Origin of the sequence: Chitinophaga horti, from assembly GCF_022867795.2 — a bacterium.
GTDB classification, from domain to species: Bacteria; Bacteroidota; Bacteroidia; order Chitinophagales; family Chitinophagaceae; genus Chitinophaga; species Chitinophaga horti.
On the sequence record NZ_CP107006.1, the window covers coordinates 2825105 to 2940447 of the forward strand.

The following is a 115343-nucleotide window of genomic DNA, read 5'->3' on the forward strand; positions in this document are numbered from 1 at the left end:
ACCTGTGCATCATTACAGGTTATGCGTATAACGACCACCGGTTGCTGTCGGACAATACGATTGGTAAAAAAGGCTTCCGTTATGCGAATGCGCCTAAACATATTGCCAACGCGTGGGTGAAATACAACTTCTCCACCACCCGTCTGAAAGGCCTGGGCATTGGCGTTGGCGGACGTTACGTGAGCGACCAGGTGGGCAACCTGGCTACGCAAAATTTCGTCATTCCCGAATCGTTTGTATTGGATGCTGCAGCGAACTATCGCATCGGGCGTTTTAATATTCAATGTAACGTGAACAACCTCACGAACGCGCGTTATTTCAACGGCGGCGTATCACGCGTAACCATTGCATCACTGGGTAACCCGATCAATTTCAGGGCGGGTATTAACTATACAATTAACTAAACGTATATGATAAAGAAACTATTCCTGCTCACTGCGGTGATCTGTGTGAGCCTGGCGGCGCTGGCCCACGAGTTCTGGCTACAGCCTTTAAAATTCTGGCTGAAGAAAAACGAGGCTACGAACATCAGCATCCTGGTAGGAGAAGATTATAAAGGAGAGAAATCGGACTGGTCCAAATACAAGATCCAGCAACTGAAACATTACTCCGCGGAGGGTGCCGAAGATTATACGGCGCATCTGTCAGCCGCCGATAAATCCATTATCGAAGCGAAATTTGCCAAAGCAGGCAACCACCTTATCGCCTTCAACAACTCCAACAAGTTTATCGAGCTGGAAGCGGAGAAGTTTAACGAATACCTGGAAACAGAAGGTTTGGGCTACATTGCCGAACTGCGTAAATCGCAGCAGAACGCTGACAAGCCGGGCCGCGAGTTTTACCAGCGTTGCGTAAAAACCTTGTTTAAAGTAGGTGGCAAAAACGATAGCACCTTTGCTGTCAACACCGGCATGCGACTGGAACTGATTCCGCGTCAGAACCCTTACACCATGAAGAACGGCGACCAGATGACCATGCAGGTACTGTTCGACAATCAGCCAGTGAAAGGCGCACTGGTGTTAGCATGGAACGTGGTAGATGAAAAAACGTCGGTGACCAGGCATACGACCAACGAAGCCGGCGAGGTTATGTTCCCGGTTACACTAAAAGGTCGCTGGATGATCAGCAGTGTGCACATGACGCCTTACACAGCGAGCACCGAAGCTGACTGGCAAAGCTACTGGGGCAGTTATACGTTTGGATATTATTAGGAGAGAAGCCGGTGGTCTTAAGCTGCCGGCTTCTCTCTTTCAGTTGGCAAGTAACCTATTACATTTCACAGCTCCCCGACGCGATCATGCGCGCCAGTTGCCTCACATCATTCCTGATTTCCCTGGGCGTACCACCTTTTTTAAGAACGGGCACCATGGCGCTGGATAACAACTGTGGTTCTGCAGTGGTATAAATCACAACAGGCGTTTTACCGAAGCTTTCAATATTCCGGATCAGTCGCGTGGCCTCCATCCCGTTCATAGTGGGAAGGTTGAAGTCCATCAGGATGAGGCAGGGCGACAATCCTGACATGGCAGAACTCACCAGCCAGGCCATGGCGATTTCGCTGTTCCTGGCATGTACTACTTCGTAAGGTAATTCCAATTGTCCGACCGCCTGCCGCAGCAGGTATAAATCATCTTCATCGTCCTCGACGTACAGGACTACAGGATTGTGCTTAGTTAACTTAGTTTTCATATGACGGGGGTTTTAACGGTGATCGAATATAGAAAGGGATTTGCGTTCTACGTAGCATACTCTGGCATTAGAAAAGAACATATTTACGTAACACCCCCGACTATGGCTGTTTTACGACAGCCTTTCTTTTGTTAAGCGGCCGTTAATGAAGTATATTGAGTAAGATGAGCCTACATTATCTACAGCAATTTTGCCATACCATCGACCGATGGACCGGTTTTTTGCCGGGTTATAGCCTGGAGCAGCTTTGCCAGCGGCCACACCCGGGTAGCTGGTCGTCAGGACAAGTGTACCTTCATCTGATACAGGACACCCGGTTTTTTGTGGAGCAAATGGAAGCAGCGCTCGCGGCCTCCCCGATGAAACATTAGCCATGCGACAAGAAGCGGCTCCGATGTTTGCGGCCAACGCCGCGCAAATCAAATTCTTCTCCGATTCCTGACGGTGTGTATGACCTGTTCCGCCCGGTGCTGTACTGGGCGCGCCGCCCATCAACCCGATACCATTAACCATAATTTGATGCAAGCTATTTTAATTGAATATTACCTATCTTCGCCCACGTGAAAAAGTGGCTGTCACTGATATTACTTCTGGTGTACACGATCTCCGGTACAGGTTTGCGGGAGCTCGTGAAAGTGCCTGTGCTGGTGCAACACTATAACGAACACCTGCAGCTCAACCAGCAGCTTACCTTTTCGCAATTCATCGTAGATCACTATAATTGCATCCCACACACCGACAACGACGAGGATCGTGACAACCAGCTGCCTTTTAAGCGGGTTAACACAAACGTAATGTTTAGCCCGGTACTGCCCGCCTCCGGTATGCAGGCACTGAAGAAACCGGTAGCCCCCCTCGCTGTTGACGAACAGTTTCCGCACAATGACCACCTGCTACCGAATGATAATGTCAGCAAGATCTGGCAGCCTCCGAAATCCGGCGTTATCCTTATTGCTTAGGGCATAGCCAAACATTTGGTGTGTCCTTACACCATTTCCGGATTGATTTTAAATCAAGTTTCATGTTGAATCGAATTATCGGGTTTTCCGTAAGGAATAAACTCGTCGTGGCGTTATTTACTATCGCCTTAATCATCTATGGCGTTTTCGAATTATTTAAGCTACCGGTCGATGCCGTACCGGATATTACCAACAACCAGGTGCAGATCATTACTGTTGCTTCCTCCTACGGCGCTACGGATATTGAGCGACTAGTGACCTTTCCGATAGAACAGGCCAGCAGCAACATTTCCGGCATTACGGAAATACGCAGTTACAGCAGGTTTGGTTTATCGCTCGTGACCCTCGTATTCGACGATGCGGTGGACATTTACTGGGCACGGCAACAAGTTTCCGAACGCCTCGCCGTCATACAGGAGTCGATCCCCAACGGCATCGGCAAACCTGAAATGGGACCTATTTCCACCGGGCTCGGCGAAATTTATCAGTATGTCGTAAAGGCCAAACCAGGCTACGAAAGCAATTACGATATTACGGAGCTGCGTACTATCCAGGACTGGATCGTGCGCAGGCAATTACTGGGCGTACGGGGCGTGGCGGAAGTGAGCAGTTTTGGCGGCAAGCTGAAACAGTACCATGTGGCCATTCATCCTGGTAAACTACAATCACAGGGCGTTACCATCACCGATGTGTTTCATGCATTGGAGGCGAACAATGAGAATACCGGCGGTTCTTATATAGAGAAGCAGGCCACCGTACTATATATCCGCAGTGAAGGATTGATCGGTAACAAGGAAGATATTGAGAACATCGTGCTGAAAAACAGCAGTAACGGCGCTCCCCTGCTCATCCGCGATGTGGCCGATGTAACCATCGGAGCCGCTACACGCTACGGGGCACTTACTTACAACAGCCAGGGCGAAGTGTCGGGCGCGATCGTAATGATGCTGAAAGGCGCAAATAGTAACGTGGTGATCGAAAACATCAAACAAAAGATTGCCGACATACAGCGAACATTACCGGAAGGTGTTGTCATAGAGCCCTTCCTCGACCGAACGAACATGGTAACCAACGCCATTCATACCGTGGAAACAAACCTGATGGAAGGTGCGCTCATCGTGGTATTTGTGCTGGTGATATTCCTCGGCAACCTGCGCGCGGGCTTGCTCGTGGCCTCCGTTATTCCGCTGTCGATGCTGTTTGCGGTAATCATGATGAACCTGTTTGGCGTGAGTGGCAACCTGATGAGCCTTGGCGCGCTGGACTTCGGGCTGATCGTGGATGGAGCGGTGATTATTGTTGAGGCGGTAATGCATCAGCTAAGCCACCATAAGCAACTCGCACTCAGCCGGCCCGACATGGACCGCGAAGTGAAAGCCGCTTCCACTAAAATGATGAACAGCGCGGTATTCGGGCAAATCATCATCCTGATGGTTTACCTGCCCATTTTCAGCCTCCAGGGTATTGAGGGCAGGATGTTCCGCCCGATGGCGCAGACCGTCGCATTCGCGCTGCTGGGGGCGTTTATATTGTCGTTGACGTACATCCCGATGATGAGTGCTGTGGTATTGAGCCGCAAGGTTAAAACCACGGCCAACCTGTCTGACCGCATCATGTCGCGGATAGAGGTACGATACCAGTGGTTGCTGGCGCATGTGCTGCGTATCCCTAAAACAATCATCGCATCTGTTATACTGCTATTTGCCGTTTCGGTATTTATATTGACCCGTATGGGCGGCGAGTTTATTCCTTCCATTGAAGAAGGCGACTTTGCCGTAGAAACGCGGGTGTTATCCGGCAGCAACCTGAATACCACGATCGAACACGTGCAGAAAGTAGCCGGCATCCTGAAGCAACGCTTCCCGGAGGTGATCAATATCGTCACCAAGATCGGTAGCAGTGAAGTGCCGACAGAGCCGCTGCCAATGGACATGGGCGATATGATCATCAACCTGAAACCGAAATCGGAGTGGGTATCTGCAACATCGTTCGACGAGCTGGCGGACAAGATGAGCGAAGCGGCGTCGGAAGTACCGGGCGTTACGACCAGCTTCCAGTTCCCGGTGCAGATGCGTTTCAATGAGTTGATGACCGGTGCGCGGCAGGATGTGGTGTGTAAGATATTCGGGGAAGACTTCGATACACTGGGCGTTTACGCCAAACAACTCGGCAACATCGTGAAGGCCGTTCCGGGTGCTACGGAGCTGTACGTGGAACAGATCACCGGTACCCAACAGATCGTCATCAAATACGATCGTGCGGCCCTCGCGCAATATGGCCTCAATATATCCGATATCAACCGTAATGTGAACGCCGCTTTTGCCGGACAAAGCACCGGGTTGGTGTTTGAGGGCGAGAAACGTTTCGACCTGGTGGTGCGCTTGCAGAACGAGCAGCGTACCGACATACGCGACGTACAAAACCTGCTGATCCCCACACCGGCAGGCACACAGATACCACTGCAGCAGGTGGCTGCAGTAGAACTGGTGGACAGTCCCAGCCAGATACAACGTGAAGACACCCGCAGGCGCATATTGGTGGGCTTTAACGTAAGCGGCCGCGATGTGGAGAGCATCGTAAAAGAGTTACAGCAAAAAGTAGCGGCCTCCATCAAATTGCCGGCGGGTTACGCCATCAGCTACGGCGGTTCCTTCGAGAACCTGAATGAAGCGAAAGCAAGACTATCCGTCGCCGTACCAGTATCGCTTGTCATGATCTTCCTGCTGCTGTATTTCGCATTTAATTCGGTGAAATACGGCCTGCTCATTTATACCGCCATTCCCCTTTCCGCCATTGGCGGGATATTTTTGCTCGCCCTTCGCGGCATGCCTTTCAGCATCAGCGCTGGCGTGGGTTTCATCGCCCTCTTCGGAATTGCTGTATTGAACGGCATTGTGCTCGTGGCAGAATTTAACAGTATTAAAAAATCAGGAGAAACAGATATGAAGAAAATTGTGACACAAGGTACCATTACGCGGCTCCGTCCCGTATTGATGACCGCATTTGTGGCTTCACTTGGCTTTTTACCGATGGCCCTCAGTAATGGTGCGGGAGCCGCTGTGCAACGACCGCTGGCGACCGTGGTAATAGGCGGATTGATGATCGCTACATTACTTACATTATTCGTGTTGCCTGTACTTTATATGACCTTCGAAAAACGGGGCATTAAAGCGCCGAAGCAGGTGATCCTTGGCTGCCTGCTCCTCCTCACCTGCCTGCCATCCATGGCGCAGGAACGCATCAGTATGCACGATGCGTTGGACAGCGCAGTGGCAAACAACCTGCTGGTACAAAACCGCAGACTGCGCGCCCAGCAAGCGCGGGAGCTGATCAAGTCAGGTACTGATCTGCCCAAAACAACCGTAGGCGCAGAATACGGGATGTTCAACAGTCCGTTTACAGACGATCGGCTTACCGTGACGCAAAGCTTTAGCATGCCCGGCGTATACATGCGACAAAGCAGGCAATTAAGCGAGATATGGAAGTCGGCGTTGCTGGAAATTGACATCAAAGAAGCGGAAGTACGCAAGTTAACAACGGGTGTTTTTTATGAATTGATCCTGGTGCGGGAAAAGGAAAACCTCTTGTCCCGCATGGATTCGAGCTACAGCGCTTTTCTGCGGACAGCTGCGCTGCGATTAAAAGCCGGAGAAAGTAACATGCTCGAAAAAGCAAGTGCGCAAAATCAACTCATCCAGCTGAGGGTACTGCTGAAAAGTCTGCAACAGGAGAAGAGCCTGCTGCGCCAGCAATTTATGCTGCTGCTGAACACAAAACAGCTGCGGGAACCCGAGGCAGCTTCAATTAAACTGGAAGCGCCCCTGCCGGATAGCACGCAGCTCGCAGCACATCCATCCGTCAAGTGGCAGCAACAATTAGAAAAAGCGGCTGATGCAGCGGTTCGCGTTGAGCGTTCACGCCTTTTGCCGGAGTTCAGTGCAGGTTATAATAACCTGAGCATTCGCGATGGCGTTAATTACGGGCGGGGCGACCGGTTTCAGTCCTTTCAATTGGGTGTTGACATCCCGATATTCACCGGCTGGCAGAAGGCGAAGATACGATCTGCCGAAGCGGCGCTGAGCGTAGCCCGTAATGAAACCGAATACCGCACAAAGGCCCTGGAAGCTGAGTACATCGCCGCCAGGAGCCAGGTAACGCAGTACAACAGCATCGTGAACGACTTCGAACGCGAGGCCTTACGCAACGCACAGGATATCACCGCCACGTTAAACAAACAACTGGAAGGCGGCGAAATCAACTACCTGGAGTGGACGATACTCAACCAGCAATCCCTCAGCACACAGCTCGACTATCTCGAAGCCGTGCGCAACCTGAATAACAGCATCAATCATCTGAATTACCTATTAGCGAAATAATATGAACAGCAGGAATCTATTCTACATAGCAAGCATTTTCCTCTTTGGCTGCGGCAACCCGGTGCAGGAGCCGGTGGCAGAAACGCCCGTAGCGGCCAGTGCGGACGTGGTGACTTTGAGCGCCGGGCAGTTGAAGAACATCCATCTAAAAACCGACACTTTACGCCGGCAGAATATAAGCGGCATATTGCGGCTGAGCGGACAGGTAGACGTGCCCCCGCAAAACCTCGTATCCGTCAGCATACCGTTGGGCGGTTACCTGAAAAGCACCGACATGTTACCCGGAACCCATGTGCGCAAAGGCCAGCTGCTGGCCGTCATGGAAGACCCGCAATACATCCAGCTGCAGCAAGACTACCTCACCACCCGCAACAAACTAAATTACGCAGGCAGGGAATACGAACGCCAGAAAGAATTGAACAGCAGCAAAGCCGCCAGCGACAAGGTGATGCAACAAGCAGAAAGCGAATATCGCAACCTCAGCATCGAAAGCAAAGCACTCGCCGCTAAACTCAGCCTGCTCGGCATCAACGCCGACCGCCTGACCGAAAACAACATTTCCCGCACCATCAACATTCACTCTCCCATCACAGGGTACATCAACAAAGTGAATGTGAACATCGGCAAATACGTAACACCATCCGACGTGATCTTCGAGCTCGTGAACCCGGTGGATATTCACCTAAACCTGACCGTGTACGAGAAAGACCTTGACAAACTGTCGATCGGCCAGCAGGTAAGCGTTTACACCAATGCTAAGCCCGATCAGCGTTACGACACGAAGATCATCCTCATCAGCCACTCTTTAAACGAGAACCGTAGCGCAGAAGTACACTGCCATTTCGAGCAGTATGATAAAAGCCTTGTACCCGGCATGTATATGAATGCTGAAGTACGGTTACAGGACAATCAGGAAACCGTGCTACCGGAGGTGGCCATCGTGAATTTTGAAAGTAAAGATTACGTGTTTGTGGAAGAAGCGGAACGTACCTACCGGATGGTGGCCGTGCAGAAAGGGCAGACGGATAATGGGGTTACTGTCGTTCCCGCAGCGGGGTTGACCGGACGGAGGATTGTGACGGAAGGGGCGTATTCGTTGTTGATGCAGTTGAAGAATACGGGGGAGTGATAATTTAATACATCGTCCTGCAATGAGTGAGTTATTGCAGGACGGTGTTGTCTAATAGGAAGGGGTAATACAAGCGGGAACTAGCTTTTCCCCTTAAACCACCCCTTAAAGAAACTACTCGGCTGCTTCCCCTCATCCCCAATGACCTCCCCAAACGGCTGTAAGCCATCCACCTTCAGCAACACAATCCGCGCAATACCTAACATCGGGATAAACAATACCATGCCCGCTACGCCCCATACCAGGCCGCCGGCCAGTATTGCGAGGATGGTACTAAGCGCCGTAAGTTTTACCTCCCCACCTATCACGTAAGGCTCTACAAAGTAGTTGTCCACCGCCTGTATCACGACAATTGCCGCCAGCGCCCAGAGCGCGGGACTCATGCTATCGCTGGTAACGGCGGCCATGGCTACAGGGAATAGCCCTCCCAGGATGGAGCCAACGTAAGGCACGATCGTAAGTATGGATGCAATAGCAGCTAGCAATAACCCGTTCCGTACGCCAATGATCAAGAGGGCTGGTGCATATAACACAAAAAGGAAAACAATTGACATCAGCCTGCCGACGAGGTACTGTTGCGAAACATGGGTAATATCCTGTAGCACCTTCGCTACACCGGGACGCTTTTCGCGGGTAAACAATTTCAAGAAAAACTGTTCGTATTTTTCTTTATGAAACAATAACAGGAACGTAACAACTAATACGATCACCAACTGTCCGAACAGGCCCGTAATGCCACCCACGGCTTTCATGATCATGCCCATCACAGGCGTGCCGCCTTTGTCCATCTGCTTATCGATGATCTGCTTTTGCTCCTCAGAGCTGATGCCCCATCGCTCTTCCACCTGCGCCTGCAGGCCGCTGTAAAACTCGGTCCACTTTTCTTTCAGCGCTTCGGTATCTTCTGCCAGACCCGCTGCCTGGGCGAATATGATAGCTGCCAAAACACCTACTGCCAGGGCGATAAGGAATACACAGGCGAGGCAGGATAACCAGCGCGGACTACGATGCCCGTCCAGCCAGCGACACATTGGTGCTGTAAGCATAGCCAGCATGATGGCGAAAGCAAGCGGCGCCAGGAAGGGTTTGCCGAAGTAGAGCAACACAGTTGCCAATATGGGGAATAGCAGCGCCTGGTTGACGGTAAAGGACAATGGTTTCATAACGAGGTGTTTGGTACCTCTGTAGAAATATTGTGCCGGATTCCCCAGTGATAAAAAGAAGTAATACAACAACCCGTTTGCCGAATTTCCAGGTAGAGCGACGCAACTGGATAATAACAGTACAAGAAAATAAATGCCGACGCGGGCGGCTACAGGAATTGATTTCATCTGTTTGATTTGATACGAAACTAGCCACACCGAAACCGCCGCACGAATCAATCCGACCAGCATAGGCCGATTTTCTACGAAGATGCGTTGCCGGGAGACGAAGCCCGACGTCAAATAATCGAGTACCGCATTTTACTTGCCTGAACCGCGCTTTTTTGTAGATTTACGCCTTAGGAAATCATGCTGGAGTAATAACCCACACTAAATCAACGAAATAGTTATGAAAAGAACACGGTTGGCCCATTCCCGTACCAGGAAACTTATGCAGTTGCCAATGCTCCTCTTATTAGCCATCAGTCTGGCTACCGGCTGCGATAAAGAGGACAAGGACCCTTGCAGGGACTTATTAAATGAAGGGATGCCTACACAGGTAGCTTTCAAATTCCTGGACAAACAAACGGGCGAAAACCTGTTGCTGACGCGTAACATCGATACAGCCGGCGTTACCATTTCACCGCTGCCGATTGACGCAGGAGCTAAAAGAGGAGTAATCGTAAAGCAGGCTAATCACCCGATGGAAGGTTGCCTGGTGTTCACGGTTTCCGAAGCTGTGGAAGGCCCGGTGAACTACAAAATCGATATCGAGGGCATCGGCGCCACCAATGTATCCTACAACAACAAACGCGAAGCGGGCGACAGTCCGTGCAGACCATTTGTAATCCGGATCAAAGACATGCAGGTAACCGATCACGAGTTTACGTTGGACAGGACTACCTTCCGCTACGTGTTTACCATCCGCCTGTAGGCACTCACCGGCCCGCAATACCAGTAATTTTTGCCGGATTAAAATATCCCGTTTAGGTGTTCGTCTACCTATATAAAGAGATATTTTAAGAAATGGCAAGAAGGCTTTTCCTGGCGTTGGTGCTCTTCCTGGTGGGCGATTTTTATTTTTACCAGGCTTTCGCTACCCTTTTCCACCATCCCCTGGCACACCTGGGTTACTGGCTGGTCGACATACTGCTCATCATCGGTCTTATCAGTATGATCAGGCTGCTTAGGGTGGGCAAACATGTACAACGCTTTGCGACCGTACTTATGGCGGCCATGATATTAAGTTTCGTACCCAAACTGTTTTCGTCTTCGATACTGCTCGCCGAAGACATCGTACGTCTCTTCCGTGGCTTTCCTGCACGCAATATATATGTAAGCGAAGCCGCCATGGCGCTCGCGGCCGTCTTCTTCCTGGTGATCCTTTTTGGATTGACGCGCGGCCGGCACTTTTACCAGGTTAAACGGGAAACATTACATTTCCCGGACCTGCCCGAGGCTTTTGACGGTTTCACCATCACACAAATTTCGGACGTACACTCCGGCAGCTTCAGCGATGCTGCAGGTGTGCAAAAAGGTCTCGACCTGGCCAATGCACAAAACAGTGACCTGCTGCTCTTCACCGGTGACCTTGTCAACAACATGGCCTCCGAAATGGATCCGTGGATACCGGCATTTTCGAAGCTAAAGGCGCCCTATGGCAAGTATTCTGTGCTGGGTAACCACGACTATGGCGACTACATCCGATGGGAAAAAAAGTCCGACAAGGCAGCTAATCTCGAACGCCTGAAAGAAGTGCATGCGGAAACAGGCTTCAGACTATTACTTAACGAAGCCGTTACGATCTCCAAACAGGGCCAGAGCCTGGCGCTCATTGGCGTGGAGAACTGGGGCAAAGGCGGCTTCCAGAAGTATGGCGACCTGCAACAAGCCACGGCGCAAGTACCCGATAAAGCATTTAAAATACTCATGTCGCACGACCCTTCACATTGGGATGAAGTGACCCTGGACCATCATCAGCACATCCACCTCACGCTGGCCGGCCACACCCATGGCATGCAGTTCGGCATCGAGTTGTTCGGCTTTAAATGGAGCCCGGTTAAATATATGTACAAACAATGGGCAGGACTGTACGACCGCGACGGCAAATACCTTTACGTCAACCGCGGCTTCGGATTTCATGGATTGAAAGGCAGGATCGGCATATGGCCGGAGATTACGGTGCTGACGTTGAAGCGGGGATAAACGCGATTCGCTAAATTTGCCCGAAAAGGCCTTTCATGATACTCGATGCGATCCTCAACAACGTTTACCGGTTGCCAGCGCCCGCCCTGCAGGCGCTCAAAGGCATCATCCGCGAAACGGAATATCCTAAATGCACCCTGCTGATAAGGGCCAACAAGGTGGAAGATCGCATCTATTTCATCAAGAAAGGTATTGCCAGGGCCTTTGCCACCCGGCAGGAGCGCGATGTTACCTTCTGGTTTGGTAAGGAAGGAGATGTGTTGCTGAGCATGCGTAGTTATGTGGACCAGCAACCGGGCTATGAAAATATCACCCTGATAGAAGACTGTTTTCTCTTCGAGTTGCATACGCCCGACCTGATGCAGTTGTACAAGACGGACATCGACATTGCCAACTGGGGGCGTAAATTCGCCGAGCGGGAACTCATAAAAACCGAGCGACGGCTGATCAACTTACAGATCGGAACGGCCAAACAACGTTACGAGGAGCTGCTCGCAGAAAATCCGACACTGGTGCAGCGTGTACCCGTTGGGTATATCGCCTCTTACCTGGGCATTTCGGCGGTTAGTCTCAGCCGTATCCGCGCGGAACTGCGGTAATCCATTATTTAACATTTGTAAAATCCACCTGCTGTCTTTCAGCCTAACTTTGCGCCAGTAAAATATAGGACATATGAACTGGATCATTCTTATCCTGGGGGGATTATTTGAGGTAGGCTTTACCTTTTGTTTAGGCAAAGGTCGGGATACCGTTGGGCCGCAAAGCTACGGCTGGTACGCCGGTTTCGTATTTTGCCTGGTCGCCAGCATGTACCTGCTGATGAAGGCCACGCAAACATTGCCTTTGGGTACGGCGTATGCGGTGTGGACAGGCATCGGTGCCGCTGGCACAGCGCTGCTCGGCATCCTGGTGTTTAAAGAACCAGCGACCGTACTGAGACTGGTATTTATCGCCACGCTCATCGGCTCTATTATAGGACTTAAAGCGGTTTCGCCGCATTGATCATAAAGCCGGAGATTCTTCCGGCTTTAGTTTTCTTTATTATCGAACACATCGCAACGGCGGAACGCCATGAACTGTTTCTGCCCCAGGAATGTGCCCTGTTGCGGAAAGTTAGCCGCATATTTCCGCACTGCGACCGTTCCTTCCTCCCACACCTTGTTGTTTAACAGGCATTCCGCAATCACCTCATCATCCTGGTACCGCGCCACGTAAACCTTTAACCAGTTGATCTTCCGGTTAGGGATCGTTTCCGCCAGTTTATTTTTCAGCAGGTCGAAGATAGGTTCTCCCTCTGGTTCTGCGGCCCATTGGCCTTGTAACGATAAGGCACCTAGCCTCGGGTGCCAGAGTATACCGCGACCGTCGTTGAAGTCGATCTCGGGGTCATGACCATCCAGGAAGCTATCGGCAATAGCCGGGAAGGTGGTGGCCAGGTAATTGTCCAGCACCGTTTCCACCTTCGCTTCGATGGTCGTACCCACACCTACGATGTTCTCCGTGATACCTTCCGGAAAATAATCCTTGTTTTTGGTGATAATCAGCAAATGGATCAGGTTGGGATGATAGTCCGCCGATTCTATAATGGACGTGGCAATCGTAAGCGCACCGGATACGGTCAGCTCATTCGCCGTCTCTGAAATATCGATCATGTATCCCTGCGCCATCAGGCGTTTAGCGAGGCTTTGCAGGAGGTATTTATCTGGCAGCATGCATGGTGTTTATCAGGCAAAGATAAGTGTATCGGCTCTTATGTTACAAATACCCGGTTTTACCATTGATAAAATAAACTGTAATAATGACACTTAACGTATTATATTTAAACGTGCAGATGGTCATTACACTCCAATAAATTAGATCCACTTTATGAATCAGATGAACACCTTAAGACTGGGCGCGCTGCTGTTACTGGGTGCAACCACGCAGAGCAACAACGCCCTCGCCCAGCAGGACACTGTCGCCATACAGGTAGACCTATCCACCACCAAAGGCCCTATGCGTCCTATATGGGCGATGTTCGGGTACGATGAGCCGAATTATACGTACATGAAAGACGGTAAAAAACTGCTCACCGAAATTTCGAAACTGAGCAAGGTGCCGGTATACGTACGCGCCCACAGTTTACTGGTGACCGGCGACGGCAAAGCGGCCCTAAAATGGGGTTCCACCAACGCCTATACGGAAGATGCAAAGGGCAACCCGGTATACGACTGGACGATCATCGACAAGATATTCGATACTTACATAGAACGGGGTATGAAACCCATCGCGCAGATCGGGTTTATGCCAAAGGCATTGTCTACCAAACCGGAGCCTTACCAACATAACTGGAAGCCCGGCGATAAATATTTTTCCATTGAAGGTGGATGGGCTTATCCGCCGAATGATTACAAAAAATTCGCCGCGCTTGTATACGAATGGGTAAAACATTCCGTGGCGCGTTACGGCAAAAAGGAAGTGGAAAGCTGGTATTGGGAACTGTGGAACGAGCCGGATATCGATTACTGGAAAGGTACGGTGGAAGAGTATATCAAGATGTATGACTATGCGGCCGATGCGGTTAAACGGGCATTACCCACCGCAAAGATCGGCGGACCGGAAGTAACCGGACCACAATCGCCCCGGGCGGCCAAATTCCTGCGGAAATTCCTGGACCATATCGTGAACGGCACCAACGCCGTTACCGGCAAGAAGGGCGCACCGCTCGACCTGATCACGTTTCATGCGAAAGGTTACCCCAGGTTAGTTGATAGTGTGATCCGTATGAACATGGGCACACAGCTGCGCGACATCGACAGTGGATTTGCCATCGTAGCCTCCTATCCCACCCTGAAACACCTGCCTATTATCATTGGCGAATCAGATCCGGAGGGATGCGCCGCCTGTTCCGAAGATGTTTACCCGAGCAATGCATACCGCAATGGCACCATGTACTCCAGCTACACGGCGGCCTCTTTCGCCCGCAAGTACGACCTGGTGGCGGCGCATGGCGTAAACCTGGCCGGCGCGGTTACCTGGGCGTTTGAGTTCGAAGATCAACCCTGGTTCCGCGGCTTCCGCGACCTGGCCAGCAATGGGGTGGATAAACCCGTGCTGAATGTATTCCGCATGTTCGGGCTAATGGAGGGCGACCTGGCCAAAGTAAGCGGTCAACTGGAATATGATTATCGCCGCGTACGCGACAGCAGCGTGCGGCGCAAGGCGGACATCAACGCCCTGGCAGCCATCGCGAAGAACAGCGCTACGGTAATGGTATGGAACTACCACGATGATAATAAAATGGTGCCTGCATCACCGGTAAACGTGGCTATCAGAGGCCTGCCTGCAGGCGCAGTGCTGTTGCACCACTATCGGGTGGATGCAGATCACAGTAACGCCTATGAAGCCTGGAAGAAAATAGGATCACCACAACAACCAACGCCAGAACAGGTAACGATGCTGGAAAGAGCCGGTCAGCTGCAAATGCTGGGCTCACCGGAATGGGTACACGTGGCGAAGGGAACCACCACCGTGCGGATGATGTTACCGCGACAGGGGGTATCGCTTTTACAATTCACCTGGTAAAATAGAAAGAGGGGCGGGCGGCGTAACGGCTATTTCCCAGGCAGTACAATAATCGATTGGTGCGTCCCGGCGAAAAGACCGAGCAACAGTAGTATCTTTTTCTTTATTTCGTTACGAGGATGTTACTGACGTAATACACATTCTTTTCATTCACCACGAAACGAATGGCTTTAAGGCCCAATCCTGCCGGCATTCCTTTCGGGCACTCAAATACTTTCTGATCGTTACACAACACCGTGATAGTTTCCCCTTTCTTGCGGATGGCCATATTCACCTGGTTCACCAGCTTACTGCCTGTGAACGATGGCAGCGAGTAATAGCTTTCGATCGGACAAGTCTCGTAGCCATCCGGCATATTCCGCGATACCATGACCCAGCCGGCCGCGTCTTTTCTATTCATATCGCCAGGCGACACGTCGATATTAAAGAAGTTTTTATTCCCGGTGTCGGGTGCATCGCTGAACTCGAACCGCATGCCCGGGGTGCCCCAGGCTACGTCGCCTTTTTGCACCAGTACATCAAAACTAATGGTAAAATCGCCACCAGCCGGGCCTGTGAAGGTGGTTGGATAGGCAGTCTTCTTCAGCTTCAGCCATTTTCCGCTGGCACCGTTTACCTCAGTCACCACTACTTTATCGCCTGTAGTGCTGCTCCGTTCTGTGTACCATTTCGCCGGAGAGGCGCCGGTAGCAACGGTCGAGAAGTCTTCGTAGAACAAAACAGACTTATCCGCCGCCATCTTTTTTGCCGTTTCTGAAGCCGCAGAAGGGGCTGCGGCGCTTTTACTTTCGTCGGCGCTTGCAAAGTTCAGCGGTTTGTAAGGCGTGACCATTTTATCTTTTCCAAAGTAATAATCGTACACATAATCGTAATTGAACCGGTTCACGAATGTCTCCATCATATGTACTTCACCCGCATCATCAGGGTTTATTCCCCTTGCCAGCCTGAAAACGATCCATTGCGGACCGGCGGCAGTCAGCGCTTCTTTTACGCCCTTTTTCAAACGAAGTAGCGGGAAGTGAGTAGCCGTAGCACCTTGTTTACTGGTCACCGTGGCCTGGGTATATATCCAGTTTACTTCCTTGCCGCGCTCAATATTGGCAAGATCCACGATATCGATTTGCGGGGAGGGATCGTGGAAGTAAACGTATTCATTCTTCCGGTTGCTAAACTGTTCTTTGATGACACGTAATCCCTGTTCTGCCCTGCCCATCAGGTTATCCAGGCGTGTACCGTTGTTGATGGCGATCTTATGCATCATTGGCAGCTGCTTCTCGAGCCGGACGATCATTTCCCCGACGGTTACCTGCTCAAAGGGAAGCGGTTTGCCATCTTTCGTCATCACGATCGCGTAATACGTTTGCTTTGTGTAATCTACCGCGTTGGAAGGGATCAGGTAATGCTCGTACTTTTTCAGGTTAGGACTGTTGGTAAAGTTGCGGTAGTTGGCGTAAGCGGTAAGCCACTCCTTATCCCATTCGCCTTTCATGCCAATCTCATACTTTGGCTGGGTAAACCAAAATTCATCCGGTGACGAAAGGGCCACCACCTGGTAAGTAATATGTTCGATGCTGTTTGCCATGATGTTCCAGCCGTATGTATCTGCCATACCATCGATGGGCCAGAACTTTTTGGTAGCAGTCTTTTGCAGATGCATATACATTTTGGCGTAGCAACCGTAGGTATTAGGCAGCGCATTCCGGTTATTCTTTTCGGCCTCGTTGTAATTATACGAACTGCTGTTTATCGGGGCCGAGGCGTCCTGGGCATAAACGGATAACTTCATTTCCCCGAGCATACCTTTCGGGACGTACGTTTGCTGGGTCCATTGCACCATATTCCGCCCAAATTCCAGCTGTTTGGCCGTGTAATTCCAACCGTCCTTTGAAAAAGGTTTGGCCGGTTCTTTAAATTGCACGACGTTGATCCAGCCAATGTCGACGTTCCCAATATCTTTGCTTTGATACCATCCTCGTTCGTTGGTAGGCTGCGCCCATGCAGGCAGCAAAAACAGGCTAAGAGACATTGCGCTGATGATTCGTTTCATATTGGTAGGTTGAAAAGTTGATTATATTACCATTCCAGTAACAGGGTGGATTACATGCTATTCATGTTGTAACGGGACTTTCCGATCGTAAAGATGCAATGCAACAGCCCTGCCTATACTCCCCTGAAAACAGGATTTTTACAAGTTGAGACGGCTTTATTGCTATATTTATGCATACGATTGTAAAATCCTGTTAACAGGGGAGATTGGCCTCAAATAAAAAAACACTTCTTTGTAAAATGAATCCTATACGTTATTCTTTCTTCGGCACGGCCCTTACTTGCCTGTTGCTGCTGCTTTGCATTCACACGTCCATGGGGCAAACGAAATTGCTGGATAGTTTGCAGGCGGCCATCGATCGCTATCCGCAAAAGGATACGGTGAAAGTAGGACTCATCCTCAAATATGTAAAAGCAGCTGTAAACGAGAACACAACACGCCTGGAACCCTATCTGCTCGAAATGATCGCCATCAGCAAAGCTAAAAACTATCGGAAAGGCGTGCGGGCTGGTTACGGCACCGCACATCTTTTTTATACGGATCGCGGCGACCTGGCGAAGGGAATGGCTTATGCCGATTCCTCTTTCCTGTTGATGGAAGGCGATACGAGCAAGGAAAACATGATACAAAAGGCCTACCTGCACCACAATGTAGCCAGCGATTATAACAAGATGCGCGATTACGAAATGGCGCTTTACCACTACAGCGAGGCTGCGGAGCTGCTCGGCAAATACCAGCCCCAGTATATATACCGGCCCTACTCCGGGATAACAGAAGTGTACGACCATATGAATATGCGTGAAAAGGTGCAGGAATACGAACAAAAAACGATCGAGGCAGCAGAACGGACCGGTGACTCGTCGGCCATTGCGCAACGTTACCTGAATCGTATTTCCAGGCTGATCAACGCGAAAAAACTTGACAAAGCGGAACAATACCTGAAAGAAGTGGAACCCACGGTGTTGAAGCTGGACGAGAGCCTGTTGCTGTACCAGTACTACCAGAACATGGGATCTGTTTTATACGAGCGAAAAAACTTCAGCAAAGCATACCAATATTTTCAGGCGGCGTATGAAAAAGCCCTGGCCAATGACGATATGTATTTACAGGTGATGGTACTATACCAATTGGCAGAAAGTGCTATCGCCGGCGGCAAAATGCCCGAAGCGAAACAATACCTGGACACCCTGCTGAAAAAGTCAGTAGCATCCGACATGAAGTTTGGGGAACAGAGCGCCTATAAAGGACTGGCAGCCTGGCACGAAAAAAATGGCGATCACCAAACGGCGAATGAATGGCTGCATAAACAACTCGTACTCAACGACAGCATTGCCTCGCAGGATGTACGCGACAAACTGGCGATGACGGAAGTACGGTTTAAAGTGCGCGGTAAAGACAATGAGATCAAAATGCTGCAGGACGAGCGTGAGATACAACGCCTTTCGATCCGCCAGAAAAACACGTTAAATTATATCCTGATCGGCGGCGCAGCGGCTTTGCTCATCATTCTCCTGCTCGGCTACCGGGTATACAGGAACCGCCAGAAGTTGCAGCAGCAACGCATTTCAGAGCTGGAAACCGAGAAACAACTCACCGCCACGGAAGCCGTATTAAAAGGCGAGGAACAGGAACGTACGCGCCTGGCCAAAGACCTGCACGACGGCCTGGGCGGCATGCTTAGTGGTATCAAATACTCGTTTCAACATATGAAAGGTAACCTTGTGATGACGCCTGAAAATTTACAGGCCTTCGAGCGCAGTATGGATATGCTGGACAGCTCCATTAAAGAGATGCGCCGCGTGGCCCATAACATGATGCCGGAAGCACTCGTCAACTATGGTTTGGGAGCGGCATTGAATGACTTCTGCAACGATATCAGCCAGTCCGGCGCCATTCAGGTGAGCCACCAGTTTATTGGCCTGGATAAAGAAAAGATCAGCGACACTACCGCCATTACGGTCTTCCGCATCGTACAGGAACTGCTGAACAACGTCTTAAAACATGCTTCCGCCAAAACCGTAATGCTGCAGGTCGCCAAAAACGACAATACCTTATCCGTTACCGTAGAAGATGATGGGAAAGGCTTTGATACCGCTACCCTCGATCGCAGCGGCGGCATCGGGTGGAGCAACATCCGCAACCGCGTGGAGTTCCTGCGAGGCACGGTGGATATACAGTCTGTCCCCAACTCCGGTACATCCGTCTTAATTGAAATACCATTATGAGCATCAGCGTTTTTATCGTAGACGATCATTATATGATCATAGAAGGCATTCGTTCGCTGCTGCAGGACGAACAGGAAATCGAATGGGCGGGGCATGCGACGAACGCCGCTTCCTGCCTGGCGTTTCTGAAAAACAGGCAGCCGGATGTGTTGCTGATGGACATTAACCTGCCCGATAAAAGCGGCATCGATCTGTGTAAAGAAGTGAAAACGCTGTACCCTTCCGTATTTGTGATCGGGCTGAGCACCTTTAGTCAACAGACTTATATCGAAAAAATGATCGATAACGGCGCTTCGGGATATGTGCTGAAAAACGCCACCCAGCCCGAATTAATGGAGGCCATTAAGACTGTCGTAAGCGGCAAAGACTATCTGAGTATGGAAGCCGCGCAAGCGCTTCGTAAAAATGATACGAATACTGTGATGCTCACCCGCCGCGAGAAGGAAGTACTGGAACTGATCGCGGACGGGCTTACCAATCCTGAAATATCTCAAAAACTGTTTGTTAGCCTCAGCACCATTGAAACCCATCGCAAAAACCTGCTGGCCAAGTTTGGCGTCAGCAACACCGCGAGCCTTATTAAACTGGCCGTTAAAAACGGGTTGATATAACCACTTTGTCGGTTTCGTTCTATTCTCCCGCTGCGGGGCGCTGTTACTTTGTATAAAATTGAAGTAATGACAAAGTACCTGTTCCTCATCGCCTTTCTCCTCTCGGCCAAAGCGCAAGCCTACGAAGGCCCGGCGAAAGTCCTCTATAGCAAACATTGCGCAACCTGCCATGGCGATGCCGGCGATCGTGGCCGCTTCGGCGCACGCAACCTGAAAGCCAGTTCGCTGAGCGATTCCTCCATCATCCGGCAAATAAGTAAAGGGAAAGGTATTATGCCCGCTTTCGCACGCCGGTTAAAACCCGAAGAAATGACGCAATTGGCTGACTATATCAAAACATTACGCACCCGCTAATCCGCTACCGTATGACTAACTTCTCTCAACTTGTACTGGTGGTTGCCACCGTTTTATGCGGCCTTGTCGCCGGACTTTTCTATGCCTGGTCCGTTTCCGTTATGCCAGGCATTGGCCGGCTCAGCGATCGTGGTTTTATGGAAGCCATGCAGGCCATGAACCGGGCCATCTTAAACCCGTTATTCTTTATTTCGTTTATGGGATGTGTGTTAGTGTTACCGGCATCGGCGTTCCTGGTATACGAGCGGCCCCTGCCCCTTCGTTTCTGGCTGATTGCAGGTGCCGCGCTGCTGTATATCTTCGGCGTTTTTGGAATTACCGCCGGCGGCAACGTTCCGCTGAACGAAGCGCTGGACAGGTTTACGATCAATGGCGCCAGCGAGGAAGCGATCAGCAACGCCCGCCGGCAATTTGAAGCGCGCTGGCTGATGCTGCACCAAATCAGAACGGTGCTATCGGTGGTGTGTTTTGTGTTGATGGTGTTGGCATGTGTGGTGCGTTCGAAGTAATGCCTATTCCCGCACAAACCTCAAATCACTCACGCGCGCGTGCACCAGTGTAAAGCCCGTCGCTTTGCCGGCCTCATCGACATGAAATTCCAGCACCAGACCGTTATCCAGACCGAACACACCTTGTTGCAGTCCTACGCGCGTCATATTGTACGATGCCTGGCCGATGTGTACGACCAACTGCCCGTTACTAAAAATCACCCGGTAACGGGCATCTATTTCGGAGTTGTAGTAATCGCCAGCATATTGTATCGCCGCTTGAGCATCCAGCCCTGCTACCCTATCGGTACGTTTGAAAGCAATGCGCTGCCCGTCCTGCAAAATGTACATTTCCTTTGCTTTACCTTCCGCTAAATGGGCGAACACGAGCTTCACGGCTGGTGCGCCCTCCACGGCCAATGTCGAATCATTCTCCGGCACCAACGCATACGACTCATCATTCCAATGCTGCCGTGCCATGATTTTATCTTCCGTGATGTTCACGCTTATATTCAACGCACTATCTTCTGCAGCTACGTAAATGCCGGTCAAACTTGCCGTATCGATCGCGATCGACGCCTGGTTTACAGTTGCCGCCGCCTTGGGTTCCGGGTAAAGCAAACTATAAATCGCCCGGAATTCGGGCGATCCCGTAATACGATCGTTATTACTGAACATCAGGATATCAAGCCCAGATGCGGGAAAATGATACATCCTGCTGTGATAACCGGAAATATCGCCGCCATGGCTCACCAGCAATTGCCCTTTGTATTGTTGAATATGTAATCCGCCCCCATATTTCGTATCCTCGCCACTGTCCGTCACGGAGGGCGTCAGCATCTTCTTCCAGGCAGCGTCGCCTAACAGGCGGTGTTCCTTCATCTCTTTAAACCAGGGCCCAAAGTCGGTCACCACGCTATAGCCGTTACCCTGACCAATGACGCCGGTCGTTGGATTATTCTCTTTAAACCCTTTATCTGTTTGGATATACCCATTCGCTTTACCGGGCACCTTGTGCGTGCGCGACAATTGCGTATGTTTCATTCTTAATGGCTTGAAGATGTTGGCCGCTACGAATGCATCCAGATCCTGACCACTCACCTGTTGCACAATCCGCCCCAGCAGGAAATAGCCGGAATTGGAATAACTCCAGCGGCTACCCGGCGTAAAGTTCAGCGACCGTTGCCGGGAAAGTATATTGTAAACGACACTGTCATTGTAATTGCCATTCTCATTCATATCCCGCAGCCATATCAGCGCGGAGTGATCACGCAGGCCGCTTTGGTGATGAATAAGATGCGCCAGTGTAATGCTGTCTGCATAAGCCGGGAAATCCGGGAAGAACTTCGACAACTTATCGCTGCTACTCAGTTTACCCCGGCTTTCGAGCAAATAAATGCTCGCAGCCGTAAACTGCTTGCTCATTGAGGCGATATTAAACGGCGTAGCGGGAGTTATTTTTCTTCTGGCGGATAAGTCTGCCAGCCCATAACCGCGCGCGTACACCAGCTTATTCTTTTGCCAGATGGCCAGCGAAACACCGGGTTCGTTCGGTTGAACGATCGTATGTAACAAACTATCGATCTGTTGCGGGCGGATGGTTTGCGCTTTCGTGTATAGGCTTGCAGTGAGTAACAAGAACGGGAGACCAAATCTCAGCTGTCGATTCATCGGTTGGCATACTTTAGAATGCCTAAAATACAAATTCCTCTTGATGATCGGGTTATAAATGCTCGCCGACCGGCAGCGTATCACTGGGCGCTACCCCATATTTCTTCTTGTATGCATGCGAGAAGTGGCTCAGACTCTCGAATCCAAGGTCCAGGTAAATGGCCGAAGGTTTCCTGTTTTTGTTGGTGATGAGATGGCGTGCCTCCTCCAGCCGCCTGTCCAGCAACCACTGCCGGGGCGCCATGTCGAAGATCTTCTGAAAATCACGCTTAAAGCCAGCCAGGCTTCTACCCGTTAGTTGTGCAAACTTTTCCACCGGGATGTTGTAGTGAAAGTTGGCACGCATAAACTTCTCAAGGTCTATTTTATGCGGTTCTGAAAAGTCGAACAGGAACTCGCGCAGTTCAGGTTTGGTGTTCATCAGCAGGTAAACGGCCTCCTTTACCTTGAGCATGCCCACTGCATGCGTGATCTGCTCGTCCGGATGCTTCACATACGGCAACAAAGACTGAAAGAAGGCCTGCAGGAAGTCGTTACCGGGAATGAGTACGTTTGTTGGCCCGTTATACTTGCGGGTAACGTCAATATGCTCATCCAGCGCAATCTGCCTTAACAAGTCTTCTTTCAGAATGATCACGATCGTTTGATAATCCCCATCGTCCGCCGGTGTTTTCGTGATTTCGGCCAGTTGATTTTTGTGTACGAGCATCATCTGTCCACCGCTCATAGACCACTCCTGCCCTGCAGTTACCAGCGAAAATTTGCCGGAAACCTGCAACACCAGTGTATTATGCTCCATGAACGCCACTTTTTCTTTCCTCGAGGAGGAATAGTACGAGTAAAAAAGTACGCCGGGAATAATTTCAGTGGGATTCGTCATAACCTAAAGATATTCAATAAACGCCTATCGGTGAAGATAAGTACCGCCAAGGATAGCGCCCGGTGCAAAATTCGTATTCAGCGTATCCAGTTCCGCCTGAGAAAAAGTAAGCTCCATCGCCTTCATGTTTTCCGGCAGGCGCGACCGGCTGCTCATACTTACCAGCGGCATCATGTGTTCGTCCTGTGTATTTACCCAGGCGATGGCCAGTTGTGTCGGCGTACATCCCTTATCGGCCGCTATTTTTTTCAACACTTCTACTTTCTCCAGGTTCTTTACCAGGTTATCGCCCTGGAAACGGGAGAAATGTAACTGGTAAGCATTCGCAGGTAATGGCGCTTTCAGATCGCCGGTTAACAGTCCTTCCGCCGTGTTGGCAAAAGCCACAACGCCAATACCCAGCTCCCTGGCCGTCGGCAACAGATCGCTTTCTATCTGGCGATCGGCCAGGGAATACCCGATTTCGAGCGCTGTTACGGGGTGAATGCTGTGGGCTTTGCGCAACTGGTTGGCCGTTACTTCGGAAACGCCCAGGTGGCGCACTTTTCCCTCTTTAATCAGATCTGCTACTGTACCGATTACATCTTCCATCGGCACGCTGTTATCCAGCCGGCAAGGCTGGTACAAATCGATCGTATCGATGCCGAGACGCACCAGGGAATAATTAACGAAGTTTTTGATCGCGATCGGCCGCAGGTCGAGTCCGAGCATCTGGCTGCCATAAAAAATGGCACCGAATTTTACACTGATGAAAGCGTCGTCTCTCCTGCCCTTGACGGCTTTGCCTACGAGCAACTCGTTATGACCAGCGCCATAAAAATCACCGGTGTTCAGGAAATTGATCCCATTATCTAAGGCCTGCTGAATCGTGGCGATACTTTCGGCTTCGTCGCGGGAGGGACCGCCCCAAACGGGCGACATACGCATACAACCTAATCCGAGTTTCGATACCAGTGGTCCTTTTTTGCCAAGGCTTATCTTTTTTACTGTTGTCATCTTCTTTGTTTTTGGAATTGATAACACAAAGGTCAGCCGAAAAAAGAGAAGCCTACTTTCCCCCACGGCTCAATTTACTTGTCTGCATAGCTCACTATGAGAACCATCGCTTTTATCCTGACCGGCACAGCGCTGGCAGGCGGCATATTCCGCGAGCAGGGCTTGGCCTTTTCTGTAAAGGGCCTGATACTGGTGCTTTGTTCAGCGCTGACCTACGCCACTTACATAGTGGCCAACAGCAGGATAAGTTCCGGGGTAGACTGGCTGCCAAAAAGCACGATGATTATGACCGGATCAGCGATCACCATTTTTATGGTCAATGCAAACACCGTTGTATCTACCATTCACCCGGACCAGCAGTTTATGCTCGCCGTGTTATTTATGGCAGTAGTCGGCACTACGATTCCCACGGCGTTGTTTGCCGCGGGTATTCCGAAAGTGGGTGCGGGCGTAAGCGCCATCCTGATGACGATTGAACTACCGGTGGCCATTGTATGCGCGGGCCTCGTACTCGGGGAAAGTATCGACTATTTACAGCTGATAGGGATTGTGATAATGCTGGCTGCGATCGTAGCCATGAACTACTACAAAATAAAAGCCCGCAACCACTAAATCTAAGCGCCCATTTGCTGCACCGGCGGATGGGCGCTACTAACGGTCCGGGTGAACATCTTATAGAAGTATACATTTAACAGGAACTGCGTGTAACCATACACGGCGTCTTCAACAGGAATAGTACCCATGCGGATGCCCAGGAAACCAGCCGGGTTATAGTTCACCACCGCCCCCTCAAGACCGGTGCCGGTCAGCACACCATTTACGGCGAAGAAACCGGGCATCAGTAAGAGATAAACCAGCGAGGCCTGGCCCACCCAGGCTACACGTGCAACGAAGTGCAGGTATAATACTGCAACCACGGTGGCCACTGCAGTTACCAGCGTGTACATCCTGTCCCGGTACAATAGCGCGGCTACGATGCATATGATGCAAGTGGCAAATACGATGATGTTATTAAAAGCGTTGGCCCAGGTCAAATCGAAGAATTTGTTCAGGCAGTGGTAGGTAAACAAACAGGCAAAGGGAATACAGACGAAAAACAGCCACTCTTCCACCGGTAGACCCGCTATTCGAAAGCCGGTGAGGTAAGTATCATTGAACCACCATATACCGTGATGCGTGAACCAAACGTCCCAGGCGATGAACGGGATACCCACGATGATCGCCGCTTTCAGGAAAGCCCCGAAGTGATGATGAAACTGTATCCGCTTATCAAAAGAAAAAATAAAACAGATAACGACGGCGAAGAAGTTAACGAGCAGGTATGTATACGAGGTGAGCATCTATCGTTTTGAGAAATACATTTTGAAATATTTGACAGGCACCCAAAGAAAACCGAAACACTCCCCTTCTTCCCGCCCCGTATGTTTATGGTGCTGCTTATGCGCCCGGCGGATCGCCAGCAGGTACGGATTTTTTGTATCGCGCAACAAACTTATCCGCTGGTGAATGAAGATGTCATGCACGAAGAAGTACGCCATCCCATACAGGAAAATGCCCAGGCCGATGAAGAAAAGATAGCTCATAGACTGCTGCACGCCCAGGTACAGCAATACAATGGTTGGCGTGGCGAAGATGACGAAGAACAGGTCGTTCCGTTCGAAATCGCCGCTATGGCTGTGGTCGTGATGATCTTTATGCAACACCCACAGGAAGCCATGCATCACATATTTGTGAATGATCCAGGTAAGCCCTTCCATAATAAAGAAGGTGAGGACCACTATAAGAATATTCATTTGCTAAAGATTATATATACGCCATTTTATACTGGATGTAACTGCTCATCATCAGCGATATTTTTTGCCGGTTAGGAATGCGTATCCGCTCCTGCAATATGCGCTGCGCTGGCGTTTGTTTGATCTTGTTAAATAAAGATAGGTAATATTTGTAGGCCAGGTACACGCCAAACCGCGAAGAGGCCGGCAACTTGCGGATGCCCGCCAGCGCCGCCTGAAACTCTGCCGCAATATCTTCCTCTATACAGGTCTTTGTAGCATTGTTGAATCCCTTCATATCGATGTTCGGGAAGTACGTGCGGCCGAGCACCTGGTAATCGTCCTTCAGGTCACGCAAAAAGTTTACCTTCTGAAAGGCCGATCCCAGCTTCATAGCAAAAGGCTTCAACCTTTCGTAAGCTTCCGCATCACCGTTTACGAATACCTGCAGGCACATCAATCCCACTACTTCCGCCGACCCCAGAATATACGCGTTATAACGTTCCTGGTCATACGTTACCGGCGCCAGGTCCATCTCCATACTTTGCAGGAACTGCACGATCAGTATCCGGTCGATGCCGTATTTGTTCACCGTTTCCTGGAACGATTGTAATACCGGGTTGAGTGAAATGCCATCTTCCAGGGCCTGCCAGGTTTGCTCACGAAAGCGCTCCAGCAGCTGTTGTTTGTTGTAACCATGAAAACTGTCCACGATCTCGTCTGCCAGTCTCACATATCCATAAATGGCGTGAATAGCAGGACGTATAGACGGGTAAAGCGCCAGTACTGCCCATGAAAAACTGGTGCTGTATTTTTTGGTAACCGCCTTACTTACCTGGCGGGAAAATTCATCATAAAGCGTTTTCATAACGGATGATTTTGAGCTTATTAACTTCGGCAGCCGCGATTTTACCCGAGATAATAGAAGGCGGCACACCCGGACCGGGCACGGTCAGTTGTCCTGTATAGAATAAATTGGAGAGTCGTTTGTTTCGCATAGCCGGCTTGCCTACCGCTGTTTGCGACAAGGTATTGGCCAGTCCGTAGGCATTGCCCGCATAAGCATTATAATCCTGTATAAAATCCTGCACACAATAGGCCTGCTTGTAATCGATCAGGTTTGCCAGGTGGCTAACACCGGTATATCTTTCGAGGGATGCGATCATATGCTGAAAGTATTGCTCGCGGGTAGCTTCATCATCCTTCAGACCTGTAGCCAGCGGCATTAGCAGGAATAAGTTCTCATGACCTTCCGGCGCCACCGATGGATCGGTTTTAGAAGGGCAACAGGCATAGAAAAGCGGCTTACGAGGCCAGGTTTTATGCTCATAAATATCATCGATGTGCGCATCCAGCTCCTCCTCAAAAAACAAGGTATGATGTTTTAAGCGCGGAAGCCGCTGCCGGAAACCGAGATAGTAAATGAGGCAGGATGGCGCAAACGTACGACCAGCCCAATATTTCTCGTCATAATTACGCAGTTCGGGCTTCAGCATCGTTTCCGTATGATGATAGTCGGAAGAGGCAATCACCGCATCGAAGTGATGCATCTCTCCATTGATCACCAATCCTTTTACCATTCCGTCTGCCGTGCTGATGTTGGTGACCGGTTGATTGTAGTGATACTTTACGCCCTGGCGTTCGCCCACTTCCTGCATAGCGCGTACCAGTTCGAACATGCCGCCCATCGGGTACCAGGTACCCAGCACATACCCGCCATAATTCATCAGGCTGTACATTGCCGGAATTTTTTGGGGCGACGCACCCAGGAATATCACCGGGAACTCCATCAACGACACCAGCCAGGGATGCGAAAAGTAGCGCTTCACATACCTGCGGAAGTTGGACAACAGATCAAGTTTCAGTGCGCTGGCCGCAATAGAAGGTGAAACAAATTCCCACCAGGAATGACAAGGCTTTTGTACGAATTGCAGCATGCCCGTCTGGTATTTGTATTTCGCCGCTACCATAAACGCATCCAGCTTTTTCCCCGCACCCGGCTCCAGCTGTTCGCAGACCGCTTTGAGTGCCTGGTAATCGGATGGCACTTCGAGACTGCCATCCGCAAAAATGATATCGAATTGAGGATTGAGCGACACCAGTTCATAGAAGTTACTCGCACTGTAGCCGAAGTCCTGGAAAAACTGTTCAATAATATCCGGCATCCAATACCAGCTAGGCCCCATATCGAAGGTATAGCCATTGTCCGTCTTCAACTGCCTGGCACGGCCGCCCGGACCATCATGCTTCTCGAACACATGCACTTCATGGCCCGCCTGCGCCGAATAAGCGGCAGCCGACAGTCCCGAAAAGCCCGCTCCGATAATGGCGATCTTCTTTTGCATCATTTTGGGGTATTAGGCGATAAATAAGACTGCAATGCGGCATCCAGTAGGTTCGCCGGATCGTGATTGCTATGGAATATAGGATAATGGAAATCGTTCAGTCTCGTTAATAGCCGGATCAGTTCCATCTTTTCGGGATGCGATAGATCGCCGGTGACGATCCGTGTGGCCTGACGGATTTTCTCCATCTGGTTGCCGAGCACCTGAAGCCCCAGGTCCGTTACGCGGATCAGTTTACTGCGCCGGTCCGTTTCCGAACCTGCCTGCGACACCCACCCCTGCTCGATAAGCCGGTTGATGATCTGCATGCCTGTCGGCTTTTCGTGCAGGTTGCGCTTCACCAACTCCATCTTCGTCATCTCCCCGAAAGCCTTCAGGTTAATGAGATAGATAAATTCCTCCTGCGTGGAAAAAGGAGAATCGTAAATAGCTGATTTTGAGTACGTTTTCGCATACCGATTCATGTGAAGGATGAGCGTATTGATCACACTCTCAGCACTACGTCCCTGCTCCTTGCCTTCCCATCCCGGTTCAGGAGCCGCATGCCCCGGCTGCCCGGCCTCTGCCGCTATCCATCGTTTAAAACCTTCCACATCGTGCGCATACCCACCGTTTTCAAGGTTGGATTCGAAGTTTTGGATAAGGGAAAGCACTTCCCGGACTAGTTGGTAACTCATCCTAATAGTATATTATAATACTAAGTTAGTTTATTTTTAGTATTAAATAATACTTAATTCAGTAAAATTTCGTAGAAATAAAACCCGCCACAGTAGCGTATCCCGGAGAACCCTTCGAGCATCCTTACAGTTTGCTGCTTTAAACCCGCTGTCACAGGCACTCTACAGCAATGTGACGATAAGGATGCAGGGACATTTGCCTTAAAAAAGAAGTCGTATCTATCAATAGATACGACTTCCGCTATAAAATATATTTTAAACGTTACCCTCCCGCCAAAATCTTCGCTTTTTGCGCCGCAAATTCTTCGGCGGTGAGTACACCAGCGTCCAGCAGTTCTTTAAGGTCCAATAGCTGCTTTTTGAGATCATTTGCCGGTGCCTGGGCTGGCTGACCACCAGAGGCCATCAAAAGCGCTGTAATCTCATTAAAGCCTTTAATAATCGAATAGTCGACCGCCCTTTGCTCCCGCGCATTAACGACCGTAACGTCTGCACCAGCTTCGAGCAGGTATTTTACCACATCCTTTTTACCGGCAGATGCGGCATAATGGAGGGCCGTGTTACCAGATTCGTCCTGGATGTTGATTTCGGCCCCACGCCCGAGCAGCAGCTTGACCATGCTGAGGTGCCCGTTTTTAGCCGCCACGTGCAACAGGCTTTCGCCACCATAGCTATAGCTGTGGCTGAAACTGAAACTGGCCTCCATAGACAAGTTGTTGGATTGCTCTACCCAGGAAAGATAGCTGTTCATACTTTCGGTACTGCCGCTTACCGGCTGGCTGAAATTCGCGTTTACGCCATTATCGAGGAACAGGGCGACGATCTCTTTTTGGTTTTTGGCGCAGGCATACCAGATGGGCGACAAACCTTCTTTGGAAGTGACCATCACATCTGCCCCCTGCTGCACTAAAAGGGTCGTCAAGGCACGGTTTGTATCGTAACAGGCAATCAGCAATGCCGTTTCGCCTGCGTGATTCGCGTGGTTAATATCGGCACCGTTCTCCAGCAGGAAGCTGACCATCGGCTGGTTCTTCGTGCGTATCGCCATCAGCAGCGGCGAATCACCCAGTTTATTGGTAGCGTTTACATTTGCCCCTTGCCGAAGAAGAAGGTCGGCCACATCTTTAAAACGCGACGCCACGGCAATCATCAAAGGTGTTTCTGCATTATTGTTTTCCAGGTTTACATCCATGCCCTGCTCAAGCAACTTCTCTACCAGCTCCTTTTGACCCGTACGGGCCGTGAGATGCAGCAGACTGTTGCCCTGGTAGTCGTTAATGTTGGTACGCGCACCCTTTTCCAGGAGATAGAGGGCCGTTTGTTTCTGCTTTTGCAGGCAGGCAAAATAGAAGGGTGTTTCACCGTTATGATCTTCATAATCGATGTCCGATCCCGCTTCCTGTAAAAGCTTGACCAGGTCGAGGTAACCCTGGTGAGCCGCGTAGTGGATGGCCGTGCGGCCCTTTTCATCGGTATAAGTCACATCCACTTCGTTATTAGCCAGCAATATTTCGGCGATCTTACGTTTGCCACTTTCGCAGGCAATGATAAAAGACATGGACATGTGCTATACTTTTTGCTTTAATAAAAGTTCTACTGTTTTTGATTTCAGGTTGTCCGTTGCCGCCAGCATCATCGGCGTTTCATCCTTATCGTTCGTCGCATTCGGATCAGCCCCGTGTGCCAGCAGCAGTTTCACCTTCTGGTATAACTGACGCGCCACTTCCTGGTCATAGTTCACGTTATAAGCGCAAACCTTGTGCAGCAGCGTATTGCCAGCATCGTCCCGCCTGTCCACATCTACCACACCTGCTTCCAGGGCCGTCTCCAGCATCAGCGACGGTTGTTCACACATCCAGTCCAGTGCCGATTTAGGTACATGGTAGTATGGAGACGTCTGGTAAACATCCGCGCCATCGTCTATCAACGCCTTTAACAGCTCAGCGTCCCGCAACGAGCCGCCACGACGCATCCGCATCGCGCCCAGCAATGCCGTTTCGCCGTCCTTATTCGTCTGTTCGAAGTCCAGCGGTGTATGTGCTGCCAGTAATTTATAAGTGTCCGCATCGCACACCTGGTGTACCAGCGCGCAATAAAAAGGCGATTCCCCTTTTTTATCCTGCTGGTTGAGGTCCGCACCGTTTTCGAGCAGGAAGGTGATATATTGTTTCTTATTTTTACTGATCGCGAGGTGCAATGGTGTTTCGCCGACCACATTACCGTCATTCGCGTCCAGTCCCTGTTCCAGCAGGTAGGCCAGGTATTCCAGGCCACGCTCTTCCTTGATGCCGTACTCCTGCACCACCTTATATAGGTAGTTCGCATCTGCATTGTTGCGGCGGCGCACATTACAACCTGCATCTGCCAGTATTCGCACCGCACCCAGCGGCACCTGCAACGACAGGGCGATATCGAGCAACGTTTTATCCTGCACGGCGTCGCCTACATTATCGAGTTTGGACACAAAGTCGCGCAGGAATTGCAAACTATCCTCTTCGTTGGTAACGTTCCGGAACAGCGTTTCGAATACACTGTTATCGAGCCGGTCGTACTCATAAATGTCAGTTTCGATAAGGCCGGCACCCAGCAGGTCGATGATCAGGCGGTAAGCCTTTGCCGGCAGCAGGCTTCTGAATATCTGATCCGTTTCGTGGCGTTGCAGGCCGCGGGGCATTTTCTCACCCTGAGCGACAAGAGTGGCGGCTTCTTCGAGGTTCCTGGTCTTTAAAGCGTTCAATAGTGCATCCATTTCCGTTATATGGTTTACCGGGTTATCCAATCTGGCTAAGATAGGGAAAAAATTCTGGCAAGTATGCCGCCAGTGTGAAGGCTATTTTACATTTTGTTAAATCTGACCAACATCAGGCCGCCGAGGTGTAATAATTAATACCTTCGACGCACAAAACCCAATACATTGCAACCGTTAAAAGTTTACACCTACTCTCATAAGCAGGAATCAGTGAATGGACTTATCCATGGGCTGGGTATCCTGTTCGGCCTTAGCGGCCTGCCTGTACTTACCGGCATCGCGACGGCGCATCATAATACGCCGGGCATTATCGGGGCGGGCATTTATGGCTTCTGTTTCCTTTTCCTGTTCACCTGTTCTACGGTTTTTCACTTGCTGCGCGATCCGGTGGTAAAACGAACTTTTGAGATCCTCGACCACATCAGTATCTATTTCCTGATTGCGGGCACCTATACGCCGTTCCTGCTGGTGTATTTTAATAATGCTTTCGGCATTACGCTGCTGTCGGTCTTGTGGGGACTTGCGCTCCTGGGTACGATTGTGAAGTCGTGGTTCACGGGGAGGTTTAACGTGTTGTCGACGATCGTTTACCTGGTCATGGGTTGGATCATGGTAGTGGGCGGACGGCGGTTTATTGACCATGTTCCTTTATCTGTCATGATCATGATTGCGATTGGCGGCTTACTGTATTCTATGGGTGTGTATTTTTACCTGCGCGATAAACGGACGTATTCGCACGCGGTATGGCATGCGTTTGTGCTGGCTGGGGCGATGTGCCATTATGTGGCGGTGTTGCTGGCGATGTAGGAGGATCGATTATGGCAGGCAAAAGGCCTCCTGTTCTGTCATCATCTCATTAATTCGTTCTAACCTCATCTTTGTGTGCTGAAACATCGAGAACACGAGGTTTTTATTCTGATTATGCGATGAGGTGACATCAGAGTAACCAAAATTCTTTTGGGTAGATATTGCAGGATATACGATCATTTTATTCGCAAACATGTGGGACAGTTGCAAGTCGGCCACGACGCTATCATCGAACGGAGCATCCAGTATTTTCTGAAATGCGGGCCGGTATAAGACAATAAACTGGGTTGCCTGGAAAAATGACACCCAGTACAATCCGGAAGTAACTGGTACAGCATGCTCAAAATGACTGCAGCCACCCGACAGATACTCGATTCCGAGTTGCGCTGTCTCTATGATATTTCTCATAAACGTATAGCGGGAGTAGGCGGGCGTAAATTCGTGATCATCTTCCGCAATGATGATTACATCATCATCGTTCGCAAGGGCGGTTTCGACAATCTTACGGATACTTAGCCAAAGCCCGAGTGCTCCTACCTCATGTTTAATCGCGTCTATGATCGTCACGTCAAATTCGGGGCGACCAGCGAATTGTTCGATGATATGTGCCCTTCGCTCCTCCCGTTCGGGAAGATTGATAACGAAAGTTGACACCGTTGCGGTAGCCAGTTCATACGGTGCTATCGGCAATGCCACCTGGCTTCTCAGTCCTGAAAAGTATCTGGCCACGTCATTAAGCGTATAGAAATTTTGCGAAGTAGACTCAAAAAGCTCATCTACTCTGCCAATCTGTATATTTTGGGGCGTGGCGTCGGAATAACCAAATTCCTTTTGAATAGACATAAAAGGATAAACTACAAACTTCCTGTTAGTCATACTCGATATCTTATAGTCTGCCGAGTCCATAACGGTAAATATTACCGAAAGCATACTGTGGTAAAACTGCTTGAAGACAAACATGAATTGTGTTCCAGTAAATTTCTCCACCCAAAACAGTTCCTCCGTAACGGCTACGCCTGTTTGCATCCAGCTAATACCCCCGCACAATACGTCGGCCTTCATTGCCCTCGCCTGTTCAATAGCCACCGACAGCCCTTCATAAGAATAAGCCTCGGTAAACTGGTGATCGTCTTCGCAGATCAAGACATATTCAAGGTCATTGTCCACTGCATGCCGAACTATTTTCAGCATGGTTTCCCATAAACCGATGGAGCCATGCTCATGTATACAAGCTTCGACGATAGACATATCATACTCATCTCTGCCTGCAAATTCAGTAATAATATGAGCTTTACGGTCAGTTCTTGACAGAAGATTGATAACAAACGTTGGGATAGGCATAAAAAAATTTTACTTCAATAAATTTGTGACAACTATTTAGCACCAACAGGCGGAGGTGGGGCTACCGGCGGCACTCCTTGTGCAGGGGCGGTATCGGCCAAACGATTTTCCTGGTATACTGCCAGGTTCACAGCCCGTTTATCTACGATCCTGCCATCTGAAGAAAACACGAAGTGGTGGGGAAACTCGCCTTCCCAGTCGAACAACGTTTCAAACTCTTTTGTCAGCGTTGCGCCGGACTCACGAAGGATTACGAAACAGTTCTCTCTTTTGAGCCCATATTTTTCGACAGCACTAAGCCATTTACTTTTATCATTTTCGAAGAATAGCCAGATCGGCCTGATCTTCTTAGAATTATCAAGTGGCTTGACCTTCGAGTAGACGGCAATCGCCTCCATACAGGGCGCACACCAGGTGCCGCAAAAATCGAAGATCAGGTAGGGCTGCGTGGAAGTCTTAAACAAGTCGCTTAACACCATCTTCTTATCGTTCGCATCAAAAATCTCAACATTCCGGATGACATTATTTATATACCCTGACTTTTCAATACCGCGGTTTGACGTAGCAAGAACGGTCTTTGCTACCTGCCTGAAAGGAGGATAGGTAAGTCGACTTACTACTGCCTCTTCGTCAGCAGGCTCCTTTAAAAGTCCGTCTTTAAGTAAATTGAGCGCGATGTATTGCTTTACGGTATCACCAAACTTATCAAATTTAGATTCGATATATGTAGCGTCTGGCTTCGCACCCTTATAAAACCTGAAAAGTGCCAGGTATTTTCCCCACGTGGTCGGGTCAAAAAATGGATCGACATTCTTTAATGCAAGTATCATCATGCTATCAGCTACTGCTTCCATGGCAACCTTTAACGCAGTGTCGTTTATATCGTGGTAGTAGTACTCCATTACACCAAGCATATGGATGTAAAATCGATTCCCGCTACTGACCCGTACTCTTTCCCTTGTAGCTTCGTCGCTCTTAAGATTCGGGAAATCTTTATACACCAGACGGTAGCAGCTGTCCAGCATCACTAAAAGCTTTTCACCGGTAAAGTAATTACTTAAGCTTTTTGCATCCTTTAGTACCCTTATCATACCGAAACAGCTTCTCACATAGCCGTCAAACAACTTGCTTCGTTGCGGCATAGAGAGAAAGAACACATTTCCGTGAAGAATCGCCATTGTGTCCATATACTGTGTTTTGTTGGCAACGATGGTTTTGAAGTCTATATTCACACTATCTCCCGGCTCAACGTAACATACGTTCAAGCCGATAGCCATGTACGCCGGCTCTGAAATAGCCAGTTTTACAGCAACCTTTAAAGGATTGGATGTGTCCACGTGATTTGGTGGTGGCGCAACAAATACCGGCTCAAAGTATAATGGATTTAACTGCGTTAGCGGAAGCGTGTACTGTCTATCTTCCGCTTTTTTTAGATTGATGATGATCGTTGTGCTATCGCTATCTTTCACATCTGCCTGCTGGGCCTTACCGTCTCCGGTATGACAGGAGAATATGCCGGAAGATAGCAATGCGATGACAATCATTTTAATTCCTTTCAAATTCATAAGGTTTCTTGCAGCCAGTGAAGGAAAACTGTATTACCTTCCGGCCCCAGGCCCAGGAATATGTAATACAGTTTTCCGATAGAATTAGATTAGCACCAGTAGTAATTACCCTGATTGCTACCTTCACAGCAATAGTTATGACAGCTGGTACCACCTACACTTGGAGGGCAGGTACCATAAGCGGGCATGTAACCAGATTCTACGTGGCAGTACCTGGTACAGTTCTGTGGGCAGGGATTACCATTGCTTCCACCTGGTGTGCCGGGACCACTTCCACCCGTTACGTTTTTCAGCTGGATTCTTGTCAGCACTTCCGCGCCTTCCAGTTGCTGGAGATTCAATTTTAACTTTTTCATTTCTGGGTTTCTTAATAAGTTAACAATGACTTCAAACGCGTTATTACTGCAGGCTAACAGGTTATGAAGTACTTTCAAAACCAAAATTACCTGTCGTCGTTCGGCTATATCCGGAACGAAAATAATTACGTGCTATTGCTAGCACCAGTAAACGTGATCTGTCTCACAACAATAATTATGACAACCCGGAGGAGCGCTCGGCGGACAAACGCCCCAGGCAGGGAAGTAACCATCCATCACGTGGCAATACCGTGTGCAGTGAGAGGGACAAGGATTCCCATTACTCCCCCCGGCGTACCAGGACCTATAGGCCCGCTCCCCCGGTTACATTCTTTAGCTGCGCCCGGGTCAGCACTTCCGCGCCTCCCATTTGCTGAAGATTCAACTTTAATCTTTTCATTTCCCAAAACTTTAAATTGTGTATAATATGCTCCGGTTGAGGACTCAACAGGGTTCATCCAACACAGGAGCGTTTCAGGAACGAAACTAACTATGCTCATTCGGTTATATCCGGTATTAACATGCCCGGTCAATCCTTCACACAAGGTACAAACACGGCCTGCGGTGAAAAACACATATTCTTCATCTCCTCCCCTGCCATAGACGCTTCCCGCGTGAGCGGCTCTCCGTACCGGAAAAACATGCCGGACACCATCTGCCCTTCTTCTGTATAGTAATAAGTGCGCCGCAACCGGTCGTACTTAATCGGAAAACCCATCTCTTTCATTTCGGTGAGAATTTCGCAAAGCGTCGTTTTACTCAGCCGGTTCTTACAGGCAAATGCGGCAAGATCGCCGGTAGCCTTGTTTTTTATCATCTGATTGATATACTGTAACCGTTTGAAATGCTTCGATATCGCCATGTCTTCAAAATTTACGGAAGTGAATTAATCGATCAGGAAGTACTTAAGGTCGTTAACTGTATACATATCGGGCAGTTGAAAGTAGGCTCTTTCCGACTCGTCGGCCACGGGCATGGATATGTAGAAAGTAGGCGTGAACGCGATGGACGCCAGGTTGCTCCAGTCCCACATTTCCTTTACCTTTTCGGTTTGCTGCTGCAGTTCGCCGTTTAACGGGAACTTTTGTGCAAAGGCTACGTAATCCTTTTTATCGGACAGGTACCATTCGTCGAGGGCGTTGCGGGTCAGCTGTTCATTATCCTTGGCTGCAATCGCCAATAAATGTTTCACTGGTGGCGTTTTCATATCTGTATCATCGCCCGTAGCAGTGAAAATAATCTGCAACTGTACCTCCTTATTATGTTCCAGCAACTCCTCCATCATCGGGTGTGCCTGGGCGCAGGGGCCGCAGTAGGGGTTGCAAACTTTTAGTATTCTGAACGGTGCATCGGCCTTCCCTAACGTGATACCTAATCCATTGCTGGGGTGTTCGAGCCTTTTTTGTTTCGATAGCAGGGCTTCGAACATTTGCGGATTCTGTTTCAGCCGTTGTAATTCGATCTTACGCTGCCGGCTTTCCTTGGCTTTTTCAAAGGCAGGCATGGCGGTCATCACTGCCAGCGCTGTAAATACAAGGCAGGAAAGCAGCAACAAGTAGCTGTTGCCAGGAATTTCGCCTAATGGAAGTGCGAGGTGAAATCCGCCTGCCAATGCCGCAACGAATTGTAACACCAGCAGGCCCTGCACCGCCAGGCACAGCACACACCATTGTTTGGCCACTTTATACTGGAAGTAAACGGAATACACCGTGTAAGGCAATGCCAATACATTCATCCATGCTACGAGTTGCAGCACCGATGTATTGGCCACCCCGCTGACGAACAATGCCATCAGCGTTCCCATAAAGTATGAAAAGCCGATGCTGCTCCAGCTTTGTCCAAATATTTTAGCTGCTTTTGAATTTAAGATGGCGGCGCAATTTACCTTTACACCAGCCTGGCAAACTTGTTTGAGCGCCGGGTTATGTTGATCAATCTCATGCCATAACAGCATCGCCCCTACGACGCAACCCATCAGCGTGACCAGGGTGAAAATGATAGGAAATACGGATGCCGTTACCGGCTGAAGAAAAGCGGTGATCAGGCAAGCAAGTAAAGTAAGTATAGGCAATACAAAAATGAGTGCGCGGTTAAGCGTTTGCTTTTGTTTTTCTTTATGTTGATTCCCTGCAAAGTTTTTCTCGCCTGCATTATCCTCTTTGCCTACGAGCAGCACCGTGCCCGTGTATATCTTTTCAAATGCCTCCGCAGAAAGCGTTTCCTTCTTTTTTGATCCGGGGTTATACAACGCGACCTCGTTTGCAGAGAAATTGGTAACCGTGGCAAACGCCGGCCCCACCTGGCTTGTATTGATCCGCGCCATAAAGGGCGGTTTGATCTCCGGCTCCAGCGCGATCATCGACCATGGAATCTTATAAGGCAAACATGCCACGTTATAAGACGCTCCTATCACATCGGCAACGGCCTGCAGGTTAGGATATTCGGGATGCTGCAACAACTCATCCCTTAGGTAGGTCCTCGTGTAAGGCACCTGGATACTCGATAACAAATACGCAGTAGCATCCTCGCAATGTTGCATAGGCAGTAATAAACGTGAGAAAAAAGACATTAGACGGGTACATTTGGGTTATAAACGGGTTTACATCATTTTAACAGCAGTTGGGTCACTAACTTGGGCACAAAAAAACATTCTCTCTTAATCGTATCTAAAAGTAACAAACACTTTTTATTTCCAGAAAAAATATTTTTATTTGGAAGACATTAACCCAAACCCCCTCGCTTGAAAACACAATTCACGTTTTACAAACAACTGAACGCAATGGACTGCGGCCCTACCTGCCTGAGAATGGTAGCGAAATCCTATGGCAAACATTTTACTGCCGACACTTTACGTCAACAAGCCGGCTTTAGTAAAGGAGGCGTGTCGATGCTCGGCATCAGCGATGCTGCGGAAAATCTCGGCTTTCGCACCAGGGGTGTTAAACTCACTGCGAAACAACTGCAGGACGTTACGCTGCCGGCTATACTGCATTGGGACCAAAATCATTTCGTCGTCGCGCACCCCGACTCCTTTCCCGGTGAAAGATCGATACGTAATTGGTTTAAGAAAGAAGATTCCGTCACCATCGCCGATCCAGGCAAGGGAATTATTCGTTACAGTTACCAGGAGTTCCTGCAACATTGGGCATCTGCTAAAAATGATCATGGAGAAGATATGGGTATTGCCTTGTTGCTGGAGCCCACGCCAATGTTCGAAGAGCAGGAAAGTGAAAAAGAACAGAAACTAAGCTGGGAGCGCGTCACAAAATACCTGCTTACCGCGCAGTGGCAGATATTCCAGGTGTTTACCGCATTGCTGATCACCTCTCTCATCGCCCTTATTTTCCCGTTCCTTACGCAAGGCATTGTAGATACAGGCATCAGTACACAGAATATGAACTACGTGACCGTCGTGCTGATCGCGCAGGTGATGCTGACATTCAGCCAGACGATCGTGGGCTTCATCCGAAGCAGATTATTACTTCGGATATCGAACATTCTGAATTTGCAGATTTTGTCCGACTTCTGGATCAAACTTACCCGGCTGCCCGTCTCCTACTTCGATATTCACCATACAGGCGACACCTTGCAGCGCATCAACGATCACCGCACCATACAAGGCTTTCTAACCGGAACGGCGCTGAATACCGTATTCTCCTTCCTGAATTTTATTGTGTATGCTGTTGTACTGATGATCTACAGTGTGGAACTATTTTTTGTGTTTGGCCTGGGCAGCATCATCTACTTCGCCTGGGTGCAACTATTTTTACGCATCCGCAGGAAGTTGAATTACGAAACCTTTCACCTGTCCGCCAAAGAAAACAACGCCACGCTGGAACTCATACAAGGCATGCAGGAAATACGCATCAACAACGCAGAAAAACAAAAACGGTGGAACTGGGAGAATATCCAGGCGCATCTGTTCAAACTCAATTTTAAAAGCCTGAACTATAGCCAGGTACAAAGCGCGGGTGCCACGTTCATTCATAGCATACAGGGCATCGTGATCAGTTTTATCGTAGCAAAGCTGGTGATAGATGGCAAACTGACGTTAGGCGCTATGCTGGCCGTGCAATATGTGATCGGGCAACTTAGCGGCCCTATACAACAATGGGTAGGATTTGTACAGAGCCTGCAGGATGCGAAAATCAGTATGGAGCGCCTGAACGAAATCCACCAGCTGGATAATGAAGAAGACAGCACCAAACACTACATAGCCCAACTACCCGATCACAAAACCATCACGATCGCCGATCTTTCATTTACTTATCCCGGTGCAGGCAACGATCCTGTATTGGAACACATCAACCTGACAATACCCGAAAAAAAGGTGACGGCTATTGTGGGCGCGAGTGGCAGCGGAAAAACAACGCTGGTCAAAATACTACTTAAAATATACCAGCAATACACCGGAGAAATAAGGATCGGTGCAACGCCTCAAATACCGCTGCCGGGCATGGACATAGATGCATCCACCGGCATGAAGTTTGGCTTTATCAGTCATCCCTACTGGCGAAGCATTTGTGGTGCGGTATTACAGGATGGATACATTTTTAACGACAGCATTGCCCGTAACATCACCGTGGCCGATGAAATCATTGATCACGCCCGCCTGCTGCAAAGTGCACGAATTGCAAACATACATTCCTTTATAGAATCGCTGCCCAATGGCTACTACACCACGTTGGGCGCCGACGGCACAGGATTAAGCCAGGGACAAAAACAAAGAATACTTATTGCCCGCGCCGTGTACAAAAATCCGGATTACCTGTTTTTCGACGAGGCTACCAATGCGCTCGATGCCAATAACGAAAAGGAAATCACCACGAACCTCGAACGCTTCTTCCGGGGAAAAACGGTTGTGATCGTCGCACATCGGCTGAGTACCGTGCGCAACGCGGATAAGATCGTGGTGCTGGACAAAGGAAAGATCGTGGAAGAAGGCACGCACGACGAACTCACCAGCCTCCGCGGCAAATACTACCAGCTGGTAAAAAACCAACTGGAGCTTGGATCGTAAACCCTTAACCCACTATCACGATGCACAACTACCAATCTGCCATTCAGCTGCTTACCAATGAAACGCTGGATGAAATAAAACCTGACAGTGCCTTCCGGGAGCGTTCAGAACTGGCGCAGGAAATCATCAGCCGTAAGCCGGATTTTTATGAAAGATGGGCGCTGCCTATGTTCCTGGCGCTATTATTATTGCTCGCTGCCGGCACCTGGTTCATTAAATACCCAGATATTGTTCCGGCCAGCGCCACACTCACCGGTAACAACGCCCCGAAAGAGATCGTTACCCGGCAGGCTGGGAAACTGACGGCCATCTTTGTCAGCAATAACGATAGCGTGAAGCAAGGCGATATTTTAGGCTGGATAGAATCTAATGCCGACACCCGCGAAGTCATCGACGTGAGCGACCGACTGAACGCTACGGTGCTGCTGCTGGAGAAAGGAGCGCCTGAAAACATTGCTACCCTCGTGAATAAACGTTTCACACGACTCGGAGAGTTACAAACTTCGTATCAAACGTTTATTTCGGCGTGGCAACAGTATAACGATTACCTGGTCAACGGTTTTTATGCAAAACGAAAAAAGATGTTGCATCGTGACATCGCTGCTTTACAAACCATCGAACAACAGGTAAGTACACAAAAACGGCTCACCACAGAGGATAACAGTATTGCCAGCACTACTTTCGACATGTATAAGCAGTTATACGAGGAGAAAGTGATATCCGCTGAAGAGTTTCGTAAGGCACAAAGTGTACTGTTAAGCAAGCAGCTATCGCTTCCGCAGGTAGATGCAAACATCATTTCCCAACAAAACCAGATCCGGGAGAAACAAAAGGAAATAGACCAGGTAGCGCACGACATTTTGCAGCAGCAACAAACGTTTGAACAGGCGTTGTACACCTTAAAAAGCGAGGTAGACCAATGGCTGCGCAACTATACGATACAGGCGCCCGCCGATGGAAAAGTAGTATTAGCACTGCCCTTACAACAACACCAGTTTTTAGAGCAGGGAAAACTGATCGGCTACGTAAACCCGGCGAACAGCCAATACTACGCAGAAATTAAACTGGCGCAATATAATTTCGGCAAAGTAGATACGGGTATGAAAGTACAATTGCGCTTCGTAGCTTACCCTTATCAGGAAACAGGTTTTCTGCAGGGAACCTTGAATTATGTATCGGAAGTGGCGGTGGATAGTGGATTTATCGGCACGGTGCGGCTCGACCAGGGTTTGCTGACCAACCAGGCGAAAACGATTCCTTATAAAAACGGATTAAAGGCGGATGCGCTGATCATAACGCGGGATATGCGGTTGCTGGAGCGCCTGTATTACTCCGTTATAAAAACTACCTCGATAGATAAATAATCCGCCCCGGTTTAGCAGCCGGAGCGGAATCGGTATTATCTGCGTTCCACAGTCACCTTCAGGAAGGTAGCGGGTATCAATGTTTTATCATTGCTACCGCTCTTATTCTGACTGGTGAACAGGGCATCCAGCTCCTGTCTTAATTCTTCTGCCTTTCCGTTCTTTTCGGCCGCTTCAAAAGCGTTCATAGTAGGGCCATAGTAGTTTTTAAACCTGTCGAGGAAGTCGGACGGGCTTTCATCGATCTCAAATTCGAATGTGGCCTTTTCGAAAGAGATGTCTTCTTTCGCGACACCGGCATTACCGAAGCGCTCCGTCACGTGGCTTTCCACGCCCCACAACATCGGGCTGATAAAGCCTTCTGGTGGCGGTGGTGTGTAGGCGGAGCAGGTTTTGAGGATCTGGGCCACCAGCGTAGCATCGCCGGGTATCCAGTTGCCCATCACGATTTTACCACCGGGGCGCGTAACACGCACCAGTTCATTTGCTACCTCCTGTGGTTTGGGGGCGAACATAGCACCGAAAATAGTTACCGCCATGTCGAACTGCTGATCTTCCAACCCCTGCAGGTCGGTCGCATCTCCTTCCTGGAAGGCGATGTTAGTGAGGCCCTCTTCCTTCACACGGCGGTTGCCCGCTTCTACGAGGTTGCGCGCAATATCAACGCCCAATACATCGGCGCCAAGACGTGCGGCAGGAAGCGCCGTGGTACCGTCGCCGCAACCGAGGTCCAATACTTTCAGGCCTTTGGTGACGCCTAATTTAGATACGAGTGCAGTACCGCTGGTACGCATAGTTTCGGCGAGTTTAGTAAAGTCGCCCTTTTCCCACAATGTTTTGTTTGGATTCATGACCAATTGTTTACGTAGATATTGCCCACCGGTAGCTGTTGGTGCAGACTAATTTTGGGATTAACCTGTAGGCAATATTCTGGGGTTATAAAATATGTTTCCTCTAAAGGCCGACACTGGGCCGTTTTCAGGAGCAAATGTAAAGGGACACCCGAAATTAACAAGGTCAACCACTGGTTTTAGGAAAACTTTAACCAATACAGAATTTATGCTATCTTAACAACGTTTAACCCGATGCTGCCGCGATGCAGCCGCTGATACCTAAACCCATTTTCATGCGCATTGCCTATCTCATTTTAGCCCATACAAACATCCCGCAACTTGCTACCCTTATCGAACTGTTAACCAGGGACGGTCATGCCTGTTGTTTTGTACATCTCGACAAACGATTGTATCACCGACGCCACGCGGCTTACCTGCGCAAGCATTGCCGGCCGGGAAGTTATCACCTGCTGCCAGGCCCGAATGTCATTAACTGGGGAGGCTTTTCGATAGTATTGGCGAGTTTGCGGCTGATAGACCAATGCCTCAATTACCGGCACGAAAAGTTTGCATACCTTTCGCTGATAAGTGGAATGGACTTACCACTGAAAAGCACCGAACAATTTGTCGCCTATCTGGGCAAACATCAACACCCAGCGTATATGGAAACATTTACATTGCCCGACAGTAGCCGCTGGGGCGGCAGTGGTGGCCTCGACCGGCTGCACTATTATTGGTTTACCGATGAACTGAGCCGCCCGGAAGTACATAGTCTTGTAGCCAGCCAAAAGCAGGCCGGTGCGCGCAGGAACATGCCTGCCAGCCTGCACCAGATGTATGGCGGCTCCCAATGGTGGACCATGTCGCACGCCAGCGCCGAATATATGATTGAGTACGTTAACAACCATCCGGAGGTGGTCCGTTTCTTCAAGCACAGCTACGTACCTGATGAGATATTTTTCAACACCATCCTTCACAATTCCCCCTTTTCAGCAGCTATTTACCAGGGCAACCTGCGGCACATCGACTGGAGCGCGGGCGGAAGTTCTCCAAAGACATTTACCAGTGCCGATTTCGATATGCTGATTGCGCAGGACGCCTGGTTCGCCAGGAAGTTCGACATGTTGGTAGATGCAGACATTATCGAACGGGTAAAAGCGCATGTTGCGCAGTAAGGGTTAATTATTCGTCTGCTGCGCCTGCGCGCCGGTATAGCGTTCTCCCACGATCTTTACTTTCGACAATGCTTCCGTCAGCTGCCGCAACTCGTCTGCCGCGAACGCCACATCTGCCGACCACATATTCTCCTGCAAATGCGCCAGTTTGGTCGTACCGGGAATAGGCACGATGAACGGCTTCTGCGCGAGTAACCAGGCTAACGCCACCTGCGCCACTGTAAGTCCGCGCTGATCGCCAAATTCCTTCAGGATGTCGATCAGCGGCCAGTTAGCAACGATGGCTGTAGGTTGGTAGCGGGGCACCCTCGTATTCATAGCGGCTTACCAACAGTGGCCTGGTGTGCAGGAGAACTACACCTCTCCCCCAACTATTTCGGAGACCTGATCAAAAAAGAAACCGGCCGCTCGGCGCAGGACTACATTCAATCGAAAGTGATCGACATCGCTAAGGAACGCGTGCTGGGAGAACAAAATTCGATCGGTGAAATAGCTTACGAACTCGGATTTAAGTACCCGCAACACTTCACCCGGCTTTTTAAGCAGCGTGTGGGACAAACGCCGAACGAATACTGAACATTGCATGGTTAGCACAGGAAGATCGGCCACCAGCAAAGCTCAGCCGTAATACAAGTGGAAAAATTATTTTGATTATCGCAACCCCATCCCCTAATTTTGCGCCCTGTTAAGAGACAAAAACTATCCACCATTTAATCTGGCTGGTCAGCATCGGCCCCGTAGCGCGCATATGAAACATAGTGAGCAACCGTACCTGATTGTAATTGATAATGATGAGGATGATCACAAGGCAATACGGGAGTGTTTTGCCCAATCCTCGCCCGGGAACGCTATCAAAAGTTTTTATGATGGTCCGGATGCATTGGTATATCTGTCTACATGCAAAACAGACTGCCTGCCCCGACTGATACTGCTTGACTTTAACATGCCAAAACTTACCGGCATAGAAGTCATGGAAAACATCCGGCTGATGCCACATATGGCAGGTGTACCTATCGCCATGTGGACGAGTTCCATGAGCCCTGAGCATCGGCGGCTGGCTGCTGAGAGAGGCGTAGTAGCTTATTACACGAAGCCCTATTCCCACGCGGAGTTAACCCAGTTGGTGGAAGAGTTGCAGCAGTATATCAGCATGCAAAAATAAACAGCCCCGGCAAATGCCAGGGCCGTACTCTCCATTTATCAACTTAAAAACTACTGGCTTACCTTCTCTTTCACCTGCTCCAGCGACACATTCTCCGCTAATACGACGCCGTTGCCGTCCAGCAGGAACATGGCGGGAATTGCTTTCACGCCGTAAGCTTTAGAAATATCCTGCCTGTCGAGGAAACTGAACCAGGGTAATTGCTCTTCCGCCGCTGCCTTTTCCCAGGCTTTCTGGTCTTTATCGATAGAAACGCTCACAATCTCCACTCCTTTCGATTTCATTTCGTCGTAGAAAGCTTTAAGACCGGGTATAGACTTGCGGCAAGGCATACACCACGACGCCCAGAAGTCGACCAGTACATATTTTTTGCCCTGGGCGATTTTGCTGAAAGCCACAGGTTTCTGCTGCTCGTCCGCAAAGGCCAGTGATGGTGCTTTTTTACCGAGGTAACTGCGTGGGTACAGCTCTGCCGACGCCAGTTTGCCGTAGTAACTCCTTTTAGCCTCTGGCGAGAACTGGTCGAAAATCTCCTTTTGCTCCGGGGTGAGGTAAGACAGCTGGTGCATCAACAGGAAAGGTCCCCACCAATTATTCTTATCGGCAAGGATCATGCGGTTCGTGCGAGCGCCTACCGTGTCGAAAAAAGCTTTTTCATCGCGGTTCAGCTTGTCGTAAGCAGCGCTGGCATGTAACTGCTTCAGCAGCACGGTATCGTTTTTTTGAGAAGCCTCCGAGGTTTGCTGCATGATTTCTTTATTATCGTCCTGGTACTTTGTGTACAAACGCTCCAGCTCGTCGCGCCCGGCGGTTTTCTTTACAAACAGGTCGTGGGATTTGCTGCCGGTGATCTTTACGTTTGACAGTGCGTGTATCGGCTTACCCTGTTGCTCGGTTAACTGCGCGTTACCAGTAACATTAATGGCTGCATTCTCCGCCATCAGCTCGAAACCGCTGTACTCCCCTGCCAGTTGCACGTAGAACAGTCGTGGAGTGGATACGCTGCCTGTAAACACAAACTTCCCGTTTTTCACCACGGCGGAGTCTACGGGTTTCTCATCGCTGTGGGTCGCGGCGGGCAACATATATATTTTCACCCCATCTTCCAGGCCGGTGATTTGTCCTTTAACCGAATATTTTCCGTTTTGCGCCAGGGCTGGTGTGGCGGCGAACGCACCTGACACCATGCAGGCGCTTACAATCCATTTCTTCATTATTATTGATTTACGTTTTGTTTAATAGTACCGTTACCTGGATTATTGATGGCTCCCAGCGGGAAAGGCATCGTCCACAAATGCGATTCCGGCTTCAGGCTAAGGGTTACGTTATCCGCTTTTTTCGTTAACGTACGGGCGTATTGCGGGTCTTTATTGAAGCGACGCATGTCGGCGAAGGCGACGATCGTAAACAGCATCTCATTTTCTTTCGTGCGGCGGATGAGGTTGATGGCATCCCTGGTATTGGCCGCGCTTAGCGCCGTGTACGACTGCGGCAGTATACGTTTTGCACGCACCGCGTTCAATGCCTGCATGGCGCCGGTCAGATCATTATTGCGGGCCAGGCATTCTGCTTTGATGAGATACACTTCTGCAGTGGTGATGCCGCCCTGGTTGTAGCGGCCGGCTGTAATTGACTGGTAATAGGTTTCATTGCCCAGCGTCCGAAGCTTCCAACGGGCGGCGAAACTGGCGTCGCCGGGTTCAAAGCGGCCGGCACGATCTACCCGCACGTCGTTCTCCGAGCTTGCAAATGCCACTTCGCCATGCCCGAAAATATAGTTCTCGACATAGTCATACCCTTTTGGCGAAGGCAGCGAAGGGTATAATCCCGGCTGTTCAATGAGGTCTTTGTAGGACTCGTAATAGGCGGTCCAGTCGAACAACTGGTCGTTTTCCGCCAGTGCCATATCGGCGGCCTGTAACGCTTCGGGATAGTTGCCCATTTGCAGGTACACCCTCGCCCGGAAGGCATGTGCAGCAGCAACCGTAGCATGCACCACCGTAGCGCCGTCAGCAGGCAGATCGGGCAAAGCTTCCGTAATGTTGAGCAGGATGTAATCATACATTTCCTGGATGGTTACCTGTTTATGCGGCGCGCTGATATCAGCACTTTCGATCAGCGGTACAGATAATTTGCTGCCGGCATTGGCGGCTTCATACGTATCTGCATAATAGTTTACCAGCACGAAATAGTGCATAGCGCGCGCCAGCTTAGCCTGTGCCACCAGCGTTTTTCGTTGCTGCTCCGTGGCTTCGGTAGCGGTAGGCACGTATTGCACCAGCAAATTAAAGGTGGAGATAGCTGCGTAACCGGTGTAGTAAGTACCTTCTGAAGTATTGTTGAAGTTGATGCGGCTGGTACCTTCTTCCCACATGTAATTGATACGCGACAATTGCGAGTAGTTCAGGTTTTCCTGGCGTTCGTAATAATCGTTCAGTAACAACGTAGCCTGCGCAATCGGGAAACGCTGATTGGTATATTCATCGCGCATCAGTGCCTCGAAATCGGCCAGTGTTTTAGGGATTTTACGCCCCTTCGGCACCACGTCGAGGTAATCGTTACAACTGCTTAACACGGTGGCGAACAGCAGCACGAATGGTATAAAAACAGTGAATTTACACTTCATGATCATTTCTTTTCGTTCATAACTAAAATCCGAGATACAGGCCCCATACATAGTTTGGCCTTCTATAGCCGCCCATCAGAAATTTGGCATCCTTATCCGCCGCCAGCGTAAATAAGTTTTCGACGTTAAACTGCAGGCGCGCACTTTGCATGAAAGCCTTCGCTATTATCGCCTGCGGCACATTCCATGCGAGCGAAATATTACTCAGGCGAATATTGCGGGCGTTCAGCACATTGATGGAGGAATTAGCGTACAGTGTATAAGTATCTGAGTTGAAGTCGGGATCTTCTGCAAATAAGGCCTTCGGCACATTCGTCCGCAGCTCGTCGCCCGGTTCCCGCCAACGGTCTGTGATACGCTTGTGCACGGAGCCGAACTGTGTCATGTAACTGAATACATTGTAATTGTATTCGTTATTCAACATCGGCAGGTTGCTATTACGCATTTTATGCCCGCCTTCATAAGTAAGCAGGAAAGCCAGTGTAAGCCCTTTGTAACTGAGGGCGCTGTTAAACGAGCCGCTGTAAATGGGCACCGTGGTACCACTGTACTTCACCGCAGCCAGGTTGGGCGGCGATACCAATGCTTTATTCTTCGTTTCGTCGTACACCTGCGGCAGGCCCTCTTCATTTAAGCCGGCCCACTCATAGCTGTAAATAGCATTAAACGGGTTACCTACGCGCGGATACGCCTCCGGGTAATCCATCTGGTAGATGTACATCGGCGCTTCCACCTTTACGTGAGTCACTTTATTGCGGTTGAAGGCAAAAAGGCCTGTCACGTTCCAGTTCCAGTCTTTGCTTTTTATTATATCTGCGGATACGGTTACTTCTACGCCATGGTTGGTCATTTCTCCGTTATTGATCTGGTAGGTGGCAAAACCAAAACCTTCCGTAGGTACGCCCATGGTATTCGCCAGCAGGTCTTTGCCTTTCTTGTTATAGTAATCCACCGAACCGGTAATACGGTTATTGTACATCGCGAAATCTACCCCCACGTTGCCTGTAAAGGTACGTTCCCACGACAGCAGCGGGTTGGGCCGACTGGCAATTGATCCCTCCAGGCCCCCCAGCTGGTTGTTGCTGTAATAGAAAGCAGTCATGTATGGGGCTGAGTTTTTAGCGATATTTCCGCCCAAACCATACGAGCCGCGCAGTTTCAGGAAGGAAACGAAACCGGGTGTAAAGAAGTTTTCCCGGTAGATGTTCCAGCCAAGCCCCACCGACCATAACGGTTTGCGTTGATAACGGGCGTCGGTACCCCAGAGGTTCGACCGATCCCAGCGAAGACTACCGCTCACCAGGTACTTATCGTCGTACGAATAACCTGCATTACCGTAAAACGACACAAAACGGTTGATTGTTTCCTGGTCGTAGCCAAGGTCCCGGGCAGAGAAACTGCCATTAAAGAACAGGCCTTGCGCTCTCGCGAGGTCAGCGGCATTCACGAGATCGTAACTCAGCACGTCCGGATCATAGTTGTATTGTGTTTGCTCGTTAAATTCCAGCTTAGCGTGGCGAGTTTCCGAACCAAAGATGGCAGTCAGGTTATGTTTACCGAAACTACGGTCGATGTTCAATTGCTGGCGGAAAGTATATGCGCTGCTTTGCCTTGAATTACGGTTGTAAATGTGGCCATAGGGCAGTTTATAAAAGAACCCTTCAGCGGCCGTATAACCTGCAAAACTGTTTACGCGATTGCGCACGTAGTAGCTGTTTTTATCGTAGAGGCGACTAAAGCGCTGGTTATTATTTTCATACTGAAAAGATGACTGGTAACTGATCCAATCTGCAAACCGAACTTCCAGCCGCGCAACACTGCGACTGTTAAACGACTTATTATGCCCGATATTACGACTGATCTCATCCAGCGGTGTTACATTGGCACTGTACAAACCATACTGGTCGATGATCGACAGATCATTTACGCTTAAGCGCGAGCTGGCCAGGGAGGTGAAATGTGAGCCATCGGCATTCACCAATCTGTCATATGGCATCACCGTATATCCCGGCGACAGCGCATTAAATGCTTGTTCACGGCTATCACCGGCAAGCAGGTAGGTGCCCACTTCGAGATCGAGCCATTTGGTAAGGTGGGCGGTGTTGCGGATATTGATGCCGAGGTTCCGGTCGCTGGCATAACGATCTTCCAGCGCATCGTCGCGGTAAGTAGCCGAGGCGTAGAATGCGTTTTTTTCCCCCGCGCTGGCAATACTTACGTTATGTTGCTGCAGGAAAGTGTTACGTTTGGCATAACGCGCCATATCATCATAGTAATTGTAACCACCGGCGGCCAGTGACGCCAGTTTCGCATCCAGCTGTTGTTGCGTGATGTTGCCTGCATAAAAATCGAAGTATGCATTGGCGCCCTGGTTGATGTATGCTTTATTGTCCAGCATCGATTGTGCGTACGACGCGGCATCCGGCCCCTGTAAGCCAGGATTACCTGCGGCCCATTCTTTTTCCAGCTCCACCAGGTCGGCCGCATTTGCCCTGTTACCGGTGTAAAAATTATACGGCTGAAACGTGAACGTACTCGAAGCATTTACCTGCGGACGTCCCTTCTTTGCTTTTTTGGTAACGATCACGATCACACCGTTAGCCGCGCGGGCACCGTAAATCGACGCAGCAGCGGCATCTTTCAGCACTGTTATTTTTTCTATATCCTCCAGGTTAAGGCCTGGCAAGGCTTCTGTAATATCACCAAACGAATTGAGCGAAGTGTTTTCCACGGGCAAACCGTCTACCACGTATAAAGGCGACGTGACCCCGTTCATGGAAGTAGTGCCGCGGATGAGACCATTGTTGTAACCGGCCACACGCCCTTCCAGCAGGGAGTTGAGATTGCTGAGCCGCTGCTGTTGCAGTACTCCCGCAGTAACCGTAGCGAATGCACCCGTAGCACGCTCCTTACTTAGCGTTTGATACCCGGTGGCGTAACTGTTGATCACCACCGCTTCCAGCGAATCGGTAAGCTGTTCCATCACTACTTCAAAACTGATGGCAGCCGGTTCGTTAGTCAATGTTTTAACGCCCGCAACCGCACTCCCGTTCAACAAGCGCGACAAACTGATCTCTCTCGACTTGAATCCCAGCGAGGATACCTGTAACACCGCGTTCTCACTCACCCGCTCCAGCGTAAACATGCCATTGGCATTGGTGGAGGCGCCGGTGGTGAGTCCGCGCAGGCGCACCGAGGCGCCGGGTAAAGGTTCACGATCGTTCGTAAAAACAATACCCGACACCTTCAGTTCGCGGGGTTGCTGTGGCGCAGTAATTGCTTCCACAGGCTTCTCTGAAAGAAAAATGGTTTGTACCGATATGCGGTACTTTAATGGTTGGTTTTTGAGCACTTCGTCGAGGAACGCCGGCAACGGCATATCGCGGGCATCAATGGTTACAGGCGGCCTGTTTTTCAACAGACTTTTGTTATACATCACTACGAAGCCGGCCTGTTTTTTTATGGCAGAAAACACCTTTTCGAGCGGCACCTCCTTTCCTGAGAAGGTAATACGTTGTGAGGCGACTTTGGCTGATACGTGCATGCACAGCACGAGTAAAAGAAAACTGGTTAATCTCATGATCCGCAGCATTTGATGGAGAGGGCGCTGCGTTCCGGCAGATGCGCCGGTATTGCTGCCTGCCCCAGGTAACAGGTACAATGCCCGGCCAGGAGCGTGCGTACGCCACCGCCCTCCAATAACACATTTTTGCATAAATTGCAGTGGTTTTGGTTGAAAAATGTTGTGAGATACAATTTTATACCTGACCCTTATTACACCGGAAGTGACGCCAATCACTTCCGGCTTTTACAGGCCGGTTTACGTCTAAAGTTGTGTTATTACGGTAATATCACCAGCCTCCTGCCAGCTTCCATCCTGAATTTGATCTTTAATTCTTCCAATCCGATAAGTACGCCCGACAAAGGTTCATTGCGGCTCATTTCACCGCCGAGGGTAATGTCAGGCACTTTTCCTTCATATACGATATCGAGGTCGTACCAGCGCGCCAATTCGCGCATCACATCCTCTAATTTCCTGTCCTCAAAATTGAACAAGCCGTTCTTCCAGGCCATCACAGCGTCTACGTGCGCGTTTTGCACCACCTGCAACTGCCCATTACCCAGGTTCGCCTGCTGGCCGGGCCGCAGCACGACCGGTTCGTCATTGCCTGTAACGCTTACCTTGCCATCCAGCAAAGTGGTGCTGGCGATCTTCTCATCCAGGTAGGCTTTTATGTTAAAGCGGGTGCCTAATACTTTTATTTCCGAGGATTGATTTACCTGCACGGTAAATGGTTGCGCATCATTCTTCGCCACTTCGAAATAGGCCTCGCCTGAAACTTCCACGCGGCGTTCTGCGCCTGTAAAAGCAACGGGGAATTTGATCATAGTTGCTGAGTTGAGCCAAACCCTGGTACCGTCTGGCAGCAGTAGCGAAAACTGGCGGCCGCGCGGGGTGTTAACGGTATTGAAACGGACTGCATCCGCTTTACCAGATTGCTCATCGTAGGCCAGCTGCCCTTTCAGTAAACGAATACGGCTACCACCCTGTCGCGCCACTTCTCCGTCGGGCAAACTGTCGAGCAACACTTGTTCGCCGTTATCGAGGGTGAGTATGGCGCCTTCCCTGCCGGGCAACACGTCTTGTATGGTAGTGACGGCCAAATCAGGGGCGGCTTTTTGCGCGGGCTTTAACCAGATATAGGTAGCAGTGCCACCAAGCAACAATATAGCTGCCGCAGCCCAGCCCCATCGCCGCATAAAATGCACCCGGTGTACCGGTGCTACCGGCCGTGGCACAGGTATACGCTCCAGTTCACTGAGCTGTGCCGACAGCCAGTCGTTATCGGCAAAAGCATCCGCCAACTGCCGGTTCGCGGGATGTTCGTCCATCCACAACGACAGCTGTTGCTCCTCTTCGGGCGTAATGCTGCCATCCAGCTTCTTCAGGAGCCACCGCTCCAGCCTATCTATGCGATGTTGGTCCATACAGGTAAAGATGCCGGCCAAAATGACGAGCCTCCATGTATACCACAAGGAAGCTGGCGTTTTAACCAAAGGATCTGAAAAATAATTTTAGAAAGTCTTAAGCAGGAGTAATAATGCGAAGAACCCTTTATCCGACAGGCGGAAGCGCAACAGCTTCAGGGCGCGGGACTTCTGGTTCAGCACCGTTTGAGGAGAAATGCCTAACTGTTCGGCCACTGCCGCGGTAGACATCTTCTTTATAAATAGTAGTTTAAAAACGTTCCCACACTGTTCCGGCAGCCGGTCGATCTCATTAAACACCTCTGCCAGCACCCTGGATTTCAGCATTTCCAAGTCGGCCTTTTCTTCCCCTTCGGGAGACAGGTACAACAGTTCCTGGTGAGAAAGCTCGTGCCGGTCGCGTGCTTTCAGGTAGTTGAAGCAGCTGTTACGCACGCTTACATACAGAAATGACTTGATATCTGATAAGTTATCGAAGTCGGTCCGTTTGTTAAACAGTTTGATCATGCTTTCCTGTGCGATATCTTCCGCCTCTCCCTCGTGTTCAATGATCTGCCGGGCGAAGTATACCAGGCCACGATAGTACTTCTCATACAATGCAGCCGTGCCGGCCCCGGTACCTTCCCTGAAAAGCCGGATCAATTCGATTTCACTATACGGTTGATTGGTCTGCAAAACGTGCGCTGGATTACTTTGGCTGGCAAGCTATAAATAATGCGGGAGAAAACTCAATATTTTTACCTACTTTCACGCCGCAATTGGTTTTTAACGGTGCGTTCAGCCCGTTAAAATTAATAGGGAATCAGGTGCAAATCCTGAGCAGACCCGCTACTGTAAGTTCTGTTGAACACTTCGACATCCTCATTGCCACTGTTTTTGGTATACTAAGAACGGGAAGGCCGTCGAAAGTGAGAACAAGCCAGGAGACCTGCCACTGCAGATAGATTAAAGCCTTCGCGGATGAGGCTTTAATACATGAAACTGAAATGATTTCAGCTGTTTATTGTCGTATCCCATCCAGCCACCTGCTGGGAAATTAACTATTGATGTATATATCAGTTACATCAAAAGCGTTGCTATTAGCGCTTTTGACATCTATTTGTATCAACCTGTACGGGCAGTCTGTCCCGAAGGATACTGCTGCCGTAAAAACGCTTCGTGGAGTTACGATCTACACATCTTCCTATAAAGAAATTATTCCCGCGCAACAACTGCATGGCGAACAGCTTAAAAGCCTGAACAGCTTCTCCGTTGCCGATGCCATCCGGTACTTTGCCGGTGTGCAGGTAAAGGATTACGGCGGTATTGGCGGCCTTAAAACCGTAGATATGCGCAGTATGGGCACCAACCATATGGGCGTGTTTTACGATGGCATACAATTAGGCAATGCGCAAAACGGGCAGATCGACCTGGGCAAGTTCTCGATGGACAATATCGAATCGATCTCCGTGTATAATGGCCAGAAGAGTGAGATCTTTCAACCCGCCAGGGATTATGGATCGTCGGGTACCATCTATCTTCGCAGCCGCAAGCCAGTATTCGATTCTGCACAAAGCACGCACATTAAAGGCGTGTATAAAACCGGCTCGTTCGACCTGGTAAACCCTTCGCTGTTATTCGAGCAAAAGATCACCAGCAACGTGAACGCTTCGTTCAGCGGGGAGTATATAAAGTCATCGGGGCGGTACCCCTTCCGCTACAAACGCGTATTTCATGATTCCAAAGACGTAGCCTGGGACACCACTGCCATCCGGCAGAACGGCGATATTGAAGGCTTGCGCCTCGAGAGCGGCCTGTATGGCAACATTAGCCGCGGCTTCTGGAGTGCTAAAGCATACTTCTATAACGCTGAAAGAGGTATACCCGGCGCCATCGTGAACAACGTCTGGAAACGCTCGCAGCGCCAGTGGGACCGCAACCTCTTCCTGCAGGGATCTTTTCAGAAGAATGTGCTGCCGAAGTACGACATCCAGGTCAACGCCAAGTACGCCAACGATTACATGCGTTACCTGAACCCCGATACGACTTTGATGTACCTGGACAACAACTTCCGGCAGCAGGAATGGTACGCATCCGTGGCGAACAAATACAGCATCACGAAAAAGATCGACATCAACCTTTCTACCGATTTCCAGTATAACACCCTTAGCTCTAACCTAGACGGCTTCGTATTTCCCGAGCGGTTTACGTCCCTGGTCGCACTGGCCGGTGCGGCGGAACTGGGTAAAGTAAAGATGCAGGCCAGTGTGTTAGGCACCTTTATACATGAACGAATTAACCGTGGCAACACCTCCGCCGGTGATGGAGCGGTAGCAGCGCCCGCCAAAAGAGAACTGACGCCTGCGGTGTTCTTCTCCTACAAGCCGTTTACGAAAGCTGACTTCAACATCCGGGCCTTTTATAAAAACATCTTCCGGATGCCGACTTTCAATGACCTCTATTACACCGACATAGGCAACATCGCGCTGGAACCGGAGTACACACATCAATACAACCTTGGGGCCACCTACCAAAAGAGTCTTAAAAACGGCCTGCTGCGCGAATGGAAACTGCAGGCCGACGGCTACTTCAATAAAGTGACCAACAAGATCGTCGCCGTACCAAAGGGCAGCGGCATGTACCGTTGGATGATGATGAACATCGGCACCGTGGAGATCAAAGGTGCGGACGTGGTATCGGATCAGGCCTTCGCGCTGGGGACCGACCTGGTACTGAATGTAAGACTGGCCTACACGTACCAGGTAGCGCAGGACTTTACCCGGCGTAAAAACCCGGAGCTGGAAAAGATCACCTACGGCGGCCAGATCCCCTACATTCCCTGGCATAGCGGCTCGGTGATAACCAGCATCCTGTTCCGCGACTGGCGACTAAACTACAGCTACATCTATGTGGGCGAACGCTATCACAACTCGGCGAATATACCCGAGAACTACGAGCAGCCGTGGTATACGAGCGACCTGTCCGCCTCAAAAGAAATCAAGCTAAAAAAGTTTCGCTTGAAAGTATCGGGGGAATTGAATAATGTGTTTAACCAGGATTACGAAGTCGTACTGAACTACCCGATGCCGAAACGCAATTACAAAATCATTTTATCCGTTGAGTTATGAGAATATACCCGATACTATTCCTCCTCCTGGTATCGCTTACCTGCTGCAGGAAGGACGTGGAAGTATTCATCAATGAGGACACTAACCTGGATTCTACCGCCAACAACGGTTTCGCGGGCTTCTACCTGCTGAACGAGGGCAACATGGGCAGCAACAAAAGCACCCTCGATTACTTCGATTACACCACCGGCAAATACCAGCGCAACATCTACGCGGTATACAATCCCACCGTACCCAAAGAACTGGGCGATGTGGGCAACGACATCGCTATTTACGGCGGCCGCCTGTATGCCGTAATCAACGCCTCCAACAAAGTAGAAGTGATGGATGCCCGTACGGCCAAACGCATCGGGCAGATAGAGATTCCCAACTGCCGTTACATTAAGTTCGATAAAGGCTTCGCGTATGTAACGTCTTACGCCGGGCCTATCGAGATCAACCCCAACTATACGCAGAAGGGCTATGTAGCGAAGGTAGATACCGCCACCCTGGCCATTGCAGATGAATGTATGGTAGGCTACCAGCCCGACAACCTGGAGATTACAGGCGGTAAGATTTACGTCGCCAACTCCGGCGGCTACATGGGCGCGGGCAGCACCGAAAAGTATGAACGTACGGTATCTGTAATCGATCTGGCCACGTTCAAAGAAGAGAAACGCATCGATGTAGCGTATAACCTGCATCACATTAAAGCAGATAAACGTGGTGACCTTTGGGTTACATCGCGGGGCGATTATAAACAACTCCCCTCCCGTTTGTACTTCATTGACAAAGTGCAGCAAAAAGTGACCGACACTTTACCTATAGCGGCGAGTAATTATTACCTGGACGGCGATTCGCTGTACATCTACAGCACCGAGTGGAGTTACATCACTTACTCCAACGTGATCAGCTACGCCATCGTTAATACCCAAACCCGCGAGGTAGTGAGCCGTTCCTTTATTACCGATGGAACTGTCGACGAAATTGAAGTACCCTACGGCATTATGGTACACCCCGTTACCAAAGATATTTATGTAACAGACGCAGGCAACTATGTGTCGCCGGGCATACTGTATTGTTTTTCGAAGGATGGTAAAAAGAAATGGAGCGTTCGCACCGGTGATATACCAGCCCATTTTGTGTTATTGCCTAAATCATAAACCAAATAAAAATTAATGAAACATTTCATTCTTGTGCTGCTCGCGGGCGCCATCTTTCTTGCTTCCGCCTGTAGGAAAGAACAGTACCTGCCGCCCACCATTATCGGGGTCGAAGCCGATACGACCATCCTGAACATCGGTGATAAGATCGTACTGGCGCCCGACATCACCAACCTGAAAGGCAACAAGTACGCCTGGCTGGTGAACGGCAAAGAAGTAGCATCCGGTCAAACCTTTTATACGTTCGAAGCTACCGACTCCGGCCATTTCGCGGTGACGTTCCGCATCAACAACAAAGGCGGTAATGATGAACAGGTTTTTCCTGTTTATGTAGAAAAGCCCATCAGCATTACTTTGGCTGATCAACTGGCGGTATCGATGTGTAATGTGCTCGAAATTAAACCAACGATCGCCGGTCCGGACCGCGACGACTACAGTTATGTATGGAAAGTCGGCGACTCTGTTATCAGCAAAACCCGCGACCTGAACTTTATAGCGCCTGATCCGGGCACGTACACGCTCACATTGAGTGCTACCGCCGGTAAACAATCGACCACGATCAGCCGCCCTATCACCGTGAAAGCGGAAACGTATGTGAAGAATGCTTACACGCTGCTCGAGTACCTGCCTGCACCCGCAAAAGGACAAAACTGGTCGGTGATCGGGTACCCGGACTCCTGGAAGTATGGTGTAGAATTTCCGCTGGCTTACAACGACTACCTGGCTAAATCCAGCGAGCTGCGTAAAACAACCTTCAGCGCCGGCCTGGTGCTTGGGTCCTGGGGCGGTTCCGCCACGTTTAAGTTTGATCATACGGTAGTAAATGCTGCCGGTAAACCAGACATCGAAGTAACGGCCATCTATTCCCGCCTGGACGTTCCGGGTGTATATGTTGCTTACGACCGCAACAAAAACGGCAAGCCGGATGCAGACGAATGGTACGAAATCAAAAATGATGATTACGGCATCGATGACCTTCCGGACTACCAGATTACCTATACTTACGACAGGCTCGAAACAGATGGCAGAAGAATCTATCACTACTTCGACTGGAAAGACAACCAGGAAACCGTGGTAGAGGGCGAGGTACAATATGCAAAGGTCATTACCTCTTCCATGACTACAGGCAATGTGATGTCTACCAAAGGCTTCTTCCCCGGCTATTACATGCCGGACACCGCGACGAAGAAAATGGTCGTGATGGACGGATGGGCCAGTTCTTTCACCCGTAAAGGCAAACGTATCAGCAGGAACGTATCGGGTGCAGTGCAGTTCCAGCAGAAATTAAACATTGACATTGATATGGCCGTAAATGCCAAAGGCGAATTCGTGACCTTACCGGGCATCGACTTTATCAAAGTGCAGAAAGTAGTATATCCATTTCAGCTGGATACTGGCTTAGGCATCGTGAAAGACTGGAACATGGAGGAAGGCAGGCTTACACAATTATTCGGCATACTGGACAAACATCTTAAAAACTAAAAGCCTGGCAATACTGAAGACGTGGCAGTAAACTTATAGTACGTACTGCCCCGCTTTTAAAACACTCATCAATCTGATAAAATGAATACTTCATACAAACTACTTGCATATTTAACTGGTATTTCACTGTTCGTCGCTTCCTGCGGAAAAAAGACGCCGAACTTCCGGAACCTGCGCCAGCTATTGCCGGACTTGAAACGGAATATTACGTAGTGGTAAAAGAAACCGTACAACTCAAACCTACCATCGAAAACAGGATTGACTCCCTCGTTTGGTTATTAGATGGTAAACGCGTGGCCAACGCCCTGGAATACACCTTTCAGGCGCCGGCAGATCCTGCATCCTATAGCCTGATCGTGAGCGCCTATAACAAAGGCAACATTGCGCAAAAAGCAGTTCAGATCACCACCGGCAAATACATTAACTGGAGCGTGGTGTCCAACTCGATCCTGAAATTGCAGGCGTCCTCCAAGTTTGCCGGTAAAACGGATGTGAAATGGGAAGTCGTATCAGCCCCGACCGAAAAGTACCGCCTGTCCGCTTCTACATCCGATACCGCGATGTTTGCCAGCGTGGACCGTGGTAGCTTTAAACTGACGGTGAGTTCCGGCAGTTTGGTAGATACGCTGCTCATCACCGTACGACAACCAGATGCATCGCCTTCTCCTTACATCTGGAAAGTGTATGATTACCTGCCCGCTCCCGGCCAGTTCGTAAATGAAATACCTGCCTACAAGGCCGGTGACACCTACGAAACGATGATAGCGAAAGCAGAAAAAGAATTAGTTGGTGAAGATGCGAGTACCGTTACCTTAGGCGGCTGGGGCGGATACGTCGTGTTCGGCTTTGACCATACCATTGTAAACATTTCCGGCAGACGTGACTTCCGCGTACATGGCAATGCCTTTGGCGCCAGCGCCAATCCGCGCCCCAATGCTCCCTTCGGCGGCAGCTGCGAACCTGGTGTGGTGATGGTCGCCTATGATAAAAACAAAAACGGCAAACCCGATGAGGACGAGTGGTACGAGATCAAAGGCAGCGGCAATTTCTCCGCCGAGGGAGAGCCCTGGTACGCCGCCGCAGTAGCTGCGAAAAATGACGTTCGCACCTTCCGCGCCTATGAAATGACGTACAGCCGTCCGGTTACAGAAACGCCTGCCGGAACACCGGAAGGTCATATCAGCATCAAAGATTACATACAGTGGTCCGACAACCAGGGCCAGCAAGGCTTTAAAATCAAAAACACCTTTCATGCCCAGAGCTACTACCCGGGTTGGGTGAAAGAAGACAAGATCACTTATAAAGGCATTCGCCTCGCCAGCAATGGGCTGGACGAAAGCGGCAAAGGCAACTACTACGTGCTGTACGGTTTCCGTTACGGTTATGTAGACAACTACCCGAATGCGCACGACAACTCCGGCATCGATATAGACTGGGCCATTGATAAAAATGGCAACAAAGCGAACCTGCCGGGCATCGACTTCGTGAAAGTATACAACGGCATCGACCAGGAAAATGGCTGGCTGGGAGAGGCCTCTACGGAAGTGAGCCGCGGCGAGGATCTGCATTTGCTGGGGAAGAATATCGCAACGATTAACCCATAGCACTATGACTAACCAGGGGGGCCTGCACGAAAGTGCAGGCTTTCTTTTTTGTGTAGCAGCCCCGATGTCTTAATTTTACCGGATGGGCGATTTCAAAAAGATCAGGAAGCAACTGGCATTCTACAAATTCAGCAGGGCCTTTCAACAGCTGAGCTTCAGGAAAGTGCGTATGTATGAACTGGTAATTCACTGGCTGCATAGTAAGCTCTCCCGTATGCAGTTCCTGATGCTGTCCGGCATATTGGTGGGCTGTGCTGCGGGGTTAACGGGCGTACTGCTGAAAATGCTTGTCCACTACATCCACTACTTCATCACGTATAAAGTCCATTTCAGCACCCAGCTGGTTTTTTATGCGCTCTTCCCCTTCCTCGGCATTGTACTTACCACCATTATCGTCATTACCTTTTTCCGGGGACAGGCACGTAAAGGCATCCCGGCCATACTATACGAAATTGCGCAGAACAGCAGCCTGATTCCCAAGGTGAAGATGTATTCACAGATCATCCAGAGCGCGATTACCGTGGGTTTAGGTGGTTCGGCCGGACTGGAAAGCCCGATCGCTGTGACCGGGGCTGCTATCGGCTCCAACTATGCCCAGGTGTATAAACTGCACTATAAGGAACGCACCCTGTTACTGGCGGCCGGCGCAACTGCGGGCATTGCATCTGCCTTTAATGCACCCATTGCGGGTATGATGTTCGCCTTTGAGGTACTGCTCACGGGCGTCATTTTCTCCGACTTCCTTCCGCTGATCATCGCCGCGGTATGTGGTAGCCTGATCTCCAAGATCATTCTGCAGGAAGATGTATTGTTTCACTTCGAATCGCAAACAGCGTTCAATTACCGGAACGTTCCGTTTTATATCCTGTTGGGCATTTGCAGCGGACTGTATGCCCGTTACTTCGTGGTGCTATCAGGCCGTATCGAACACTTTTTTAAGAAACTGGGCTGGTCGCAATTACGTAAAGCCTTACTCGGCGGCGCTACCGTAGCCGTATTATGTATGTTGATGCCACCGCTCTTCGGCGAGGGTTACACGAGCGTGAAAGACCTTGCTGCAGGACATGTTGAACGCATGATGCAGAACAGCTTCCTCGCCTACTTCCGCATGGAAGAATGGATGGTAATGGTATTCCTGGGAGCTGTGCTATTACTGAAGGCAATCGCCACCTCGGTAACCATCCAGAGTGGTGGAAATGGCGGCAACTTTGCGCCTTCGCTGTTTGCGGGTGCGTTTCTCGGGTATTTCGTGGCAAGTATCTGTAATGCAATGGGGCTAAACGTACCCGTTACTAATTTCGTAATCGTGAGTATGGCAGGTGTCATGAGTGGGGTGATGTATGCGCCGCTCACAGCCATCTTCCTGATCGCAGAATCGACATCTGGCTATGACCTGTTCATACCTTTGATGATCGTATCCGTTTCGTCGTTCCTGATGGTGAAATGGTTCTCTCCCATCTGGCCCGAAATCAAACATTTTGCAGACTCGGGCAAGATATTCACCCGCGAGATGGATAAGAATGTATTGTCTGGCGTACAGCTGCAGAAGCTCGTGGATGTGAACTTCCAGTACGTATCTCCCCGCATACTCTTGCGAGAACTGATAGAACGGGTGCGGTCTACCCCGTTCGACCGCCTGGCGGTGCTATCCGACGAAGGATATTTAAAGGGCATCATCACACTGGATGAACTGCGCCCGGTGATGTTCGACCCGAATTTATACGATCAGCTGACTGCCAAAGATATTATGCGTGCGCCTATCTCCGAGATCAACCTGAGCGACAGTATTACCGATGCAGCGCGTAAGTTCGATGAAACCCAGGCCTGGCACCTGCCCGTGATCAACGAAGGTAAGATGATCGGCTTCCTTTCAAAATCGGATATACTGATGGCATACCGGCAGTTGATGCAGGAGTTTTCGGCAGATGATTAAACGGTTGTCGTAACATTACGGTCAAAGTACCTGCGCCGCCTGATTGGCCACAGATTAAAACAATCATTGCAGTACTACACTCAACGTATCTGCCCTCAGCCGCTGTTTCAGCCATCGTTCCAACCGCAGGCGCTCATTAGCCGACGGGCGCTTTTCGAAGCTGGCGACCACCATCGTTACCTTATCCGTACGCACAGAATCGATCGACTTCACTTCCATTCCGTTGATCGCGTAGGATTTCATGCCGGGGAACAGCGCTTTAAGCTCCAGCCGCAGATCGGGCAGCGACCTTACTGAATCTGCTGCGGCAGGACGTAAAGTGGAATCGCGGCTAAACACATCTTCCAGGATGCTGGCCTTTACCTGCATGAGATCTATTTCCTGTTTGGCATTGAGGCCCTGCCGCACAACGAGCCGCGCATCAGGAAGTTTGTACCGTGGCAATTGCGCCCGGATAGAATCCAGCACCACAGCAGGTATTTCATGACCGATGAGCAGCAACTCGATATCCCCCTCGCGCCCATCAAACACAAAGTTCCGGTTCACGACCTGGGTATTACGGAAGGCAAATTGTTCCTTCACAAACTTTTGTGCATTGCTGGTAAAGATGCTTTTGTTCACAATGCGGTAAGCCATGTAAATACTGGGCAACAAAGTTATCAACAGGATAAAAAAGATGTAACGGGACACCTTCTTTTCATATCGTTTGTCTTCGAAATACTTCTTCCTGAAGCGGAGAAAACGAACGATCAGAATTGTACTGAAGCAGATAAAAACAGTGTTGATAAAATAAAGATACAGGGCTCCAACAAGATAATACCAATTGCCGTTGGCTATACCGAAACCCGCGGTGCATAAAGGCGGCATCAATGTAGTGGCGATGGCCACGCCCGGGATCACGTTACTTTTCTCCTTACGTGTAGCTGCTACCATCCCCGCTAATCCGCCGAAGAAGGCGATAAATACATCCCATACAGACGGGGTGGTACGTGCCAGCAGTTCACTCTGCGCTTCGTGCAGCGGCGTTAACAGGAAATATACAGTGGAAGTAGCGATACTGATAATCGTTGCGAAAAACAGGTTTCGAAAACCCTTCTTTACAAGTTCGAAGTCATTGATGCCAATTCCAAGACCTACCCCAGTGATGGGCCCCATCAGCGGGGATATCAGCATAGCGCCGATAATGAAGGCCGGGGAATTTACATTTAAACCGATCGAGGCGATCAGGATCGCGAAGATCAATGCCCACAGGTTCGCGCCCTTAAACTCCGTATTCAGCGCAATAGATCGTATCACACTCTGCTCATCCGCTTTATCGATGTGCAGGTTGAAACGGCGGCTGATGACCAACCGGAGCATTCGCCAGCGGCGATTCGGTTTCCTTTTTCTCATAAACGTTTTCTTACGACCTTTTCCGTCGCTCTATTTCGGCAGATATCAGTTTCACCTTGGCTTTGGCAACCTCGTAGTCATCGCCATATCCGCCATCGCGCAGCATACGCATCACATCTTCTGTATACTTGGCCAGCAAATCTACCAGCGTCCCCAGGGACGCATTCTTCAAATCTTCCACATCTAACAATTAACAAGTTCCGGTTTTCGATCAGGCAGTGCGAAATGCCCCATCGCTTCTAATATCGCACCTGCACCATCTGCCTGCGCACAAATTACATCGGGCAAGGCGTGGGTAGCCACTGCCAGTGCCTGTTCGCAGTTACCCACTACAACGCCTTTATAACCACAATGATACATGGCCAGGTCGTTTAAACTATCGCCTGCTACTAATACCGTGACCGGATCTACATCTAATAAGTCCACCAGCGCCATTAACGAAGTGCCTTTATTGACGCCGGCCGGCAGCACATCCAGGTATTTGCCGGCAGAGTAAATCACGTCGCAGTTAAGTCCGGCAAGCTGTTCGCGGATAGTGGGCAGCAGCGACGCTTCCTTCAGGTAGAAGGAACAGCGGCGCTCCTGCGGTACATCCTGGTAAAGCAGTCCGGGTATACCCCGTAACTGGTTACGAACCACATCGCACCCGGGCCACACGGCCGCAATCGGAGCCTGCAGGGGCATAACAGGTTGTAACGTCCAGCCGTTTACGATGGTTGCTCCCACATCCCCGATAATATAAGCCGGGGTCGGAATGCCCTCTTCTGCTATCAAAGGCTCTACGGATGACAATCCGCGACCGGTAACATACACCAGTTGTATATCTCGGCGTTTGCGCAGTAACATGTACAATTGCTGGCGTGCTACCGTACTTCCTCCTAAAAACGTTCCATCCAGGTCAGTTGCTAATAACATCATTCATAGTTCTTTGTAGCCGGTTAAGGCTGAGATGAGATAATTCCGGCAACTACACCGCCGGTGAAAGGCCAGGTTATTTTCAACGCACTGCGAGCACCATCGTTTTGGAATGGGGAGGCAGCATATCCGACAAATGCCGGTTTGACCATCCTGTCAGTTTCGTTTCCGCACCCGGATCTACCACGACCATATCCGCATCTATACTGCGTGTATATTCCAGCAGGGCTTTGACTTTATCACGGCCATGCAGTACGACGTAATTCACCTTCCCTCCTGCCTGACCTTTCAATATTTTGAAGATCGCCAGCAGTGATTGCCGGGGAAAAGGTTTGTCGGTATCATGATCTGCAAAGATCACCAGCTGCACCTGCAAATCCCGCTGGCGACGTATCGCGGCGATCAATGCCAGCTTGTTGGCAGGGAAACGGGTACTAACGGGCATCACCACCTTTTGCAGGCTGCTATGAAGCGCGCCCGGTTTAGCGGTGAGTACCGGCACGCCGGAAGCCTGCGCAATGCGGCTCGGCACTACGGTATTGAGTTGTGGGAACGTAGTATGTTGCGAACGTTTACCAAGTACCAGCAGGTCTGCCCGCAGGTCGATCGCCTTCCTGATAATCGTATCTTCCACAGACTGCCCGTGACAAACAGCTACCTCTACCTTCGCATGTTCCGTGGTGGCTTCAATAGCATCTTTCAATTCCAGCAGCTTCAGCTCCGAACGTTTAATGGCGGCCCTTACCTGCTTCCACGACAGTCCGCGGAAAAACTGGGTGATCTTACGCCAGTAACCACCGGCCCCGATCCGCTGTACGTGTAACAGGTGAATCGTAGCGCCATCGGGCGGTACCATCAACAGGGCACGTGCAATGGCTGTTCCGGTATTCACCGAAAAATCCACCGGGACCAATATCGTGCGAAACTGTTTAGCCATATGCAAAAGTCCCACAACGAACTTAGAACCACATTAAGCACACATTAGAATAACATTAGAATCCCGGAACGGAGACAGAGTCGTACCTTGCAAAAGATCGAAATACCGACGGACATGGAAACAAATCGCATCTTACTGGTAGAGGATGAGGCAAGGATCGCCGACATGCTGAGTTTCGGCCTGCGGGAAAACGGATACGACGTGGACGTGGCCTACGACGGCAGCCTGGGCTACAGGATGTATGATGGTGGCGGATTTGACCTGCTGGTACTCGACATCAACCTGCCCGGCATGAATGGATTCGAATTCTGCAAACGGGTACGCGCCGGGGATGAAAAAACGCCTATCATCATGTTAACCGCCCTGGGCGCGCTGGACGATAAGATAGAAGGTTACGACGCCGGTGCCGACGATTACATTTCCAAACCGTTTGAATTTCGCGAGCTGCTGATGAAAATACGGGCCTTACTGCGCCGCAGCGGGAACGTGGCCGCACCGGCGGGCAACCTGTTAAGGGCAGGCGACCTGGTGATGAACCTCGATACCCGTGAAGTGAAGCGGGATGGGAAAGACATATATCTTACCGCCAAGGAACTGCAATTGCTCGAATACCTGATGCGGAACAAGAACCGCGTGGTGTCGCGGGCCGATATTGCCGTGAATGTGTGGAGTATTAATTTCGATACCAGCACCAATATAATCGACGTATACATCAATTACGTGCGGAACAAAGTAGATAAACCCTTCGACCAAAAGATGATCCATACCCAGGTAGGCCTGGGTTATGTACTGAAAGACCATTAATCAACTGCTGTCATGCCGATACGTTTACGCATCACCACCTTCTTTACCGGCCTGTTTATATTGCTGCTGGGCATCGTTTGCCTGTCGATCTACTACTTTTCGTCGTTATCGCGGTTACAGAACGTGAAGACAAGGCTTACCAACCGGGCCATCACTACCGATCGTATGCTTACGCATGATACGACGATCAACAAGGAAATGATGTACCGCATCGACTCGCTCACGGCGATGGCATTAAAACGTAAGGCGGTACAGGTGTATAATGCGGACGGGCAGCTTGACTATTTTTATGCGGATGCCAGCGGCGACAGTATGCCCGTATCGCCCGCTGTATTAGCCGCCGCCAGGCGAAGCGGCACCTTTTATTTTAACCAGGGAACACGGGAAGCCATCGCTTACTCCGACCGCACATTGAAGAACGGCATTGTAATCGTATCGGTAGGTGTGGATGAAGACGGCCGCGAGAACATCGACCAATTACGATCCATTCTCATTTCCAGCTTCATCGGCGGCATACTACTGGCATTTATTGGCGGATACATCTTTTCTGCCGGATTGCTGAAACCCGTGAGGCGAATCGCCAACGAAGTGAAGGAAATATCTGCCCATAACCTCGAGCGCCGCATTCCCGCCGGTGACACCCACGATGAATGGCACCTGCTGGCATCGACCCTTAACCAGCTGCTGGACCGCCTCAAAGACAGCTTTGAGCTGCAACGCCGCTTCATCTCTAACGCCTCCCATGAACTATCTACCCCGCTGACCCTGATCTCCAGCCAGCTGGAAATCTACCTCCAGCGCGATCGCTCAGAAGCCGCCTATCGTGAGGCTATGACACAGATCCTGAAGGACGTGCAGCATATGAACTCCCTGGTACAGGCCCTGCTGCAATTCGCCACCGCCTCCCGCAATCCTGGTGGATTACAAATCGGCCCTGTGCGTATTGACGAAGTACTGATGCAGCTGCCAGGCGAAGTACATGCCCGCGACACGCAGCACAGCGTATCCCTGGATTTCGGTACCCTGCCGGAAGAAGACGACAAGCTGCTCGTCTTAGGCAACGAGACCCTCATTTTCACCGCGATCATGAACATCGTGTCCAACGCCTGCAAATACTCCGGGGACCATCATGCCGACGTGTCGTTACTGGTAGAAGATCACCACTTTATCATCCGGGTGAAAGACCAAGGCATTGGCATCGACGAGCAGGAAATCAACAACATTTTTCAACCCTTTTACCGGATAGAACAGGAACATAACTCCAAGGGATTCGGCCTTGGCCTGTCGCTGGCAACGCGGATCATTAAGCTGCACAAGGGCGACATTACGGTTAGTTCGACACCGGGTGTGGGGACGGTGTTTACGATTGTGTTGCCTGGTGGGGAAGTCTAGCTTATTCCCTATAACCCCGTAATCTTAAACTCCGTCCTCCTGTTCAACTGATGCTCCGCTTCCGAACATACCACCCCGTTCGCGCAGCTATTCAACAACTGGCTTTCACCATACCCCCTTGCCTTCAGCCGCTCGTCCGCAATGCCGCTTTTTACCAGGTAGGCTACTACGGATTCGGCCCTGCGTTGGGACAGCTTCTCGTTATAGGCGTCGTTGCCGCGACTATCGGTGTGCGTGCCTAGTTCGATCGACATGGCAGGGTGGGTTTTCAGGAGGCGTACGAGTTTGTCCAGCTCGGGCTTTGCGTCCGCACGGATGTCTGCCTTATTGTAATCGAAATAGATGTTCGTAAGGGCAATGGTTTTGCCCACCTCCAGCTCCCCGATGTTAAATTCATTTTTGATGATAGCCACGGTGGTATCGCGTTTGGGAGCGATATCGATGGTGTCGGACTTGAAACCGTCTTTCTGGATAGCGACCTGGTAGGGCTCGCCGGTGTTGAGTTTCAGTTCAAACTTACCGGTAGCGTCTGTACGGGTACGGGCGATGATGGTGCCGGACTGTAACAGGGATATGTTAGCGTCTGGCAACGGCGCTTTGCCGGTACCGCTTGCGATGCCTTGCAGGGTATAAGTTGGCGGAGTGATATAGGCTACACGGTACACGTCATCGCTGCCAATGCCACCTTCCCGGTTGGATGACAGGTAGGCTAGCTGACCGGATGCATCGAGGCTAAAGGCAAAATCATCCTGCGGGGAGTTCACGGGGTAACGCATGTTAACCGGTGTACCGCCGTTTGCGGACACATAAAAGATATCGAGACCACCCATGCCGATATGACCGTTGCTCGCAAAGTACAGCCACCCGTTCACCACAGCAGGCGTACGCTCGTCGCCGTCGGTGTTCACATGAGCGAGGTTTTCCGGGGCCGACCAGCTGCCATCTGCCTGGCGGCGACATGTATAGATGTCGGCACCGCCTTTTCCGCCGGGCATGTTGGATGAGAAGTACAGTTGCTGCCCGTCCGCACTGATAAACGGATCTCCCACAGAATAAGCGTCCGCTTTATTGAAGAAAAATGCAACCGGCGAAGACCAGTTACCCGCATCATCTTTCTTACTGCTGAAGATAGCTACATGCACGGTGTTCATCGCCCCGCTGCCGTTACCCTGCACTTTCGTGCGCGCAAAAAATATCTCCTTTCCGTCTGCGGTAAAGCTGGCCGGACCAACATGATAACGGGTATCTGCCTGCAAAGGAAATACACGTATGCTGCTATCGGTGGATGACTTAAACAGGAGATTAAGATACTCGTTGCCCGTCCATGCATAACGCCTCGTATCCGGGCTTTGCCCACGATCGAACCGTAACAGGGCGTTGCCATTTTCATTGATCCTTGTTTCGCCGCTACGGTCGGAGGCGAAAGCGATGCCGCCCGCGAATGGCACTGGCGCCCAGTCGGATTGCGGACTATTCAGCGATGCTAAGTTCGTTACCCGGATGTTGGCCGGCGACTGCATCCAAAGCATGGCGGAGTCGCAGGACAGTGTCCAGCGTTTCAATTGTTTCTCCGTAACACCGTTATCCGCAGCCGCGTAACGTTGGTACTCGAGTTGGGCTTCCGGATACCGGGCATTTTGCTGCAGTGATTGCGCGTGCTGCAAAATATGTATAGGCGTGGCGCCCCGGCCACTTGCTATTGCATACCATGCTTGCGCTTCACGATAGTTGTTCGTCAGTCGGTGACAATCGGCCGCACGGCCGGCTGCGTACAACGTTTTCTTTTTACTGTAGGCGCGCTCGTATAACTGCGCGGCCTTTACGTATTTAAACTGTCCGAACGCTTCATCAGCCTCCCGCAAAATATACTGCGCTTTGAGGCCGGAACAGAAAGCGACCAGGAAAAATCCCGTGTATAAAACTCTTTTCATGACTCTTGCTAACATTAAAACAAACGTGGTGTAACCATTCTCACATCGCGCTTCCGGAAAGTGAAGCCGATTGATACTTCATGCGTGCCGCTGGCTTGTCCGCTCAAAGGGCCTACGCTAAAATCATAGGCGTAACCGATGCGCAGCCCATCCACCGGGAAAAGTTCCACGGCAGCTACTACGGCATTGCGGTAGTTCAGGTTCTTTTGCAGGTAATCTTTCTCGTAGAGCTTCACCCCATTACGATAAGAGCCGCCCAGCCAGATGATGTCCTTATACAGCAGGAAGGCATTCAGGTCGATGCTGGTAGGGCCGCCGAGATCGTCTTTTAACAGGAACGACGGTTTCAACTGCACGTCCTCGCTCACCGGCAGCAGTACGCCGGCGGTGAGGTAATAGTGCAATTTGGTTTGAGGGATGAAGCCATCCTTGTCCATATCAATGTATTGCGCTACGAGGTTATCGAACGATAAGCCTGCATAAAAACGTTTGTTCGAGAAGTACACCCCTGCCCTGCCGTCGGGCACGATACGGTTCTGGCGGCCGGCGGGCATTTGTTGTTCAGGATCGTTCGGGTTGAGTACGGATCCATCTATGCCCAACTGCATCAGACCGGCGCTAAGGCCAATAGCCAGGCGTGAAGAACCGTCTTCATTGAGGCGGATGCGATAGGCATAGCTGCCATAAGCCGCCAGCGTACTTTGTGCGCCCAGCTTGTCGGCAGATACCTGTAAACCCAATCCCACGTTCCCATTATTGGCACTCGCATCCGCTGCCAGCGAAAAGCTGCGCGGCGCACCGGGAATATCCGTCCACTGGCTCCTGTAGAAGGAATGCAGGTGCAATTGTTCTTTATAGCCAGCATAAGCCGGGTTGATGTAAAGTCCGTTGAACATATATTGACTGTACTGCACGCCCTGTTGCGCAAACGCGCCGAAAGCCAGTACCAGGAAAAGCCCCGTGATGATTATCTTTTTCATAAACAGCGTATTAATGTTTAAAAGCCCTGATCAGTGTGATGTACCCTTTCATTATTTCCCACTCGGAGCTGGCCGTGCGTTTCACCCGCAGCAGGTAGTAATAAGTACCCTCGTTGAGTCCGTCCCCGTTCCAGGCGTTATTGTACCGGCGCTGGCGGAACACCTCGTTGCCCCAGCGGTTCACGATCACCAGTTCATTATCCGCAAACTGTTCGATGCCGCGGATTTCCAGCCGGTCGTTGGTACCGTCGCCGTTTGGCGTGAACACGTTAGGTACAGTTATATTCAGGAAGGATACGGATACGCGCACACTAGCCGTGTTCGAATACACCCCATCGACGTTCCGCACGCGGTAGGAAAACGCTTCTTCCCCATTGAATCCTGCGTTCGGACGATAAGTAATCGTACCATCCGTATTGATCGTTACGGTGCCGTGTTGTGGTGTGGTGACAATCTCAATACTCAGCGGATCGAGCGTCACGCCTTCTCCGCGGTCGTTACCGAGCAGGTTAATGGTTATGGATTGATTCGTACGCACGTTCGCCTGGTCGTCGTTCGCCACAGGCGGCGGTGGCAAGGTGATCACTGTTGGCTGATCGTTACCTGCAGCCGTACCGGAAATATCGCTGGCTGCGGCACCTGCGGCACTGGTAGCGTTTACGGAGGCCGTGTTGCTCACTTTTCCTTGCAGGCGATCTGCGTCAGTGATTGTGTACACTTCCGTTATCACCACAGAAGCACCCGGTGCCAGGCCGCCATTTACATCGACGACTTTATTGCTGATACCGAGTTTCGCATCTGTAAAGGAAACCGTAATAAGCGTTACAGCGCCGGTATTGCTGATCGTAAAGCTATAGGTGACCTGGTTGCCTGTCCGCACAGCCGTCTTCACCATTGTAACCCCAGGCGCACCCGCCGTTACAGTCAGCGAAACGGTAGCCACTGCGGTACCGCCTTGTCCGTCGCTTACGTTGATGGTAAACTGGTCGCTGCCGGAATAGCCGCTGGCAGGAGTGTAACGATACGTACCGTCTGTATTGACAGTTACGGTACCATGTGAAGGATCGCTTCCTTTAGTAAAGGTAAGCGGGTCATTATCGCGGTCCGTAGCTGTTACAGTGCCGTTAACAGCTACATCCTGTGCGGTAGTACGCTGGTCGTTGGTAACAACGGGCACATCGTTGACAGCTGTCACGGAGATGGCGACCGTAATCGTAGCCGTACCGCCGTTTCCATCGCTCACCGTTACGGTAAACTGGTCCGCTCCATGGTAGTCAGCGTTCGGCGTATAAGTGTAAGTACCATTGCTGTTCACGGTTACGGTGCCATGAGATGGATCGGTGGCTTTCGTATACGTCAGCGCGTCTCCGTCTACATCGGTGGCAGTAACAGCGCCGTTTACAGGCGTGTCTTCGTTGGTCGTTTCACTGCCGTTCGTACCTACAGGCGCGTCGTTCACCGACGTAACGGTTACATCTACCGTGATAGTGGCCGTACCACCATTGCCATCGCTCACCGTTACGGTAAACTGGTCTGCCCCATGATAATTCGCTGAAGGCGTATACGTGTAAGTGCCGTCGCTGTTCACGGTTACGGTGCCATGCGAAGGATCGGTGGCTTTCGCGTACGTCAGCGCATCCCCGTCTACATCGGTGGCAGCAACAGCGCCGTTTACAGGCGTATCTTCATTCGTGGTTTCGCTATCGTTTGTACCGACAGGCACGTCGTTCACCGACGTAACGGTTATATCTACCGTAATAGTGGCCGTACCGCCATTGCCATCGTTCACTGTTACGGTAAACTGATCTGCCCCATGGTAATTTCCTGAAGGCGTATAAGTATAGGTACCGTCAGTATTCACAACCACAGTGCCATGTGAAGGATCACTAGCCTTCACGTAAGTCAGCGCATCCCCGTCCGCGTCGGTGGCTGTTAGCTTGCCGTTTACAGGCGTGTCTTCGTTGGTGGTTTCGCTATCGTTCGTACCTACAGGCACGTCGTTCACCGACGTAACGGTTACATCTACCGTGATAGTAGCCGTTCCGCCATTACCATCGCTCACCGTTACGGTAAACTGGTCTGCCCCATGATAATTCGCTGAAGGCGTATAAGTGTAAGTACCGTCGCTGTTCACGGTTACGGTGCCATGCGAAGGATCGGTGGCTTTCGCGTACGTCAGCGCATCCCCGTCTACATCGGTGGCAGCAACAGCGCCGTTTACAGGCGTATCTTCATTCGTGGTTTGGCTATCGTTCGTACCTACAGGCACGTCGTTCACCGACGTAACGGTTACATCTACCGTGATAGTAGCCGTACCACCATTGCCATCGCTCACCGTTACGGTAAACTGGTCTGCCCCATGATAATTCGCTGAAGGCGTATAAGTGTAAGTGCCGTCGCTGTTCACGGTTACGGTGCCATGCGAAGGGTCGGTGGCTTTCGCATACGTCAGCGCATCCCCGTCTACATCGGTGGCAGCAACAGCGCCGTTTACAGGCGTATCTTCATTCGTGGTTTCGCTACCGTTCGTACCGACAGGCACGTCGTTCACCGACGTAACGGTTATATCTACCGTAATAGTAGCCGTACCACCATTACCATCGCTCACCGTAACGGTAAACTGATCTGCCCCATGGTAATTTCCTGAAGGCGTATAAGTATAGGTACCGTCAGTATTCACAACCACAGTGCCATGTGAAGGATCACTAGCCTTCACGTAAGTCAGCGCATCCCCGTCCGCATCGGTGGCGGTGAGGGCGCCATCCACAGGCGTATCCTCATTAGTGGTTTTAGTATCGGTAGTACCTACCGGAACATCGTTCACAGCGGTGACGGTCACATCTACCGTAATAGTAGCCGTTCCGCCATTACCATCGCTTACCGTCACTGTAAACTGATCTGCCCCATGATAATTGTTTGAAGGCGTGTAAGTATAGGTTCCGTCACTATTCACCACGACAGTGCCATGCGAAGGATCAGTAGCCTTCACGTAAGTCAGCGCATCCCCGTCCGCATCAGTCGCAGTCATCGTGCCGTTTACAGGGGTGTCTTCATTCGTAGTCTTAGCATCATTAGTACCAACTGGAACATCGTTCACAGAAGTAACAGTTACATCCACCGTAATAGTAGCAGTTCCGCCAGTGCCATCGCTCACTGTCACCGTAAACTGGTCTGCACCATGATAGTTACCTGAAGGCGTATAGGTGTAAGTACCATCGCTGTTCACCACCACGGTACCGTGAGAAGGATCAGTGGCCTTCGTAAAAGTAAGCGCATCTCCGTCCGGATCAGTAGCAGTGACGCTGCCGTCTAAAGGCGTATCCTCATTGGTCGTTTCACTTCCATTCGTACCGACCGGCAAATCGTTTTGCGCAGTGATGCTTAGCGGCAGGTTGTATGTCGACTGCAAAGAGCCACCGGCACCGGTGTTGCCGTTATCATTTATACTGATCGACAGTACTACAGCAGCTGATGGCCTGTCCGTCGCGCTATAGGTAATATTATTACCGGCGATAAACGTGTTGATGTCGCTCAATGTACCGGTCAGTGTACATGCACCGGCCGTTCCTCCTACTGTAACGCTGGCATTGGAGGTGGCAGTGAATCCGCCCTCGGTGGCGCTAAACGTTGCCGTTACAACGCCAGTCAATGCATCCACATCACCAAATGACACAGTCGACAACGACACGGGGGTATTCTCATTGGCAGAGAGACTTACCGGGCCCGTTACGGTCGGCGCATCGTTTTCCGGTGTAACATCAATGGTTATTGTGGCAGAGGCGGTAGAAAAAGAAGTGCCGTCATGCCCGCTCCAATCGAAGCTGGTGCTACCGTTCCAGTCAGCTGTCGGCGTGAACACGAAGTTACCGAAGAGCGATGTGTAAAACATCTGACCAACGGTTACGGGTGTACCGTTATAACGGAAGCTGCCATTCAGCGGCAAACGATCAATCCTGATCCTTGCAAGCGACGCCCCGTCTATGTCAGTAAACTGGCTGGAGAAATCGGCCGCATATATATTCAGATTAGCGTCTTCCGCAGATGTTAACGTACTATTTGTGATTACCGGCAGGTTATTGAGGGATGCCGATACAGCGAAAGTATAAACAGATCGCTGGGCGTTCGGATCATCGTTCGTGATCACTACGGTCGCCGTAAAGTTCCCCACCGTATGCAACGCAGGATTAAAGCTCACTTCAAAAGCTGTATTAGCACCGGCATTTAAAGATGCGGCCGACGGTTGTGCCGATACAGAAAACCCGGCAGCGCCTGTTATCGAAACGCGCGGCGTGCCCAGCAGGTTAATAATGCCGGTACCGACATTCTCAATCACAAAACTATGCGTAACAGGCGCCGAGGCATTGGTAAACGTACCGAAGCCCGTACCATTGGCAGCATCTGTTGTGGTGGTGCCGTCGGCAATACTATTCCCATTGCCGGTAACATTGATTCTCGGCGTAGCCACAATCACGATCGTAGTCGTAGAAGCCGGTCCGGTCTCCGCGCCATCATTCAATACCGTGGTGATGATACGGTTGGTCGTGTTCGGACTGCCCAGGCTATTATTGTAGGAGATCTTTCTGATCGCTTCTATATATTCTGCCTGGCTGGCCACACCGGTAAACGTGATTACGTCTGTATTGTTCCCGATAACTGTGATGCCCGGGGGAAAGAGCCTAAGTAAGTCAACCGTTCACCAGCACCGTTCAGGCGGTTCGTCAGCGTGATCGTCGCCGAATGGATATTGGATGCGTCGAGATCAATGATCGTTGCGTCGGCGTCAGCAATCGGCGTACCGGTTGCGCTGCCTGCCGTAAAGTAATCCAGGTAGTTAAACGGGGTGCCCGCGCCTCCACTCCTGTCCGGATCGAGATCAACGACCGGACAGTTATTCACGTTGATCGTTTTGGTGAGCAGGTTGTTTTCAAAGTAACACTCACGATACAACGAACCCTGATTCACCAATGAACTGAGGGTGAACGGCGTACCCACTGCATTACCCACGCCGCCCGACACGAAACTGCCATTATCGTTAATAATAATAGTGAGGTCGATGTTCAGGTTGCTGAAGGCACTCAGGTCAATATCAAAATTGAAGGTCTTACACTCGCCAACGGCCAGGTCTTCATTGAAAGCCCCCACGTGTAACAAGCGCGCTGCAGGATCGACGGTAGGGTTACCGGCGTAAAACGAAACGGGCATACCACCGTTACTGTTGCCGGCGCCGGGGTTACACACATTCACACTCGCCCTTACTACTTTACAGGAGCTTCCCTTGGAAAAGCTGACGTTCGTCGCACTGAAAGCCACATCCGGCCGTGCGCCGAAGAAGTCGGCAGACAGCAAAAACTGGTAGTCTGAGCCGGCCAGACCGGTTTTATTGGTGACCGTCAGCTCACTTTTATCTGCCGAAAGCTGGAACGAAATATCGTATGGATTCGGGCCTTTGAAACCCGTAGCACTTGTATGACCACGTGTACTCGCATTATTCAGCGGCACATTTTTAAAAGCATAGTTATCGTCACGGCGAACAGTCTGCGACAGTCCCACCTGCTGGTAGAAGTAACCGGTAGCGGTTTCTGTATTCAGATCGATGTAAGCGTAGGCCGACAAGCCATTTTCGTTTTCTTCTCTGTCTGTATTAACGGCGTTACCCGTCTGGTTAAAATATATCGCATTGGTGCCGGAAGGTATCTTAAACGTGCGGGAAACACCGGTAGAACTACTAAAGCCCTTCGGGATATCCCTCACATCAGAATCAATAAACTCCGCACTCATGCCCAGTCCTACGCGGCTGTAAAATTCGATTACATACGCATCGTCAAAGTCACGGGCGTAGTTTACATCCCGCCTGATCAGCAGTTCACCGCCGGATACATAGATTTCCGGGTTGAACAACCCTACAGCGCCTTCGGAAGTAAGTTTACCACTATAATCACCGGTAATCACACCAGATGTGGTCATGCTCCCCGCAGCCGTTACCGGTTTATTATTAATGACGTAGGTCGAGCGGCGATCCGCAGAACCACCATTTGCCAGGGTGATGAAACCGTCGGCCATACCATTGTTAAGGTCCAGCAGGAAACGCATGTTCGAATAGCCTTCCTCCGTACCGCTGGCTGAATTGAGATCCACCGCGCTGGAGTTGGTACCCTTCGCGGAAATGGATATAATCTGTGTGCCCGTCGGGATCGGTATGGTGAGGTCCGTAGCCGCTGTGCCGGTACCATGAAGCAACGACCGCACCTGCGGATCAAGCGGATTTAAGGAATTATTGTAAGGAGACAGGTACTCTACATAAAATGATGAATGCGTATTCACAGCCGCTTCCACAATAGTAAGTGTATTGCCGGCAATCGTAAAGTTCACATTATTCAGATCGGGAGTGGCATCTCCAATCTTCCTGGCGGGAGAAATAAAAGTGCCCAGCGGCGCATTTTTCCAACCGTACACATTGGTACCTGACCCGTTCGTGTTCGTGTTCTTCGCCACGTTCACATAACCCGAAGACGTGTTGGCCGCAATGTCGATGATCGCATTGATGGTCAGGAAATCCTCATCGCCCCTCTGGTAGTCGGTGGAAGACGTTAGTCCGGTTTCGGACGATATATATACAGAGATCGATTTGGTGCCCGCCGGTATCGTAAACGTGGGTGCGGCGCCATTTGGTGCGCGGTACTTACCCTCCGCCCCGATTACGTCGGCGCGTTTTCCGCCAAATGGACTACATGGGCTGAACGGCATTTGAGCATAGGCAATTGATGGCAATACGAAAAGTGCCACTCCGAGCAGTGCGGAATAGAAGTTCAATTTCATAGTAATAGATTTAGCGGAGCTGGCATCCGCAATAGTCACACGATTTGCTGAGTGTTGTGTCTATAGGTACTGGTCCTTTAATAGTAATGATTGCTGCGAAAGAAAATAGAGCTACATATAGGAATTTTAAAATGATAAATACGCTAAAACAGGCCGCAAATTAATAAATAAAACGTATTTACTAATTGTTTTTTATTTAGATACGTAAGCAAACGCTGACGTACACACGACACTTATCATATTATCAAATCGTAAACTCCTCTTCTCACAGATGCTGGCGAAACCCTTGCCGGTACACGGTCCCACTAACATTCCCCTTTTCGCCGTCCAAACACCCCACTCCCAATATTTAAACCCGTTACCTATATTTGTACTACAATTACTCCCGGAGAATGACCAGCCGACACGACTATAACGAAAAAGAATACCTGCAGGCGGTGGCGCAAGGCGACGAAGTTGCCTTTGCCGAGGTGTTTCATCGTTATCGCAACAAGGTGTACACGATCGCGTTAAACATCACCCGCTCCGAACCGGTAGCGGAAGAAATTCTGCTGGATGTGTTCCTGAAGGTCTGGCTCAAACGCGAACAACTGTACGGGCTCGAACATTTCTCCGCCTGGCTGTTTACCATCACCCGCAACCGGGTGTTCTCCACGCTTAAACAAATGGCGCAGGATAAACGGGCTACGTTGGTAGACGAAGAACTGCTCACCGATCATGAAAACCCAAACTCACGCCTGCTGGACAAAGAATACCAGAAAGTACTGCAACAAGCGGTAGCCGGTTTATCTCCCCAGCAAAAGAAAGTTTACCACCTCATCCGCGAAGGCGGCCTGAAACGGGAGGAAGCGGCGCAACAACTGAACCTCTCCCCCGAAACGGTGAAACGCCACCTCTCCGAAGCCATGCAGTTCATACGGGCCTATTGCCTCTCCCACCTGGGTGTTTATGGTACACTCGTCGTGCTCGTATTACCGAATTGTTAAGCCGCGCTTTTTTTCACTTTCCCACTGACCCATTTTCTTTTTCCAGGAGTTTCTATTAATGCTGCGGGTATAAAAAGCCTCCGGTATATCGTCTATGCCCGTTTTCGAGCAACTGTTCTCTAAATATCTCAAAGGTGAAACATCGGCACAGGAAGAACAGGAGCTGTTCGACCAGATCGCGCAACCGGAAAATAACGACCGGCTGCTGCAGCTAATCGACCAAGCCATTGCGGGCAGCGGCGACGAGCACCAGGCTAACAAAGCCGACGAGATCCTCTCACTGATACTGGAAGCACGGCCAGCCAAACGGGTGAAAGTATTCACGTACATGAAATGGGCGGCAGCCGCATTGGTTGCAGGGGCCATCGGCGTCGGGGCATGGATGTATACCAAACAGCCAACAACACCGCCGCAGCTGGCCACACAACAACCGCAGCAAAATGATATTGCACCCGCCTCCAAAGGCGCGCTGCTCACCTTAGCCGATGGCACCACCGTACCGCTGGACAGCCTCAAACAAGGCGTAATCGCCAGCCAGCACGGCGCCAGCATCTCCCTTGATAAAGGAACGGTAAGTTACAGCGGCCAGTCGACCGACATTGCCATGAACACCCTCTCCACCCCCAACGGCCGCCTGTACCACCTGGTACTGCCCGACGGGTCGGAGGTGTGGCTGAACGCCGGCAGCGCAATTACGTTCCCTACCAGCTTTTCGGGTAATGAAAGGCGCGTGTCCCTCAAAGGAGAAGCCTACTTTGAGATCGCGGAAAGTGCCAGCCAGCCTTTTAAGGTGCAGGCAGGTGCATCCGAAGTACAGGTGCTGGGTACCGGCTTCAACATCATGGCTTACGAAAATGAAGCGGCGGTGAAAACCACGCTGGTACACGGCAGCATCGCCGTAGCGGCCGGAAGCAGTTCGAGGATATTGAAGCCGGGGCAGCAGGCCAGCGTAACGACCAATGGCATCATGGTGCAGCAGGCGGATGTAAGCCAGGTAATGGCCTGGAAGAATGGCCTGTTCAACTTCGAGAACGCCACCGTAAAAGACGTTATGAACCAGCTCGAACGCTGGTACGATATAGAAGTAGTGTACGAGAATGGAGTGCCCGACATTACGTTCGGTGGAAAAATGGAACGAGGCCTGAGCCTCTCACACGTTATGAGAATTTTAGAAATCTCGAAAGTAAAACTGAGATTGGAACAACGCAGATTAATTGTAACGAAGTAACAGCAACAAACAGACAGTATATCATCGCTGTGCCCTCCGTGGGCGCGGACAGGGCTTGTATTTTTTCTAACGCAGGCGCCGCAATAGAAAAGAGAATGCCATCAAAATTAATATCAAACCAGCATTAACGTCATGCAACTCATTACATTCCGCAAACCGGCACATCCGCCAGATGCAAGTAGCAAATTCCTGGTGATGAAATTAGCCACCCTGGTACTTACCCTCCTGTTCCTGCAGGTGCGGGGCACTGCTTTGTCGCAGACCATCACGTTGTCGGCAAAGGACCTTCCGCTCAAGGAAGTATTTACACAACTTGAGAAACAAACGGGCTATGTGGTGTTTTACAATGCCGCCTTACTGTCCAACACCAAACCGGTAAACGTAGCCGTTAAAAACATGCCAGTAGAAGATTTTCTTCGTACGGTGATGCAGGGTCAGCCAGTGGATTATGAAATCTCGGCTAAAACCATCACGATCAAAGAAAAGGCAACATCTGCCATCATCGCCGAAGATCCGCCGGTAAAGGGGCGGGTGTTGGACGAGCACGGCGGTCCGCTCCCGGGCGCCACTGTCTCCGTTGCTGGCACCAATCGCGGTGTGCAAACGGATGGCGATGGCAACTTTTCCATCAAAGCCGCTAAGACAGATGTATTGATCTTTTCTTACCTCGGGTACGACCGTAAGATGGTATCGCTCTCCGGTGCCAAACTGCCGCTCGAAGTGGGTATGGCGCTTTCCAAAGAAAGCATGGAAGAAGTGGTGGTGATCGGTTACGGTACGGTGGCAAAACGCGACCTTACCGGTGCCGTGTCCAGCGTAAAGACGGCCGACATTAAAGATGTGCCGGTAACCCGTGTAGACCAGATGTTACAGGGCCGCATCGCAGGCGCTGAAATCGTATCTACCGATGGCGAACCCGGTGCAGCTACTTCGATCCGCATTCGCGGCACGCGCTCCATTTCCGCCAGCAATGAACCTTTATTCATTGTAGACGGATTGATGGATGCGATCCGCAGCCTGAACGAGATCAACCCTTCCGATATTGCTTCTATCGAGGTATTGAAAGATGCATCATCTACGGCAATCTATGGCTCCCGGGGCAGCAATGGGGTAATCATTATTACCACGAAAGCCGGCTCCGACAAATCAGGTAAAACAAACTTTACTTTCCGGACTGATGTGGGACAAAGCAAACTGCCGCGTTACCTCGACCTGATGAACGCAACAGAGTTCGCACAACTGCAGAACGACCGTTATTACTTCTCCGCCACGGCTAACCAAACGAAGCCGCTGGAAGATTATCCTTACCCAGATCCATTATCATTGGGTGAAGGCACTAACTGGACAGAAGAAATTACCCGCACCGCACCGTATGCCAACCTCACGCTGAGTGGCAGCGGTGGCGACAAAGCGACGCAGTACTTCTTCTCGGTGAACCATAACAACAACCAGGGCATCATCGATAACAGCGGTTTAAAACGCTACCAGGTACGCCTGAACCTCGACCGCCAGATCAGTAAAGCGGTGAAAGCGGGCGTACGTTTCAACTACTCCAACATCCGCCGCGCGATTAATAATGCGGACGTGGGCACGAATACACTGTGGTACCGTTCTACGATCTTCCTGGCGCCTACCATCGCGGCCTACAAGCCCGACGGCAGCTTCAACGACTGGAATACGCAATGGTACAGTGGTACACTGTTCGACTCTCCTATCGCCAACGTGAAGCTGAGAAAGAACAACCAGGTGGAGAAAAGCCTCAGCACCATGGCGTACATTGAAGCGCGCGTGTTTAAGGATTTCCTGCTGAAGTCTACCATTTCTTATTCCGATTACAGCATGCTGGCCGACCAGTTCACGCCAGGCACCATGCCGAGCCGCGTAAAAGCCAATTCCGGCGCCTATGCCTTAAAAAGAAGTTATGCAGTCAGCAACCTGCTGAACGAAAACACGATCTCCTACAAAAAGACCTGGAACAAAGCACATACGTTCGATGCGGTATACGGCTTCACGATCCAGCAACAGCAATACACCAACATGCAAACCAGCGGCAGCGGTTACTTTGTAGACGATGTGGAGAATAACGACATGGGGGCCATTCCTTCGAAAGAAACACTGACCGTAGGTTCTTACCTCGAGAACCTGGTGCGTGTATCACAGCTGGCAAGGATCAACTATAACTATCGCAGTAAATACTACCTGACAGTAACGGGCCGTGCAGACGGCGCCTCTAACTTCGCCGCGAATAATAAATGGGCAATGTTCCCTTCTGCAGCCGTTAAATGGAACGTGGCGCGCGAAGCCTTCATGGCCAACGTACCCGTGATCAGCGACCTGGCACTGCGACTGAGCGGTGGTACATCCGGCAACGATGCTATCTCCCGTTACCAGTCACTCGCCCGCCTGAACTCCAGCTCTACCGGCTACCTGTTCGGCGGCGCCTCCCCGGTGTCTTACTTCCCTTCACGTATTGCCAACGAAGGCCTCACCTGGGAGAAGACCACTTCTTACAACGCCGGCCTCGACCTGTCGTTCTTCAACAAACGCCTGGAAGTAACGATCGATGCGTATAAAAGTCAGACCTCCGACCTGTTGCTGACGGTGCAACTGCCGACGCAATCTGGCTTTAACAGCAGGCTGGCCAACATCGGCAAAACATCGAATAAGGGTATTGAGATGACGGTTACTTATGACAACATCCGTAAGAAAAACTTTACCTGGAGTACTACCCTCACGGCCGCTCACAATAAACAAATGGTAGACGATATCGGCGGACTCGATCGCATCTCGGTGTACGACAACCCATACGGCGCGTTCTACATGATGTATGGTTACGTGAAAGGGCAGCCACTGAATGCACTCTGGGGCATGCAATACGCCGGCACCTGGAAGAATGCGGAAGAAATCGCGCAGGATAAGGTTGACAAGAAATATGCCTCTGCCGCGGTGAGCTACTACTCTCCCGGCCGCCAGCGGTACATCGATCAGAACCACGATGGTGTACTCGACAACAACGACCTGGTTTACCTCGGCAATGCCGATCCTAAAGTATATGGTGGTTTGCAGAACACCTTTTCCATCTACAAAGTGAATGTGTCATTCTACTTCAACTTCTCCCTTGGCGGCGACATTTACAACCCGGTAGAAACCTTTATGGGTACGGGCGTATACCTGGCCAACCAGTTCCGTTACATGGTGAACGCCTGGCACCCGGTGCGTAACCCGACTTCCGACTACCCACGTGCCGATTCGAAGGACGATATTCCGAACGATCGTTTCGTGCATAGCGCCAGCTTCCTGCGGTTCAAAAACTTCGCGTTGGGTTATCCTGTACAGTTAGGTAAACTGACCGGCAACAAACTGCAGTCGTTGAACCTGAGCGTAAGCGGCAACAACCTGGTACTCTGGAAATACTACAACGGTTACGATCCGGAAGTAAGCACGCAAAGCGAAGGTTCTACCATTCGTCGTATGGACAATGGCGCGTACCCGAGCAGTCGTACGATCACCTTCTCGGCCGAACTTAAATTCTAATTACAAACTGATTTGAGATATGAAAGGAATTAAACTTTACCTGCTGCCGGCGCTGCTCCTGGCCTCCCTGGCACTGGGCGGCTGTAAGAAGCTGCTGGAAGAAGATGCAGAAAGCTTTGTGAGCCCGGGTGGCTTTTATAAAACGGAGAACCAATGTGTGGCTGCGCTGAATGGCTGCTACAATCCGCTCACCAGCATCTATTACCAGGACCTGATGCTGCCACTGGAAGCTGCTACCGACCTGGCCTTCCTGAACTCCGCCCAGCTGGACGTGAAGTTCGAGATCTCCCCCGCTAACCCGGGCATGGGCGACAACATCTGGACGGCCTGCTACCAGGGCATTATGTATTGTAACGCCGCCATCCGTGGCATCGAAGGCGCTACCATCCCGGAAACATCAAAGCCTAAGTATGTAGCGGAAGCCGTTACCCTGCGCGCGTTGTATTACTACGTGCTCACCTCCACCTTCAAAGATGTGCCCTTTTACCGTGATGACGTCAGCAGCCTCGAAGCGCTGGAAAAAGTAAACAAGATCGGTCGCATGGATGCTGACGCTACCCGCGATACGCTCATCCGCGAACTACAGACCTATGTGCCGCACCTGCCGCAGATGCGTACTTCCGAAGTTCCGTTGAACAGGATCAGCGCGCCGATGGCGTACATGCTGATCGGTAAACTGGCCCTCTGGAACAAAGACTATCAAACCTGTCTGAACGCGATGCAGGAGATCCGCAACATGTACGGACAGCTGCTGCAATACCCGCTTACGGACACCTACTTCCGTAATAAGAACACACCTGAATCGATCTTTGAGGTGCAGTATACCTGGTCTGCCACGGGGTTGAAGAAGACGACTACCGTTGCGGCCTTCTTTACACCTTCGAAAACATCCGGTACCAGTACTTACAATGGCGTAAACGTACCGGAACTGGGCACTACCGCCAACCCGTTCAACTGTATCACTCCGTCTGAATATTTCATGTCGCTGTACGAACTCACCGATCCCCGTAAAGACATGATCCTCGGCTACAGCTACAACGGCACCTGGTTCAGCCGCCCGATGGCGAACAACGGTACCGGCAAGCCCTGGATGGGACCTAAATTCTGGTGCCCGGGTATGGACAACATCGCGGATGGCAACAACCAGAAAGTATTTCGCTACGCGGATGCGCTGCTGATGGCGGCGGAGGCTGCGAATGAACTGGGCGACGACGGTCTGGCCATGCAATGCATCAACGAAGTAAAAAACCGCGCCAACGCCGATTTCGTACTGGATACCTATCCTGGTAAAACGGAGTTTCTCGAAGAGCTCAAACGCGAACGTGCCCGCGAACTGATGGGCGAATACGGCCGCAAATGGGACCTGGTACGTTGGGGCACCTTCTATACCCGGGTGATGGAAACCGTAGGCGAAGAGTATGAAGTGATCAAGGCCAACCTGCAACCTTATCATGAGTACTACCCTATTCCGGATAAAGAAGTGGTGCGCACCCGCGGACTATTAACCAATGACGCATACAACAACTAAGATACATGAGCAAGTTATATAGACTCTTATTCCTGTTCCTGCTGCCGGCTTTTGGCGCGGTAGCGCAGGCGCCTTTCAAGATACTGAGCTACAACATTCTCGAAGGGATGAAAACCGACACCACCAAAGGTAAACAGGAGTTTGTCGCCTGGGTAAAGGACAAAGACCCGGACATCCTCGCCTTGCAGGAATGCAACGGTTTTACGCAGAAAACGCTGGAAGAACTGGCGGCCAGCTACGGTCATCCCTATGCGGTAATCGTTAAGGAGAATGGCTACCCGACCGGCCTTACCTCCAAATACCCGATCGCCGCCATCCAGAAAGTGAACGAGAACATGACACATGGTTTTATCATGGCAAAGATCGAACAGTTCAACATCCTGGTGCTGCATTTAAATCCGCACCTCTACAAAAAGAGAAGAGCCGAAATCGCGCAGGTGATCAAAAATATTTCTCTTCAGGCAGATAAGAAAAACTGGGTGATCATGGGCGATTTCAACTCGCACTCGCCGAAAGACAAGGAGCGTATGACGAATAACCGCATCGTAGGCGTACTGAAGAATGCAGAGACAAAGAACCCTAAGATCGCGAACCTCGTCAATGGTGAAACCATCGACTTCACTATACAGCAAGCCATGCTGGACGCCGGATTCACCGACGCGGGCCTGTATCACCATGATAAAACAAAAGCCGCCACCGGCAAAGGTGTAATCGTGACCGACAGCCGTATCGATTACATCTACGTGAGCAAAGACCTGGACAAAAAACTCCAGCGCTGCGCTTTTATCTATGACGATTTCACTAAAAAGTATTCCGATCACCGCCCCATCATGATGGAGCTTAAAAATTAAGGATGATGAAGCGGAACAAATTACTCTTCGTTCTTTGCGCACTCGTAGCTGTTATTGCTGCCTGCCGCAAAACAGAATATTATAAGTTCAGTACCAAACTGGCGATCGACTCCCGGATCGTTTCGATTAACGCCGGAGCAGACACCACCAAGTTTATTGTATACGCCGATGGTGACTGGAGCATGGCGCCCGTGGAAGAAGTGAACTGGATGAAACTGACTACCAGCAGCGGCAGCGGTAAAGGCCAGGCAGTAGCCGAACTAACCGACAACAGTGCCAACCTGCCCCGTTTTGTGAGGCTCGTAGTAAAAGCCGACGGCAAAACCGACACCATCCGCCTGCAACAACGCGGCCTCGTGCCCACGCTGGCCATCGCCGACCTTACCGCACAAAGCATTGCGAACGGCGGCACATTCAAAACGCCCATCAATACCAACATTCCGATGGAACTGATGACCGTCGTCCAAACGGCGCGTACCGAAGGACAGGCCAACTGGATCAGCAACCTGCGCATCGACAAAGGTTACCTCTACTTTAAAGCCGACACCAACCGCGCCGCCACGCCACGCACCACAATGGTGCGGCTCAGCTACCTCGACGCGTTGAACGTGACCGTCACGGATACCATCGCTATCAGTCAGCTGCCCGGCCGCGACTACGAAGGCGCCACCGTTCGCGACTTCGATTATGTGAAACAAACCCTGGCCGCCGGTGTGGTAAACGAGAGCATCTTTATAGAAGGCGTCGTGATCAGCGATAAAGGTCATCCCAACATGGCCCAGAACCAGAACACGCCTGCTAACAAACACGTACTCACGAAAAACGAGAATGCCATTGCCGTATACGTACAAAGCATGGATGGCACGCGTGGCATCTACTTCAAAACAAAAACACCCGGCGACAATATATTCAACATCAACGACCGCGTGAAGATCTGGCTGAAAGGTGCCACCGTGGAACGCTACAATGATCCGAACCGCACCATTGTGACCGGCATCGAAACTATGCACATCATGGCCAAAGACGAAGGCACACCGGTAACACCGCGCGAAAAGTACATGAGCGAGCTGACAGACAACGACCTTTACACCCTCATTAAACTGAAGGATGTAGAGATCTCCATCCCATCCGGTTCCTTCACCAACATCAACGAAGGCTACACCGCCCGTATGGACTGCTACCCTACCAGCATCCGTGACATCCAGGGTGGCAGCATGTACATGCTCACCAACCTCGATGTTCCATACCGCCGCGATGGCAAACAGGTACCGCAAGGTTCCGGCAGCATTTCAGGCGTTCTGGTGCATGAAAAGATGGACCGCTTCGGTGGCAACATCGGCCGCTACAGCATTCGTCACATGAAGCGGGAAGACATCGCCCTGCAGGAAGACCGGAGCGCAGGCTTCTCGAACGTACTGGTAGAATGGAGCCGCTTCCGTAACGAATTCAATGCCACTCCCACCGCCGAAGCCAATCCGCTGACGCCTGAAATCGGCAAGGGTCGTATTTACCACAGCACCCGTCAACCGCTGGACTTCACCTCCAACGGCAACTATGCTACCACCGATTACAACGGGCTGGCACAAGACCCGACTACGCTGAAAGGCTCCGTGACCAACGGGGGCTGGGGTAGCCGTAACTGGTGGCCTGCCGGCGCTACTACCGGCGCGTACTGGAGCATCGAGACATCAACGACCGGCATTACCAAACCTATCTCCCTGCAAATCGAAGGCAACACCGATATCGGCGGCCCGCGCAACTTTGTTGTGGAATGGTCCGGCGACAACGCCACGTGGCGCTCCGTGGGTACGTTCACCTTCGAGGACGTGGCTAACTGGTCGAACACCCTGTTGACGCAGATACCGGGCTACAAGGCAGTGAACTTCCAGTTCCCGGTAGAGGCCTCCGGATTGGCAAACCTTTACATCCGTGTAAGAGTAGCGAATAAGAATGTAGGCACCAGCACCAGTGCCACCGGCGGCACGCTGGGCGCGACGACGAACAGTCGGCTGGGGCATGTGTCGATCAAGTATAACAAGTAGGTATCCATGTCATAGAAGAATAACGAAGGGGCTGTCTCAAAAGTAATTTGCACCCGTTTTAATCCGGGTACCTGATGGAAAGATTTTTCGTTTACGCGATTCTCATGACCATCAAACTACTTTTGAGACGGCCCCTTTTCGTTTTAATACCAGTTAACACAGCTTTCGTTGATGCATCGCTTCGCGCATCGCTGATGCGCGGCCTGTCAGCAATGCGCTTACAGCAGGCGTGTACATATCAGGTCCGTATCTCCCGCCGCATGAATGCGTAGTAAGTCCAGGCGAAACATACTGCCGTTGCGGCCAGCAGCCCGCTTACCTGCGGCCATACGATCAGTAAACTTTCGCGCACAGGTAAGGGAGCTGGAATAGCGCCGGCCATTTGTTCCATAGTAAGTGGCCCCAGGCTGCGCACGGAGGGCATGAGCAAAGTGGTTGTCGCATCCGTATAAAGCTGACTGGGCGCCAGTCGAAGCAAGTTTAACAGCAACTGATTGTACGACAGGATTTCGTTTTGCGACAAATACGTCGGATCCGGGAAGAACGTGCTGACCACCATGCTGATGACGACGCGGTAGAAAATCGTGAAGAACAACCAAATACCGATCGCCGTCAACGCCGACGTAGCGGCCTGCCTGCACTTTACCGACAGCAACATCGCCAGTGCCAGCCAGAAGCCGACGTAGATGATCGTCAGTATGACGAAAGCCAATATGCGCACAAATTCCGGGGCTTCCATTGGCACACCTGTAATCAATAAACCTCCGCCGACCATCAGCAACGTGAGCGATAAAAATAATACAGAAACGATGACCAGCGCGCTGAGAAATTTCGCCAGGAGCAGCGTGTCGCGGTAAACAGGCTGCGCGAGCAAACGGGTGAGCGTGCCATTGTTCTTTTCTGTGTTGATGGCATCGAAGCCCAGACCAATGCCCAGCAGCGCTCCCAGGAAGCTGATAAAGATATGGAACGTAGGCAGTGTGCCGTCGGATGTTGTCAGTAGTTTGAGGTACAGGAATAGCCTGTCCGGATCACTCTCATTGGCCACGGCAGCTTTCAGATTGCTGACAGACACATACATGGCAGCAGCGAAGGTGAACACAATAAGCGATAACAGGATGATGAAGCGCAGGCTTCGGATGTGGTCTGCAATCTCTTTGCGCACCATGACTGCCAGCGGGCTCGCCTGCGGCCGGCTACCTGTCTGTTTTGCGGATAAAAGCCCGCTTAAATAGATTGTTGGATTTCCTATTCGTTTCATCAGCGTTTACAGTGTTTTCGAAATAACGTTGATAAATTTCTTCCAGGCCATATTCCTTCTTCCGCACGCCCACTACGTTCAGGCCTTTACTTACGGCGAAACGTACCAGGTCGGCCGTGATGTTATCGTTGGAGGACACCTCTATGACGTTGCCGGCTGTTGTTACCCGTTGCACCTGTTGCATCGCGCGCAGCTCGCTGATTTCCGTACCATCCGGCAGCAGCGGCTTTTCTACCTCAATCTCTACGACGAGTTTTTCGCCGCCGAACATCTGCCGGGAAAGTGTGGCTACGTCGCCGTCTGCAAGCAGTTTTCCACCTACGAAAATACCTACGCGGTCGCACACCTGTTGTACCTGGTGCAGGTGGTGAGATGATAACAGCACCGTGATGCCCTGTTCGCGGCTCAGGCGGCTGATGAGCGCAAGAAACTCCCGCACACCACTCGGGTCGATGCCCAATGTAGGCTCATCCAGTATAATGACCTCTGGTTGTCTTATCAATACATCGGCCAGGCCTAAACGCTGCTTCATCCCGCGGGAGTAAGTGCCGGCCTTTTTCCCGGTAGCATGCGCGAGGCCGACCAGCTCCATCATTTCCAGCGCCCGCTCGCGCACGAAGTTCTCGGGCAAACCGTTCAGGCGGCCGATATACACCAGGTTATCGAGGGCACTCATGCTGTCGTAAAAGCCCAGATTATCCGGCATGTACCCTACCTTACGTTTCACCTCGATAGGCCGCGTGGTAGCGTCAATACCGCACACCTTCGCCCGGCCTGCAGTAGGTTCCGTAAGTCCCAGCATCATGAGGATCGTGGTCGTTTTACCCGCACCGTTTGGTCCAAGCAGGCCATAGATCTCACCTTTGTTGATGCGCAGGTGGAGATCGTCAACAGCCTTCAGTGAACCGTAGTTTTTGGTGAGTCCTTCCAGTTCAATGATTGCGTTTTGCATAATGAGCAGGCTATCTTCGCCCGTATTTTTTGATCAGGAGATAGATGATGGCGATGGCGGCCAGGATGATGACCACCCCTATCCAACCGGCCAGCAGCGAAGTAGTTACGGTCATGCGGAACATGGCACTGGCATTCACGCTGTTATTACGCGCCGTAAACGTGGTGACGTAATCGCCTGCAATCGTTTTATCGGGCACGTTAAGATTCGCTACCACGTCCACACTCTTACCGGGTTCGATGCGTTCGATCTTAGCCGGCTCGAACGTGGCGTCCCATTTGGATGGTGCCTGGGCGGAAACTTCTACCGCATCCAGCGGCAGCGTACCGGTGTTCTTTACAGTCAGGTGAATCGCTTTACGGCTGCCTTCCGTGATCTCGCCACTAAGCAAACCGTTGGGCGTTGTCAATTCCATGGCATAGGCACCTTTCACCACCGCTTCCAGCTGCAGTAAGAGCGTATCGGTATTGCTGACAGCATGTACCGGGACCGTGTACTTGCCCGGTTTTGCTTCAGGCGCCGGCGTTAGTTCAATCGACACCTCCTGCGTACGACCCGAATCGGCGCGGAACGAAGTTACCTGCATACCATCCACCCGGAACATGAGATTCCAGCCACTCGGCGCAGCCGCGCTGAAATTGTAGATAACAGGCCTGGGCGCAGCATTGTGCAGCGTGGCACTGAAACGAAACGTTTCTTTGGAGGTAGCCTCCAGGTTCATCAGCCTGGCCGTGAAACTACCGGGCATACTATGCCCCCGTTGCGCAAAAGAAGTGGGTGAATGTGAAAGAAGAAAAGATACAGTGGCCAGTAACGGCAAAACATGATAGCATCTCCGGCCTTCGGTACGCCGGTGATGACGAATAAGCGCTGACATAAATTAACAAATAGATTTTAAGTATTCATTAAAAAACAAAGCGCCTCTAAAAAGGCAGGCCAAAAATAAGCAGGTTGATTTTTTTTCCAAATACGGCGTGCGTATTTTTTTTAGGAACTGATATGGTCAAACTTTCCAAAACTGGATCTGTTTTCGATGCCCTGTTTTTCTGACCTTTATCGAAAGTAAATACACGTTATGCATATCTTCATCATCGGCGCGGGCGCCATTGGTAAAGCGCTGGCCGTACTATTGCAGCAGGCAGGCAAAGCGGTAACACTGTTACGAGGAAGCACCAACGACGTGCCGGCGCATACCCAACAGCTGCAGGTGACATTAGCCGACGGCCAAACCATCACTGCGGAGATACGTACGCAATCACTGGATCACTTTACACATTTGAACGGGCTGATCGTACTGACCAGCAAATCGTTCGGGAATGAGCGACTGGCGCACCTTTTACGGCCGAAAACGGGTAACGCTCCCTTAGTTATATTACAGAATGGACTGGGTGTTGAGCAACCATTCATCCGTGAACACTTTACGGCCGTTTATCGTTGCGTATTATTCGTTACCAGCCAGGTGGAGAACACGATACGCTTCAAACCAGTTGCACCCTGTCCCATAGGCCATATCGACGGCACACCCGGACTCGAAGATGACATTGCAGCACTATTGGACACGCCGCATTTCCGTTTCAGGGGTGAGAAAAACATCCAGCCTGTCATCTGGAAGAAAGCGATCATCAACAGTGTATTCAATTCCGTATGTCCATTACTGGAGGTAGACAATGGCATTTTTCACCGCAACGCCGAAGCGCTCAACATTGCACGCGGAATCATCACCGAATGCCTGGCCGTAGCGGCTTTGCAGGGTGTGACCTTATCACCGGCAGCCATAGAAGAAAACCTGCTGCAGATCAGCCGCCTGTCGGACGGCCAGCTTATTTCCACTTTACAGGACATTCGCCGGCAGCGTGACACGGAGATCGATACGTTAAATATAGCCATCGCGCGTATAGCCGCTGAACAAGGTGCGGAAGCGCTGGTAAAGGCTACCAGCCTGCTCGGGGAACTCACCAAACTAAAATCATTACAAGCCAGACAAGCCATATGAACAAGATACTGATCACCGGCGCCAGCCGCGGCATTGGTGCGGCCACTGCCCTGCTGGCGGCACGACACGGCCTCACCGTCATCGTTAACTATCATCGTAACCAGGCGGCTGCTGATAAAGTCGTGCAAACCATTATGGACAGTGGCGGCAAGGCGCTCGCCGTGCAGGCAGACGTGTCTGCAGAAGCTGATATACTCCGCCTCTTCGAAGCCTGCGATCGTTTGCCCGGTACGCTCAGCGCGCTCGTCAACAACGCCGGCATTCTTGAAACACAGATGCGCCTGGACCAGATGGATACTGCAAGGATACAACGCATACTTACGGCCAACGTAACCGGATCACTGCTCTGTGCCCGGGAGGCCATTAAACGCATGTCGACACGCTATGGCGGCGAAGGCGGTGCGATCGTGAACGTATCTTCTGTGGCAGCCCGTACAGGAGCGCCGGGCGAATACATTGACTACGCGGCTTCCAAGGGAGCGATCGATGCGTTTACCATCGGGCTATCGAAAGAAGTAGCGGCAGAAGGGATTCGTGTGAATGGTGTGCGGCCCGGTTTTATACATACAGATATTCATGCCGATGGCGGCGAGCCGGGACGCGTGGAACGATTGCGGACGAGTATTCCCATGCAGCGTGGCGGTACCGCGGAAGAGATCGCAGACATCATATGGTGGCTGTGTTCAGCACAGTCTACTTATGTAACCGGTGCGATCGTGGATGCAGCAGGTGGACGGTAATTCCGGATTGTCGTTTTTGTTCTATTTCTGCAACAACACGCCCCGTAATTTTACGCCATCGAAAAAACACACCGCTACGATGAGTAAAATTTTCTTTGACAATGGGATCTCCCTCGACGGTTACTTCGCCGGCGAAAACCGGGGGCCCGACAACCCGCTTGGCGACGGAGGCACCACGATACATACGTGGATGTATCATCAGCGCGCCTTCCTGAAAAACCTGGGCATAGACGACGGCGACAGTGAAGGCGCCGACAACCGGCTGGTAAGCGAAACATTATCGAGAACAGGCGCCTACATCATGGGCAAACGCATGTTCGAAGAGGGTGAAGTGAACTGGCCCGAAAACCTTTATAAAACGGACGTATTCGTCCTGACGCATGAAAAACGTGAACCATGGAAGCAAAAGGGAAATACGACTTTCTATTTCGTCAATGATGGAATAGAAAGTGCCGTAGCCCGCGCCCGTCAATCGGCCGGTGGCAAAGACATCCGGATACAGGGCGGCGCAATGATGATCCAGCAGTTTCTCAACGCGGGGCTGGTAGATGAATGCCTTATTCACATCGCCCCGTTGATTTTAGGCAGTGGCATCCGGTTGTTCGAAGGTATCGATGCAGACCGCTTCTCCTTATCCATTAAAGAGGTGATCCACTCCACCCTCACTACACACATCAGGTACGAAATCAGAAATAAGTAAACAGGGAACCATGCTTATTCATGCAAAAAAATGTGCTGCGCTTGCGCTGCTGGCCATAGTATTGTTATCAGCCTTTCAACCGCAGGCCGCCCCGGCTGCGGAATCACCAACAGTTCATTACTTTCCTTCCGCCAAAAAGGAACTGCTGGGCAAAATTATTGGCCGGTGGATCACGCAAACGACAGTACTGCCAAAGGACGGCCAACCCAGATTTAAAACGCTCGGAAGTGATGTGTACCAGTGGTCGCCCGATGGCAACTTCGTCGTGCACACCGCCTACGGCATCCGCGACAAATCCGGGTTCGGCGCCATCGAAATCATCGGCTACAACACAGAGACCGGCGCATTCAACAGCTACAACTTTAACCCCGACGGCAGCTTTAACATCGACCCGCTCACTATCGAAAACGATGTTTGGGTATGGACCGGAAAGAAAGTGCGCTCCACAGGCAGGTTTAGCAACGACAGCAACACCTTTTCCGTGAAACATGACATCACCGCCGATGGCAAAACTTATGAACCATTTATGGATGGAACATTAAGTAAAGGCGCTGCATTCTAAAAGGCAGTTCTATGGAACAAAAAGCTCCGGCGCTGGCCGGAGCTTTTTTATTTCTTTACGATCATGGCCGAATTTTCCTGGAATAAGATCTGCTGGTTCAGGTACTCGAGCGGCGTTTGGTTAGAGAACTCGCGAAACTCCCGGATAAAGTGCGACTGATCACAGTAATTCAGGTCGTATGCGATATCCGACAACCTCATGTCCCCCTTCCGCCGCAATGCTTCGATCGACCTTTCAAACCGCGCGATTTTCAGGAACTGTTTGGGCGAAAAACCCACCGTCGATTTAAAGCGCCTTTCCAGTTGCCGCTCGGAGATATTATACATCGTGAGCAGGTGGCGGATGACCGTTTTCTGGTTAACCTGGTGAATCATACGCCAGCCGGCTTCTGCGATAGGGTCCGTACTGGCATTTTCCGTCAGCTTTTTGCTGAAGAACCTGATGAGGATACTGATCCGCCGCGTTTGCAAAGGCTCGTCCAGCAAGGCGTCGGTAAGCCACTGCGGAACGAAGTTGACCAGGTCGGGCAGCTCATTGACGAGGTGGCAGGCATCTACCTTAAAGAACAGTTTTACCGCATGCGGATAAAAGCTGACGCCCGTGGTGGTAAATGAGGGCTGTATGCCGCATTCATACGGCAGTGTATTTAACCCGCTGAGATAGGACAGCGGCAAAAAGTTTGTCCCGTGATAGATGGCAGAGTGACCGTCATTATGCTGAAAAACCAACCGGGGAAATCTTCTGGCGAACATCCTGAAGGTATTGTCTTCGGGAGACAATGACCTGGAGTCCATGGTCCAGAAAAAACGGATATATTTTTCGAGGCATTGGGGAGGCTGGATGATATTAAAGTCCATGGTTGCGCGTGACCGTTTATACTATCAAAATATCGGCAATTCTGCGCAAATAACAGCAAATGACGATGAAAAAATAGGATAAAACCGACATGGGGGGGGCGCTCCAGTATGCCCGGTTATACAAACCTCATCAAATATCCCGGGCGCACCTTGCCTTCCATAATCCGTTTCAACTTAGCCGCTATCAACTTCTTCGTCAACGGCTTCAGATAATCGAGGAACAGCACACCCGCTGTGTGGTCATATTCGTGCTGTATCATCCTGGCGGTGGCACCGCTGAACGTGCGCGTTTGCCGTTCAAATCGTTCGTTGAAATACGCAATGGTGATCGCCCAATTTCTTGTTATCATCTGCGACAAACCCGGAATACTTAAACATCCCTCCTCCTCGTCCCACAGTTCCGGCGACCGTGCGATGATACGGGCATTGATGAACGTTTCTCGAAATTCTTCTTCCTGGTTACTGACAACAAACAACCGGATGGGCACACCGATCTGTGACGCCGCCAGTCCGCAGCCATTGGCATTCTTCATCGTCTCCCACATATCAGCGATCAGCGTATTCAAGCCGGGATAGGATGGATCAATATCGTTGCAGGATTGTTTTAAAATGCTGTGCCCGTAAGCGAAAATAGCGCGTTTCATTCCCTGGATTTTATACAAAGTTCCAAAGAATAACAGATGGAGGCAATGAATCTATGTTAACTAATCTGGCGTCGGATGCGGCTTAGACCCTGGGGCGTAATGCCGATATAGGAAGCCACATATTTGAGCGGAATAAATTTAAGTATGTCCGGGCGTTCGGAAAAGAGCCGTAAATAGCGCTCCCTGGCCGTATATTTCAAGAGCGAAAGCTCCCTTTCACTTTTGGCAAGAAACAGCTTTTCCGACACAAATCTGCCCAGGTAGTTGCCCGCCTGCGTTTCCGCGTACACACGTTGAAGATCTTCATAAGAAATTCGCCATGCCACTGTTTCAGTCAGTGCCTGCAATGCACATTCGGACGGTGTTCGCGTCAGGAAGGATGGGTAAGCACAGGTAAATTCTTTGTCAAAACAAAAATCGAACGTGAGCTCCTGCTCATCGCCGGGGATATAAAAACGCACAATACCCGTTTCCACAAACGACAGGAATTGTTCCGTTTCTCCCACCTGGGTAATGATCTCGTTTTTGGCAAAGACCCTCCTGGCGAAATGGGAAGCAATGAACTGCCATTCCTTTTCCTGTAACCGGATGATGCGCTCGTAATATTCCCGGATGTATCCCATACTTCAATTTAACACATTTTTATCGCAGCACAAAAGCAGTCACCTCCTGTGCCAGCTCATCCAGGAACTTCGGCCTGTCAGTTATGGTGTCTGTTATCCCCGGAGGCAATTCATTCATGAAACTGAAATGGCCGCCGTCTTCCACAATGCGCACATTGGCACCCGCAAGTAAATCCAACTGCGCTGCCGGCGTGATCACGTCTCTCCTTCCACCCCAGGCCTGGATCTCACCTGTTACCTGCACCAGCGCGCCAGGAGCATTGAAATAGCCTGTTGGCGGGGCGAATAAGACCAACTTCTTTAACTGCTGGTCAACGGCTATCGGCAGCGCGTTGCCCGGGCCTGTATACAGCTGTCCGCCTGCTATGGCCAGCAACAGCGTAGCCCCTATGGAATGCCCAATGCCGGTGACGGGCAGGCCATATGCGGCGAGTTCCTGCAGCGCGGCATTGAGTGTAGCGGCGCGGCCAAGCAGTACGTCCGGCGAAGGCGATGGGCTGGCAAAACGTTCGAACACAGGGGCGATCACATTGATACCGTTGCCGTGAAGATGACGGAGCAGGGGCGCATGGCGTTCTGGGTTACCGCCGGCACCGGCGGCGAAAAGGACGGAGGCAATGGGGTTTGATGCTTCGAGGCGAATGGTCATGTTTGTTAATAATTTGGGGATGCAATTTAAGGGATAAACAGGACGAGTGCGCATACGCACCATCGGAATGAGGAGAATACCTGTTGAAACGTTATCTGCCACACTATGTCATCCTTTTTCCTGTTGCAGGGAATACCTGTCAAAAAAAAGTAAGGGGACGGCAAGCCCCCTTACCCTATGTATATATAGAGAAGCCTCCTGCCTTATGTTTATTCCCAATATGTCAAAGAACTACACGATGTTACTTTTAACACCGTTCCCGCGTGACCTTTAGCGCATCTTACGACGGTGCATATCAGGCACTTTTCCGGGGATGCAAAGGTGCATATTCGACGCTCGCTTCAATGATCATTATCTGTTTAAATCTGATCCTGAACTGCGTCTTTTTTTTGCTGGCTGAAAGTGATTCTTTATTTTAGCGCTCTCCTATTTAGCAAAAACATCAAGCGGGTATTGTTAACACCTTAAACCATATTGCTATGCAATTCAGGCCAGCCCAAGCCTCCGATACCATTGATACATCCGTTATTCCAAGTCCGCACAGCTTCGACAAGCTCATTGCCCTGGCAGATGTAACCGTCACGACCGGTGCATTTGGAAAAATTTTGCAACAAGTTGAAGAGGGTAAACAATATGCGCTGACGAAGCATTGTTTTCTGATGGACGATGCATATACCTGGCATATGAGCGCCGCGGAGCCCATGCTTGTATTATGTTATACGCAGGAAGGGATGATGACTATGGAACACAGTCTGCTTGGGAAGCTGGAACACGTTGTTAACAGCGGATTCCTGTACTATCTACCAGCTGGCGAACATACGCTGCAGGTACCAGCGGGCGCTTGTACTACTCTTAAATTGTATATCAACCGGGAGTTACTGAATACTGCCTGCCACGGCAAGCCGGAAATGACCGAATTGTTAGCGCGTGTTCACGAAAATTGTCCGCAGGGCTGGGTGATGCCGCTGGTAAAAACACTAAAAAACAGCGCCATTATACTGAACATGATTACTGCCTGCCTGAAAACCGCCGGCAAGCGAAAATCGACCATTGACCGGTGTATTGAAGACCTGCTCGACATCTACATTGAGGCAGATAAAAAACAACAACGTAAAGGCCGGCAATTCAAGGTACCGAAGAAACACCTGGACATACTACGGCACGCCGAACAAAAGATCGGCAACAAAGTTTTGTCCAGCCTAAGCCTCGAAAATGCCGCCCAACGATTGGGCATGACGGCCCGGCAACTCTCCCGCGCGTGCAAGGAGTTGAAAAGCAGGAAATGGTCTGGCTACAGAAAGATGCTGAAAATCCGGCAGGCATGTGAACTGCTGATCACTACTGATATGACAGCTGCGGAAATCTGTTACGAAGTGCAGTACCTGGACCCGCCTAATTTCGGCCGGGCCTTCCGGGAGGAAATAGGCTGCTCGCCAGAGGAATACCGCAGGCAGAAGAAAGCAGACTGACCGTCACTTTTACGAATACTGGCTGTTCTCCGCGCGCCGGCAACGCGATCTCGTAACGGCATTCGTTGCCCGGCAAATCACGCGCTATCACTACAATGTCGCACCCTGGCTGTAATGCCAGGACGGGTTTGTATACCCATTCGTCACCTCCCTCATTAACAGCCATGCCTTCCTCTAACAGGTATCCGTTAGCGTCGTACACGCATACACATACAGACGCTACCTGGAGATTATCCGTTGCCTTTACCCTGATAATCCCATCCTTCACGAACAGATCGTGTACTTCAGGGGCCATCAGGTAATCGGCAATCGCCAGGTTGTGTATGTTCTTACCGCCACCGACGAACGCTTCGTAAATGGTGGTCAATCCCCGCGCAGACCGCACCTTTTTAGACCAGTCGGTTGCCTGCTGAAAGTTGGCGCGGGTGCGCTCCTGCCCTGGCGTTCCTCTGCCTGGCCGTTTACATGGTGCTTTAGCGATGATCTCCCGGCCGTGGCGAAAGTATCGCACTACCTGTTTGCCAAACATCCCCGTGGCTCCGGAGGAAATGGCGTTAAAATGTTTTTGTATCATATGAAGTTTTTTGGGAGCAAAGGTCGGGGGAATTGCGGGAGACATCATGATCGGGAAGTGAGAAATGATGATCCTGAACTGCGACTTTTTGGGCATCGGATGGTTCAGTGACGGTTGGGTGAGGGTTGGGTATAGGAATTCGAAGCCCAATAGTGAGCATCCGGTAATCCTATAGTCTATCAATTTTGGCTAAAACCATATCGATATGGTCCAGGCCATACAGGAGTGCCCCTTCGTCAATTCCCATCCAATTGAATAGTTCCATAATTAACCGGTAATGTTGCCGCGCATAAGCAGTACTGCAAATACTCATTCCGCTGTTTATGAAGCATACTGGTTCGTGATGGGCAATCCGATTTCGTATGCCATTCACCTTTTCCAACTGCCCAAAAACAAAGGTATTATCGTAATTGCGGGTTGGTGTACTTCTTGGTTTAGCCGGAAACACAGAAAGAACGGTTCGGTTGAAGGCATTGAACTGATGCCTTGCAAACATGTATCGCCAAAAGCCGAAATCCATTTTTGCTACTAACTTGACATGGCTGTAATTACTACCAAAAGCTGTCACCGCATTATTTATTATGTCACGCGTTTTGTGGCATCTTGGATTGTCTAGCAAGCCACCTGGTTGTCCGGAGATTTGCAACCAATCGTTTCCCAAAGTAGATTGAAGTGTCCGTCAATTGCATTACGCAGCGCCACTTCAAAAACGGAAATCACTGTAAACATCTCTTGTGATGCCTTTAGATTAAGCCTATAAAGTGTCATTGCCTTGCGTGTATTATTTCCGGCAGCTGCTAAATACCTGTTCATCCGTGATGGCGATATCACGGCCTCAAAATCAGCATAGTTCATTGTGTTTCCCAGGTTGGTTTTCTAAAATGTAGATGGCATATTAAAAACTAACAATCAATTAGTTACATTCTCATCCATTATAAGATGACTGGCTTATTGTTGAAATATTTTTTTCTATATAAATTATTTGGTTAACTTTGAATTATAGTTCCCGGTTGTCCCTGGCTTCGGCCAAACTTCTGGGTTTTTTTTTGCCCATAAGTGAGGCAAAACTTCTTCCGAACAATGCTCAATTTCTTCCTACGTTTTGCAGTTACTCCTGTTCTTATCGAGTACTTTGTAAAAACCATCATGCACCTGTCTTGCACCCCAAGGTCGATTTTTTTCTATTCATTTACCTGTTCATTTCTGTTCATTTTATCCCGCCACCTGCCGTAAAATTATCACGTGCGCTATAACGATATTTACAGCACAACGCATAAAAAAGCCCCGATATACGGGGCTTCTACGCTTATACCTTAAATCGATCTCAACGAAAACCGAAATATTAAAGGATTGACCGCACTTACCTACACTCCCCTCCGCAAACTCTCCGCATAAGCATCCGGCAACTCACTCTCCTCCACCGCCCTCGCTGCCTGTTCTACATCATACGCAAACCGGATGAACTCGGCTCGTACATCCGCATCAAGATGCAACATGACATAACCACCCCTGGGATCGCCATCCTTTGGTTTACCTACCGACCCGATATTAATCGCATGTTTATCACCCGGCAACAACCGGTGATAGGGCTTATGGGTATGCCCAAAGCACAGAATATCCGCATCTCCCATAATGCGCAGCATACTCGCTTCCTCCCTGTCCTCGAAAAGATACTCATTCACCTTACGCGGGCTGCCATGTACTAATAGCACATGATACTGCTCAAACTCCAGCCGGATATGTTGCGGCAGGCTACGCAGGTAACGACGCTCCTCGTCTCCTACAAGCTCATTAGTAACGCGTATAGACACCGCGCCGTTAGCTTTCTCCTCGTCGCTTTTGTAAGCACAGCCACAATCGTCGCTGCTGCGGCCAATGCCGAAATCATAGTTCCCGGTAATCGTCGCAATACCGCGTTTACGGATTTCATTGATCACTTCATTGGGCCAGATGTTATAGCCGACCAGGTCGCCCAGGCAGTACACTGCGTCGGGTTGTTGTTTTTCCAGGTTTTGGAAGAAAGCCTCCAGTGCGGGGAGGTTGGCATGAATGTCGGAGAAGAGTGCAATTTTCATAAGGTATTTTTTCTTTAACCAGAAGGATATCAAACGCTTATTTAACAGCACCCCGGCTCACAACAAGGCTTCTCCGCATACACCGTGACGCTGTAAATGCCGGTGCTTCCGTTCCTGAATTGGTTTATTTCTTCCGGAGATAAGTACCCCGACAGGATATCATCCGGCACATAAATCACTTTTTCTTTCTGAACAGATATTGCTTTAAAACCACTTTGCTCAATAAGTAACAGGTAAACGGACTTCTGGATAGCACCAGATACACAACCCGCATACATTTCCGCCGCCTGCTGAATCTTGGCGGGCAGTGCGCCTTCCAGTACGATATCGGAGATGGAGAAGTGACCACCGGGTTTTAACACGCGGTAAATCTCCTTGATAACGGCCGCCTTATCCGGTACAAGGTTTAGTACGCAGTTGCTCACGACCACGTCTGCTACGCCTGCGGCAACAGGCATATGCTCAATATCTCCCTGGCGGAACTCGACGTTATTGAATCCCAGCTTATCCGCATTCATGCGCGCCTTATCGATCATTGCCGGTGTAAAGTCGATGCCGATTACTTTGCCGGTTTCGCCCACTTCTTTCCGGGCAATGAAGCAGTCGTTACCTGCCCCCGAGCCCAGGTCGATCACGATGTTGCCGGGCTTGATCTGCGCAAACTGAGTCGGCAGGCCACAACCCAGACCTAGATCGGCATCAGGATTATATCCTTCAAGGCTGGAATAATCGTCGCTCATAATGTTATAGACTTCCGTGGAGCAACAGCCGGACCCGCAACAGGAAGCCTGGTTGCCGGCTTTATCCTGTGTGGCGATTTCGCTGTACTTCTGTTTGACAAATTCTTTGAGTTGCTGGTTAGTAGACATCGTATCAGTTTATCTTATTATTGCAATATTGCGATAGATACAAGTAAAAAAATAGCCCCTAACAGCAGGAGCCTTCCAAATTCACATCTTTAAAGAACTCCGAAAACATTACCTGGTATTGTTTCCAGACTTTCGGGTTGATGCAGTAACATACAGACACGCCTTCTATCGTTCCCTGGATGAGACCCGTGTTCTTCAGCTCCTTCAGGTGTTGCGAGGTGGTCGCTTGTGCCAGGCCGAGTTCTTCTACGAGATCACCGCAAACGCAGGCGTTCTTCTTCACCAGGTATTGCAGAATAGCAATACGGGCAGGATGGGCGATTGCTTTAAGCATGTTCGCCATGTCGTTCTGCTTTTTGGTAAAGAGGCCTGATTTAGTGATACCCATGATATAATCGATTAATTGCAATATTACGATATAAGGATGAATCACCAAATTTTCTTTTCAAACCGGGAAACGGGTATTTCGTCACATTTCAATTAACGGCATCAGCAAGTAAATTATCTTCAGAAGGAAACGCCCCGTTTATGATTACCAGTTACCTGAAAACATCTATCCGCAACATCCTGCGTAACAAGCTTTTCTCTGCCATCAACATCATTGGCCTCGCTATCAGTATGTCGGTCGGACTGCTGCTCATCGCTCTTGTACTCGACCTGCGTTCGTACGACCGCTTCCACGCCAACAGTGACCGGATCTTCCGCATCTCTAACGTGATGACTTCCGGCAATGGGCAAAGCGGAAAGTTTGCGACGAGTTCTGTAAAGGCGGCAACACTTATCCGGGAGAAGGTGGCAGGTATTGAGCAGGTAGCCATTATCCGTAATAACTTTTCGGGGGATGCAAAGGTGGGAGACCACACATTGCCGGTCAGCGGCCTGTGGGCGGAGCCTTCTTTGTTTAAGATATTCTCGTTCCAGATGATCGAAGGCGATCCTGCTACGGCGCTAAAAGATCCCTACTCGCTGGTGCTTACGCAAACGGCGGCGGTGAAGTTGTTTGGTAGACAAGCCGCCGTGGGCAAGGCGGTCAGCATCGATACGAACGTTTACCAGGTAACGGGCATCATGAAGGATGTTCCTTTCTTTTCTCACCTCCGGTTTGAAGCACTGGTGTCATTGTCGTCGGTTGTACGGGGGGATAACGAAGCGTGGACAAACATGTGGGCGCACTCGGTGTATGTAATGCCGGATAAACATGCTGACATGAACGCGATCCGGTCGCAACTGGGTGAACTGGCAAGGGAAGAGAACCTGGCGGATCGCAACATGAAGATAGAATTGACCATGCAGCCTTTGCGTCACATCGTGGTGGGCGAACGTCTTCGCCAGTCAGAAGGCGGGCCGGGATTTACGGGCCCGCATATGCCGCCGGTGGTACTGTGGATATTAAGCGGGTTAGCGTTTCTCGTGATCCTGTCTGCCTGTTTCAACTATACCAATCTTTCCATCGCGCGGGCAACGCGCCGTATAAAAGAGATCGGGCTTCGTAAGACTATTGGCGCGGGAACCCGCCAGGTGCGGATGCAGTTCCTTGTGGAGGCTGTACTGATATCACTGGCGGCCCTACTCCTCTCCTTTTTACTATTTTTGGTATTACGCCCGATGCTGATCAACATCGCGCCGGAGATGCAGCGTACGGTGAGATTAGAGCTTTCAGTCACCACGGTGATCGCCTTCCTGCTCTTTTCCATTATCATCGGCGTGCTGGCGGGTTTCGCACCTGCATTGTTCTTCTCGAAAGTGAGTCCGATGCATGCATTCGGGAGATTTTCAACAGCGAAAGTGTTCAAACATCTTACGCTCCGGCGTACGCTGATCGTAATCCAATACACGGTGACACTGATCTTTATTACCACTACTGCCATTGGCTATGTGCAGTATAAAAACATCCTGGCGTTTGACCTGGGCTTTAATACGAAGAACATCCTGAACATCAACATGCAGCACCATCAGCCGGATGCGATGATGAAAGAGCTAAGCGAGATCCCTGAAATAACAGCGTTATCGCGCTCGCTGATCACCACAGGCGTAGGTAATGCCTGGGGCGGCCAAATGAAGTACAAAGACTGGCGCGACTCGGCATTGGTGCTAACAAATCACGTGGACGAAAACTACCTGCCACTGCACGATTACAAACTTATCGCCGGCAGCAACTTCATCGGCCGCCCCGCCACAGCATCGGCCGTGCGGGAAGTGATCGTAAACGAGCAAGTGTTGAAACGGTTTAACATTTCTGCCAACGCAATCGGCGAACAGGTAACTTTAAATGGCCGTAAACTCACCATCGTTGGCGTAATGCAGGACTTTCACTACGGCAAGGTCGACAACATCATCGGACCTGTAGCATACACCTCCTGGACGCCCGAAGACCGGGCCATCATCAGCGCAAAAATAGCCAGCACGAACATGCCAGCTACCATGGCAAAGATCCAGTCGGCCTGGAAAAAGACCGATCCCGTACACCCGCTGACGGCTGAATTTTATAACGAGGAAATTGAAGAAGCATACAGTGAGTTTGCTGCAATGATCAGGATCATCGGGTTCCTTTCCTTCCTGGCCATCACTATCGCCTCGATGGGCCTGTTCGGCATGGTCGTGTTTACGACTGAAACGAGGGTGAAGGAAATTGGCATCCGTAAGGTAATGGGCGCAAGTATGGGAAGCCTCGTGTATTTACTGAGCCGTGGATTTTTAGTGCTGTTGTCCGTATCAGCGATGATTGCATTGCCGGTGACTTATGTGTTTTTCCGGATGATGGTGCTGCCTAATTTCCCTTATCATACGCCGGTGCAGGCGACCGAGTTATTGGCAGGTTTGCTTACGGTCGTGCTGATTGCCGTGGTAATGATCGGGTCGCAAACCTGGAAGGCAGCGGGAAGTAATCCGGTAGTGGTGTTGAAGAGGGATTAAAGCCGAGGGACGTATACAGAACACGGGTTTATTTACCACTTTTACTGATTCGTTTTCAAGCTGTGAAGGATTGCCTAATTTAGTATCATGGGAACAGTAAAAAAGATAGAGACCGTTCGTCACTACAACGAATATACGGGCGCGGATACCCTTCATCCGCTGGTGAGCGGCTTTTTTTTATGTCGTTTCTTCTTAACTATAACGTCACATTCCGCTTAAACGCACACCCCAGCTCCATAATAGAATCCGTTTTGGCTATTCCCGGAATACTGTCGATCTGCTCATACAGCACCTTACGCATGTGCTCATGATCGCGGGCGATAATTTTGATGTACAGGGTATAACTTCCGGAAATATAATAGCACTCCGTTATTTCCGGGATGTTTTTGAGCGCTTCGATAATGCGGTTGGAGTCATGGTCCTTTTCGAGCGTGAGGCCCGTAAAGGCTCCCCAGTCATAGCCCAGCCGCTTTTCGTTCAGTACAGGTTTGATGCCGGTGAGAATACCCAGCTCTGTGAGACGATTGACACGCTGGTGCACCATGGTATTTGACACCCCCAACGTAGAGGCTATGGCGGAAAATGCCATACGGCCGTCCTTTTCCAACTCTTTTAATATCTGTTTATCGAAATCGTCTACATGCTCCATTATGTATAAAATAACTTTAAATAAGCTGACTTAGAATCAAATTTACTTTTAATTGTCCATTTTAGGTTAAAATTGTACTTTTGGTATACCTGATACAAAAAACCAACCAAATGGAATCTGTTGCGAATTTATCAAAAACTGCGGCGTTTATCGATAGGGAACATCATTATGGGGCACATAATTATCATCCCCTCCCTGTTGTGCTGGAGCGTGGAGAAGGTGTTTTTCTTTGGGACGTGGAAGGCAAACGTTATTACGATTTCCTGTCTGCTTACTCGGCGGTTAACCAGGGGCATTGCCACCCGCGCATTATAGCGGCGCTGAAAGCGCAGGCGGAAAAACTCACCCTTACGTCGAGAGCCTTTTACAACGATAAACTCGGTGACTTCGAAGAATATGTATGCCGGTTGTTCGGCTATGACAAAGCGCTGGTGATGAACACCGGTGTTGAGGCGGTGGAAACGGCGATGAAGTTATGCCGGAAGTGGGGATACCTGGTCAAAGGCATTCCGCAGGACCAGGCGAAGCTCGTTTTCGCCGATGGTAACTTTCATGGCCGTACAATATCCGTAGTATCCGCCTCCGACGACGAATCCGCCCGCAGTGGCTTCGGCCCCTTCCTGGACGGCATTATGAAGGTGCCATACAACGATGCCGATGCACTGGAGATATTACTCAGCACCGACAAAACCATCGCTGGTGTTATCCTGGAACCCATACAAGGAGAGGCTGGCGTGATTGTTCCGGATGAAGATTACCTGGAACGCGTGAGCCAATTGTGCAACAAATACAACGTACTGTTTATTGCCGATGAAATACAGACTGGCATTGGCAGAACGGGCAGCATGCTAGCCTCTTACGATACCGCTACAAAACTGGGCAAACCTGACGTATTGATTCTTGGCAAAGCCGTTTCGGGCGGCACCGTGCCTGTTTCCGTGGTGCTGGCCGATGATGATATCATGCTATGCATTCGTCCCGGCGAACATGGCTCCACCTACGGCGGCAATCCGCTGGCGTGCGCGGTCGCTAAAGAAGCGATACAGGTGGTGCTGGACGAAGACCTGTCATTGAACGCACACAAAATGGGCAAACTATTCCGGGAAGGCCTCCTCGATATTTCAAAAAGACTGGGCGTGATCCGTACCGTGCGCGGCAAGGGATTGCTGAATGCAATTGTGATAGACAACAGCCTGGAGGCTGACCTGGCCTGGGAGTTGTGCCTGGAGTTCAAACAACGCGGCCTGTTAGCGAAACCGACACATGGCAATAAGATCCGTTTTGCCCCTCCGTTGATCATTGATGCGAAGCAAATCATGGAAAGCTTATCCATCATCGAAAACGCTATCAAATCCCGCTGTTTATGAAAACTGCTGTAAAACTCATCAAAAACAGGTCGGACATTGGCGCAGGCACACGCGGATCGGATATGGGGATCGACGCCATGGAAATTGCCGCCATCAACAAGGGCAGCCACTTCTTTCACCAGTTGCCTTACATCGACATACCAACACGCAACGAATCCATCTACCACGAAGATAGCGACACCAATGGACGCCGCATCGGCGAAGTAAAGGAACAGTGTGAGCTGCTCGCCACGGCAGTCAGCCAAACATTACTGGCTTCCCAATTCCCGATCGTCATGTCGGGCGACCACTCCTCGGCTATCGGAACGATTGGCGGCATTAAGGCTGCTTTCCCCGGTAAAAGCCTGGGCGTGATATGGATAGACGCGCATGCAGATCTTCACTCCCCCTACACTACCCCATCGGGCAACCTGCATGGCATGCCGCTGGCGGCAACGCTGGGTAACGACAATCTCTCTCATAAAATCAATAACGTATCGGAATACACCTCCGCTTGCTGGGAGCAGTTGAAAGCCTTGGGTGGTGCGGGTGCGAAATTCGATCCCTGCCACCTTGTTTATTTCGGTGTACGCGATACAGAAGCGGCGGAAGACCGGCTGATAGAATCTTTAAACATCACCAACTATACCGTGTCCCAGGTTCGCGACCACGGCATCGAAAGCTGTGTACAGGCGGCGCTGCAACAGCTGGCGGGCTGCGATATCATTTATGTTTCTTTTGATGTAGACAGTATGGACTGCGAGCAGATATCAGACGGCACGGGCACGCCGGTGCCGGAAGGGTTTAACCCGGACGAGATCGTGCGCATGACGCGGGAGATATTTGCCTGCGGCAAAGTGGTGTGTTATGAAATCGTGGAAGTGAACCCGTTGCTGGACCATGGGGGGAATAGGATGGCGGAGGTTGCGTTCGATATTTTGGAGCAGGTGGCGGAGCCGGTGATGAATTAAACGACACCCGTGCTTATTTTGCGTATTTCACCACGAACTCCGTTACCTGAAAGCAGCTGCGTGCGGGCCGCCTTTCCCCTGGCACGATCAGCCGGAAAGGTCCTTTACCGACGGGCAACTGCGTGCCATCCACCTCATCTGCCAGAATGGTGACACGTTTGGTGAAGGCACTATCGAGTTCCGCAAGTGAAAACAATACTTCATATCCATCTGCGCACTTTGCCAAAACGTATTTCGTCAGATGTTCGCCTCTTAACTGGTCGCCGGTCGTTACACCTGCCAGACCGAGTATTTCCTGCACAGATACGCCCTTATAGGCATGATTTTTCCCGTCACGATCTTCCAGTATGGCGGTGGTCTTTTTCATGGTGTCGAATTGTGAAGCGGTTAATTCCACCGGCTTCGCCACCTCACCGGAAATCTTAAGAGATGGCTGCTTTGCCACCTGCGCGGCTACCGGCAACGTGCCAACGAACATGAACATCCATGTAATAAACAAGCGGGTCGTACACATCATAGCTAATTCGTAAAAGGATTTGAAAATCGGGTATCTGTAATAAAAGAAGAGTCGGTGAGCATGTGCAGGAAGGCCAGCAAGTCCGCCTTCTCGGCTGCCGTCAGGTTAAGCTGCCTGCCATTCCTGCTATTGGAATTATTTTGCAGGAAGGGGCTTAGCAATGGTGTTTCTTTCACGCCGCCAGTCCACGGGTGATCAACAGCTCGTTCTCGACACCGGCCGTTAACATGCGGTCAGACATGGTGCGTTCCGGCTCGCCTTCGTTATGTTCGCGGTGTACATCCTGTTTATATTGAAGTGTAGCCTTGATATTATCGCGGAATGAAATGATCTTACCATATTCTACGATGCCTCCGAGTGTATAGTCGTCGTAATAACTTTTAAAAGCATAGGGACGATGCTTTTCCTTTCTCAAGGACTATTCAACATAAAAAGCCCCCTGTAAGAATACGGGAGGCTCTTTCCTTCTGCTTTGTATCAACCATGAGTTTACACTCAATAAACATTATATTATTTTCCGTAATACTGCAACATTATCTACCCTTTAGCAATCTTAATCATCGCATCCATTTCGGCCAGGAACGCGTCTGAGCCCACGGCTGCGTTACCCACTTTCTTAAAGCGGATAATGCCTTTTTTATCGACGACAAACTTTGCGGGTATTGCGTTTACTTCAAATCCTCTGGCTGCGGCGTTTTTTCCGGTTTCCGGACTTTTAAGATCCATCAGAACGTTAAATCTGAACTTTTTGTCCGTGATGTAATCTGCAGCTGCCTTTGTTGGGTTGGCCGAGTTTTCCAGTGTATGGATAAAGAGGAAAACAACGTCTTTATCATGCTGATACCGATCTACGGCCGTCTGCATCATCGGGAATGACGCTTTACACGGGCCGCACCAGGTAGCCCAGAAGTCCAATATCACTACCTTGCCCTGGTAATCACTTAGCCGAACTTTTTTGCCGTTAAGGTCCTGCACTTCAAAATTAAAAGCCGTGACATTGAGCATCTGCTTCTCTAATTCCTCCGTTGCGTTTTTGTTAAGGGCGGTCTTCGCATCAGCGATAAATGCGTCGTATCCCTTATCTGAACCGTTCACTTTCACATAAGCGGCCTTGAATTTATCCTTTACTAACTGGCTTGCGCTACCTTTTTTGATACGATCAGCCATTTCGGCATATACATCCTGGTAGCGACCTAATTGGATCTGATAATCAAAATATGTGCTGGCCAGTTCTCTGGTAGAAACGGATGTCACATGGGATTGTTTAACGTAAATTCTTTTTGCATATGGCTCTCCCTCCTCGTACTTTCCATTCAGGTAGAGCAATTCGCTCATTATCCTGCAAAATTCGTCATACCCTTTATGGGTGGTATCGCCTTTTAGATCAGCAAATGTTTTGCGGATAAGCGTTTCGCCCAGTTTAGTATCGTTGACCGGCATTGATTCGCGCGCTGCATAAGAATATGCATACAGCTTGTAAGCGCTATTTTCGATCTTGTTCAGATATTCCCATACTTTATCCGGTTGATTCTTACCGAGAAACGATTTTGCGATGAAGTACCGTGAGCCATCCAGGTTGAACGCTTTATTGTTACCGAAACGTCTGACCATCTCCTGATAGTACTTCTCGTTCTGTTTGGGATCTACTTCCTCATATATCCGGCCTCCCAATTCCCTGAACGCTGCATTTCCGTCAGGGAAACGCTTTCTTATCTGCTGGGATACTTCGCTGTTTTTGTTTTTGTCACCTGTAGCTTCGTAATAACTTTCCAACAGTTGCAAGTCAGATTCCTGGCTGCTTTTATACAACAGTTGAAGGCTATCCCGAAGCACGACGGAATCTTTCACAGCCATCAATGCGGTTAATCTTGGGTTACGCGGGCCGCGCTGGGCGAGTAGAGTACCCGCTGCCACGAGCAGGCAGGCGGTAAGCACTATGAACTTTTTCATTGTTTTATTGGTTGTTTTTTTTAATGACGTTACTTCATTTGTTCGATACGATCCAGATACATAGCAGTTTTACTGTCTTTCTCGCTGCATTCCAAAGACTTCAGCAGCAAGGCGCGGGCTAACTTGTAGTCGGGAACGCCGGTTACTTTAACTTTCACCTCGTGGATGACGCGGGCGTCACAGCCTTCAAAGATTGTAAAGGCTACACTTTTAAGCACGAGCGGGGCATTACCATGTTTCTTTATCAGCCGCTCGCCATAAGCTCTTGCAGCAACAGAATCTATGGCGGTAAGCAGTGCATATCTCTTGCCTGCTGCGATAGCCACATTGAACGGCAGGCCCTCCAGCACCTCGTCATTGAGCGCGATGGCATCACGCGTCCTGTTTTCTTTGAGGGCTACCTTCAACGCCGAATCTTTCAACTTGCCATGAATTCTTTTTGCATTCCAATCTTCATTCACCTTTTGGGCTGCACTGGCAGTTAGTTTATCCTGTCTTGCCAGTTCAACGGCCTCCTGTAAACCCATAAGCGGGTGACCAATCCAGGCGACATTGCCCATTCTATCGATCACATAAGCAACGGGAATACCGGATTGTCCGAAGGCACTTATCCAGTATTTGCTCATTTCACCTTTAGGGTCTGAAAAAGCTACATTGTAAGCCATCATGCCATTTGACCTGTCCGCGAAAGCCTGTGCTTTTGCAGAATCGGCTAATGTCTTTTCCATTGATGTGATGCCAATAAAGGTGACGTCCTTATACCTTTTTGCCATATCTGACATATGCGGCATACCGAGGATGCAGGGCGTACACCAGGTGGCCCAGAATTCAACTACATATACTTTGTTCTTCTCCAACTTTGTTATTGGAGTTCCCTTCAGCCATTTGGTGATGAACAAGGAAGGGGCAACATCGCCGATCTTATTGCGGATGACAGGCGCATCAGTCTGCGCTACCGCGGCAGCATGCCAAACCCCAAGACAGCATATCATACCCAATATTTTTGAAAGAGGTCGGCATTTCGCATTTTTCATATAATGAGTATTTTAAAAAGCTGGTGACAGCAGGTTGTAAATAGCCCCGGCACGAAAACCAGGGCCTTATCGTTTAATATTCAAAACTTATCAATCGTTACGGCCCATGTCGATCATAGCCGATAAGCTACTCCGGCGGCACTGTCGTAATTGTGGCAGCCGTTAAGCATTTTTATATCCCATACTGCCTACCTTACCACCTACATTCCAGGTTTTGAGCGGCTGGGGCGTTACCGCACCACTTACTTCATTGATGGCGAACAGGTGTACTTTGCCTGTTTTGGTCGCCTCATTCCAGGTCGCTACAAAGAGCAATTTGCTGTCGTATACCGTCTGCGCAGAATTACCCAGATGCGATTTGAACATCGTGCATGCGGTGATAACTTCTCCCGCCGGGGCAGTAAACCCAGCTACCGGTGTAGCGTAAGTATTGGTGATGTAATCGTATGTGAAAGAATACACTTTCGAAGCTGTAGTATAAAAAATCGCAGGCCCTTTATTGCTGATCGCATAGAACTTTGCATCCAGGATGTCCGGAACGTTGCTGATGTCTAAAGCTGCAACATCAGGTGTAGCGGGGGCTTGTGAATTGAACACGTATAGATAACGGCCGTTGCCTGAAACATCTTTAAAGAACGCATACTTATAAGGGTCGTTATTGAGCCCCTGCATAAATCCCCGCTCCAGATGCAGCAGCTTCTTACCCATATTGTTCAGATTAAACCTTGCTCCTGCGTTGGCATTGGTAAATGCTGAGGAAGTACCAGACCACTGGTTGGCGAAAAGGAAACGCATGCCTTGCTGATCGTAGAACAAACCATTGCGGGCATACATAAACACCATGAATGGGGCTGCCTCGTAGTTATCCGTATTATCCGGCGTCAGCAGTTTGCCCAGCATCACACCACCGCTTCCCCAGTATGCATGTTTACCATTGATATACATCCCCTGGCTGTAGGTACCGGTATGGAAAGACGTGAATTGGTACGGAGGGTCCGTTTCACCCACGAATAACTGAGGATAAGTCATCACCTTTCTGAAGTCAGTGTTCTGTAAACCACCTGCATCTTTAGTCGTAAACAGGTAGGATGCACTGGTACTTAGATAAGTGATATTCAATGGCGTGCCAGGCATCGGGCCTTCGTTAGAGCGTGAATAGGCCTGATTTATCATGGTATCTTTTACAAGATTGGCAATAAAGTCGGTAGCGCGGATAAGATCGACATCTGTATTGCCATCTTTTTCATATGCCACCATCCAGCCGGAAGGAATTGCCGCCAATACCTGTACAGAATACTGCATGAACGCACGCAGTCCCGTTGTTTTTTCTGTGACGATCAGTTCCAGCGGATAAGTACCGGATTTGAGCGATACCGGTGCATCCAGGTTGCGGGCGTTGGAAAGCGTATCATATGTAGAAGTGGTCGCATACAAACGCCACAGGTAAGTAAGATTAGCCGTATCGCCGCTGTATACAACTTTCGGTTCCACTTTCAGGTTGGCCAGGCTCTGACGTGCTTCAAAGCTGGTTTGGAGGCCTGCAGTATCTACATAAAAAGTGTTCAGTTCCTTGATATCATTGTTACCCTTGTCTTTCAGGCAAGCCGCGAACGGCAGTGCACAAAGTAAAAGGAAAGCATATTGTCTGAGTTTCATACTTCGTTTCTTGTTTTAAGTAAACAATCAGTTACACTGGCTGCAGATGCTGATCACTACATCCGTTTCATTTTTCAACGGCGTGCCGCTGGCTGCATTCAGCTTCTGGAGATACTCTGCGGCTACGCCGGCGATGTAATACTTCACGGTGAAGTCCAGCGTGCTGTATTCGGCATAACCGCTTGCATCGATCAGTAACTGGTGTTTTACACGGCTCCACTTGCCTGCCGTGTATATCATCCCGGTACCGGCATTGTCCCAGTACGAAGGTTTGGTAAGGCGGTCAGACCAGGTAACTGTAAACTGCGGGCCCATATTGGCCACGCCGCCCAGGTAAGGCCCGGGTTTAAAGTTTTCGTTCTCTACTACCACGAGCGAGAGCGTAGTGCTGGTATCCTTCAGGCGGGACGCCCTGTTCAGCACCAGTGGTAACGTTTGTTTGAACTGCCCGGCAGGCATTACAAAGGTTTTCGGCAACTGGTACTCGCCGGCAAGTGCGTTAGTCCTGTTCGTGTCTATCGCAATGCTGAAGCTGCGGTCTACGTCCGATACGTTGCCAATCGTTTGCACCATCAGGCTGAGGGTATCTTTAGTAACGGCGGACGGACTGATGGCAAAAGAATAACTGAGCGCTGAACCGCTGGCGCCTTCGGCCTCCAGGCCACCGATCACCAGTCCGGGCTCGCCTTTGTAGGCAGGATCCTGTTCGTTCTTTTCGCAGGCAGCCAGGAAGTTAAAGGCGGCCAACAAGATGTATATCAAATGATTTCTCTTCATGTTGTTCGGTTTAATGATTAACGGCCATATTCCAGTTCACGCAGGGGCAGCAATGGCAGGTAGCGTGCAGCACTGAATGTGCCGGTAGCACCCGGAATAGTCGTGGCGTTCCTGCGTTTGTAATAGAAGTACACCTGACCTTCAAGCGGAAACTCTTTCCTGTACTCTTTACGAATTTCATTATGGATCTGGTCGGCTGTCAGCGTGGCAGACAGTTCTGTGGCCAAACCTCGGTTCTTACGTACGGTATTGAGGTAGCCTATTGCTTTACCCGGATTTGTAGCAATAAGCGCTTCCGCAGCGATATAATACATTTCAGGAATGCGGATCAGGGGCATCCGTTTTGCCAGCGCCACCGTATAACCTGAAGGTTGGTACAACTTGCCGAAGAACAGCTTAGGCCCGGTACCGGTAGCCACGTTCCGGATAAGGTAGATATTCCGCCAGTCCACATTACCACCGCTGGATGTTTCGAATTGTTCGGCCACACGGTTGGCATCGATCGTTAACTGATTGGTAAACTTCGATGTATCCAGCAGGCTTTCCGTATTGCGGTTCATATCATTGGTGAACAAACCGAAAATATGTTCGGTTGTAAACACACGGTCCTTTTGCAGGTCGTTACCGATGGAGATGGCAGAAGAAGTGACCCAGGGAAATTTGCCCTGTGCTGCTATTACTTCTTCTGCGGCCTTGAGCGCGTTGGTATTATCATCCGCCCAAAGGTATACCCTGGCCTGCAGGGCTTTTACGGCATAGTAATTAAACCGCAAGCGCCTGTCGGCCGTCATCGCTCCTGTGTAGGCAATATCTGCTTTCAATGCTTCCTCTGCCACGCCGAGGTCTGCCAGTACATTCGCGATAGTGCTGGCCACACTTTCACGTGGGGGAATCTGGGTGTTGAACAGCTTTTTGTAAACAATAGCCGTATCCTTCCCCTGCCCTACCGCATAACTTTTACCGAACCAGCGTAGAAGGTCGAAATGTAAAAATGCTCTCAGGCCGTAAGCTTCCCCTTTTATCACGCGGTAGTTATTGCCGGAAAAGATAGCACTGTCTGCCATGTCTATCGCCGTGATCAACTTGTTCAGGTTAGCAATGGCTGTGTACGATCGGCCCCAGATGCTGTCGGTGAGGGTACGCATGTAACCATCATAAATACCTTTTTGTGCATCCTGGTAAGCCACATTAGTGGTGATACCCAATACGTATTGCCCGCCCAGCGCGTCAGCGAGTCCAAAAGTCATTTCGCGGCCGTATAAACTACGATCGTTCATTTGCAGGTATACGCCGTTAAGCCCTTCCTGGAAGCCCAGCTGGTTCTTAAAAAATTCGCCGGCTTCCACCTGTGTTTTAGGTTTCACATCGATCCATTTAGAACAGGAAGCCGCGAACAGGAGCAGTACGCCTAACCATATGTAATTGCTGAATGTTTTCATATCTTAAAGTGATGCGGATAAAGTAAAGTTGTATGAACGTGCGAAGGGATAAGAAATACCGCGTTCTACTCTTACAGTAGAGGAAGTAAATACTTCCGCAGTATTAAAACCTACCCTCAGCCTGCTGAAACCAGCCGCCTTCACGGCACGCAGCCTGTCCAGGTCATAAGTAAGGTTCACTACACCCAACGTGAGTTTATTGTCATCTTCCACAAAACGGGTGCTTACCTGTGTATACACTGTATTGGCAATGTTTTTAAAGAAGCTGACATCACCCGGATTACGCCATCGGTCTGTAGATACGCGTTTGTCCACATTTCTGCGGATGTCTGCGTTCTCCACCTTATCTACCAGTGTCTGATTGTAGATCTGTCCACCTGTCTGGAAACGGAAGCTCGTGGT

At 50.4% G+C, this 115343-nt stretch carries 99 protein-coding genes and 1 riboswitch (2 of these 100 running past the window's edge); of the genes, 43 read left to right on the top strand and 56 right to left on the bottom strand.

The features are described 5' to 3' along the window. Nucleotides 1-404: the final stretch of a TonB-dependent siderophore receptor gene (locus MKQ68_RS11375; RefSeq protein ID WP_264283395.1), read on the top strand. The gene continues 1717 nt to the left of window position 1, outside the view; 404 of the gene's 2121 nt are visible here — the last part of the coding sequence; its start codon lies off the left edge, out of view; its stop codon occupies nt 402-404. Nucleotides 405-410: 6 nt separating this feature from the next. Then, on the top strand, nt 411-1211 hold the full coding sequence (locus MKQ68_RS11380; protein WP_264283396.1) for a DUF4198 domain-containing protein: 801 nt from the start codon (nt 411-413) through the stop codon (nt 1209-1211). A gap of 58 nt (nt 1212-1269) precedes the next feature. Here the strand turns inward: MKQ68_RS11380 and MKQ68_RS11385 are convergent, their stop codons facing one another. Continuing rightward, nucleotides 1270-1689: a response regulator gene (locus tag MKQ68_RS11385; RefSeq protein WP_264283397.1), complete on the bottom strand. Its 420-nt coding sequence runs from the start codon at nt 1687-1689 to the stop codon at nt 1270-1272. Between the two features lie 164 nt (nt 1690-1853). Between MKQ68_RS11385 and MKQ68_RS11390 the strand changes: the two genes are divergently transcribed. The 4 genes from MKQ68_RS11390 (at nt 1854) to MKQ68_RS11405 (ending at nt 8153) form a co-directional block, all read left to right on the top strand. Then, complete coding sequence (locus MKQ68_RS11390) at nt 1854-2060, top strand: DinB family protein (RefSeq protein WP_264283398.1); 207 nt, start codon at nt 1854-1856, stop codon at nt 2058-2060. A gap of 189 nt (nt 2061-2249) precedes the next feature. Continuing rightward, nucleotides 2250-2648 carry a hypothetical protein gene (locus MKQ68_RS11395; protein ID WP_244843204.1) on the top strand — a complete coding sequence of 133 codons (399 nt, stop codon included), beginning with the start codon at nt 2250-2252 and terminating at the stop codon, nt 2646-2648. Nucleotides 2649-2710: 62 nt separating this feature from the next. Further along, nucleotides 2711-7024: a CusA/CzcA family heavy metal efflux RND transporter gene (locus MKQ68_RS11400; RefSeq protein ID WP_264283399.1), complete on the top strand. Its 4314-nt coding sequence runs from the start codon at nt 2711-2713 to the stop codon at nt 7022-7024. Nucleotide 7025: 1 nt separating this feature from the next. Beyond that, entirely contained in the window at nt 7026-8153 is a 1128-nt protein-coding gene (locus MKQ68_RS11405) for an efflux RND transporter periplasmic adaptor subunit (protein ID WP_264283400.1), read from the top strand. Between the two features lie 80 nt (nt 8154-8233). Here MKQ68_RS11405 and MKQ68_RS11410 read toward each other — a convergent pair whose 3' ends face one another. After that, nucleotides 8234-9316, bottom strand: coding sequence for an AI-2E family transporter (locus MKQ68_RS11410; protein WP_264283401.1), 1083 nt, complete (start codon nt 9314-9316; stop codon nt 8234-8236). A gap of 388 nt (nt 9317-9704) precedes the next feature. Here MKQ68_RS11410 and MKQ68_RS11415 point away from each other — a divergent pair, with 388 nt between their 5' ends. From MKQ68_RS11415 to MKQ68_RS11430, 4 genes are all read left to right on the top strand, one after another. Then, the gene (locus MKQ68_RS11415) at nt 9705-10229 is read left to right on the top strand and encodes a hypothetical protein (RefSeq protein WP_264283402.1); all 525 of its coding nucleotides are present in this window, start codon (nt 9705-9707) and stop codon (nt 10227-10229) included. A gap of 92 nt (nt 10230-10321) precedes the next feature. After that, a complete protein-coding gene (locus MKQ68_RS11420; protein WP_264283403.1) occupies nt 10322-11500 on the top strand; it encodes a metallophosphoesterase in 1179 nt (392 codons plus the stop codon). Between the two features lie 35 nt (nt 11501-11535). Further along, nucleotides 11536-12099 carry a Crp/Fnr family transcriptional regulator gene (locus MKQ68_RS11425; protein ID WP_264283404.1) on the top strand — a complete coding sequence of 188 codons (564 nt, stop codon included), beginning with the start codon at nt 11536-11538 and terminating at the stop codon, nt 12097-12099. 73 nt (nt 12100-12172) lie between these two features. Then, complete coding sequence (locus tag MKQ68_RS11430; RefSeq protein WP_264283405.1) at nt 12173-12502, top strand: DMT family transporter; 330 nt, start codon at nt 12173-12175, stop codon at nt 12500-12502. Nucleotides 12503-12528: 26 nt separating this feature from the next. Here MKQ68_RS11430 and MKQ68_RS11435 read toward each other — a convergent pair whose 3' ends face one another. Then, on the bottom strand, nt 12529-13212 hold the full coding sequence (locus MKQ68_RS11435) for a DUF6348 family protein (protein WP_264283406.1): 684 nt from the start codon (nt 13210-13212) through the stop codon (nt 12529-12531). A 154-nt stretch (nt 13213-13366) separates the two neighbouring features. On the opposite strand from MKQ68_RS11435, the gene MKQ68_RS11440 reads away from it, so the two are divergent. Next, on the top strand, nt 13367-15064 hold the full coding sequence (locus tag MKQ68_RS11440; RefSeq protein ID WP_264283407.1) for a GH39 family glycosyl hydrolase: 1698 nt from the start codon (nt 13367-13369) through the stop codon (nt 15062-15064). 103 nt (nt 15065-15167) lie between these two features. Here the strand turns inward: MKQ68_RS11440 and MKQ68_RS11445 are convergent, their stop codons facing one another. Beyond that, nucleotides 15168-17111: a hypothetical protein gene (locus MKQ68_RS11445; protein ID WP_264283408.1), complete on the bottom strand. Its 1944-nt coding sequence runs from the start codon at nt 17109-17111 to the stop codon at nt 15168-15170. 239 nt (nt 17112-17350) lie between these two features. Here MKQ68_RS11445 and MKQ68_RS11450 point away from each other — a divergent pair, with 239 nt between their 5' ends. The 4 genes from MKQ68_RS11450 (at nt 17351) to MKQ68_RS11465 (ending at nt 20810) form a co-directional block, all read left to right on the top strand. Beyond that, the gene (locus MKQ68_RS11450; RefSeq protein ID WP_264283409.1) at nt 17351-19336 is read left to right on the top strand and encodes a tetratricopeptide repeat-containing sensor histidine kinase; all 1986 of its coding nucleotides are present in this window, start codon (nt 17351-17353) and stop codon (nt 19334-19336) included. Beyond that, entirely contained in the window at nt 19333-19947 is a 615-nt protein-coding gene (locus MKQ68_RS11455; protein ID WP_264283410.1) for a response regulator, read from the top strand. The genes MKQ68_RS11450 and MKQ68_RS11455 overlap by 4 nt, the downstream gene beginning before the upstream one ends. A gap of 66 nt (nt 19948-20013) precedes the next feature. Further along, nucleotides 20014-20301, top strand: coding sequence for a c-type cytochrome (locus tag MKQ68_RS11460; RefSeq protein WP_244843230.1), 288 nt, complete (start codon nt 20014-20016; stop codon nt 20299-20301). An 11-nt stretch (nt 20302-20312) separates the two neighbouring features. Beyond that, on the top strand, nt 20313-20810 hold the full coding sequence (locus MKQ68_RS11465) for an anthrone oxygenase family protein (protein ID WP_264283412.1): 498 nt from the start codon (nt 20313-20315) through the stop codon (nt 20808-20810). A 3-nt stretch (nt 20811-20813) separates the two neighbouring features. Here the strand turns inward: MKQ68_RS11465 and MKQ68_RS11470 are convergent, their stop codons facing one another. From MKQ68_RS11470 to MKQ68_RS11480, 3 genes are read right to left on the bottom strand one after another with little or no spacing between them, the layout of a single operon-like run. Continuing rightward, a complete protein-coding gene (locus MKQ68_RS11470) occupies nt 20814-22460 on the bottom strand; it encodes a serine hydrolase domain-containing protein (RefSeq protein ID WP_244843232.1) in 1647 nt (548 codons plus the stop codon). Nucleotides 22461-22512: 52 nt separating this feature from the next. After that, entirely contained in the window at nt 22513-23340 is an 828-nt protein-coding gene (locus MKQ68_RS11475) for a helix-turn-helix domain-containing protein (RefSeq protein ID WP_264283413.1), read from the bottom strand. A gap of 24 nt (nt 23341-23364) precedes the next feature. Further along, complete coding sequence (locus MKQ68_RS11480) at nt 23365-24336, bottom strand: aldo/keto reductase (RefSeq protein WP_264283414.1); 972 nt, start codon at nt 24334-24336, stop codon at nt 23365-23367. Between the two features lie 96 nt (nt 24337-24432). Between MKQ68_RS11480 and MKQ68_RS11485 the strand changes: the two genes are divergently transcribed. Continuing rightward, nucleotides 24433-24948 (top strand): EamA family transporter, encoded by a 516-nt coding sequence (locus MKQ68_RS11485; protein ID WP_244843234.1) that lies wholly within the window; start codon nt 24433-24435, stop codon nt 24946-24948. Between the two features lie 2 nt (nt 24949-24950). Here the strand turns inward: MKQ68_RS11485 and MKQ68_RS11490 are convergent, their stop codons facing one another. From MKQ68_RS11490 to MKQ68_RS11520, 7 genes are all read right to left on the bottom strand, one after another. After that, complete coding sequence (locus MKQ68_RS11490) at nt 24951-25676, bottom strand: lycopene cyclase domain-containing protein (RefSeq protein ID WP_264283415.1); 726 nt, start codon at nt 25674-25676, stop codon at nt 24951-24953. Then, nucleotides 25677-26129, bottom strand: coding sequence for a sterol desaturase family protein (locus tag MKQ68_RS11495; protein WP_264283416.1), 453 nt, complete (start codon nt 26127-26129; stop codon nt 25677-25679). It lies immediately after the preceding gene. A gap of 10 nt (nt 26130-26139) precedes the next feature. After that, the gene (locus MKQ68_RS11500) at nt 26140-26976 is read right to left on the bottom strand and encodes a phytoene/squalene synthase family protein (RefSeq protein ID WP_264283417.1); all 837 of its coding nucleotides are present in this window, start codon (nt 26974-26976) and stop codon (nt 26140-26142) included. Beyond that, entirely contained in the window at nt 26960-28453 is a 1494-nt protein-coding gene (locus tag MKQ68_RS11505) for a phytoene desaturase family protein (protein ID WP_264283418.1), read from the bottom strand. Before MKQ68_RS11505 ends, MKQ68_RS11500 begins: the two co-directional genes overlap by 17 nt. After that, nucleotides 28453-29130, bottom strand: coding sequence for a MarR family winged helix-turn-helix transcriptional regulator (locus MKQ68_RS11510; RefSeq protein WP_264283419.1), 678 nt, complete (start codon nt 29128-29130; stop codon nt 28453-28455). Before MKQ68_RS11510 ends, MKQ68_RS11505 begins: the two co-directional genes overlap by 1 nt. Before the next feature lie 262 nt (nt 29131-29392). Next, nucleotides 29393-30694, bottom strand: coding sequence for an ankyrin repeat domain-containing protein (locus MKQ68_RS11515; protein ID WP_264283420.1), 1302 nt, complete (start codon nt 30692-30694; stop codon nt 29393-29395). A 3-nt stretch (nt 30695-30697) separates the two neighbouring features. Beyond that, nucleotides 30698-31879, bottom strand: a complete 1182-nt coding sequence (locus tag MKQ68_RS11520) for an ankyrin repeat domain-containing protein (RefSeq protein ID WP_264283421.1) — start codon at nt 31877-31879, stop codon at nt 30698-30700. A 165-nt stretch (nt 31880-32044) separates the two neighbouring features. Between MKQ68_RS11520 and trhA the strand changes: the two genes are divergently transcribed. Next, nucleotides 32045-32686 (top strand): PAQR family membrane homeostasis protein TrhA, encoded by a 642-nt coding sequence (gene trhA, locus MKQ68_RS11525; RefSeq protein WP_264283422.1) that lies wholly within the window; start codon nt 32045-32047, stop codon nt 32684-32686. A gap of 9 nt (nt 32687-32695) precedes the next feature. Here the strand turns inward: trhA and MKQ68_RS11530 are convergent, their stop codons facing one another. From MKQ68_RS11530 to MKQ68_RS11550, 5 genes are all read right to left on the bottom strand, one after another. Continuing rightward, the gene (locus MKQ68_RS11530) at nt 32696-34027 is read right to left on the bottom strand and encodes a glycosyltransferase family 25 protein (protein ID WP_264283423.1); all 1332 of its coding nucleotides are present in this window, start codon (nt 34025-34027) and stop codon (nt 32696-32698) included. 32 nt (nt 34028-34059) lie between these two features. Beyond that, nucleotides 34060-35586 (bottom strand): TlpA family protein disulfide reductase, encoded by a 1527-nt coding sequence (locus MKQ68_RS11535; protein WP_264283424.1) that lies wholly within the window; start codon nt 35584-35586, stop codon nt 34060-34062. 95 nt (nt 35587-35681) lie between these two features. After that, nucleotides 35682-35948, bottom strand: a complete 267-nt coding sequence (locus tag MKQ68_RS11540) for a hypothetical protein (protein WP_244843262.1) — start codon at nt 35946-35948, stop codon at nt 35682-35684. A gap of 529 nt (nt 35949-36477) precedes the next feature. Further along, entirely contained in the window at nt 36478-36765 is a 288-nt protein-coding gene (locus tag MKQ68_RS11545) for a hypothetical protein (RefSeq protein WP_264283425.1), read from the bottom strand. A 69-nt stretch (nt 36766-36834) separates the two neighbouring features. Further along, nucleotides 36835-38487 (bottom strand): vitamin K epoxide reductase family protein, encoded by a 1653-nt coding sequence (locus tag MKQ68_RS11550; RefSeq protein WP_264283426.1) that lies wholly within the window; start codon nt 38485-38487, stop codon nt 36835-36837. Between the two features lie 201 nt (nt 38488-38688). Between MKQ68_RS11550 and MKQ68_RS11555 the strand changes: the two genes are divergently transcribed. Beyond that, nucleotides 38689-40968, top strand: a complete 2280-nt coding sequence (locus MKQ68_RS11555) for a peptidase domain-containing ABC transporter (protein ID WP_264283427.1) — start codon at nt 38689-38691, stop codon at nt 40966-40968. Nucleotides 40969-40988: 20 nt separating this feature from the next. Continuing rightward, nucleotides 40989-42332: an HlyD family secretion protein gene (locus tag MKQ68_RS11560; RefSeq protein WP_264283428.1), complete on the top strand. Its 1344-nt coding sequence runs from the start codon at nt 40989-40991 to the stop codon at nt 42330-42332. Nucleotides 42333-42367: 35 nt separating this feature from the next. Here MKQ68_RS11560 and MKQ68_RS11565 read toward each other — a convergent pair whose 3' ends face one another. After that, a complete protein-coding gene (locus MKQ68_RS11565; protein ID WP_264283429.1) occupies nt 42368-43183 on the bottom strand; it encodes a class I SAM-dependent methyltransferase in 816 nt (271 codons plus the stop codon). A gap of 275 nt (nt 43184-43458) precedes the next feature. Here MKQ68_RS11565 and MKQ68_RS11570 point away from each other — a divergent pair, with 275 nt between their 5' ends. After that, entirely contained in the window at nt 43459-44340 is an 882-nt protein-coding gene (locus MKQ68_RS11570; RefSeq protein WP_264283430.1) for a beta-1,6-N-acetylglucosaminyltransferase, read from the top strand. A gap of 3 nt (nt 44341-44343) precedes the next feature. Here the strand turns inward: MKQ68_RS11570 and MKQ68_RS11575 are convergent, their stop codons facing one another. Continuing rightward, nucleotides 44344-44658: an aldo/keto reductase gene (locus MKQ68_RS11575; protein WP_255861525.1), complete on the bottom strand. Its 315-nt coding sequence runs from the start codon at nt 44656-44658 to the stop codon at nt 44344-44346. 15 nt (nt 44659-44673) lie between these two features. Here MKQ68_RS11575 and MKQ68_RS11580 point away from each other — a divergent pair, with 15 nt between their 5' ends. Next, nucleotides 44674-44916 carry a helix-turn-helix domain-containing protein gene (locus tag MKQ68_RS11580; RefSeq protein WP_349773812.1) on the top strand — a complete coding sequence of 81 codons (243 nt, stop codon included), beginning with the start codon at nt 44674-44676 and terminating at the stop codon, nt 44914-44916. A gap of 172 nt (nt 44917-45088) precedes the next feature. Next, a complete protein-coding gene (locus tag MKQ68_RS11585; RefSeq protein WP_244843278.1) occupies nt 45089-45502 on the top strand; it encodes a response regulator in 414 nt (137 codons plus the stop codon). Nucleotides 45503-45552: 50 nt separating this feature from the next. Here MKQ68_RS11585 and MKQ68_RS11590 read toward each other — a convergent pair whose 3' ends face one another. The 5 genes from MKQ68_RS11590 to MKQ68_RS11610 form a co-directional block, all read right to left on the bottom strand. Continuing rightward, nucleotides 45553-46716: a TlpA disulfide reductase family protein gene (locus MKQ68_RS11590; protein WP_264283431.1), complete on the bottom strand. Its 1164-nt coding sequence runs from the start codon at nt 46714-46716 to the stop codon at nt 45553-45555. A 2-nt stretch (nt 46717-46718) separates the two neighbouring features. Further along, a complete protein-coding gene (locus MKQ68_RS11595; RefSeq protein WP_264283432.1) occupies nt 46719-48128 on the bottom strand; it encodes a RagB/SusD family nutrient uptake outer membrane protein in 1410 nt (469 codons plus the stop codon). Between the two features lie 22 nt (nt 48129-48150). After that, the gene (locus MKQ68_RS11600) at nt 48151-51708 is read right to left on the bottom strand and encodes a SusC/RagA family TonB-linked outer membrane protein (protein WP_264283433.1); all 3558 of its coding nucleotides are present in this window, start codon (nt 51706-51708) and stop codon (nt 48151-48153) included. Nucleotides 51709-51968: 260 nt separating this feature from the next. Further along, nucleotides 51969-53117, bottom strand: a complete 1149-nt coding sequence (locus tag MKQ68_RS11605; RefSeq protein WP_264283434.1) for a FecR family protein — start codon at nt 53115-53117, stop codon at nt 51969-51971. Nucleotides 53118-53204: 87 nt separating this feature from the next. Beyond that, nucleotides 53205-53792: an RNA polymerase sigma factor gene (locus MKQ68_RS11610; RefSeq protein WP_264283435.1), complete on the bottom strand. Its 588-nt coding sequence runs from the start codon at nt 53790-53792 to the stop codon at nt 53205-53207. Nucleotides 53793-53859: 67 nt separating this feature from the next. Continuing rightward, a riboswitch (cobalamin riboswitch) is annotated at nt 53860-54067 on the top strand. A gap of 138 nt (nt 54068-54205) precedes the next feature. Here MKQ68_RS11610 and MKQ68_RS11615 point away from each other — a divergent pair. The 5 genes from MKQ68_RS11615 to MKQ68_RS11635 all read left to right on the top strand — a co-directional run bounded on the left by MKQ68_RS11615 (nt 54206) and on the right by MKQ68_RS11635 (nt 62385). After that, complete coding sequence (locus tag MKQ68_RS11615) at nt 54206-56224, top strand: TonB-dependent receptor (RefSeq protein ID WP_264283436.1); 2019 nt, start codon at nt 54206-54208, stop codon at nt 56222-56224. After that, entirely contained in the window at nt 56221-57366 is a 1146-nt protein-coding gene (locus tag MKQ68_RS11620) for a YncE family protein (RefSeq protein ID WP_244843305.1), read from the top strand. Before MKQ68_RS11615 ends, MKQ68_RS11620 begins: the two co-directional genes overlap by 4 nt. 15 nt (nt 57367-57381) lie before the next feature. Beyond that, nucleotides 57382-58848: a PKD-like domain-containing protein gene (locus tag MKQ68_RS11625; protein ID WP_244843306.1), complete on the top strand. Its 1467-nt coding sequence runs from the start codon at nt 57382-57384 to the stop codon at nt 58846-58848. Nucleotides 58849-59060: 212 nt separating this feature from the next. Next, nucleotides 59061-60452, top strand: coding sequence for a hypothetical protein (locus tag MKQ68_RS11630; protein ID WP_264283437.1), 1392 nt, complete (start codon nt 59061-59063; stop codon nt 60450-60452). 82 nt (nt 60453-60534) lie between these two features. After that, entirely contained in the window at nt 60535-62385 is a 1851-nt protein-coding gene (locus tag MKQ68_RS11635; protein WP_244843313.1) for a chloride channel protein, read from the top strand. A gap of 63 nt (nt 62386-62448) precedes the next feature. Here MKQ68_RS11635 and MKQ68_RS11640 read toward each other — a convergent pair whose 3' ends face one another. The 4 genes from MKQ68_RS11640 to MKQ68_RS11655 form a co-directional block, all read right to left on the bottom strand. Continuing rightward, complete coding sequence (locus MKQ68_RS11640) at nt 62449-63777, bottom strand: TIGR00341 family protein (RefSeq protein ID WP_264283438.1); 1329 nt, start codon at nt 63775-63777, stop codon at nt 62449-62451. Nucleotides 63778-63787: 10 nt separating this feature from the next. Next, nucleotides 63788-63958 carry a hypothetical protein gene (locus MKQ68_RS11645; protein WP_264283439.1) on the bottom strand — a complete coding sequence of 57 codons (171 nt, stop codon included), beginning with the start codon at nt 63956-63958 and terminating at the stop codon, nt 63788-63790. Nucleotides 63959-63960: 2 nt separating this feature from the next. After that, nucleotides 63961-64695, bottom strand: a complete 735-nt coding sequence (locus MKQ68_RS11650) for an HAD family hydrolase (protein ID WP_264283440.1) — start codon at nt 64693-64695, stop codon at nt 63961-63963. A 79-nt stretch (nt 64696-64774) separates the two neighbouring features. Next, nucleotides 64775-65629, bottom strand: coding sequence for a universal stress protein (locus tag MKQ68_RS11655; RefSeq protein ID WP_264283441.1), 855 nt, complete (start codon nt 65627-65629; stop codon nt 64775-64777). 114 nt (nt 65630-65743) lie between these two features. On the opposite strand from MKQ68_RS11655, the gene MKQ68_RS11660 reads away from it, so the two are divergent. Both MKQ68_RS11660 and MKQ68_RS11665 read left to right on the top strand, forming a co-directional pair. After that, nucleotides 65744-66433, top strand: coding sequence for a response regulator transcription factor (locus tag MKQ68_RS11660; protein WP_264283442.1), 690 nt, complete (start codon nt 65744-65746; stop codon nt 66431-66433). 12 nt (nt 66434-66445) lie between these two features. After that, complete coding sequence (locus tag MKQ68_RS11665; protein ID WP_264283443.1) at nt 66446-67825, top strand: sensor histidine kinase; 1380 nt, start codon at nt 66446-66448, stop codon at nt 67823-67825. 8 nt (nt 67826-67833) lie between these two features. Here MKQ68_RS11665 and MKQ68_RS11670 read toward each other — a convergent pair whose 3' ends face one another. Genes MKQ68_RS11670 through MKQ68_RS11685 form a run of 4 tightly spaced genes read right to left on the bottom strand, consistent with a single transcriptional unit; the run spans nt 67834 to nt 77552 of the window. After that, entirely contained in the window at nt 67834-69756 is a 1923-nt protein-coding gene (locus MKQ68_RS11670; protein WP_264283444.1) for an OmpA family protein, read from the bottom strand. A 14-nt stretch (nt 69757-69770) separates the two neighbouring features. Continuing rightward, entirely contained in the window at nt 69771-70736 is a 966-nt protein-coding gene (locus MKQ68_RS11675) for a PorP/SprF family type IX secretion system membrane protein (RefSeq protein ID WP_264283445.1), read from the bottom strand. 10 nt (nt 70737-70746) lie between these two features. Next, nucleotides 70747-75351, bottom strand: coding sequence for an Ig-like domain-containing protein (locus MKQ68_RS11680; RefSeq protein WP_264283446.1), 4605 nt, complete (start codon nt 75349-75351; stop codon nt 70747-70749). Between the two features lie 14 nt (nt 75352-75365). After that, nucleotides 75366-77552 carry a hypothetical protein gene (locus MKQ68_RS11685; protein ID WP_264283447.1) on the bottom strand — a complete coding sequence of 729 codons (2187 nt, stop codon included), beginning with the start codon at nt 77550-77552 and terminating at the stop codon, nt 75366-75368. A 392-nt stretch (nt 77553-77944) separates the two neighbouring features. On the opposite strand from MKQ68_RS11685, the gene MKQ68_RS11690 reads away from it, so the two are divergent. The 6 genes from MKQ68_RS11690 (at nt 77945) to MKQ68_RS11715 (ending at nt 87721) form a co-directional block, all read left to right on the top strand. Next, nucleotides 77945-78538: an RNA polymerase sigma factor gene (locus MKQ68_RS11690; protein ID WP_264283448.1), complete on the top strand. Its 594-nt coding sequence runs from the start codon at nt 77945-77947 to the stop codon at nt 78536-78538. Nucleotides 78539-78632: 94 nt separating this feature from the next. Then, nucleotides 78633-79766, top strand: a complete 1134-nt coding sequence (locus tag MKQ68_RS11695) for a FecR domain-containing protein (RefSeq protein ID WP_264283449.1) — start codon at nt 78633-78635, stop codon at nt 79764-79766. 132 nt (nt 79767-79898) lie between these two features. Further along, complete coding sequence (locus MKQ68_RS11700) at nt 79899-83300, top strand: TonB-dependent receptor (protein WP_264283450.1); 3402 nt, start codon at nt 79899-79901, stop codon at nt 83298-83300. Between the two features lie 19 nt (nt 83301-83319). Further along, on the top strand, nt 83320-84828 hold the full coding sequence (locus MKQ68_RS11705; RefSeq protein WP_264283451.1) for a RagB/SusD family nutrient uptake outer membrane protein: 1509 nt from the start codon (nt 83320-83322) through the stop codon (nt 84826-84828). A 5-nt stretch (nt 84829-84833) separates the two neighbouring features. Further along, on the top strand, nt 84834-85679 hold the full coding sequence (locus MKQ68_RS11710) for an endonuclease/exonuclease/phosphatase family protein (RefSeq protein WP_264283452.1): 846 nt from the start codon (nt 84834-84836) through the stop codon (nt 85677-85679). A 2-nt stretch (nt 85680-85681) separates the two neighbouring features. Beyond that, on the top strand, nt 85682-87721 hold the full coding sequence (locus MKQ68_RS11715; protein ID WP_264283453.1) for a DUF5689 domain-containing protein: 2040 nt from the start codon (nt 85682-85684) through the stop codon (nt 87719-87721). A gap of 238 nt (nt 87722-87959) precedes the next feature. On the opposite strand, the gene MKQ68_RS11720 is transcribed toward MKQ68_RS11715, so the two are convergent. From MKQ68_RS11720 to MKQ68_RS11730, 3 genes are read right to left on the bottom strand one after another with little or no spacing between them, the layout of a single operon-like run. After that, a complete protein-coding gene (locus tag MKQ68_RS11720) occupies nt 87960-88982 on the bottom strand; it encodes an ABC transporter permease (RefSeq protein WP_264283454.1) in 1023 nt (340 codons plus the stop codon). After that, nucleotides 88918-89934, bottom strand: coding sequence for an ABC transporter ATP-binding protein (locus tag MKQ68_RS11725; RefSeq protein WP_264283455.1), 1017 nt, complete (start codon nt 89932-89934; stop codon nt 88918-88920). Before MKQ68_RS11725 ends, MKQ68_RS11720 begins: the two co-directional genes overlap by 65 nt. A 10-nt stretch (nt 89935-89944) precedes the next feature. Beyond that, complete coding sequence (locus tag MKQ68_RS11730; protein ID WP_264283456.1) at nt 89945-90682, bottom strand: COG1470 family protein; 738 nt, start codon at nt 90680-90682, stop codon at nt 89945-89947. 327 nt (nt 90683-91009) lie between these two features. On the opposite strand from MKQ68_RS11730, the gene MKQ68_RS11735 reads away from it, so the two are divergent. The 4 genes from MKQ68_RS11735 to MKQ68_RS11750 all read left to right on the top strand — a co-directional run bounded on the left by MKQ68_RS11735 (nt 91010) and on the right by MKQ68_RS11750 (nt 93929). After that, nucleotides 91010-91927, top strand: coding sequence for a ketopantoate reductase family protein (locus MKQ68_RS11735; protein ID WP_244844625.1), 918 nt, complete (start codon nt 91010-91012; stop codon nt 91925-91927). After that, entirely contained in the window at nt 91924-92667 is a 744-nt protein-coding gene (locus MKQ68_RS11740; RefSeq protein WP_264283457.1) for an SDR family oxidoreductase, read from the top strand. The genes MKQ68_RS11735 and MKQ68_RS11740 overlap by 4 nt, the downstream gene beginning before the upstream one ends. A gap of 79 nt (nt 92668-92746) precedes the next feature. Then, nucleotides 92747-93367: a dihydrofolate reductase family protein gene (locus tag MKQ68_RS11745; protein ID WP_264283458.1), complete on the top strand. Its 621-nt coding sequence runs from the start codon at nt 92747-92749 to the stop codon at nt 93365-93367. 10 nt (nt 93368-93377) lie between these two features. Further along, nucleotides 93378-93929: a hypothetical protein gene (locus MKQ68_RS11750; RefSeq protein WP_264283459.1), complete on the top strand. Its 552-nt coding sequence runs from the start codon at nt 93378-93380 to the stop codon at nt 93927-93929. Nucleotides 93930-93976: 47 nt separating this feature from the next. On the opposite strand, the gene MKQ68_RS11755 is transcribed toward MKQ68_RS11750, so the two are convergent. The 4 genes from MKQ68_RS11755 to MKQ68_RS11770 form a co-directional block, all read right to left on the bottom strand. Further along, nucleotides 93977-94786, bottom strand: a complete 810-nt coding sequence (locus tag MKQ68_RS11755) for an AraC family transcriptional regulator (RefSeq protein WP_264283460.1) — start codon at nt 94784-94786, stop codon at nt 93977-93979. 116 nt (nt 94787-94902) lie between these two features. Further along, a complete protein-coding gene (gene def / locus MKQ68_RS11760) occupies nt 94903-95430 on the bottom strand; it encodes a peptide deformylase (protein WP_264283461.1) in 528 nt (175 codons plus the stop codon). A 56-nt stretch (nt 95431-95486) separates the two neighbouring features. Continuing rightward, nucleotides 95487-96053 carry a Crp/Fnr family transcriptional regulator gene (locus tag MKQ68_RS11765; RefSeq protein ID WP_264283462.1) on the bottom strand — a complete coding sequence of 189 codons (567 nt, stop codon included), beginning with the start codon at nt 96051-96053 and terminating at the stop codon, nt 95487-95489. A 19-nt stretch (nt 96054-96072) separates the two neighbouring features. Beyond that, entirely contained in the window at nt 96073-96702 is a 630-nt protein-coding gene (locus MKQ68_RS11770; protein ID WP_264283463.1) for an alpha/beta hydrolase, read from the bottom strand. 479 nt (nt 96703-97181) lie between these two features. Between MKQ68_RS11770 and MKQ68_RS11775 the strand changes: the two genes are divergently transcribed. Further along, nucleotides 97182-98171, top strand: coding sequence for a helix-turn-helix domain-containing protein (locus MKQ68_RS11775; RefSeq protein ID WP_244844591.1), 990 nt, complete (start codon nt 97182-97184; stop codon nt 98169-98171). Here the strand turns inward: MKQ68_RS11775 and MKQ68_RS11780 are convergent. The 6 genes from MKQ68_RS11780 to MKQ68_RS11805 form a co-directional block, all read right to left on the bottom strand. Further along, on the bottom strand, nt 98095-98745 hold the full coding sequence (locus MKQ68_RS11780) for a hypothetical protein (protein WP_264283464.1): 651 nt from the start codon (nt 98743-98745) through the stop codon (nt 98095-98097). The two genes, MKQ68_RS11775 and MKQ68_RS11780, sit on opposite strands and share 77 nt — an antisense overlap. A 169-nt stretch (nt 98746-98914) precedes the next feature. Further along, on the bottom strand, nt 98915-99364 hold the full coding sequence (locus MKQ68_RS11785) for a hypothetical protein (RefSeq protein ID WP_264283465.1): 450 nt from the start codon (nt 99362-99364) through the stop codon (nt 98915-98917). Further along, nucleotides 99358-99600 (bottom strand): hypothetical protein, encoded by a 243-nt coding sequence (locus tag MKQ68_RS11790; protein WP_264283466.1) that lies wholly within the window; start codon nt 99598-99600, stop codon nt 99358-99360. Before MKQ68_RS11790 ends, MKQ68_RS11785 begins: the two co-directional genes overlap by 7 nt. A gap of 509 nt (nt 99601-100109) precedes the next feature. Beyond that, complete coding sequence (locus tag MKQ68_RS11795) at nt 100110-100820, bottom strand: metallophosphoesterase family protein (RefSeq protein WP_264283467.1); 711 nt, start codon at nt 100818-100820, stop codon at nt 100110-100112. Between the two features lie 41 nt (nt 100821-100861). Further along, nucleotides 100862-101689, bottom strand: a complete 828-nt coding sequence (locus MKQ68_RS11800; RefSeq protein ID WP_244844579.1) for an arsenite methyltransferase — start codon at nt 101687-101689, stop codon at nt 100862-100864. 58 nt (nt 101690-101747) lie between these two features. Further along, nucleotides 101748-102077 (bottom strand): ArsR/SmtB family transcription factor, encoded by a 330-nt coding sequence (locus tag MKQ68_RS11805; protein ID WP_264283468.1) that lies wholly within the window; start codon nt 102075-102077, stop codon nt 101748-101750. A gap of 140 nt (nt 102078-102217) precedes the next feature. Between MKQ68_RS11805 and MKQ68_RS11810 the strand changes: the two genes are divergently transcribed. After that, nucleotides 102218-104602, top strand: coding sequence for an ABC transporter permease (locus MKQ68_RS11810; RefSeq protein WP_264283469.1), 2385 nt, complete (start codon nt 102218-102220; stop codon nt 104600-104602). 196 nt (nt 104603-104798) lie between these two features. Here the strand turns inward: MKQ68_RS11810 and MKQ68_RS11815 are convergent, their stop codons facing one another. Then, nucleotides 104799-105251, bottom strand: coding sequence for an Lrp/AsnC family transcriptional regulator (locus MKQ68_RS11815; RefSeq protein WP_244844561.1), 453 nt, complete (start codon nt 105249-105251; stop codon nt 104799-104801). 110 nt (nt 105252-105361) lie between these two features. On the opposite strand from MKQ68_RS11815, the gene rocD reads away from it, so the two are divergent. After that, nucleotides 105362-106618, top strand: a complete 1257-nt coding sequence (rocD, locus tag MKQ68_RS11820) for an ornithine--oxo-acid transaminase (protein WP_264283470.1) — start codon at nt 105362-105364, stop codon at nt 106616-106618. Further along, nucleotides 106615-107568, top strand: coding sequence for an arginase (locus MKQ68_RS11825; RefSeq protein WP_264283471.1), 954 nt, complete (start codon nt 106615-106617; stop codon nt 107566-107568). Before rocD ends, MKQ68_RS11825 begins: the two co-directional genes overlap by 4 nt. A gap of 13 nt (nt 107569-107581) precedes the next feature. Here the strand turns inward: MKQ68_RS11825 and MKQ68_RS11830 are convergent, their stop codons facing one another. From MKQ68_RS11830 to MKQ68_RS11865, 8 genes are all read right to left on the bottom strand, one after another. Next, on the bottom strand, nt 107582-108085 hold the full coding sequence (locus tag MKQ68_RS11830) for a molybdopterin-dependent oxidoreductase (protein ID WP_264283472.1): 504 nt from the start codon (nt 108083-108085) through the stop codon (nt 107582-107584). A 172-nt stretch (nt 108086-108257) separates the two neighbouring features. Continuing rightward, nucleotides 108258-108500, bottom strand: a complete 243-nt coding sequence (locus tag MKQ68_RS11835) for a hypothetical protein (RefSeq protein WP_264283473.1) — start codon at nt 108498-108500, stop codon at nt 108258-108260. A gap of 122 nt (nt 108501-108622) precedes the next feature. Then, complete coding sequence (locus MKQ68_RS11840) at nt 108623-110035, bottom strand: TlpA family protein disulfide reductase (protein ID WP_264283474.1); 1413 nt, start codon at nt 110033-110035, stop codon at nt 108623-108625. A 29-nt stretch (nt 110036-110064) separates the two neighbouring features. After that, on the bottom strand, nt 110065-111069 hold the full coding sequence (locus MKQ68_RS11845; RefSeq protein WP_264283475.1) for a TlpA family protein disulfide reductase: 1005 nt from the start codon (nt 111067-111069) through the stop codon (nt 110065-110067). A 162-nt stretch (nt 111070-111231) separates the two neighbouring features. After that, complete coding sequence (locus MKQ68_RS11850) at nt 111232-112725, bottom strand: PKD-like family lipoprotein (protein WP_264283476.1); 1494 nt, start codon at nt 112723-112725, stop codon at nt 111232-111234. 27 nt (nt 112726-112752) lie between these two features. After that, the gene (locus MKQ68_RS11855; RefSeq protein WP_264283477.1) at nt 112753-113502 is read right to left on the bottom strand and encodes a DUF4843 domain-containing protein; all 750 of its coding nucleotides are present in this window, start codon (nt 113500-113502) and stop codon (nt 112753-112755) included. 17 nt (nt 113503-113519) lie between these two features. Then, a complete protein-coding gene (locus tag MKQ68_RS11860) occupies nt 113520-114941 on the bottom strand; it encodes a RagB/SusD family nutrient uptake outer membrane protein (RefSeq protein ID WP_264283478.1) in 1422 nt (473 codons plus the stop codon). Nucleotides 114942-114944: 3 nt separating this feature from the next. Beyond that, a protein-coding gene (locus tag MKQ68_RS11865; RefSeq protein WP_264283479.1) for a SusC/RagA family TonB-linked outer membrane protein crosses the window boundary here: on the bottom strand, nt 114945-115343 show its end. The gene runs 2940 nt beyond the window's last position; the window shows 399 of its 3339 coding nt (coding positions 2941-3339); the start codon falls outside the window, past its right edge; the stop codon is at nt 114945-114947.

Bases quoted from the DNA above. Each gene is read 5' to 3' on its own strand.
- MKQ68_RS11840 (WP_264283474.1), bottom strand. From the start codon at position 110,035: ATGAAAAAGTTCATAGTGCTTACCGCCTGCCTGCTCGTGGCAGCGGGT.
- MKQ68_RS11450 (WP_264283409.1), top strand. From the start codon at position 17,351: ATGAATCCTATACGTTATTCTTTCTTCGGCACGGCCCTTACTTGCCTG.
- MKQ68_RS11765 (WP_264283462.1), bottom strand. From the start codon at position 96,053: ATGGGATACATCCGGGAATATTACGAGCGCATCATCCGGTTACAGGAA.
- MKQ68_RS11860 (WP_264283478.1), bottom strand. From the start codon at position 114,941: ATGAAAACATTCAGCAATTACATATGGTTAGGCGTACTGCTCCTGTTC.
- MKQ68_RS11825 (WP_264283471.1), top strand. From the start codon at position 106,615: ATGAAAACTGCTGTAAAACTCATCAAAAACAGGTCGGACATTGGCGCA.
- MKQ68_RS11435 (WP_264283406.1), bottom strand. From the start codon at position 13,212: ATGCTGCCAGATAAATACCTCCTGCAAAGCCTCGCTAAACGCCTGATG.
- MKQ68_RS11540 (WP_244843262.1), bottom strand. From the start codon at position 35,948: ATGAAAAAGTTAAAATTGAATCTCCAGCAACTGGAAGGCGCGGAAGTG.
- MKQ68_RS11405 (WP_264283400.1), top strand. From the start codon at position 7,026: ATGAACAGCAGGAATCTATTCTACATAGCAAGCATTTTCCTCTTTGGC.
- MKQ68_RS11565 (WP_264283429.1), bottom strand. From the start codon at position 43,183: ATGAATCCAAACAAAACATTGTGGGAAAAGGGCGACTTTACTAAACTC.
- MKQ68_RS11490 (WP_264283415.1), bottom strand. From the start codon at position 25,676: ATGCTCACCTCGTATACATACCTGCTCGTTAACTTCTTCGCCGTCGTT.
- MKQ68_RS11600 (WP_264283433.1), bottom strand. From the start codon at position 51,708: ATGAGATTAACCAGTTTTCTTTTACTCGTGCTGTGCATGCACGTATCA.
- MKQ68_RS11385 (WP_264283397.1), bottom strand. From the start codon at position 1,689: ATGAAAACTAAGTTAACTAAGCACAATCCTGTAGTCCTGTACGTCGAG.
- MKQ68_RS11705 (WP_264283451.1), top strand. From the start codon at position 83,320: ATGAAAGGAATTAAACTTTACCTGCTGCCGGCGCTGCTCCTGGCCTCC.
- MKQ68_RS11715 (WP_264283453.1), top strand. From the start codon at position 85,682: ATGATGAAGCGGAACAAATTACTCTTCGTTCTTTGCGCACTCGTAGCT.
- MKQ68_RS11570 (WP_264283430.1), top strand. From the start codon at position 43,459: ATGCGCATTGCCTATCTCATTTTAGCCCATACAAACATCCCGCAACTT.
- MKQ68_RS11750 (WP_264283459.1), top strand. From the start codon at position 93,378: ATGCTTATTCATGCAAAAAAATGTGCTGCGCTTGCGCTGCTGGCCATA.
- MKQ68_RS11400 (WP_264283399.1), top strand. From the start codon at position 2,711: ATGTTGAATCGAATTATCGGGTTTTCCGTAAGGAATAAACTCGTCGTG.
- MKQ68_RS11585 (WP_244843278.1), top strand. From the start codon at position 45,089: ATGAAACATAGTGAGCAACCGTACCTGATTGTAATTGATAATGATGAG.
- MKQ68_RS11640 (WP_264283438.1), bottom strand. From the start codon at position 63,777: ATGAGAAAAAGGAAACCGAATCGCCGCTGGCGAATGCTCCGGTTGGTC.
- MKQ68_RS11695 (WP_264283449.1), top strand. From the start codon at position 78,633: ATGCCCGTTTTCGAGCAACTGTTCTCTAAATATCTCAAAGGTGAAACA.
- MKQ68_RS11500 (WP_264283417.1), bottom strand. From the start codon at position 26,976: ATGAAAACGCTTTATGATGAATTTTCCCGCCAGGTAAGTAAGGCGGTT.
- MKQ68_RS11575 (WP_255861525.1), bottom strand. From the start codon at position 44,658: ATGAATACGAGGGTGCCCCGCTACCAACCTACAGCCATCGTTGCTAAC.
- MKQ68_RS11635 (WP_244843313.1), top strand. From the start codon at position 60,535: ATGGGCGATTTCAAAAAGATCAGGAAGCAACTGGCATTCTACAAATTC.
- MKQ68_RS11410 (WP_264283401.1), bottom strand. From the start codon at position 9,316: ATGAAACCATTGTCCTTTACCGTCAACCAGGCGCTGCTATTCCCCATA.
- MKQ68_RS11845 (WP_264283475.1), bottom strand. From the start codon at position 111,069: ATGAAAAATGCGAAATGCCGACCTCTTTCAAAAATATTGGGTATGATA.
- MKQ68_RS11670 (WP_264283444.1), bottom strand. From the start codon at position 69,756: ATGAAAAGAGTTTTATACACGGGATTTTTCCTGGTCGCTTTCTGTTCC.
- MKQ68_RS11545 (WP_264283425.1), bottom strand. From the start codon at position 36,765: ATGATAAAAAACAAGGCTACCGGCGATCTTGCCGCATTTGCCTGTAAG.
- MKQ68_RS11770 (WP_264283463.1), bottom strand. From the start codon at position 96,702: ATGACCATTCGCCTCGAAGCATCAAACCCCATTGCCTCCGTCCTTTTC.
- MKQ68_RS11425 (WP_264283404.1), top strand. From the start codon at position 11,536: ATGATACTCGATGCGATCCTCAACAACGTTTACCGGTTGCCAGCGCCC.
- MKQ68_RS11470 (WP_244843232.1), bottom strand. From the start codon at position 22,460: ATGAATCGACAGCTGAGATTTGGTCTCCCGTTCTTGTTACTCACTGCA.
- MKQ68_RS11440 (WP_264283407.1), top strand. From the start codon at position 13,367: ATGAATCAGATGAACACCTTAAGACTGGGCGCGCTGCTGTTACTGGGT.
- MKQ68_RS11605 (WP_264283434.1), bottom strand. From the start codon at position 53,117: ATGGACCAACATCGCATAGATAGGCTGGAGCGGTGGCTCCTGAAGAAG.
- MKQ68_RS11420 (WP_264283403.1), top strand. From the start codon at position 10,322: ATGGCAAGAAGGCTTTTCCTGGCGTTGGTGCTCTTCCTGGTGGGCGAT.
- MKQ68_RS11700 (WP_264283450.1), top strand. From the start codon at position 79,899: ATGCAACTCATTACATTCCGCAAACCGGCACATCCGCCAGATGCAAGT.
- MKQ68_RS11810 (WP_264283469.1), top strand. From the start codon at position 102,218: ATGATTACCAGTTACCTGAAAACATCTATCCGCAACATCCTGCGTAAC.
- MKQ68_RS11655 (WP_264283441.1), bottom strand. From the start codon at position 65,629: ATGGCTAAACAGTTTCGCACGATATTGGTCCCGGTGGATTTTTCGGTG.
- MKQ68_RS11735 (WP_244844625.1), top strand. From the start codon at position 91,010: ATGCATATCTTCATCATCGGCGCGGGCGCCATTGGTAAAGCGCTGGCC.
- MKQ68_RS11590 (WP_264283431.1), bottom strand. From the start codon at position 46,716: ATGAAGAAATGGATTGTAAGCGCCTGCATGGTGTCAGGTGCGTTCGCC.
- MKQ68_RS11780 (WP_264283464.1), bottom strand. From the start codon at position 98,745: ATGATACAAAAACATTTTAACGCCATTTCCTCCGGAGCCACGGGGATG.
- MKQ68_RS11775 (WP_244844591.1), top strand. From the start codon at position 97,182: ATGCAATTCAGGCCAGCCCAAGCCTCCGATACCATTGATACATCCGTT.
- MKQ68_RS11745 (WP_264283458.1), top strand. From the start codon at position 92,747: ATGAGTAAAATTTTCTTTGACAATGGGATCTCCCTCGACGGTTACTTC.
- MKQ68_RS11740 (WP_264283457.1), top strand. From the start codon at position 91,924: ATGAACAAGATACTGATCACCGGCGCCAGCCGCGGCATTGGTGCGGCC.
- MKQ68_RS11480 (WP_264283414.1), bottom strand. From the start codon at position 24,336: ATGACAACAGTAAAAAAGATAAGCCTTGGCAAAAAAGGACCACTGGTA.
- MKQ68_RS11755 (WP_264283460.1), bottom strand. From the start codon at position 94,786: ATGGACTTTAATATCATCCAGCCTCCCCAATGCCTCGAAAAATATATC.
- MKQ68_RS11650 (WP_264283440.1), bottom strand. From the start codon at position 64,695: ATGATGTTATTAGCAACTGACCTGGATGGAACGTTTTTAGGAGGAAGT.
- MKQ68_RS11830 (WP_264283472.1), bottom strand. From the start codon at position 108,085: ATGATGTGTACGACCCGCTTGTTTATTACATGGATGTTCATGTTCGTT.
- MKQ68_RS11800 (WP_244844579.1), bottom strand. From the start codon at position 101,689: ATGTCTACTAACCAGCAACTCAAAGAATTTGTCAAACAGAAGTACAGC.
- MKQ68_RS11550 (WP_264283426.1), bottom strand. From the start codon at position 38,487: ATGCAACATTGCGAGGATGCTACTGCGTATTTGTTATCGAGTATCCAG.
- MKQ68_RS11380 (WP_264283396.1), top strand. From the start codon at position 411: ATGATAAAGAAACTATTCCTGCTCACTGCGGTGATCTGTGTGAGCCTG.
- MKQ68_RS11465 (WP_264283412.1), top strand. From the start codon at position 20,313: ATGACTAACTTCTCTCAACTTGTACTGGTGGTTGCCACCGTTTTATGC.
- MKQ68_RS11415 (WP_264283402.1), top strand. From the start codon at position 9,705: ATGAAAAGAACACGGTTGGCCCATTCCCGTACCAGGAAACTTATGCAG.
- MKQ68_RS11790 (WP_264283466.1), bottom strand. From the start codon at position 99,600: ATGAACTATGCTGATTTTGAGGCCGTGATATCGCCATCACGGATGAAC.
- MKQ68_RS11850 (WP_264283476.1), bottom strand. From the start codon at position 112,725: ATGAAACTCAGACAATATGCTTTCCTTTTACTTTGTGCACTGCCGTTC.
- MKQ68_RS11455 (WP_264283410.1), top strand. From the start codon at position 19,333: ATGAGCATCAGCGTTTTTATCGTAGACGATCATTATATGATCATAGAA.
- MKQ68_RS11595 (WP_264283432.1), bottom strand. From the start codon at position 48,128: ATGAAGTGTAAATTCACTGTTTTTATACCATTCGTGCTGCTGTTCGCC.
- MKQ68_RS11660 (WP_264283442.1), top strand. From the start codon at position 65,744: ATGGAAACAAATCGCATCTTACTGGTAGAGGATGAGGCAAGGATCGCC.
- MKQ68_RS11855 (WP_264283477.1), bottom strand. From the start codon at position 113,502: ATGAAGAGAAATCATTTGATATACATCTTGTTGGCCGCCTTTAACTTC.
- MKQ68_RS11805 (WP_264283468.1), bottom strand. From the start codon at position 102,077: ATGGGTATCACTAAATCAGGCCTCTTTACCAAAAAGCAGAACGACATG.
- MKQ68_RS11720 (WP_264283454.1), bottom strand. From the start codon at position 88,982: ATGAAACGAATAGGAAATCCAACAATCTATTTAAGCGGGCTTTTATCC.
- MKQ68_RS11620 (WP_244843305.1), top strand. From the start codon at position 56,221: ATGAGAATATACCCGATACTATTCCTCCTCCTGGTATCGCTTACCTGC.
- MKQ68_RS11625 (WP_244843306.1), top strand. From the start codon at position 57,382: ATGAAACATTTCATTCTTGTGCTGCTCGCGGGCGCCATCTTTCTTGCT.
- MKQ68_RS11815 (WP_244844561.1), bottom strand. From the start codon at position 105,251: ATGGAGCATGTAGACGATTTCGATAAACAGATATTAAAAGAGTTGGAA.
- MKQ68_RS11665 (WP_264283443.1), top strand. From the start codon at position 66,446: ATGCCGATACGTTTACGCATCACCACCTTCTTTACCGGCCTGTTTATA.
- MKQ68_RS11430 (WP_264283405.1), top strand. From the start codon at position 12,173: ATGAACTGGATCATTCTTATCCTGGGGGGATTATTTGAGGTAGGCTTT.
- MKQ68_RS11690 (WP_264283448.1), top strand. From the start codon at position 77,945: ATGACCAGCCGACACGACTATAACGAAAAAGAATACCTGCAGGCGGTG.
- def (WP_264283461.1), bottom strand. From the start codon at position 95,430: ATGAAACGCGCTATTTTCGCTTACGGGCACAGCATTTTAAAACAATCC.
- MKQ68_RS11560 (WP_264283428.1), top strand. From the start codon at position 40,989: ATGCACAACTACCAATCTGCCATTCAGCTGCTTACCAATGAAACGCTG.
- rocD (WP_264283470.1), top strand. From the start codon at position 105,362: ATGGAATCTGTTGCGAATTTATCAAAAACTGCGGCGTTTATCGATAGG.
- MKQ68_RS11505 (WP_264283418.1), bottom strand. From the start codon at position 28,453: ATGCAAAAGAAGATCGCCATTATCGGAGCGGGCTTTTCGGGACTGTCG.
- MKQ68_RS11445 (WP_264283408.1), bottom strand. From the start codon at position 17,111: ATGAAACGAATCATCAGCGCAATGTCTCTTAGCCTGTTTTTGCTGCCT.
- MKQ68_RS11530 (WP_264283423.1), bottom strand. From the start codon at position 34,027: ATGCCTATCCCAACGTTTGTTATCAATCTTCTGTCAAGAACTGACCGT.
- MKQ68_RS11390 (WP_264283398.1), top strand. From the start codon at position 1,854: ATGAGCCTACATTATCTACAGCAATTTTGCCATACCATCGACCGATGG.
- MKQ68_RS11685 (WP_264283447.1), bottom strand. From the start codon at position 77,552: ATGAAATTGAACTTCTATTCCGCACTGCTCGGAGTGGCACTTTTCGTA.
- MKQ68_RS11725 (WP_264283455.1), bottom strand. From the start codon at position 89,934: ATGCAAAACGCAATCATTGAACTGGAAGGACTCACCAAAAACTACGGT.
- MKQ68_RS11710 (WP_264283452.1), top strand. From the start codon at position 84,834: ATGAGCAAGTTATATAGACTCTTATTCCTGTTCCTGCTGCCGGCTTTT.
- MKQ68_RS11510 (WP_264283419.1), bottom strand. From the start codon at position 29,130: ATGAGTTACCAACTAGTCCGGGAAGTGCTTTCCCTTATCCAAAACTTC.
- MKQ68_RS11475 (WP_264283413.1), bottom strand. From the start codon at position 23,340: ATGACGAATCCCACTGAAATTATTCCCGGCGTACTTTTTTACTCGTAC.
- MKQ68_RS11520 (WP_264283421.1), bottom strand. From the start codon at position 31,879: ATGGATGCACTATTGAACGCTTTAAAGACCAGGAACCTCGAAGAAGCC.
- MKQ68_RS11515 (WP_264283420.1), bottom strand. From the start codon at position 30,694: ATGTCCATGTCTTTTATCATTGCCTGCGAAAGTGGCAAACGTAAGATC.
- MKQ68_RS11675 (WP_264283445.1), bottom strand. From the start codon at position 70,736: ATGAAAAAGATAATCATCACGGGGCTTTTCCTGGTACTGGCTTTCGGC.
- MKQ68_RS11495 (WP_264283416.1), bottom strand. From the start codon at position 26,129: ATGAATATTCTTATAGTGGTCCTCACCTTCTTTATTATGGAAGGGCTT.
- MKQ68_RS11460 (WP_244843230.1), top strand. From the start codon at position 20,014: ATGACAAAGTACCTGTTCCTCATCGCCTTTCTCCTCTCGGCCAAAGCG.
- MKQ68_RS11485 (WP_244843234.1), top strand. From the start codon at position 24,433: ATGAGAACCATCGCTTTTATCCTGACCGGCACAGCGCTGGCAGGCGGC.
- MKQ68_RS11730 (WP_264283456.1), bottom strand. From the start codon at position 90,682: ATGCCCGGTAGTTTCACGGCCAGGCTGATGAACCTGGAGGCTACCTCC.
- MKQ68_RS11795 (WP_264283467.1), bottom strand. From the start codon at position 100,820: ATGAAAATTGCACTCTTCTCCGACATTCATGCCAACCTCCCCGCACTG.